94 protein-coding genes and 1 pseudogene are annotated in these 99470 nt (G+C 69.2%); 46 read left to right on the forward strand and 49 right to left on the reverse strand.

All coding sequences use genetic code 11. From position 1 onward, the window contains the following. Positions 1-717: Ig-like domain-containing protein (locus RM1_RS05445; protein WP_143187325.1), on the forward strand; the 717-nt coding region annotated here is incomplete at its 5' end. A 150-nt stretch (positions 718-867) separates the two neighbouring features. After that, positions 868-1212 carry a WhiB family transcriptional regulator gene (locus RM1_RS05450; protein ID WP_072750347.1) on the forward strand — a complete coding sequence of 115 codons (345 nt, stop codon included), beginning with the start codon at positions 868-870 and terminating at the stop codon, positions 1210-1212. Positions 1213-1271: 59 nt separating this feature from the next. Here the strand turns inward: RM1_RS05450 and RM1_RS05455 are convergent, their stop codons facing one another. Genes RM1_RS05455 through RM1_RS05475 form a run of 5 tightly spaced genes read right to left on the reverse strand, consistent with a single transcriptional unit; the run spans position 1272 to position 7677 of the window. Beyond that, entirely contained in the window at positions 1272-2924 is a 1653-nt protein-coding gene (locus tag RM1_RS05455; protein WP_072750348.1) for a dipeptide ABC transporter ATP-binding protein, read from the reverse strand. A 27-nt stretch (positions 2925-2951) separates the two neighbouring features. Continuing rightward, a complete protein-coding gene (locus RM1_RS05460) occupies positions 2952-3833 on the reverse strand; it encodes an ABC transporter permease (protein WP_072750349.1) in 882 nt (293 codons plus the stop codon). After that, positions 3830-4789, reverse strand: a complete 960-nt coding sequence (locus RM1_RS05465) for an ABC transporter permease (protein ID WP_072750350.1) — start codon at positions 4787-4789, stop codon at positions 3830-3832. The genes RM1_RS05460 and RM1_RS05465 overlap by 4 nt, the downstream gene beginning before the upstream one ends. 27 nt (positions 4790-4816) lie before the next feature. Continuing rightward, positions 4817-6421, reverse strand: a complete 1605-nt coding sequence (locus RM1_RS05470; RefSeq protein WP_245816062.1) for an ABC transporter substrate-binding protein — start codon at positions 6419-6421, stop codon at positions 4817-4819. Beyond that, positions 6418-7677 (reverse strand): ROK family protein, encoded by a 1260-nt coding sequence (locus RM1_RS05475; RefSeq protein ID WP_425528675.1) that lies wholly within the window; start codon positions 7675-7677, stop codon positions 6418-6420. The genes RM1_RS05470 and RM1_RS05475 overlap by 4 nt, the downstream gene beginning before the upstream one ends. A 447-nt stretch (positions 7678-8124) precedes the next feature. Here RM1_RS05475 and RM1_RS05480 point away from each other — a divergent pair, with 447 nt between their 5' ends. The 4 genes from RM1_RS05480 to RM1_RS05495 all read left to right on the forward strand — a co-directional run bounded on the left by RM1_RS05480 (position 8125) and on the right by RM1_RS05495 (position 13263). Then, complete coding sequence (locus RM1_RS05480) at positions 8125-9066, forward strand: TauD/TfdA dioxygenase family protein (RefSeq protein WP_027501161.1); 942 nt, start codon at positions 8125-8127, stop codon at positions 9064-9066. After that, positions 9066-11381 carry an arylsulfatase gene (locus RM1_RS05485; RefSeq protein ID WP_072750351.1) on the forward strand — a complete coding sequence of 772 codons (2316 nt, stop codon included), beginning with the start codon at positions 9066-9068 and terminating at the stop codon, positions 11379-11381. The genes RM1_RS05480 and RM1_RS05485 overlap by 1 nt, the downstream gene beginning before the upstream one ends. An 83-nt stretch (positions 11382-11464) precedes the next feature. Beyond that, positions 11465-12208: an SDR family NAD(P)-dependent oxidoreductase gene (locus RM1_RS05490; RefSeq protein WP_072750352.1), complete on the forward strand. Its 744-nt coding sequence runs from the start codon at positions 11465-11467 to the stop codon at positions 12206-12208. Positions 12209-12210: 2 nt separating this feature from the next. After that, entirely contained in the window at positions 12211-13263 is a 1053-nt protein-coding gene (locus RM1_RS05495; protein WP_072750353.1) for a DUF2804 domain-containing protein, read from the forward strand. 2 nt (positions 13264-13265) lie between these two features. On the opposite strand, the gene RM1_RS05500 is transcribed toward RM1_RS05495, so the two are convergent. Genes RM1_RS05500 through RM1_RS05510 form a run of 3 tightly spaced genes read right to left on the reverse strand, consistent with a single transcriptional unit; the run spans position 13266 to position 15816 of the window. Beyond that, the gene (locus tag RM1_RS05500) at positions 13266-13574 is read right to left on the reverse strand and encodes a hypothetical protein (protein WP_072750354.1); all 309 of its coding nucleotides are present in this window, start codon (positions 13572-13574) and stop codon (positions 13266-13268) included. Further along, positions 13571-14329, reverse strand: a complete 759-nt coding sequence (locus tag RM1_RS05505) for an ESX secretion-associated protein EspG (RefSeq protein WP_072750355.1) — start codon at positions 14327-14329, stop codon at positions 13571-13573. Before RM1_RS05505 ends, RM1_RS05500 begins: the two co-directional genes overlap by 4 nt. Then, complete coding sequence (locus RM1_RS05510; protein WP_072750356.1) at positions 14326-15816, reverse strand: PPE domain-containing protein; 1491 nt, start codon at positions 15814-15816, stop codon at positions 14326-14328. Before RM1_RS05510 ends, RM1_RS05505 begins: the two co-directional genes overlap by 4 nt. A gap of 352 nt (positions 15817-16168) precedes the next feature. Here RM1_RS05510 and RM1_RS05515 point away from each other — a divergent pair, with 352 nt between their 5' ends. Further along, a complete protein-coding gene (locus tag RM1_RS05515) occupies positions 16169-16792 on the forward strand; it encodes a class I SAM-dependent methyltransferase (protein WP_072750357.1) in 624 nt (207 codons plus the stop codon). A 112-nt stretch (positions 16793-16904) separates the two neighbouring features. Here the strand turns inward: RM1_RS05515 and dapA are convergent, their stop codons facing one another. Further along, positions 16905-17801 (reverse strand): 4-hydroxy-tetrahydrodipicolinate synthase, encoded by an 897-nt coding sequence (dapA, locus tag RM1_RS05520; RefSeq protein WP_072750358.1) that lies wholly within the window; start codon positions 17799-17801, stop codon positions 16905-16907. A gap of 72 nt (positions 17802-17873) precedes the next feature. On the opposite strand from dapA, the gene RM1_RS05525 reads away from it, so the two are divergent. Beyond that, positions 17874-18779, forward strand: coding sequence for a LysR family transcriptional regulator (locus tag RM1_RS05525; RefSeq protein ID WP_072750359.1), 906 nt, complete (start codon positions 17874-17876; stop codon positions 18777-18779). On the opposite strand, the gene RM1_RS05530 is transcribed toward RM1_RS05525, so the two are convergent. After that, on the reverse strand, positions 18772-19977 hold the full coding sequence (locus RM1_RS05530) for a L,D-transpeptidase (RefSeq protein ID WP_092667744.1): 1206 nt from the start codon (positions 19975-19977) through the stop codon (positions 18772-18774). The two genes, RM1_RS05525 and RM1_RS05530, sit on opposite strands and share 8 nt — an antisense overlap. 77 nt (positions 19978-20054) lie before the next feature. Further along, the gene (locus tag RM1_RS05535) at positions 20055-21170 is read right to left on the reverse strand and encodes a UDP-N-acetylmuramate dehydrogenase (protein ID WP_174562921.1); all 1116 of its coding nucleotides are present in this window, start codon (positions 21168-21170) and stop codon (positions 20055-20057) included. On the opposite strand from RM1_RS05535, the gene RM1_RS05540 reads away from it, so the two are divergent. Genes RM1_RS05540 through RM1_RS05560 form a run of 5 tightly spaced genes read left to right on the forward strand, consistent with a single transcriptional unit; the run spans position 21169 to position 25447 of the window. Continuing rightward, positions 21169-21672, forward strand: coding sequence for a DUF2505 domain-containing protein (locus RM1_RS05540; protein WP_072750360.1), 504 nt, complete (start codon positions 21169-21171; stop codon positions 21670-21672). The two genes, RM1_RS05535 and RM1_RS05540, sit on opposite strands and share 2 nt — an antisense overlap. A gap of 50 nt (positions 21673-21722) precedes the next feature. After that, complete coding sequence (locus RM1_RS05545) at positions 21723-22226, forward strand: DUF2505 domain-containing protein (RefSeq protein WP_072750361.1); 504 nt, start codon at positions 21723-21725, stop codon at positions 22224-22226. Positions 22227-22285: 59 nt separating this feature from the next. Beyond that, on the forward strand, positions 22286-22786 hold the full coding sequence (locus RM1_RS05550) for a DUF2505 domain-containing protein (protein ID WP_072750362.1): 501 nt from the start codon (positions 22286-22288) through the stop codon (positions 22784-22786). Between the two features lie 10 nt (positions 22787-22796). Then, entirely contained in the window at positions 22797-23609 is an 813-nt protein-coding gene (locus RM1_RS05555) for a class I SAM-dependent methyltransferase (RefSeq protein ID WP_072750363.1), read from the forward strand. Between the two features lie 41 nt (positions 23610-23650). Further along, positions 23651-25447, forward strand: a complete 1797-nt coding sequence (locus tag RM1_RS05560; protein WP_072750364.1) for an acyl-CoA dehydrogenase — start codon at positions 23651-23653, stop codon at positions 25445-25447. Positions 25448-25466: 19 nt separating this feature from the next. On the opposite strand, the gene RM1_RS05565 is transcribed toward RM1_RS05560, so the two are convergent. Next, positions 25467-26066 (reverse strand): type IV toxin-antitoxin system AbiEi family antitoxin domain-containing protein, encoded by a 600-nt coding sequence (locus RM1_RS05565; protein ID WP_143069393.1) that lies wholly within the window; start codon positions 26064-26066, stop codon positions 25467-25469. A gap of 95 nt (positions 26067-26161) precedes the next feature. Between RM1_RS05565 and RM1_RS05570 the strand changes: the two genes are divergently transcribed. Next, positions 26162-26929, forward strand: coding sequence for an LmeA family phospholipid-binding protein (locus tag RM1_RS05570; RefSeq protein WP_072750365.1), 768 nt, complete (start codon positions 26162-26164; stop codon positions 26927-26929). A gap of 32 nt (positions 26930-26961) precedes the next feature. Here RM1_RS05570 and deoC read toward each other — a convergent pair whose 3' ends face one another. Then, entirely contained in the window at positions 26962-27633 is a 672-nt protein-coding gene (gene deoC / locus RM1_RS05575) for a deoxyribose-phosphate aldolase (RefSeq protein ID WP_072750366.1), read from the reverse strand. A 67-nt stretch (positions 27634-27700) separates the two neighbouring features. On the opposite strand from deoC, the gene RM1_RS05580 reads away from it, so the two are divergent. From RM1_RS05580 to purU, 3 genes are read left to right on the forward strand one after another with little or no spacing between them, the layout of a single operon-like run. Further along, positions 27701-28222, forward strand: coding sequence for a GNAT family N-acetyltransferase (locus RM1_RS05580; RefSeq protein WP_072750421.1), 522 nt, complete (start codon positions 27701-27703; stop codon positions 28220-28222). Positions 28223-28258: 36 nt separating this feature from the next. Beyond that, the gene (locus tag RM1_RS05585; RefSeq protein ID WP_072750367.1) at positions 28259-29089 is read left to right on the forward strand and encodes a class I SAM-dependent methyltransferase; all 831 of its coding nucleotides are present in this window, start codon (positions 28259-28261) and stop codon (positions 29087-29089) included. 23 nt (positions 29090-29112) lie between these two features. Further along, positions 29113-30000 carry a formyltetrahydrofolate deformylase gene (gene purU / locus RM1_RS05590; protein WP_072750368.1) on the forward strand — a complete coding sequence of 296 codons (888 nt, stop codon included), beginning with the start codon at positions 29113-29115 and terminating at the stop codon, positions 29998-30000. Between the two features lie 49 nt (positions 30001-30049). Here purU and RM1_RS05595 read toward each other — a convergent pair whose 3' ends face one another. From RM1_RS05595 to RM1_RS05620, 6 genes are all read right to left on the reverse strand, one after another. Next, positions 30050-31078 (reverse strand): alpha/beta fold hydrolase, encoded by a 1029-nt coding sequence (locus RM1_RS05595; RefSeq protein WP_072750369.1) that lies wholly within the window; start codon positions 31076-31078, stop codon positions 30050-30052. 99 nt (positions 31079-31177) lie between these two features. Continuing rightward, a complete protein-coding gene (locus RM1_RS05600; RefSeq protein WP_072750422.1) occupies positions 31178-32113 on the reverse strand; it encodes an AurF N-oxygenase family protein in 936 nt (311 codons plus the stop codon). Between the two features lie 145 nt (positions 32114-32258). Next, on the reverse strand, positions 32259-32549 hold the full coding sequence (locus RM1_RS05605) for a DUF2516 family protein (protein ID WP_027501186.1): 291 nt from the start codon (positions 32547-32549) through the stop codon (positions 32259-32261). A gap of 74 nt (positions 32550-32623) precedes the next feature. Then, a complete protein-coding gene (locus tag RM1_RS05610; RefSeq protein WP_072750370.1) occupies positions 32624-33424 on the reverse strand; it encodes a heparin-binding hemagglutinin in 801 nt (266 codons plus the stop codon). After that, positions 33421-33849 carry a helix-turn-helix domain-containing protein gene (locus RM1_RS05615; RefSeq protein ID WP_072750423.1) on the reverse strand — a complete coding sequence of 143 codons (429 nt, stop codon included), beginning with the start codon at positions 33847-33849 and terminating at the stop codon, positions 33421-33423. The genes RM1_RS05610 and RM1_RS05615 overlap by 4 nt, the downstream gene beginning before the upstream one ends. Positions 33850-33932: 83 nt before the next feature. Continuing rightward, on the reverse strand, positions 33933-35204 hold the full coding sequence (locus tag RM1_RS05620) for a DUF445 domain-containing protein (protein ID WP_083576549.1): 1272 nt from the start codon (positions 35202-35204) through the stop codon (positions 33933-33935). Between the two features lie 100 nt (positions 35205-35304). On the opposite strand from RM1_RS05620, the gene RM1_RS05625 reads away from it, so the two are divergent. The 7 genes from RM1_RS05625 to RM1_RS05660 all read left to right on the forward strand — a co-directional run bounded on the left by RM1_RS05625 (position 35305) and on the right by RM1_RS05660 (position 42153). After that, the gene (locus RM1_RS05625) at positions 35305-36045 is read left to right on the forward strand and encodes a TetR/AcrR family transcriptional regulator (protein WP_072750425.1); all 741 of its coding nucleotides are present in this window, start codon (positions 35305-35307) and stop codon (positions 36043-36045) included. A gap of 41 nt (positions 36046-36086) precedes the next feature. Further along, positions 36087-36437, forward strand: a complete 351-nt coding sequence (locus tag RM1_RS05630) for a DUF4873 domain-containing protein (RefSeq protein ID WP_072750371.1) — start codon at positions 36087-36089, stop codon at positions 36435-36437. Positions 36438-36483: 46 nt separating this feature from the next. Then, entirely contained in the window at positions 36484-37440 is a 957-nt protein-coding gene (locus RM1_RS05635) for a LysR family transcriptional regulator (RefSeq protein ID WP_072750372.1), read from the forward strand. Positions 37441-37543: 103 nt separating this feature from the next. Next, positions 37544-39034, forward strand: coding sequence for a glycoside hydrolase family 5 protein (locus tag RM1_RS05640; protein ID WP_072750373.1), 1491 nt, complete (start codon positions 37544-37546; stop codon positions 39032-39034). A 699-nt stretch (positions 39035-39733) separates the two neighbouring features. Further along, the gene (locus tag RM1_RS05650) at positions 39734-40444 is read left to right on the forward strand and encodes a hypothetical protein (protein ID WP_072750375.1); all 711 of its coding nucleotides are present in this window, start codon (positions 39734-39736) and stop codon (positions 40442-40444) included. A gap of 101 nt (positions 40445-40545) precedes the next feature. Continuing rightward, entirely contained in the window at positions 40546-41457 is a 912-nt protein-coding gene (locus RM1_RS05655; RefSeq protein ID WP_072750376.1) for an Ig-like domain-containing protein, read from the forward strand. Between the two features lie 93 nt (positions 41458-41550). Beyond that, on the forward strand, positions 41551-42153 hold the full coding sequence (locus RM1_RS05660; RefSeq protein WP_072750377.1) for a hypothetical protein: 603 nt from the start codon (positions 41551-41553) through the stop codon (positions 42151-42153). A 66-nt stretch (positions 42154-42219) separates the two neighbouring features. Here the strand turns inward: RM1_RS05660 and RM1_RS05665 are convergent, their stop codons facing one another. From RM1_RS05665 to RM1_RS05675, 3 genes are all read right to left on the reverse strand, one after another. Further along, the gene (locus tag RM1_RS05665; protein ID WP_143069392.1) at positions 42220-42861 is read right to left on the reverse strand and encodes a TetR/AcrR family transcriptional regulator; all 642 of its coding nucleotides are present in this window, start codon (positions 42859-42861) and stop codon (positions 42220-42222) included. Continuing rightward, complete coding sequence (locus RM1_RS05670; RefSeq protein WP_169922290.1) at positions 42858-43562, reverse strand: TetR/AcrR family transcriptional regulator; 705 nt, start codon at positions 43560-43562, stop codon at positions 42858-42860. The genes RM1_RS05665 and RM1_RS05670 overlap by 4 nt, the downstream gene beginning before the upstream one ends. A 120-nt stretch (positions 43563-43682) precedes the next feature. Beyond that, positions 43683-45230, reverse strand: coding sequence for a flavin-containing monooxygenase (locus tag RM1_RS05675; RefSeq protein WP_072750380.1), 1548 nt, complete (start codon positions 45228-45230; stop codon positions 43683-43685). A 130-nt stretch (positions 45231-45360) separates the two neighbouring features. Here RM1_RS05675 and RM1_RS05680 point away from each other — a divergent pair, with 130 nt between their 5' ends. Further along, entirely contained in the window at positions 45361-46230 is an 870-nt protein-coding gene (locus tag RM1_RS05680; protein ID WP_072750381.1) for a polyphosphate kinase 2 family protein, read from the forward strand. Between the two features lie 13 nt (positions 46231-46243). Here RM1_RS05680 and RM1_RS05685 read toward each other — a convergent pair whose 3' ends face one another. The 4 genes from RM1_RS05685 to RM1_RS05700 all read right to left on the reverse strand — a co-directional run bounded on the left by RM1_RS05685 (position 46244) and on the right by RM1_RS05700 (position 48617). Further along, complete coding sequence (locus RM1_RS05685) at positions 46244-46465, reverse strand: hypothetical protein (RefSeq protein ID WP_027501199.1); 222 nt, start codon at positions 46463-46465, stop codon at positions 46244-46246. Between the two features lie 37 nt (positions 46466-46502). Next, positions 46503-46841, reverse strand: a complete 339-nt coding sequence (locus RM1_RS05690) for a hypothetical protein (RefSeq protein ID WP_245816065.1) — start codon at positions 46839-46841, stop codon at positions 46503-46505. A gap of 74 nt (positions 46842-46915) precedes the next feature. Then, complete coding sequence (locus RM1_RS05695) at positions 46916-47482, reverse strand: type 1 glutamine amidotransferase domain-containing protein (protein ID WP_072750427.1); 567 nt, start codon at positions 47480-47482, stop codon at positions 46916-46918. A 130-nt stretch (positions 47483-47612) separates the two neighbouring features. Next, a complete protein-coding gene (locus RM1_RS05700; protein ID WP_245816074.1) occupies positions 47613-48617 on the reverse strand; it encodes a YeiH family protein in 1005 nt (334 codons plus the stop codon). Between the two features lie 155 nt (positions 48618-48772). On the opposite strand from RM1_RS05700, the gene RM1_RS05705 reads away from it, so the two are divergent. Both RM1_RS05705 and RM1_RS05710 read left to right on the forward strand, forming a co-directional pair. Next, entirely contained in the window at positions 48773-49684 is a 912-nt protein-coding gene (locus RM1_RS05705) for a LysR family transcriptional regulator (protein ID WP_072750383.1), read from the forward strand. A gap of 134 nt (positions 49685-49818) precedes the next feature. Next, a complete protein-coding gene (locus tag RM1_RS05710; protein WP_072750384.1) occupies positions 49819-51168 on the forward strand; it encodes an FAD-dependent oxidoreductase in 1350 nt (449 codons plus the stop codon). A 28-nt stretch (positions 51169-51196) separates the two neighbouring features. Here RM1_RS05710 and RM1_RS05715 read toward each other — a convergent pair whose 3' ends face one another. Next, complete coding sequence (locus tag RM1_RS05715; RefSeq protein WP_072750385.1) at positions 51197-52237, reverse strand: NAD(P)-dependent alcohol dehydrogenase; 1041 nt, start codon at positions 52235-52237, stop codon at positions 51197-51199. A gap of 162 nt (positions 52238-52399) precedes the next feature. On the opposite strand from RM1_RS05715, the gene RM1_RS05720 reads away from it, so the two are divergent. Together RM1_RS05720 and RM1_RS05725 are read left to right on the forward strand one after the other, a co-directional pair. Beyond that, positions 52400-53875, forward strand: a complete 1476-nt coding sequence (locus RM1_RS05720; protein WP_072750386.1) for an endoglycoceramidase I — start codon at positions 52400-52402, stop codon at positions 53873-53875. 238 nt (positions 53876-54113) lie between these two features. After that, complete coding sequence (locus RM1_RS05725; RefSeq protein WP_072750387.1) at positions 54114-55652, forward strand: endoglycoceramidase I; 1539 nt, start codon at positions 54114-54116, stop codon at positions 55650-55652. Between the two features lie 60 nt (positions 55653-55712). Here RM1_RS05725 and metE read toward each other — a convergent pair whose 3' ends face one another. The 3 genes from metE to aceA all read right to left on the reverse strand — a co-directional run bounded on the left by metE (position 55713) and on the right by aceA (position 60398). Continuing rightward, on the reverse strand, positions 55713-58007 hold the full coding sequence (gene metE, locus RM1_RS05730; protein WP_072750388.1) for a 5-methyltetrahydropteroyltriglutamate--homocysteine S-methyltransferase: 2295 nt from the start codon (positions 58005-58007) through the stop codon (positions 55713-55715). 105 nt (positions 58008-58112) lie between these two features. Continuing rightward, positions 58113-59009: a 3-hydroxybutyryl-CoA dehydrogenase gene (locus RM1_RS05735; protein WP_027501206.1), complete on the reverse strand. Its 897-nt coding sequence runs from the start codon at positions 59007-59009 to the stop codon at positions 58113-58115. A 99-nt stretch (positions 59010-59108) separates the two neighbouring features. Further along, complete coding sequence (aceA, locus tag RM1_RS05740) at positions 59109-60398, reverse strand: isocitrate lyase (protein WP_027501207.1); 1290 nt, start codon at positions 60396-60398, stop codon at positions 59109-59111. A 444-nt stretch (positions 60399-60842) separates the two neighbouring features. On the opposite strand from aceA, the gene RM1_RS05745 reads away from it, so the two are divergent. Next, positions 60843-61757 carry an MBL fold metallo-hydrolase gene (locus RM1_RS05745; RefSeq protein WP_072750389.1) on the forward strand — a complete coding sequence of 305 codons (915 nt, stop codon included), beginning with the start codon at positions 60843-60845 and terminating at the stop codon, positions 61755-61757. 21 nt (positions 61758-61778) lie between these two features. Here the strand turns inward: RM1_RS05745 and RM1_RS05750 are convergent, their stop codons facing one another. The 5 genes from RM1_RS05750 to RM1_RS26730 form a co-directional block, all read right to left on the reverse strand. Then, positions 61779-62495 (reverse strand): enoyl-CoA hydratase/isomerase family protein, encoded by a 717-nt coding sequence (locus RM1_RS05750; protein WP_072750390.1) that lies wholly within the window; start codon positions 62493-62495, stop codon positions 61779-61781. Positions 62496-62549: 54 nt separating this feature from the next. Beyond that, positions 62550-63764 carry an MFS transporter gene (locus tag RM1_RS05755; protein WP_072750391.1) on the reverse strand — a complete coding sequence of 405 codons (1215 nt, stop codon included), beginning with the start codon at positions 63762-63764 and terminating at the stop codon, positions 62550-62552. Beyond that, a complete protein-coding gene (locus tag RM1_RS05760) occupies positions 63761-64993 on the reverse strand; it encodes a cytochrome P450 (protein WP_083576551.1) in 1233 nt (410 codons plus the stop codon). Before RM1_RS05760 ends, RM1_RS05755 begins: the two co-directional genes overlap by 4 nt. Before the next feature lie 422 nt (positions 64994-65415). Continuing rightward, entirely contained in the window at positions 65416-65622 is a 207-nt protein-coding gene (locus RM1_RS26725; protein WP_245816067.1) for a hypothetical protein, read from the reverse strand. After that, positions 65613-66095: a hypothetical protein gene (locus tag RM1_RS26730; RefSeq protein ID WP_245816069.1), complete on the reverse strand. Its 483-nt coding sequence runs from the start codon at positions 66093-66095 to the stop codon at positions 65613-65615. Before RM1_RS26730 ends, RM1_RS26725 begins: the two co-directional genes overlap by 10 nt. Positions 66096-66209: 114 nt before the next feature. Here RM1_RS26730 and ramB point away from each other — a divergent pair, with 114 nt between their 5' ends. The 10 genes from ramB (at position 66210) to RM1_RS05815 (ending at position 76828) form a co-directional block, all read left to right on the forward strand. Next, entirely contained in the window at positions 66210-67622 is a 1413-nt protein-coding gene (gene ramB, locus RM1_RS05770) for an acetate metabolism transcriptional regulator RamB (protein WP_027501213.1), read from the forward strand. Between the two features lie 307 nt (positions 67623-67929). Beyond that, the gene (gene urtA, locus RM1_RS05775; protein ID WP_072750393.1) at positions 67930-69204 is read left to right on the forward strand and encodes an urea ABC transporter substrate-binding protein; all 1275 of its coding nucleotides are present in this window, start codon (positions 67930-67932) and stop codon (positions 69202-69204) included. A gap of 48 nt (positions 69205-69252) precedes the next feature. Further along, a complete protein-coding gene (gene urtB, locus RM1_RS05780) occupies positions 69253-70137 on the forward strand; it encodes an urea ABC transporter permease subunit UrtB (protein ID WP_072750394.1) in 885 nt (294 codons plus the stop codon). Beyond that, positions 70134-71234, forward strand: a complete 1101-nt coding sequence (urtC, locus tag RM1_RS05785) for an urea ABC transporter permease subunit UrtC (RefSeq protein ID WP_072750395.1) — start codon at positions 70134-70136, stop codon at positions 71232-71234. The genes urtB and urtC overlap by 4 nt, the downstream gene beginning before the upstream one ends. Further along, positions 71231-72052, forward strand: a complete 822-nt coding sequence (urtD, locus tag RM1_RS05790; protein ID WP_072750396.1) for an urea ABC transporter ATP-binding protein UrtD — start codon at positions 71231-71233, stop codon at positions 72050-72052. The genes urtC and urtD overlap by 4 nt, the downstream gene beginning before the upstream one ends. Next, entirely contained in the window at positions 72045-72752 is a 708-nt protein-coding gene (urtE, locus tag RM1_RS05795; RefSeq protein ID WP_072750397.1) for an urea ABC transporter ATP-binding subunit UrtE, read from the forward strand. Before urtD ends, urtE begins: the two co-directional genes overlap by 8 nt. A gap of 53 nt (positions 72753-72805) precedes the next feature. Beyond that, complete coding sequence (locus RM1_RS05800; protein WP_245816071.1) at positions 72806-73465, forward strand: GntR family transcriptional regulator; 660 nt, start codon at positions 72806-72808, stop codon at positions 73463-73465. A gap of 162 nt (positions 73466-73627) precedes the next feature. Continuing rightward, on the forward strand, positions 73628-74509 hold the full coding sequence (locus RM1_RS05805; RefSeq protein ID WP_072750399.1) for an SDR family NAD(P)-dependent oxidoreductase: 882 nt from the start codon (positions 73628-73630) through the stop codon (positions 74507-74509). After that, positions 74506-75045 (forward strand): carboxymuconolactone decarboxylase family protein, encoded by a 540-nt coding sequence (locus tag RM1_RS05810; RefSeq protein ID WP_072750400.1) that lies wholly within the window; start codon positions 74506-74508, stop codon positions 75043-75045. Before RM1_RS05805 ends, RM1_RS05810 begins: the two co-directional genes overlap by 4 nt. Positions 75046-75211: 166 nt before the next feature. Beyond that, entirely contained in the window at positions 75212-76828 is a 1617-nt protein-coding gene (locus RM1_RS05815) for an MFS transporter (RefSeq protein ID WP_072750401.1), read from the forward strand. 68 nt (positions 76829-76896) lie between these two features. Here RM1_RS05815 and RM1_RS05820 read toward each other — a convergent pair whose 3' ends face one another. Continuing rightward, the gene (locus tag RM1_RS05820) at positions 76897-77751 is read right to left on the reverse strand and encodes an SDR family oxidoreductase (protein ID WP_072750402.1); all 855 of its coding nucleotides are present in this window, start codon (positions 77749-77751) and stop codon (positions 76897-76899) included. A gap of 135 nt (positions 77752-77886) precedes the next feature. Here RM1_RS05820 and RM1_RS05825 point away from each other — a divergent pair, with 135 nt between their 5' ends. Further along, positions 77887-78282 carry a winged helix-turn-helix transcriptional regulator gene (locus RM1_RS05825; RefSeq protein ID WP_072750403.1) on the forward strand — a complete coding sequence of 132 codons (396 nt, stop codon included), beginning with the start codon at positions 77887-77889 and terminating at the stop codon, positions 78280-78282. 71 nt (positions 78283-78353) lie between these two features. Here RM1_RS05825 and lpdA read toward each other — a convergent pair whose 3' ends face one another. Continuing rightward, the gene (gene lpdA, locus RM1_RS05830; RefSeq protein WP_072750404.1) at positions 78354-79760 is read right to left on the reverse strand and encodes a dihydrolipoyl dehydrogenase; all 1407 of its coding nucleotides are present in this window, start codon (positions 79758-79760) and stop codon (positions 78354-78356) included. 255 nt (positions 79761-80015) lie between these two features. On the opposite strand from lpdA, the gene RM1_RS05835 reads away from it, so the two are divergent. Beyond that, positions 80016-81041, forward strand: a complete 1026-nt coding sequence (locus tag RM1_RS05835; RefSeq protein ID WP_072750405.1) for an alpha/beta hydrolase — start codon at positions 80016-80018, stop codon at positions 81039-81041. Positions 81042-81144: 103 nt separating this feature from the next. Here RM1_RS05835 and RM1_RS05840 read toward each other — a convergent pair whose 3' ends face one another. After that, positions 81145-82200 carry an alpha/beta hydrolase gene (locus tag RM1_RS05840; RefSeq protein ID WP_072750406.1) on the reverse strand — a complete coding sequence of 352 codons (1056 nt, stop codon included), beginning with the start codon at positions 82198-82200 and terminating at the stop codon, positions 81145-81147. Positions 82201-82322: 122 nt separating this feature from the next. On the opposite strand from RM1_RS05840, the gene RM1_RS05845 reads away from it, so the two are divergent. After that, positions 82323-84353, forward strand: a complete 2031-nt coding sequence (locus tag RM1_RS05845; RefSeq protein WP_072750407.1) for a prolyl oligopeptidase family serine peptidase — start codon at positions 82323-82325, stop codon at positions 84351-84353. Here RM1_RS05845 and RM1_RS05850 read toward each other — a convergent pair. Both RM1_RS05850 and RM1_RS05855 read right to left on the reverse strand, forming a co-directional pair. Beyond that, positions 84304-86727: a serine/threonine-protein kinase gene (locus RM1_RS05850; protein ID WP_083576552.1), complete on the reverse strand. Its 2424-nt coding sequence runs from the start codon at positions 86725-86727 to the stop codon at positions 84304-84306. The genes RM1_RS05845 and RM1_RS05850 overlap by 50 nt on opposite strands. Positions 86728-86874: 147 nt before the next feature. Then, positions 86875-87708, reverse strand: a complete 834-nt coding sequence (locus RM1_RS05855) for an alpha/beta hydrolase family protein (RefSeq protein ID WP_083576553.1) — start codon at positions 87706-87708, stop codon at positions 86875-86877. A 45-nt stretch (positions 87709-87753) separates the two neighbouring features. Between RM1_RS05855 and RM1_RS05860 the strand changes: the two genes are divergently transcribed. Further along, positions 87754-88866 (forward strand): N-formylglutamate amidohydrolase, encoded by a 1113-nt coding sequence (locus tag RM1_RS05860; protein WP_072750408.1) that lies wholly within the window; start codon positions 87754-87756, stop codon positions 88864-88866. A gap of 10 nt (positions 88867-88876) precedes the next feature. On the opposite strand, the gene RM1_RS05865 is transcribed toward RM1_RS05860, so the two are convergent. Together RM1_RS05865 and ppk2 are read right to left on the reverse strand one after the other, a co-directional pair. Beyond that, positions 88877-90223 (reverse strand): anaerobic C4-dicarboxylate transporter, encoded by a 1347-nt coding sequence (locus tag RM1_RS05865; RefSeq protein ID WP_072750409.1) that lies wholly within the window; start codon positions 90221-90223, stop codon positions 88877-88879. 113 nt (positions 90224-90336) lie between these two features. Beyond that, a complete protein-coding gene (gene ppk2 / locus RM1_RS05870) occupies positions 90337-91227 on the reverse strand; it encodes a polyphosphate kinase 2 (protein WP_072750410.1) in 891 nt (296 codons plus the stop codon). A gap of 182 nt (positions 91228-91409) precedes the next feature. Here ppk2 and RM1_RS05875 point away from each other — a divergent pair, with 182 nt between their 5' ends. Then, positions 91410-91838: a phage holin family protein gene (locus RM1_RS05875; RefSeq protein WP_072750411.1), complete on the forward strand. Its 429-nt coding sequence runs from the start codon at positions 91410-91412 to the stop codon at positions 91836-91838. A gap of 112 nt (positions 91839-91950) precedes the next feature. Here the strand turns inward: RM1_RS05875 and RM1_RS05880 are convergent, their stop codons facing one another. The 7 genes from RM1_RS05880 to RM1_RS05910 all read right to left on the reverse strand — a co-directional run bounded on the left by RM1_RS05880 (position 91951) and on the right by RM1_RS05910 (position 99026). Then, the gene (locus RM1_RS05880) at positions 91951-92964 is read right to left on the reverse strand and encodes an alpha/beta hydrolase (RefSeq protein ID WP_072750429.1); all 1014 of its coding nucleotides are present in this window, start codon (positions 92962-92964) and stop codon (positions 91951-91953) included. Between the two features lie 548 nt (positions 92965-93512). Next, positions 93513-95138 (reverse strand): chaperonin GroEL, encoded by a 1626-nt coding sequence (gene groL / locus RM1_RS05885; protein ID WP_027501235.1) that lies wholly within the window; start codon positions 95136-95138, stop codon positions 93513-93515. Positions 95139-95360: 222 nt separating this feature from the next. Further along, positions 95361-95861: a DUF6764 family protein gene (locus RM1_RS05890; protein WP_072750430.1), complete on the reverse strand. Its 501-nt coding sequence runs from the start codon at positions 95859-95861 to the stop codon at positions 95361-95363. Between the two features lie 146 nt (positions 95862-96007). Next, on the reverse strand, positions 96008-96790 hold the full coding sequence (locus RM1_RS05895; protein ID WP_072750412.1) for an HAD-IIA family hydrolase: 783 nt from the start codon (positions 96788-96790) through the stop codon (positions 96008-96010). A gap of 3 nt (positions 96791-96793) precedes the next feature. After that, positions 96794-97570: a methyltransferase domain-containing protein gene (locus RM1_RS05900; RefSeq protein WP_072750413.1), complete on the reverse strand. Its 777-nt coding sequence runs from the start codon at positions 97568-97570 to the stop codon at positions 96794-96796. 49 nt (positions 97571-97619) lie between these two features. After that, positions 97620-97967, reverse strand: a complete 348-nt coding sequence (locus RM1_RS05905) for a UBP-type zinc finger domain-containing protein (protein WP_072750414.1) — start codon at positions 97965-97967, stop codon at positions 97620-97622. 57 nt (positions 97968-98024) lie between these two features. Continuing rightward, positions 98025-99026 (reverse strand): hypothetical protein, encoded by a 1002-nt coding sequence (locus RM1_RS05910; RefSeq protein ID WP_072750415.1) that lies wholly within the window; start codon positions 99024-99026, stop codon positions 98025-98027. A 90-nt stretch (positions 99027-99116) separates the two neighbouring features. Between RM1_RS05910 and RM1_RS26590 the strand changes: the two are divergent. Further along, positions 99117-99470, forward strand: a pseudogene (locus RM1_RS26590) (RNA-guided endonuclease TnpB family protein); the annotation flags it as partial.

Raw genomic sequence — 99470 nt, forward strand, 5'->3', positions numbered from 1 at the left:
GCCGGCAACCACGCCATCACCGCCACCTTCTCCGGCCACGACAACGTCCTCGGATCCACCACCACCCAGCAGGTTTCGGTGACCGCAGCCGACGTCGCCTCCACCACCACCCTCGCCCCGGTCACCGGAGCGAAGGAGGGCACCGCCACCACCCTGACGGCGACGGTCAACCCCGCAGCAGCCGGCGGCACCATCGAATTCAAGGACGGTGACACCGTCCTCGGCACCGCACAGGTCGCCGCCAACGGCGAAGCCACCCACCAGTGGACCCCCACCGCGGCCGGTCAGCGCACCATCACCGCCACCTTCTCCGGCCACGACAACGTCCTCGGATCCACCACCACCCAGCAAGTCACGGTGACCGCGGCCAACAGCAACTCCACCGTGACCATCACCCCCGTCACCGGAGCCAAGGTCGGCACCGCGATCACGCTGACGGCCACCGTCAACCCCGCAGCAGCGGGCGGCACCGTCACCTTCAAGGACGGCACCACCGTCCTCGGCACCGGACAGGTCGCCGCCAACGGCAAGGCCACCTACCAGTGGACCCCCACCACCACCGGCCAGCGCACCATCACCGCCGACTTCTCCGGCCACGGCACCACGAACGCCTCCACCACCCACACCACCGTCACCGTCGCACCCAGCGGCGGCACGAACCCCGGCGGCAACGGCAGCCTCGGCTCCCTGTCCGGCGGCTTCGGCTCCAGCAACTAGCGCTGGACAAAAGCGGGGGTCTGTTCGCGGCGACACCGGACAAGAACAGACCCCCGCCCCGCCCAGCGGCACCGGCTCCGCGACACCCGTTCAACCCGGGGAGCCGGCCCGCCGCACCTTTTGTTCATACCCAGTGAAGAGCGTCTCGAAATGATCAACACACTTCGCCATACCCACCAGTCCGCCTACGACGCACCCGAAGACTGGAGCGCCAGCGCGCTCTGCCGCACCATCCCCGACCCTGACCGGATGTTCGTCCGGGGCTCGGCGCAGCAACGAAAGGCCGCCGCACTCTGCCGGCACTGCCCTGTCGTCCAGCAGTGCGGCGCCGAAGCACTGGACAACCGGGTCGAGTCCGGTATCTGGGGCGGCATGACCGAGATCGAACGCCGCAACCTGCTCATGCTGTATCCCCACATCCGCTCCTGGGCCGCCTTCATCGCACGCGCACACGGTGCAGCCCGGTCCCGAACCATCTTTGACGCCATGGCCTGAGCCCGGTTCACCGAACGCCGCGACCACGGGCCTCGGCGTTCGGTGAACCGGGTGTCCGGTCAGCCGGCCGCGACCAACCCTGCCTCGGTCCGCTCGCCGCGCCGCCGCCGCCGCTGCTCGACGGGATCCGGCACCGGCACCGCGTCCAGCAGCCCCCGGGTGTAGTCGCGCTGCGGATCACCGAACACGCTTGCCGTGGAGCCGATCTCGACCAGCTCGCCACCGCGGAGCACGGCGACCCGGTCCGCCACCCGGTTCACCACCGCGAGGTCGTGGCTGATGAAGAGGCAGGCGAAGCGGAACTCCTCGCGCAGGTCCGCGAACAGGTCGAGGATCTCCGCCTGCACGGACACGTCGAGCGCACTGGTCGGCTCGTCCGCGACGAGCAGCCGCGGCGCCAGCACCAGGGCCCTCGCGAGCGCCACCCGCTGTCGCTGCCCGCCGGACAGTTCGGCCGGCCGTCGGTCCGCGAAGGAGCGCGAGAGCCGCACCGATTCGAGCAGATCGCCCACCCGGGCGCGCAGCAGTGCGCCGGACGCCGCTCGATGCACCACCAGCGGCTCCGCGACGGAATCCCCGACGCTCCGGCGCGGGTCCAGCGAGGCCGCCGGGTCCTGGTGCACGAGCGCCACACCCTTCCGCAGGCCGCGGAGGTCCCGGCGCGAGACCGTCGCCAGATCCGTTCCGTCGAACACGACCGACCCCGAGGTCGCCCGCACCACGCCGAGCGCCGCGCGTCCCAGGGTCGTCTTGCCGGAGCCCGACTCCCCGACCAGGCCCAGCACCTCACCCGCGCCGACGTCGAAGCCCACACCGCGCAGCGCGTGGAACTCCTTGTTACCCAGCCTCGCCGGATAGACCACGTCCAACTCGCGGACCACCAGGACCGCCTCGGACTGCGCCGGGGCGACCTGGCTCGCGGCGCTGCCGAGCCGCGGCACCGCCGTGAGCAGCTGCGTGGTGTACTTCTCCCGCGGCGCCGAGAACAGCTCGTGCACGGCGCGCTCCTCGACCAGTGCGCCGCGGCGCATCACCGCCACCCGATCCGCGATGTCGGCGACCACCCCCATGTTGTGGGTGATGAGCAGGATCGCGGTATCCCGCTCGGTCCGCAGGCCGCGCAGCAGGTCCAGGATCTCCGCCTGCACCGTCACGTCCAGCGCCGTCGTCGGCTCGTCCGCGATCAACAGGTCCGGGTCACCGGACAGCGCAAGGGCGATCACGACCCGCTGCTTCTGTCCGCCGGACAGCTGGTGCGGGTACCAGTCCACCCGCCGTTCCGGATCCGGGATCTCCACCAGGCGCAGCAGTTCGACGGCCCGCGCCCTGGCCTCCGCGCGGCCGATCTTCGCGTGCGCACGCAGGGCCTGCGCGATCTGCCAGCCGACCTTCTGCACCGGGTTCAGCGCGGTCTGCGGCTCCTGGAACACCATCGCCGCCCTGGTCCCGCGCAGCCGGGCGAGGGCGTCTTCCCCCGCCCCGACCACCTGGTCGCCGCCGAGCCGGATCGACCCGCTCACCAGGGCGGCGTCGGGCAGCAGCCCGAGCACCGCCTTGGCGGTCATCGACTTTCCGGAGCCGGATTCGCCGACCAGCGCGAGGATCTCGCCGCGGTGGACGGTCAGGCTCAGCCCGTCCACCACTGGGTCACCGGTCGCGCCGAAGCGGATGCTCAGGTCCTCGATCTCGAGGATCGGGTCTGTCTGGGTCATCGTCTACTCCTGAGATGTCGTGGCGCGTCAGGCCCGGCGCGCGGATCCGAGCGCCTGGGCGATGAGCAGGAACCCGAGCACCAGCGCCGCCACCACCACCAGCGGACCGATGGCGAAGGCCGGATTGGCGTCGAGGTTGGGGACGGCGTCGGCAATGATCGAACCGAGCGAGGGTTCCGGGGGCCGGACACCGATGCCGATGAAGCTCATCGCGGACTCGACGAACACCGCCACCGACATGGACAGCGCGACCTGTACGCCCAACGGCTCCAGGGTGTTCGGCAACACGTGGGTGCGCAACACCCACCACCGACCGGCCCCGATGACCTCCGCCGACTCGACATACGGCAACTCCCGGATCCGCAGCACCTGGGTGCGGGTCATCCGGCCGAAGATCGGGATCTCCGCGACCACGATCACCACGATCACCGTCACCGCGCCGGATCCCACGATCGCGGCGAGCGCGATCGCCAGGATCAGCGCGGGGAACGCGAGGACCACGTCGAAGGCGCGCTGGGCGATCACGTCGGTCACCGGGTGCAGGCTCGACACCAGACCCAGCAGTGCTCCGATCGCGGCCCCGATCGGCACCGCGATCGCGATGATCTCGAGGTTGATCCGGATGCCGTGCAGCACCCGTGAGTAGACGTCCCGATTCACCTCGTCGGTGCCGAACCAGTGCTCGGCACCGGGGCCGAGCAGGTTCGCGCCCGCGATCTGCTCGTTCGGACCGAAGGGCGCGATCCAGTGGGCCAGCAGTCCCGCCGTGGCCACCGCGACCACCAGCACCACGCCGAGCAGCCCCTGCCCGCGGGTGAGCGCGGCGAGCGCCTGGTGTCGGCGCGCGGGGGCCGGCTCGGGCAGTGCCCTGTCGGCGACCGCGGGGTCCTCGATCTGGGTGACACTCATGAGGTTCCCCCGATCCGGATCCGCGGATCCAGGTAGGCGTGCACGACGTCGGTGACGAGCTGGACGAGCACGAACACCGAAACCGAGAGCAGCAGCAGGACCTGGACCACGGGGTAGTCACGGCGGCTGATGCCCTGCTCGATGAGCTGTCCGATCCCTGGCCAGGCAAAGATCGCCTCGACCAGCACCGCCCCGCCGAGCAGCTGCCCGGTGTGCAGGCCCAGCGCGGTCACCATGGTGGGCAGCGCGTTGCGCAACGCGCTGCGGGTCACGAGATTCCACCGCGAGACGCCGAGTGCCCGCGCGGTCAGCACGTACGGCTGGCTCAGCTCGGTGCGCAGCGACTCGGTGAGGAACCGGGTCAGCGCGGCGGCCACCGGCAGGGCAAGGCACACGGCGGGCAGGAGCAGGTACTGCGCCGAGATATCGGGCCTGACCCAGAAACCCTGCGGGGGAACCCCGCCCGAGGGGAGCACAGGTACGAGCACCGCGAACACCAGGACAAGCAGCACTCCGCTGACGAACGGCGGCAGCGCCACGGCAAGGGTGTTGAACCCGGCGACCGCGCTCGTCAGCCACCGCTTCGGCCAGACCACCGCCGCGACGCTGAGGGCCAGGCTGACCAGCACGGCGAGCACCAGCGCGGTCACCGCGAGCACGACGGTGTTGACCAGACCGGAGACGACCAGATCGGAGATCTGACCACCGATCACGTACGAGCGGCCCAGGTCGAAGGTCAGCACCGAGCCGATCCAGGACACGTACTGGGCCGGGATCGACCGGTCCAGTCCGAGCGAATGCCTGATCGCGGCGATGGATTCCGCGGAGGCATCCGGCCCGGCCAGGCTGCTCGCCGGATCGCCGGGGACCAGCCGCAGCACGAAGAAGATCAGCAGCGAGGCCAGCAGCAGCACCGCCACGGCCGACGGCAGCCGGCGTGCGAGGTATCGCACCATGATGCGAGCTCCTCTCGGTCGGGGCCGTCAGGCCAGATAGGTGTCCGTGTAGACGATCTCGGAGCGCTTGGTCCAGTCGATGCCGTGGACCTTCTGGGCCGCGGCGAGCTGGTTGAGCACCACGCCGATCTCCACCAGGAACAGTCCCTCGAGCAACTGGTTGCTGACGGCCCGGTACCTGTCCTTCGCCTCCTCGCCTGTGCCGTCCGCGACCCGCCACGCCGCGCCCGCGGCATCGACGTAGGCCGGGTTCTCGTAGTGCGAGGAGTTCTTGAGCGCGTTGAACGGGTAGGCACTGACGGTGAGCGTGGACGGGACGTACTGGGCCCACGAATGGAACGTCACCCACAGGGCCGGGATGGTGCCGCCGATCAGTGCCTTGACGAAGGTCGCGTTCTCCTGCGGGTCGAGTTCGACCGGGATGCCGACCTCGGCGAGGTTCGCCTGCACGATCTGCGCGGTCGCCTCGTAGAAGGGGTTCCCGGCCTGGTAGGTCAGCGGCAGGGTCGGGACCGCGATCCCGGACTCGGCCAGGATCGCCCGCGCCTTGGTCGCGTCCCGGGTGAAGGTCTTGTTCCTCGCCTCGTCGTAGGCGGGCGAGCTCTTGGGCCACGGCAGGTTCACCGGGTAGCCCGAGCCGCGGAACACCTCCGAGATCACCCGGTCCCGGTCAAGCGCGTGCGCGATCGCCTGCCGCACCCGGACATCGGCGAGCGCCGGATGGGTGACGTTCGCACCCACGTAGACCTGCAGCTCGGCTCCCTCAAGCGATACAGCCTGGAATCCCGCTGTCTTGCCGAGGGTTTCGGTGTCGCGGTAGTTCAGCCCACCCGCCACCGCGACCTGACCGGACTTGAGCGAGCTGAGCAGCGCCTGCGAGTCGGGGATGACCGAGACCTCCACCCGGTCCAGGAACGGGCGGTCCGGGATCCAGTAGTGCTCGTTGCGCTCGAACACCAGCGCGCTGTTGGGAGTGCGCGAGACCAGCTTGAACGGCCCGGTGCCGATGAAGGCGTCACCGGCGGCGAGCTTGTCGATGGATTCGCTGTCGAGGATCGGCACGGTGTCGAGCAGGTCGAAGATGTTCCCGAGCGGATGCGCGAGGGTCAGCACCAGGCGGTGCGGATCGCTGGTGTCGAACGCCGTGATCGCGGCCGCGGTGCTGCGCAGCTGTGCGGTCCACTTGGGGTCCGCGTAGGTGCGGAGGGCGAATTCCGCGTCCTTCGAGGTGAACGGGCGCCCGCTGTGGAAGGTGACGTCGTCGCGCAGGTCCAGGCTCAGCGACAGCCCGTCGGCGGCGAGCTGCCACGACTTCGCCAGCCGTGGTTGCGGCTCCACCTTGTCGTGCGGATAGCGGACGAGGGTGTCGTACGCCAGTCCGATCACGGTGGTGGCGCCGCTGGTGTTGGTCAGGAACGTCGCCGGGATCACGTCCGTGGTGATGCCCGTCTTGAGGGTGCCGCCGCGCACCGGCGTGCCGGACGCGCCGGTGGCCGCCCCCGCCCGCTGCTCGTCGACCGCGGAGGAGCAGGCCCCGAGCAGACCGGTCCCGAAGATGGCGGCGGCGGTCAGACCCGCGCCGCGGAAGAAGGTGCGACGGTCGACGGACGACCGGATGACGGAGGAGCTCACTGGGAGAAGACCCTTCGGATGGAGGTGAGTGGATCTGAGTAGAGGGTGCTGAGCGAGACCACGCTCGCGGCGAACTCCTGGACACGGTTGCCGAAACCGGTGATCCGGATGTCCTTGCGGGCCAGGCTCGACGTGCGCGCGAACGCCTCGGCGACGTGCGGGATGCCCGCGGGGTACTCGGTGAAGGCCTGGCCGCCGAGAATCACCCGGTCCGGGTTGAACAGGTCACGCAGCATCGCAACGGTGCGGCCGAGCACCCGGGCGCGCTCGACCAGGAGTTCGTGCGCCGGAATGGATCCCGCGGCCGCCGCCCGGTAGACGGCGGCGATGGCTGGCCGTTCGTCGGTCTCGGTGAGGATGCCTGCCTCCCTGGCCGCGGCGATGGTCGCGCGGTCGCTGACCGTGGCCTCGAGGCATCCGCGGGCACCGCAGGAGCACAGCGCCGACGAGCCGGTGGACAGGTGCACGATCGAACCGGGGCCGGACGAGGGCGTGTGCACCCGGCCGTCGATGGTGACGGCGACACCCGCCGTCTCGCGGGCGTAGAAGTAGAGGCTGGTCCCGTCCGATCCGTTGTCGCCGGGACGCTGCGGGGCGAGCAACAGCTCCGACGCCGCCATCGCCTCGACGTGCGCTGCGACCGATACCGGCAGTCCCAACCCCTCTCCGATGATCGAGCCGACGGGTGCGCCCAGCCAGCCGAGGCGCGGGTGGTCGACCCGGCCCGTCGTCGCGTCCACCCGGCCACCGAGCGCCACCCCAACCCACAGGGGCCTGCGACGATGCCATCGCGAGGCGAAAAGCTTTGCACTGCGCGCGATCTGGGATAGCGCCTGGTTCTGCGGGAGGGCCGGTGTCGGGACCTCGACGGCGCCGAGGACCTTACCCCGGAGGTCGCTGGCCACGATCCCGGTGACCACCGCACCGATGTGGATGCCGATGGTGAGGTAGGGCTCGTGGTTGACCTCGAACGGGACCCGGGGTCGGCCCACCGCACCGGACGCGGTGAGATCCCCCCGTTCGCGGAGCAGACCCTCGGCGAGCAGCGCCGAGACCTGGCGGTTCACCGTGGCCGTGGACAGCCCGGTGGTCTTGGCCGCGATGTCACGGGCGATCGGCCCACGGGCGCAGGCCACCCGGAACACCGCGGCGGCGGGGGTGTCGGCCACCCGCAGTTCCGGCGGGACGATCTGGGCGCGGGTGGGAGGACGGACGATCGGCCGGGTGAGGGCGGCCGCGGACGACAAAGTGGTGATGGACACGCGAGTTCCTTGCGCTTCGTCCCTGACGGGACAGACCTACACGGCGTGGGCGAGCGCTGACCTGGGAGAACGACGCGACATCAGCCGCCGAGACGCCCGCAGGGGCGTCCGGAGGTCAGGGAGGTCGACGTACGAGGAGTGGCAGCGCGGACTAGCGACAGATACCGCGGGGGGAACAACAGAGTTCCCGCGCCAGGGGCAGGCGTGAACCCAGTGCGGCGGTCACATAGGTGACCCGCAAGGGGTGAGGCCGGCCGGAGTTCATGGCGCCAAGCTAACACCCCGCCGAATTCTCCACCAGCCGAGGGGAAATACCCGCCGACGGTGACGATCCGGGGGCGGTTGCGATCAGCATGACGGAAACCCTTGGCCGCCACAGCCGTCGCTGGTTGCCTGACACACGTACCGCAGCGAGCCAGCACAGACTACGAAAGGCTAGTCATGTCAATCGATTTCGATACCCGGACCACCGCGACGGGAGCCTCCGTCGTGAAGCTCGGCGCCCACATCGGCGCCCGCGTCGACGGCGTCACTCTCGGCGGCGACCTCGATCCGGCGACCGTCTCCCTGATCCGCCAGGCCCTGCTCGAGCACAAGGTGATCTTCTTCCGCGGCCAGCAGCACCTGGACGAGGACTCCCAGTACGCGTTCGCCCAGCTGCTCGGCGAGCCGACCACCGCGCACCCCACCGTCACCTCCCGCGGCGAGCGGATCCTGCCGATCGACTCTGAGTACGGCTCTGCCAGCAGCTGGCACACCGACGTCACCTTCGTCGACCGCATCCCGAAGGCCTCGATCCTGCGAGCCGAGGTGCTGCCCTCCTACGGGGGCTCGACCACCTGGGCGTCCACCGTCGCCGCCTACGACACCCTGCCCGAGCCGCTCAGGGCCCTGGTGGAGAACCTCTGGGCGACGCACACCAACCTCTTCGACTACGCCGCGAGCACCGCAGCGTCCGTCGACAGCAAGGGCGAGGAGTACATCAAGGAGTTCCAGTCCACCTACTACGAGACCCAGCACCCGGTGGTGCGCGTGCACCCCGAGACCGGTGAGCGGTCGCTGCTGCTCGGCCACTTCGTCAAGGGCTTCGTCGGCCTCGGCACCGCCGAGTCGCAGGCGCTGTTCCAGCTGCTGCAGGCGCGCGTCACCAAGCTCGAGAACACCACCCGCTGGAACTGGGAGGACGGCGACGTCGCGATCTGGGACAACCGCGCCACCCAGCACTACGCCGTCGGCGACTACGACGGTCAGCGCCGCCGCCTCACCCGGATCACCCTCGCGGGCGACGTCCCGGTCAACGTCCACGGCGAACGCAGCCGCATCGTCACCGGTGACGCCTCGCACTACTCGACCATCGATCAGCCGGTGCGGGTCGCGAGCTGATGACCATCCCGCCGCACGCCAGGGGCTATGAGGGGTTCACCGGCCGCATCGGCCGCACCACCGACGACTCGACCCCGTCCTGGGCGCCCGCACCCGCGGCCGCCCCGGGTTCGCCGAACGTCGTCGTCGTGTTGATCGACGACATGGGCTACAGCGACATCGGGCCGTTCGGCTCCGAGATCGACACGCCCAACCTCGATCGCCTCGCCGCCTCGGGCGTGCGGCTGACGAACTATCACACCACCCCGCTGTGCTCACCGTCGCGCGCGGCGCTGCTCACCGGGCTCAACCCGCACCGGGCCGGCTACGGCTTCGTCGCCAACGCCGACCCCGGCTACCCCGGTCTGCGCCTCGAACTGGCCGACGACGTGCTCACGTTGCCCGAGATCCTGCGGGCCGGTGGCTACGCCACCTACGCCGTCGGCAAGTGGCACCTGGTGCGCGACGCCAACATGCGCCCCGGCGCGAATCGCGATTCCTGGCCGACCCAGCGGGGGTTCGACCGGTATTACGGTTCCCTCGAGGGCCTCAATTCCTTCTACTATCCGAACCAGCTGGTCTCGGACAACTCCGCGGTCGACGTCGATCAGTACCCCGAGAACTATTACCTCACAGACGATCTGACCGACAGGGCGATCGGCTACCTCAAGGACCTGCGCGCCCACGACGCCGACAGGCCGTTCTTCCTCTACTTCGCACACGTCGCCATGCACGGACCACTGCAGGCCAAGCCTGCGGATGTCGCGAAGTACCGCGGCCGCTACGCGGAGGGCTGGGACGTCCTCCGCGAGAGCCGGTTCGCCTCCCAACTGGCGCAGGGATTGTTCCCCGAGGGCACCGAGCAGGCGCCACGTAACAGCGAGGCCGGATTCGATGTGCCCGAATGGGACTCGTTGACGGCGGCGCAGCAGCGCCGCTTCGCCCGGTACATGGAGGTGTACGCGGGCATGGTCGACAGCGTCGATCAGAGCATCGGACGGATCCTCGACACCATCGAGGAATTCGGTGAGCTCGACAACACCATCGTCGTGTTCACCTCCGACAACGGCGGCACCGCGGAGGGCGGGCCGGAGGGCACCCGGTCCTACTTCTCCCAGTTCGCACACGTCACCGACCCGGACTGGGTGGGCGACGTGCCGCACGACGAGGAACTCATCGGGACCGCGAAGCTCGGCGTGCACTATCCGCGGGGCTGGGGTCAGGCGTCGAACACCCCGTTCCGCTTCTACAAGGGGCAGTCCTTCGCCGGTGGCGTGCGGGTGCCGTTCGTGCTCTCGTGGCCGGACGGACTGCGAAAGCAAGACGGCGACAACGGCATCCGCGAGCAATTCACCTATGTCACCGACCTCGCGCCAACCCTGCTCGCCCTCGTCGGCATCGATCCACCGACCGTGCGGGCCGGACTGCCGGCCAAGGAGTTCGACGGGGTGGACGCCTCCTCGGTGCTGCGCGACGGGGCCGCAGCGTCCGCGCACACCGAGCAGTACACAGAGATGACCGGCAACCGCGGCTACTACCGCGACGGCTGGAAGCTGCTCGCGCTGCACCCGGGCCAGGACGTGGACGCCCCGCGGTGGCAGCTGTTCGACGTCCGGAACGACCCGACCGAGCTGCGCGACCTGGCGGACCGGTTCCCGGAGAAGGTCGAGGAGTTGGCGGCGGCCTGGGACGAGGCGGCATGGGCGAACACGGTGTTCCCCTTGGTGACCGGCGGCGCGCTCGCCGTCAGGAGGCCCGCGGAGCAGGCGCTGTCGCGGCCGGTGCGGCTCCTGCCCGGTACCCCGACCCTGGAACGCTATCGGTCCTCGAAGTTGATCGCGTTCCGCGACTTCGAGATCGCCGTCGAGTTGGGCGGATCCGGATACGCCGAGGGCGACGAGGGCGTGCTGGTGGCGCACGGCGACCCGCAGGGCGGCTACCTGCTCTACATCGAGGAGGGGCACCTGGTGTTCGGGCTGAACAGCTACGGCCGCTATGCCGCCGTCGACGCGGGCCCGGTACCGCCGGGCGCCCGCCGGATCGAGGTCTCCGCGACGGTTGCGCCGCGGCTGCGCTGGGACTTCGCCGTCCGGGTCGACGGAACCCCCGCCGGGGCGCTGCTCGGGCAGGTGCAGCTGGTCGGTATGGCCCCGTGGACCGGCATCTCGGTCGGGGTGGACGCCCGCGGCCCGGTGTCGTGGGATCTGCGCGAGCGCCGCGGGCCGTTCCGCTACACCGGCGCGCTGCGCGCGGTCACCTACACACCGGGTCCCGTCAAGGTTCCCGGCGGGGACATCGAGCGGATCGAACGCGAGGCCGAATACGCGGCGGATTAGGCGGCTTCGCCGCCCGTGCGCGGTTGACGAGTGCAGGGACCCGTCAACCACGCACGGGCGCCGGAGGCGCCTAGGCTGAGGCCATGACCATTTCGCCTGATGAAAACGTCGCCGTCGTCACCGGCGCCAGCTCCGGGATCGGGGAGGCCACCGCGCGAACCCTCGCCGCGCAGGGGTTTCACGTGGTTGTCGGCGCGCGCCGGATCGACCGCCTGGAGAAGCTGGCCGAGGACATCGGCGGCACCGCGCTCGAGCTCGACGTCACCGATGAGGACTCGGTTGACGCCTTCGCGGCGGTCCTGCCGCGGGTCGACGTCCTGGTCAACAACGCGGGCGGCGCCAAGGGCCTGGCCCCGGTGCTAGAGGCGGACCTGGACGACTGGCGCTGGATGTGGGAGACCAACGTCCTCGGCACCCTGCGGATCACCAAGGCGCTGCTGCCGAAACTGATCGACTCCGGCGACGGCCTCATCGTCACCATCACCTCGGTGGCCGCGTTCGAGGCCTACGACAACGGATCCGGCTACACCTCGGCCAAGCACGCCCAGGCGGTGCTGCACCGGACGCTGCGCGGCGAGCTGCTCGGCAAGCCGGTGCGGCTCACCGAGATCGCCCCCGGCGCGGTGGAGACCGAGTTCTCCCTTGTCCGCTTCCACGGCGACGAGGAGCGCGCGAAGAAGGTCTACGAGGGCATCACGCCCCTGGTCGCCGCGGACGTGGCGGAGGTGATCGGGTTCGTCGCGTCCCGCCCGTCGCACGTGAACCTCGACCAGATCATCATCAAACCCCGCGATCAGGCCAGCCCCGGACGCTTCTCGCGGACCTAGCCGTGCAGCACCGGCTGACCGCGGGCCCGCTGCTCGACGACCGCGGCCGGCTCGCGGAAGCGGGCTGGGCGACGTCGGAGGTCCGCCGTTACGACCGGCGGGCCGTCGCCTCGCCCCGGTTCCGGATCAAGGAGTGGGACTACTACTGCGTCCTCACGCAGGAGGTCGGCCTCGCACTGACGGTCGCGGACAACGGCTACATGGGCCTGCTCGGCGTGTCGTGGCTCGACCTCGGGGCTCGCGCCGAGGTGACCGAGAACGTGATGCTGCCCTTCCCGATGGGCTCGATGGCGTTGCCCGCCAGTGCCGACGCCGGCGACGTGGTGGCCTCCCACAGGGGCCTGCGGATCGCGTTCCGGCACACCGAGGATGGCCGGTTGCTCGAGATCGACCACCCGGGGTTCGACGACGGTCGCGGGTTGAGCGGTGAGCTCCTGCTCGCGCAGCCGCCAGCCGTGTCCTCCGGTCGCTCCGCGGGCTCCGCTCCCGACCGGATGGTCGTCGCCACGCCGTTCCACAAGGCGCCCAAGGCCTTCTACTACAACCAGAAGATCAACTGCCTGTCCGCGAGCGGTGAGATCGTGGTCGGCGGGCGGCCGTTCGCCTTCGACCCGGGGTCGGCGTTCGGCGTGTTCGACTGGGGCCGCGGCGTCTGGACCTACGACAACACCTGGTACTGGGGCTCGGCGTCTGGTCTCGTCGACGGAAAGCCGTTCGGGTTCAACATCGGCCACGGTTTCGGCGACACCTCCGCCGCCACCGAGAACATGGTGTTCGTCGACGGTCGCGCGCACAAGCTGGACGAGGTGACCTTCCACCTCCCGCGGGGCACCTTCGATGGCGCGCCGTGGACCTTCACCAGCAACGACGGCCGGTTCGACATGACCTTCGAGCCGATCCTCGACCGTGCGGCCAGCACCGATCTCCTGGTGCTGCGCTCCATCCAGCACCAGGTGTTCGGGCGGTTCAGTGGTCACGTCGTCCTCGACGACGGCAGCAGGATCGAGATCGCGAACCTGCTCGGCTTCGCGGAGGAGGTCCGCAACCGCTGGTGAGCTCAGGCGCCGCCGGCAGGCCCCGGGTCGAGGATCAGCAGGGCGTCCAGTTCCCGGTTCCTGCAGCGGCGGATGAACTCGGCCGCTGACCCCGGGTCCGCGGCAAAACGCTCGTGCGTCCGCGCGTCGATCTCGTAGAACTCCTCCGCCTCCGCGACGCCGTTTGCCGCGGGGATGGCCAGGTAGTGGCGCCCGGTGGTCTCCTCGATTCCCAGCGAGAAGCGCAGTTCGAGGCAGATGAACCGGTCCCGGAAGCTCGGTGGCGCGTCGGCCGCCTCGGTCCGGTCCTGTTCGCGCCGTGTCGGTCTCATCGGCCGACCGCCCCTGCGCTCACGACGCCGACGAGTCGCTGAACCTCGGCGGCGATGTCCTCACCGCGGGCGGGCAGCGCACTGACGATGTCCGAACCCCGGACGAGGTAGCGCCCGTCCTCGGCGAAGTCCATCCAGTGGAAGCCCTGGCCGTCACCGGTCGGCCGGTTGTCGTAGGCGGGGCCCGCGAAGACCGTGATCTCGCCCAGCCCCGTGCGCGGACGCCGGAAGAACTCGTCCCGCTCCGCGCTTCCGCGGGCCCCGCTCGCCGGCTGCATGACGGAGCCACCGCTCACCGGCGCCACCACCCTCGGCACCGACACTCCCCGGCGCCGTCCCGGAACGACCGGCGGAATCGATTGGGCCACAAATGTTCCCAGCTGCGCGACGGGAGCGGATGCCAGCAGGACATCGGCACCGGCGTGCAGGTCGGGGCCCGGCAGCTGAACGGCCACGGCCGCGACGGACTGCCTGATCCCGGCGTGCATCCTGATCATCGACTCGAGCCCGGTGCCGCGGAATCCGCACAGCTCGATCCGGACCGCGGGCTCGGCCAAGGCGACCAGCGCCTCGTACAGGCCCTCGTCGAGCATCGACACGACCTTCTGCGCGGCCGCCCGTCGGTCTGCCAGGAACTCCTCGTCCGTGGCCGCGGTGCCGCGGAACTGGAACGGGTACGGCAGGCGGTCCCGGCCGAATCGCTCCCACAGGACCGTGAACTCGAGGGCCGTCAGGCGCCACCGACCGTCGCTCATCCGCCGATCACCGGCGGCGCGACCTTCGGGAGCCTGCCCACCAGCTCGTTGCCGTTGTCGACGTTGACCAGGTAGCTCGGCGTCTTGTGCTCGGTGTCGTCATCGCCGTTCGCGCGGGCGCCGCCCGGCGCCATGCCACCGCCCATCGCGCCGGGACGGCCCGCGGCGCCCGCGGCACCACCGCCGGCTCCGCCCGCACCCGGCGCACCACCGGCCGCTCCCGGCATCCCCATCCCGCCGCCCGGTCCGCGCCCGGCGCCGCCCAGGCCGCCCGCGGTGCCAAGACCTCCGCCCGCGCCATATGACGCGCCGGATCCACCGCCCGCGGCGAGCCCCGACGCGGAACCCGCCGCGCCGTGCCCTCCCGATCCGGTGCCGGCACCACTGCCGGTACCTGTGCCGGTACCGGGCCCACTGCCCGTCCCGTCGGCACCGCCCGCGGCCGCAGGAGCGGTCCACGCGGAGGACGGATCGGTCTGCGCGAATGGCGAATTCGAGCCGTCGGCGCCGGAGCCGTCCGGCGACAGCGGGTTCGCGCCCGCGTTCGGGTCGGAGGGGTCGGCGCCGGGCGACCCGGCCGCGGGATCGTTCCCGACGCCCTGCCGCGTCGGGGCGACCGGCGCATCCCCCGGTCCGGTATAGCCGGAGGGGTTGTAGCCGGACGGTCCCCCGATACCCGGCCCGCCGGACGTCGAGTCGGGCGTCAGGTGCGGTGGCGGTGTGTGGTCCCCCGGCCGGGGGAAGATCGGGACGTTGGTGTCGGCCTGCTGAATCACCGGCATGTAGACGGTCTTCATGATCTGGATCGCCTGCTGACGGGCCTCGTCCGAACCGTGCACCAGCTGCTTGACCATCCCGACGGAGGGAAGCGCGACGTTGACGAGGCTCTCGAGCGCGGAGGTCGCCTCGACGGCCGGCATGGTCGCCTTGACCTGCGAGATACCGGTCGCCGCCTCCGCGACCTTCGTCCCCACGAGTCTGCCCGCCACCGCGAGCTCGTCGGAATCGGCGACGTAGGCCGCGGTAGCCGCCACCGCGGCGTCGGCGGCGACGCCCTCCCACTTGCCCGTGATCTCGTTCGAGATGAATTGATTGAACTCGGCGAGGCCCTCGCCGAGCGAGGATCCGATCTTCGCCCAGCCCTCGGCGCTCGCCCGGATCGGGTCCGCGCTCATCGCGTCGACGGCGGACTTGATGGCCTCGTGCGACATCGAATCGAAGCTGTCGGGCACCACGGACGGCGGTTCGTACCCGCCACCGAACTCGGCCCTGAGACCGTCCTGCCGTCCGTAGAGCGCGGAACGCTCGGCGTTGCCGGCCTCCTGCCGGTCCTCGACGCGGTTGCCCTCGGCGATGTCGTAGCCGGACACCACGTCGATGATCTTGTTGCCTGGGTCGCGTGTCAGATCACTCAGGTCGTCGAGGGCGCCCGAGGCCAGGTCGCCCATCGACCCCTTCAGTTCGTCCAGGCTCGGCAAAAACGACATCTCAGATCCCCCCATCGGCCCCGACCGATACCGGTCCACCCTAGATAGACGCAGCATCTCCCCGATCGGTTCCATCCGGGTCACGAGAAACCCGGCGGGGCAGCTCACCCCTCCACAGCTGCCCCGCCGGCCACCGCCTCGAAGCTGTCCCGAGCAGCATCAATGCGCCACAGGCTGCACCTCGGCAACCTGCGTCCACCCCCGTGTGCGCGATACTCCCCGCCGGGCCCAGTTCTGACGGCTTACCTTCAATAGACGCGCCGCCGAGCCGTCAGGTTCCGTGCAAATTCGGCCGACTCGCAGAATTGTGTGGTTCTGGACGGCGGGAGCCACGAGGAGTAGAGAGGCTGTCATGGGGTTCTACGGGGATCAGATCGTCCCACGGCTGGTGGACATCACGTGCGGGATGTCGCTCACCGAAGCGTCACGGCAGCGGGTGTGCGCCGGCCTGCACGGCCGTGTCGTGGAGATCGGGTTCGGGTCCGGACTCAATGTCCCGTTCTACCCGGCAACCGTGGATTCCGTCAGCGCCGTCGAACCAGCCGACCTCGGCTGGAAGCTCGCAGGCAAACGACTCGCTACCTCCCGCGTGCCCGTCGAACGCTCCGGCCTGGACGGACAATCACTTCCATTTCCCGACAACACCTTCGACAGCGCGCTGTCCACCTGGACGATGTGCACGATCCCCGATGTGGACGCCGCGTTGCGCGAGGTGCGCCGGGTTCTCAAGCCCGGCGGCACGCTGCACTTCGTCGAACACGGGCTCGCCCCGCACGAGAAGGTCCGACGCTGGCAGTACCGCTTCGAACCGATCCAGAAGGTCGTCGCGGGCGGCTGTCATCTCACCCGTGAGATCCCCGCCCTCGTGCGCGCCGCCGGATTCGATATCCGCGACCTGGACATGTTCTACGAGAAGGGAGCCCCGAAGATCATGGGCGCCCTCTCGCTAGGGGTCACCGCGCCCCTCGAGGATTGAGCGCCTCAGGTCTGGGCCGCCGCACCGGGCTGCCCACAGCCTCACCAGGCCGCAGCTTCAGCCGGTCACCCCTTCTCGACACGGCCCGGGCCGATTCGGTTCCAACTCGAATTCAGACCTCCGCGAGCGCTGTTCGGAGTCTGGCGAGGTCCGGCGCAGGCGATTCGAGCAGGGGCATGCGGACCGTCGCGTGCTCGATGATGCCCAGTTCGGCCAGCGCCGCCTTGGCCATGATGGCGCCCTGCGAGGTCCGCATCACGGCCGCGGTCAGGCCGAGCAGGGACCGCTGGATGGCCAGGGCGGAGTCGAGATCCGCGCCTCGGACGGCCCGGATCAGGTCCGCGTTCCGGTCGGCGACGATGTTCCCCACGACACTGACCACCCCGCAGGCCCCGATCGACAGGTAGGGCAGGTTGAGTTCGTCGCTACCGCAGTAATAGGCGAGCGACGTGGCGGCCATGACGGTCATGGCGTCGAAGAGGTCCTCCTTGGCGTCCTTGACCGCAAGGATCCGCGGGTGCCTGGCGAGCTCGATCAGCGTGTCGGTCTCCATGGAGATGCCGGTCCGCGCCGGGACGTCGTAGAGCATCACGGGCAGGTCGGTCGCATCGGCTACCGCCAGGCAGTGGCCAACGACCCCGGCCTGGGTCGGCCGGGAGTAGTAGGGACACACGACGAGCAGGGCATCGGCGCCCGCGGCCTCGGCCCGCCGCGCCCGCTCCACGCTCGCGGCCGTGTCGTAGGTGCCGACGCCCGCGATCACCCGTGCCCGGCCCCGCGCCCTGCCCGCCACCGCCGACACCAGTTCGACCATCTCGGCCGCGGTCAACGTGGGCGCCTCGCCTGCGGTGCCGCCCACCACGATCCCGTCGCATCGGGTGGTCAGGAGGTGGTCGACCAGGCTCGCCGCCCCCTTGGGGTCGACGGAGCCGTCGGCCCCCATCGGGGTCACCATCGCGACCAGGTTCGAGCCGAACAACGTCTGCGCTGTCTCACGGGAATCGGTCATGGGGCGATCCTGCCCATCCCGTTCACATCGGTCCAGCGATGCTTTTTTGCCAATAATGCGTAGCCTGACTTCATGATCGATGTCGGGTCCCTGAGCGCGCTGCGGTCGGTTGCCGCCCTCGGGACCATCGCCCGGGCAGCGGACGAGCTCGGATTCACCGCCTCGGCCGTCTCCCAGCAGATCAAACGGCTCGAACGTCAGATCGGCGTCGCGCTGCTCGCGCCCGCCGGGCGCGGTGTCGTCCTGACCCCGTCCGGTCAGGCGCTACTCGACGCCGCCCCCGACGTCTTCCAGTCCTTGGAGCGCTGCGCCGAGGCGGCCCGGTCCGTCGCCGACGGCACCCCGAGCGGGGTGCTGCGGGTGGCCGCCTTCTCCACCGCCATCCGGGGACTGCTGGCCCCGCACCTGCCGAGCCTGGCGACCGCCTGCCCCGACCTGCGCCTGCAGGTCACCGAGCAGGATCCCGACCAGGCGCTGCACTCGGTCGCGGCGGGCACGGCGGACCTGGCGATCATCCACGACGCCGACGGGCTCTCGCCCCGGCTGCCCGCATCGCTGGTCCACCGACACCTGCACACCGATCTCGGCGACCTGGTGATGCACCGTTCCCACCCGCTCGCCGCCGCCGGACAACCGCTGACCAGTGCGGACGTCGCAGGCCTTGCCTGGGTGACGAGTCCACCCGGCACGGTCTGTCACCAGTGGTTCCGACGCCTGGTCTCGGACCAGCCAGGCGAACCCGATGTCCGTCACCTCGTCGACGACTTCGCGACCCAGCTGTCACTCGTCGCCACGAGCGCGGTCATCGCCCTGGTTCCCCGCCTCGCCAGGCCCGCCCTCGGCGACGACCTCGTCACCCGCGCCCTTACACCCCCGCCCATGCGTGAGGTCTCGGCAGCGTGGAGACGCAGCGCCGACGCCAGCCCGGCCATCCGAGCCGTGGTCGCGGAACTGCTCTCCGGCGCCGACGTCAGCTGACCGGAACCGCCGCGCCACCGGCGGGCAGCGCCGACATCTCCTGCCACGCGGCCCAGTCGATCGCCCAGTCGTAGATGTCGCCGTCCGCCGCGGACAGCTCGATCCGGGTCCCGGTGACCTCGACCGGGTCGCCGTACAGCGCGGTGCCGAAGTACTCCTGGGCGTCGCTCAGGGAGAGGTTGATGCAGCCGTTGGTCACATTGGCCGCGCCCTGCACGCCGGTGGTCTCGGGGTTGGCGTGGATGAACTCACCGTTGTTGGAGATGCGCACCGCCCACCGCTCGCGGACGTTCTCGTAGAAGGGTGGGTTCGACATGAGGAAGTCCTCGTGCTTCTCGCTGACCACGTGGACGCCGCTGCGGGTCACGTTGCGGTCCTCGTTGCCCTCGCCGTAACTGACCGGGAGGTCCATCACCGTCGCGCCGTCCCGCACCACCTGCATGCGGTGGCTCGGGGCGTCCGCCTTGACGATCTGGCTGCGCCCGATGGTGAAGTTCAGGCTCAGGTCCTCGGCGCCGTACGCCCCGTCCCCGTAGTCGACGCCGTACAGGTTGGCCGCGAGGTTCACCGTGGTGCCGGGCGCCCAGTAGTTCTGCGGACGCCAGTGCGCGCGAGACCCGTTGTCGTCGGGCAGCCAGGCCCACGACCCGGGGGTCGGCGGGTTGGTGGTCACGGTGAGTGCCTTCTCCACCGCCGCCTTGTCCTCGACGTGGTCGCTGAACTTGAGGATGATCGGGGCCGCGACACCGACCTGCTGACCGTCGGCGATGTTCGTGTTCGCGGAGATCGTCGACTGCGGGGCCACCGTCGTGAACGACCCCTGCACCGGCACGGTCTTGCCGTCGGCACCGACCGCCCCGCCGGACCAGGTGTAGCGCGCGCCGTAGCCGAGCGGTTCGGAGACCGTGAAGGTGGCCTTGTCCGGGGACAGCACGCCCTGCACGGGCCTGCCCGCCTCGTTGGTGAGCGCGATCCCCTGCAGCGTGCCGCGCGTCGCGGTCACGGAGACCGGCGCCGTCGGGCTGACGTCCTCGGCGCCCGCCGCGGGCACCTGGGTGACCGCCGCGACCGGTCCGCTCGCCGCCACCGGCTTCCCGTCCCCGCCGCCGATGGTGCAGCCCGCGAGCACCGCGACCGCCGCGAGCAACACGACGATCGACGAGAATCCGCGGACCTTACTTGTCCGAACACGCTGGATTACCACGCAGGCCACGGTACCTGCGCGGACGATGTGGCCCGCGCCTCAGCCGACTGCTCGACCTGCGGAAGACCAGGTCAGATCGCGCAGCCGACGGTGACGGGCTCCGGCTCGAGCCTGACACCGAAGGCGTCCTGCACCCCGTCCCGAACCTCCCTGGCCAGCGCCAACAGGTCCGCGGTCGACGCGCTCCCCCGGTTCGTCAGGGCCAGCGTGTGCTTGGTGGACAGCCGCGCCGCCGCGTCCGGCCCCGGGTGCCCCTTGGTGAACCCGGCCCGCTCGATCAGCCAGCCGGCCGACAGCTTGGTTCCCGCGTCGCCAGGGAACTGCGGCACCCGCACGTCGTCGCCGAGCCGGGCGGCGATGGCCGCCAGGACCGTCGGCAGCCGATCGCCGGGGAGCACCGGGTTGGTGAAGAAGGACCCGGCGCTCCAGGTGTCGTGGTCGGCGGCATCGAGGACCATGCCCTTGCCGGCGCGCAGCCCGAGGACCACCTCCCGGACCTTCGCCGCCGGGCGGCGCTCGCCCTCCTCGGCCCCCATGGCATTCGCCAGCTCGCGGTACCGCAGGGGCTCGCTCAGGCCGTCGGGGCGCAGGTCCAGCTCCACCGCCAGCACCAGCGCCGCGTCCGAGTGCTTGAGCACGCTGGTCCGGTAGCCGAGGCCGAGCCGGTCGGGCGTCACCCAGCGCACCTCACCGGTCCCGCGGTCCAGTAACTGCACCCGCCGCAGCAGGGTGCCGACCTCCACCCCGTAGGCCCCGACGTTCTGCACCGGCGTCGCGCCGGCGGACCCGGGGATCCCGGACAGGCACTCGAGGCCACCGAGGCCGGCCTCGACGGTCCGCGCGACGACGTCGTCCCACACCGCGCCCGCCTCGGCCAGCACAGAGTCGGGGCCGAGCCGGATCGCGTCGTTGGCCACCCGCACCACCACCGCGTCGACGCCCTCGTCGGCGATCACCAGGTTGGATCCGCCGCCGAGGACGAGCGTGCGGGTGCCAGCCGCGTCGAGCGCGCGCACCACGCCGACCAGCGCGTCGGTGTCGCGGCAGGTGAGCATCGCCCGTCCGGGCCCACCGAGCCGCAGCGTGGTGAACCGCGACAGCGGCACGCCCTCACTCAGCTCGGCCCCGAAATCCGCCGCGATAACACTCAATGCCTGCACGGGGTCAAACGGTAGCCTGCCGAACATGGCCCGCAGCATTCCGCATTCCGCGTCCTACCCTCAACCCGTCGATCGGGTGCACCGGGCCCTGACCAGCGAGCGGTACTGGCGCGACCGCCTGGCCGAGGTGGGCGGCGAGGGGGCCGAGCTCGGCCATGCGGTCACCGGCGAGGGCACCATCGACGTGGAGATGGCGCAGGCCATCCCCGCCGAGCACCTCCCGCCGATCGTGTCCAAGATCCGCCCCGGTGACCTGACCATCACCAGGACCGAGACCTGGGGCGCCCTGGTCGGCGGGCGTGCAACCGGCACCTTCAGCGCGCGGGTCGAGGGCCTGCCCGGCGAGGTCACCGGCACGCTCACCCTGGCTCCCGAGGGCACCGGCTCCGCCATCACGCTCGACGGCCGGGTCGAGGTGAAGCTGCCGCTGATCGGCGGCAAGATCGAGGCCGTCATCGCCGAGCAGGTCGTCGAACTCCTCGACGCCGAGCACGGGTTCACCGAGGGCTGGATCGCCGCCAACGGCTGATCCGGATGGGGCAGGTGTGACAAGCGTGGCACCAATGTAAATTGCGGTGCATGTCACGCCGAATTGAGTTCACCGCCAACTACTCACTGCCCGCCGAGATCGTGCACCGCACGCTCGTCGACGGACGCTTCTGGAACCAGCGTGCCGAGAACGGCGCCGACAAGGGCCTCACCCTCGACCACCTCACCACCGGTGAGGGCACCATCGACGTGGGGCTGGCGCAGGCCATCGACACCAGCCAGCTCCCCTCCCTGGTCACCAAGGTCATCAAGGGCGACGTGTCGATCGTGCGCAGCGAGGCGTGGGGTCCCCTGGTCGACGGTAAGGCCGAGGGCACCTTCAGCGCGGTCGCCACCGGCATCCCGATCAACGCCACCGGCACCGCGAGCCTGGTCGACACCCCCGAGGGCTCCACCCTCCGCATCGAGGGCGACGTCGACGTGAACGTCAAGCTCATCGGTGGCGCCATCGAGGGCATGGTCGCCGACCAGATCCTGGGCATCCTCGGCCGCGACCAGGAAGTTGTCGAAGAGTGGGTCGCCGCCAACGCCTGACCGCGGTGATCCCGGGCGGATGAGCCCGGCGATGCGGCGAGCCGGTACCCTTGCCGGTCATGGCTCGCCGCATCGACTACTCCGCCCGCTACACCCATCCCGCCGAGAAGGTGTACTCCGCCCTGACGAACCGGGACTACTGGGAAGCGCGGATGGTCGAGCTCCGCAAGTTCTCCGACAATCACGTCGAGAGCTTCGAGGTCGGCGACGACGGCATCGACCTCGTCTTCCACCACATCATCCCGCGCGACACCCTGCCCGACATCGCGCAGACCGTGATGAAGAAGGACATGGTGATCACCCGCAAGGAGCACTACAGCGCCTTCGGCGACGAAGTCACCGGCACCTACTCGGCATCCATCCCGGCGGGCCCGGGCAGCCTCAGCGGCACCATGGCGCTGTTCGGCACCGACACCGGCTCCACGCTGCGGACCTCGTCCGAGGCGAAGGTGTTCATCCCCTTCGTCGGCGGCAAGCTCGAGCAGCTGATGCTGGTCAACCTCGTCGACCTGTTCCGCACAGAAGCCCAGGTCACCGCGGACTGGCTCGCCGAGCAGTAAACCGAACGTCGTGTCCCGCCCGAGCGGAACCCGCGGAGCGAGCCCGGGTTCCACCAAACCGGACGGCGTCATCACCCGCGGCACCACCGGCATCAACCGGCTGCGCCGCAGCGACCGCTGGCTGATGCACCGGGCCGCGGTCGCCGACACGCTGCACTCGGCCGCCGACCCGCTCGTCGTCGACCTCGGCTACGGCGCCCGCCCCCACACCACCTTCGAGCTGGCATCCCGGCTGCGCACCGTCCGCCGCGACATCCGGGTGGTCGGGCTGGAGATCGATCCCGCACGGGTGGTCGAGGCCCGCGACGGCGTCAGCTTCGCGCGCGGCGGCTTCGAGCTGGCCGGGCTGAACCCGGTGCTCATCCGCGCGTTCAACGTGTTGCGCCAGTACCCCGAGGACGCCGTCGCGGGCGCATGGGCCAAGCTGCAGTCAGGGCTGGCCCCCGGCGGACTGCTGGTCGACGGCACCTGCGACGAGCTGGGCAGGCGCTGCGCCTGGGTCCTGCTCGATGCGGACCGTCCGCTGTCGCTGACCCTCGCCTGGGACCCGTTCGACGTCGAGCGGCCGAGCGACATCGCCGAACGGCTGCCGAAGGCCCTGATCCACCGCAACGTGCCGGGGGAACCGGTGTACGAGCTGCTGCAGTCGGCCGACCGGGCGTGGGCGACGGCGGCCCCGCACGCCCCGTTCGGTCCGAGGGTGCGCTGGCGGGCCGCCGCCCAGCTGCTGCGGCAGCAGGGCGTGCCCCTCGAGGTCCCGCGCAGGCGCCTCCGCGACTGCGTGCTGACGGTCCCGTGGTCGCTGGTCGCCCCGGCGATCTAGCCTTGTCGGTGACCGAAGCACCTGCGAAGGGACCTGTGAGAATGCGTTCGACCCTGCTGTCGCGGAGAGACCTCGACTTCCTGCTCTACGAATGGCTCGACGTCGAGGCGCTGACGGACGATCCCCGTTACCAGGAGCATTCCCGCGACACCTTCGACGCGGTGCTCGATCTCAGCGAGCAGCTCGCCACCCGGCATTTCGCCACCCACAACAAGAAGGGCGACGAACAGGAGCCGAGCTTCGACGGCACCCAGGTCACCATCATCCCGGAGGCCAAACAGGCCCTCGACGCGTTCGTGAAGGCGGACCTGATGGGCGCGGGCATGGCGTACGAGGCCGGCGGGCTGCAGCTTCCCGCGACGGTCACCGGCGCCTGTTTCGCCTGGTTCCAGGCCGCGAACGTCGGCACCGCCGCCTACCCGATGCTGACCATCGGGAACGCGAACCTGCTGCTCGCGCACGGCTCCCAGGAGCAGATCGAGACCTACGCCAAGCCGCTCGTCGCGGGCCGGTTCTTCGGCACCATGTGCCTGTCGGAGCCGCAGGCGGGGTCCTCGCTCGGCGACATCGTGACCCGCGCCGAGGCGCAGCCCGACGGCAGCTACCGCCTGTTCGGCAACAAGATGTGGATCTCCGGCGGCGAGCACGATCTGGCCGAGAACATCGTCCACCTGGTGCTGGCCAAGATTCCTGGCTCGCCCGAGGGCACCAAGGGCATCTCGCTGTTCATCGTCCCCAAGCTGCTGGTGGAGTCCGACGGCAGCCTCGGCGAGCGCAACGACGTGACGCTGGCCGGGCTGAACCACAAGATGGGCTACCGCGGCACCACGAACACCGTGCTGAACTTCGGCGACGGCACCCACACCCCCGGCGGCCAGGCGGGCGCCGTCGGGTACCTGGTCGGCGAGGCCAACCGGGGCCTGTCCTACATGTTCCACATGATGAACGAGGCCAGGATCGGCGTCGGCCTCGGTGCGACCGCGCTCGGCTACACCGGCTACCTCAAGTCGCTCGACTACGCCCGGCTGCGCGAACAGGGCAGGCCGGTCGCGGCGAAAGACCCTGGCGCCAAGCCGGTCCCGATCATCGAGCACGCCGACGTGAAGCGGATGCTGCTGGCCCAGAAGTCGTACGTGGAGGGCGCGCTGGCGCTGGAGATGTTCTGCATGCGGATGGTCGACGAGCAGCGCATCGCGGCCAACGAGTCCGCGCGCAACCGGATCGGGCTGCTGCTCGACATCCTCACCCCGATCGCGAAGAGCTGGCCGTCGCAGTGGTGCCTCGAGGCGAACAACCTCGCGATCCAGGTGCACGGCGGGTACGGCTACACCCGCGAGTACGACGTCGAGCAGCACTACCGCGACAACCGGCTCAACCCGATCCACGAGGGCACCCACGGCATCCAGGGCCTTGACCTGCTGGGCCGCAAGGTGACCCAGCAGGGCGGCATCAGCCTGCGGCTGCTGAGCGAGTCCGTCGGCCGCACCATCGCGGACGCCGCGGAGACCGGCGGCGAGCTCGCGGAGCTGGCGGAGCAGCTCGACGAGGTGCTCGGCCAGGTCGGCAAGGTCACCGCGGGACTGTTCGCGTCGGGCGACGTCGACGCGGCCCTTGCCAACAGCTCGGTCTACCTGGAGGCGGTCGGGCACCTGGTTGTCGCGTGGATCTGGCTCGAGCAGATGCTCGCCTGCGAGGGCAAGACCGGCGACTTCTACGACGGCAAGCGGCAGGCAGGCCGGTACTTCTTCCGGTACGAGCTGCCAAGGACCGGCCCGCAGCTGGCGCTGCTCGCCTCGCTCGACCGGACCACCCTGGAGATGCGGGACGCCTGGTTCTGATCTGACCCGGCGGGCCGGGTCAGGCCCAGGCGGCCAGCGCCCGGCCGACCCGGCGTTCGACCCGGACCGTCTGCCCCGCCGCGCCTGCCTCCAGCGCCGCGCGGTCGAGCCGGCCGATGGCCAGCGCGTCGCCGACCACCTCGTCGAGCACCCATTGGGAGACCCCGCCCTCGGCCAGGTCGAGCACCGTCCGCAGCGGGGTGGTGATCAGGAAGGCGCCGGTGTGTTCGCAGTCGGCAGGCCCCAGGTCGGCGCGGTGCACCGCAACCCGGTCCGTCCGGACGTGCACGGACGCGCTCGCGGTCACGTGCAGGAACTGCGGGTGCACGTGACCGAGCCCGTACAGCTCGGCCGCGCTCTGATGCGAGACGACGGCGCCATGGAACTGGACGCACCGCCGCGCCACGTCCTCCAGGTCGCTGTGCGGCCACGGCGACAACCGGAACAGGTCCCTGTCGACGCGTTCCCACGCGCCCGCGCCGAGCGCGCGGCCGATCTCCCCCGGCGAAAAGCCGAGCGCGCGCGCCTGTCCGGCGGTGAAATACCCGGCCTGTTCGCGCGCGCACTCGAACAGGCCCCGCTCGCGCTCCCTATGGCGCCGCACGACCCCGTCGTCCATGACGCCACAGTACGTGCGACTGTGGCGTGGATCACAGGGAATTCTCGCAGCGCGTTCTCAGATCCCCCACAGACTTCTGGGGAAGAATCCGTGTAATGGCCTCCCCCGCGAACACTTCGTACCGGTCCACGAGTCCCGGATCGAAAAACAACCGCGTCCTGCTGATCGTCCTCATCGTGATCGCCGCGCTGGTCGCGGCCCTGATCGCCGCCGAGCTCTTCGTGCGGCACAACATCAAGCAGTGCATGGCCGACCAGTTCTCGAGCGAGCTCGGCTCCCAGGTCGACGTCGATCTGAGCTGGAAGCCCGTGCTGCTGCAGGCGGTCGACAAGAACGTCCCGTACATCAAGATCACCAGCGACGACTCCAGCTTCGGCCCCGCCAAGGACATGCACGTCACGGCGAAGGTCAACGACATCAAGCTGACCGACACCGGCGGCACGATCGGCAGCTCCACCGCCGACGTGGACTGGTCAACCGCAGGCATCCTCGCGACCATCCAGGCCCAGCCCTTCGGGCAGCTGGTCTCCGGGGTGACCTCCGACCCGACCCGGGGCACGCTGTCGTTCCAGGTCATCGGGCTCGCGGAGCTGACCGTCCGGCCACAGGTCGTGGACGGAAAGGTCGACATCGAGACCGTCGAGGCCTCGGTCCTCGGGCTCGGGCTGCCCACCGACCTGGTCAGCGGCATCGTCGACGTGCTCGGCGCCAGCCTGCAGACGCTCCCGCTCGGGATGTCGCCGACGTCGCTGACCATCACCGACGACGGACTGCAGATGTCGATGGCAGGCGGCGCCTACACGATGCCGGAGGCCTCCCCCGAGGCGCAGGCCACCGGCGGCGGCTGCTCCCTGCTGAGCTGAGCCGCGTTCGCGACGGCCGGGTGGCGGGCGCGCTACCCGGCCGGCGCGAACCCGTCCAGCACGGCCCGGGTACCTGACAGGCCCAGCCTGGTCGCGCCCGCCTCGATCATCTCCCGCGCGGCGTCCGCGGTCCTGATCCCGCCGCTCGCCTTGACGCCGAGCCTGCCACCGACGGTGCCTGCCATCAGCCGCACCGCGGCCGCGGTGGCCCCGCCGGCCGGGTGGAAGCCCGTCGAGGTCTTGACGAAGTTCGCCCCCGCCAGCTCGGCGGCCCGGCAGCACTCGACGATCGCCTCGTCGGACAGCGCCGCGGACTCGAGGATCACCTTCAGCACGGTCGCCTCCCCGATCCCCTCTCGAACGGTGAGGATGTCCGCGAGCACCGCGTTGTAGTCACCCGCGACCGCCGCACCCACGTCGATCACCATGTCGATCTCGCGCGCGCCCTGCTCCACCGCGAGCCGTGCCTCCGCCCCCTTGATCAGGGAGTGGTGCTTGCCCGACGGGAACCCCGCGACGGCGGCGACGGTCAGCCCCTCGGCCCGCACCGGCAGCATCGACGGCGACACACAGACCGCGTACACGCCGAGGTCGCGGGCCTCCGCGATCAGCGCGTCGACATCGGCGGGCGTGGCCTCGGGCTTGAGCAGGGTGTGGTCGACCATCTGGGCGACCCGGTCTCGGGTCAGCGGGGCGTCAGGCATACCGAAGAGCTTGGCACAGCGACAAATCCGGTTGCGCTGCCACCGCGCCGCCCGCCACACTGCCGTGGTGCTGATCCGACGCGAACTCCCCGCCGATGTCGACGCGATCGCGGCGGTGCACCGCGCCGCCTTCGCCGATCAGATCCCGCCCGGCGCCGACGAACCGATGGAGGCCGGTCTGGTCGCGCGGTTGCGGGCGTCCGGGGCGTGGCTGCCAGCGCTGTCCGTGGTCGCCGAGATCGACGGCGAGGTCCGCGGGCACGTCTGCCTGACCAGGGCAACCGTCGCAGGCCGCCCGGCACTCGCCCTCGGGCCGATCGGGGTACCGCCGCAGCACCAGGGCCACGGGATCGGGGCGGCACTGATGCACGCCGTCCTCGGGGCGGCCGACGCACTCGACGAACCGCTGGTCGCCCTGCTCGGGCACCTCGACTACTACCCGCGGTTCGGGTTCGTGCCCGGGTCGACGCTGGCCATCGACCCCGGCATCCCGGACTGGGTCTCGCACTTCCAGGTTCGGCCGCTGTCCGCCTACACCACGGACCTCGCGGGCGAATTCCGTTACGCGGAGCCGTTCTACGAGGAGTGAACGCGCGGTGACGGGATCCGCGGCTACCGTGTCCGTATGAGCGCCGAGGAGCTTGCCGCCGTGTTCAACGCCGGTGCGGCCGAGTTCACCTGGCTGACCCCGCAGATCTGGGGTCCGGCCGGGCAGGCGCTGACCTTCCAGTTGCGGCTGCGGCCGGGCGACGCGGTGCTCGACGTGTGTTGCGGCGCAGGCGCCTCGGCGCTGCCCGCGGCCGCCGCGGTCGGGCCGGACGGCCTGGTGCACGCCGTCGACCTCGCGGACGACCTGCTGGAGGAGGGCAGGCTGCTCGCGTCCGACCGCGCCATGCACAACATCGACTTCGTGCATGCCGACGCCACCGAATGGGAGCCGCCGAGCACGGTCCCCGAGGCCGGCTACGACGCGCTGGCCAGCTCCTACGGGGTGTTCTTCCTCCCGCACATGGACGAGTCGGTTAACCGGCTGGTGAACCTGGTCCGCCCTGGCGGCAAGGTCGGCGTCACGTCGTGGCGCCGCGGCGCCCTCGAGGACTACGCCGGGGCCTACTTCGACGCGGTCGGCCGGCACGTGCCCGGCTTCGACGCCGGTTCCCGGGACAACCGAGGCAACCCACTCGACAAGCTCGACACCGTCGACAGCCTGAGCAGCTGGCTCGCCGGATTCGGCACCTCCGCCATCGAGATCAACGAGCTGTCCAACTGGCTGCCCGCGACCCCCGAACTGGTCTGGGGACTGGTGCTGGGCAGCGTGCTGCGCGGCACCCTCGCCGGCCTCGACCCCGGCACCGTCGAATCGATCCGGCTCGAGTTCCTTGCGCTGCTGACCGAGCGCGACATCGAGACGCTCGACCTCGGCACCCTCGTGGCCACGGCAGTCGTCGACCGCTGACCGGCACCTGCGACACTGAGTCCATGAGCTCGCCTGCCACCGAAGACGACCGTCGTTTCGTGCTCTCGCTGGGCACCCCGGACCGCACCGGCATCGTTGCCCGGATCTCCACGTTCCTCGCCGAGGTCGGCGGATCCATCGTCGAGGCCGCGTACCACGCCGACGCCGACAGCGGCTGGTTCTTCACCAGGCAGGCCGTGAGCGCCTCCTCGATCGACATGAGCATCGACGAACTCCGCACCGCGTTCACCGCGGTCGCCGCCGAGCTCGGCCCCGAGACCGAATGGACGCTGCAGGATTCGTCCGAACGCAAGCGCGTGGTGCTGCTGGTGAGCAAGGAAGCACACTGCCTGCACGACCTGCTGGGCCGTGCCGCCGGCGGCGAGCTGCCCGCGGACATCTGCGCGGTCATCGGCAACCACATGGACCTGGCGCCGGTCGTGGAAGCGCACGGGCTGACCTTCCACTACGTGCCGTTCCCGAAGGACCCGGCCGAGCGCGGCCCCGCGTTCCACCGGGTTCGCGAACTGGTCGACGCCCACGATCCGCACGCGGTGGTGCTGGCCCGCTTCATGCAGGTGCTGCCCGCCGAGCTGTGCGAGCACTGGGCGGGCCGCGCGCTCAACATCCACCACAGCTTCCTGCCGTCCTTCGTCGGCGCCCGGCCCTACCACCAGGCCTTCGCGCGGGGCGTGAAGCTGATCGGCGCGACCTGCCACTACGTGACCGCCGAACTGGACGCCGGGCCGATCATCGAGCAGGACGTGATCCGGGTCGACCACGCCGACGAGGTCCGCGACATGGTGCGCCAGGGCCGCGACATCGAGAAGCTCGTGCTCGCGCGCGGCCTGCGCTGGCACCTGGAGGACCGGGTGCTCGTGCACGGGCGCAAGACCGTCGTCTTCAGCTAGGCGCCCCGCGCCCGTGCGCGATCTGCACCCCGGTCGGGGTGCAGATCGCTCACAGTCGGGCGAGGCGGCGGATCTCGTCGTTGACAGGGGCGGGGGCCTCGACGGTGCTCATGTGACCGATCGCGGGCAGCCGGATCAGCCGCTGCAGGTGGCCTGCCTCGTCCAGGACCTCCGAGATCCGCCGCGAATGCGACTGCGGGGTGAGCCGATCGGCGGTCCCGACCAGCACGGTGGTCGGCACCGTCAGGTTCTCCAGCGCGGCGCGGATGTCGAGCATGCTCAGCGCGGCACCCCAGCCGCCGCGGGTGCGGCCGTGACAGTCGAGCACGATGCGGGTGCAGAACTCGACCTCCTCGCGCGTCGACCCTGGCGCCATCGCCGCGTACTGGATGACTCGGCGGGTGGCGGGCGTGTCGACCCGCATCGAGCTGCGCCAGCCGAGCAGCACCCGGCCAACCGGCGGCGGGATCGTCGGCAGCCGCTGCGAGAGCGGGATCAGCGTGGACTCGGCGACCAGGCTGTCGGTGGCGGTGCTGGCCAGCATCACCGCGCTTGCCTTCGCCCGCACCTGCTCCGGGTACCTGCCGGCCCACGACATGATGCTCATGCCACCCATGCTGTGGCCGACCACGACGGCCTTCTTGTCGCCGGTCACGGCGGCGTCGAGCACCGCGGCCAGGTCGTCGGCCAGCAGGTCGGTGCTGAGCGGATGGCGGCCGAGCTCGGTGTGCCCGTGCCCGCGCTGGTCGTAGGTGATGACGCGGAAGTCGTCGGCGAGCGCGTTGATCTGCGGGTGCCAGAAGGCGGTCGAGCAGGTCCAGCCGTGGCTGAGCACGATGGGCTGCGCCTCGGGATCGCCGTAGGCGACCACGTGGATCGGGTGCCCGTCCGCCGAGGTCGCGGTGATGGTCTCGGGCCGGTGCACGGGATCGCTCAGCGCGGGGTTCGGCTCGGCCACGAACGATGCGCTCGACCTGTTCCGACGGGAGCGCACGGCCGCGCCGACCCCGATGATCGCCGCTCCGGCCGCCGCTCCGACGAGGATCCGTCGCTTCGAACCCCGTGACTGTGCCGTCACCTGTCCACCTCCGTGGTCTCTTGTGTGTTCTCGATTGGGGAACCGCCGGTGCCCCGGGACGGCGCGCGGTGCGCCGCGTCGCGCCGGGTCTCGGCGGGGCTAGATGATGTGCGCCCTGCGCAGCAGGAGCTTCGACGGCCCGCCGACCAACCCGACCTCGCTCAGGAATTCGACGGTCTTCGCGCTGCCCTCGCGGAGCATGTCGTGGTAGTGCTTGTTGGCCTTCGCCGCGGCGCGGGCTCGCTTGGGGTCCAGGCCCGCGGCCTCGTACACCTTGTCGTTGACCAGGCTGGTGACGATGAAGTAGGCGGTCACGCCGAGCAGCAACCGGATCCGTGCCCTGGTGAACCGGGAGATGCCGTCGACGCGCCTGACGGTTTCCTCTCGGGCGAACTTGATGTGCCGCGCCTCCTCGAGGACGTGGATCTTGCTCACCGTCCTGGTGATCGGCTGCACCCGCTCGTCCTTCATGAAGTCGCGCTGCATCATGTCGAGGATCTCCTCGGCGAACAACGTGCCGCCGTAGGCGAGCGAGCCGGTGGCCGTCGCCTTGAAGGCGCGCGCCGACTCGCGGATCCACCGCTTGGGCCGGTACGACGGGACGCCGAAACGCTGCGCCGACCTGGCGAACATCGTCGAGTGCCTGCACTCGTCGGCGATCTCGGTGAGCGCGAACTGCACGTGCGGCTCGGACGGGTCGTGCGAGTAGATGTCGCGGACCAGCATCTGCATGAGGATCATCTCGAACCAGATCCCGGTGCCCGCGACGCTCGCGGCCTCGTGCGTGGTGAGCGTGATCCGCTGGTCCTCGGTCATCGACTCCCACAGGTCGGTGCCGTAGAGGCTGGACCATTCCGGTGTCATGCCGTAGAGGCCCGCCGGAATGGGCGCCTCCCAGTCGATCTCGACGAGGGGGTCGTAGGACTTCCTGGCCGCCGAGGCGAGCAGACGGCTCGCCGTATCCTGCCGCTCTCCCGCCCTGGCCAGGCGTGATCCGGACCTGTTCACGGCCTTGCGTTCGTGAATGATCGACATCGCCACTCCTCGGCATCGGATCCGGCGACGCGCGCCGGTATCGCCTCACCTCAAGGATGCGTGGCGGGAATGACTGTTGTCAAGGGTTATATGTAACTGATATTCGCAGACAATTTTCCCTGCGATCGGCCTGTCGCGGCGGCGACTACCAGCGCGGTCCGCGCTGGACCTCGTCCACCCGCGGCCGCACGTCGACCAGGTACACGCAGATCGCCACGACCGCGATCATCCAGAAGAGCATCCCGAAGGGCAGCAGCAGCACCAGCAGCGCGACCAGCAGGATGCCAAGCCAGATCGGCTTGCTCAGCTTGTCGACGGCAGTGAAGGCGTCAGTACGCTGCCGGATCGCGTGGAAGACCGCGAAGACGCCCGCCGCGATGGCGGCGAGCTGGAGCGCGAGCATGATCAGGCCGGTGAGGCCGTTGACGGTCGGCATGTATCCATCCTACGAGTTCGGCCCCCGCACACCGTGATGTGCGGGGGCCGAACTCGATTCAGCTGTGCGAACCGTCAGCTGGTGGCCTTCTTGGCCGGGGCCTTCTTGGCCGGAGCCTTGGCCGCGGTCGCGGTCGCGGCGGGCTTCGCGGCGGCGGGCTTGGCCGGAGCCTTCTTGGCCGGGGCCTTCTTCACGGGCGCCTTGGTGGCGGCCGTGTCGACCTTGGCCGCGGCCGTCTTGGTGGTGGACTCGGCCTTCTCGCCCGCGCCGACGAAGCGGCTGGCGACGCTCTCGCCCGCCTCGGTCACGGCGTCGCTGACCTCGTCGGCGACATCGCTGATGCGCTCCGCGGCGCGGCCGGCCAGCTTCGCGGCCTGCTCGCCGACGGCCCGGGTCTGACGGGCCACGGTGCCGAGGGCCTCCTCGGTGAGGGTGGCGGCATCGCCGAGCACCGACTCGGCACGCTCGATGCCCTCTTCGACGGCGGGCTGCTTGCGCAGGCGCTCGACGGTCTCCTCGCCACGCTCGGCGAGCGAGGTGTAGATGTCGGTCGCGACCTTCAGGTACGCCTCGGCGACCTTGCGCAGCTCCTCGGCGGTGAACTTCTCGCGCAGCTCGGCGAGCTCCTCGGGCAGCTCGGACGGCAGGCCCGCCAGCCGCTCACGGAGGCTCTCGACGCCCTCGGTGAGGTCGCCGGTCAGCTTCTCGAAGCGTTCGCGGGCGGCGTCGACCGTGAGGGCCTCCTCGCCGTTCGCGGTGGCGCGCGAACGCACCTGCGCGACGACGTCGGCGACGGCCTGGACGACCACGTCGCCCGCGCCGACGGCGGCGTACAACGGGGTCTTCACGCTGTCGAGACCTTTGAGTTCAGTCATTCTTGGTTCTCCTTTTCGGGCTGGGGGTCGAGACGCGGGTTGTTCTCGCGCCGAAACGATTCGTAGATTTCAAGGAGGACCTGCTTCTGTCGCTCCGTGACGGAGGTATCGGAGAGCAGGGCGTCCCGCACCGGACTGGCTGGGCGATCTTCGAGAAATCCAGCCCGCATGTAGAGCACCTCCGCGGACACGCGGAGTCCCTTCGCGATCTGCCCTAGCACCTCTGCCGAGGGCTTGCGCAACCCACGCTCGATCTGACTCAGGTAGGGGTTGCTGACGCCGGCGAGCTGCGAGAGCTGCCGCAACGACACCTGCGCGGCCTCCCGTTGCGACTTGATGAAGCTGCCGATGTCCTGTGCCGCGGAGCTGACCACCCTGGCGGCCACGTCACCGGCACTGTCGCCGGCGGGCGTTTCGTCGGACATCACACTCCCTACCTGGTGGGTGATTCCCACGGTACGGGAGCGTGCTAACTATTGCAAGCACTCTTGTTAGCAGCGGGCTACGGTCAGGTGAACAGCAGCTGCGAGACGGTGTGGATGGTCAACCCGGCGAGCGCGCCGACCACGGTGCCGTTGATCCGGATGAACTGCAGATCCCGCCCGACCTGCAGCTCGATCTTGCGGCTGGCCTCCTCCGCGTCCCAGCGCGCAACCGTGTCGGTGATGACACCGGTGATCTCCTCCGTGTAGTTCGCGGCGATGTACCGCACCCCGCTGTCGAGCCAGCCGTCGACCTTGGTGCGCAGCTCGGCATCGTCGCGCAGCCGCTCGCCCAGCCGCATGACGGTGTCGCGGGTCTTGGCCCGCAACGTGCTGTTCGGGTCGTCGACGGACTCGAGGATCATCCGCTTGGCCACCTTCCACGCCGCCTCGGCGGCACCGGTGACCTCCTTGCGCCCCATGATCTCCGCCTTGACCTTCTCGGCCTTGGCCATGGTCGCCGGGTCGTTCTGCAGGTCGTTCGCGAAGTCGACGAGGAAGCGGTTGGCGGCCAGCCGAACCTCGTGCTCCGGGTTCGAGCGCACCTTCCAGGTGAACTCCACGAGTTCCTTGTATATCTTCTCGCCGAGCAGCGCGTCGACGAACTTCGGCGACCAGGCCGGACTGTCCCGATCGATGATCCGGTCGATCGTGTCCTGGCTGCCGAGCGCCCACTGGTGGGCCCGCTCCGCGAGCAGGTCGAGCAGCGGCAGCTGGCGGTTCTCCTTGATCAACTCCGCGAGCACCTTGCCGATCGGCGGCCCCCAGGCCGGCTCGGCGAGCCTGCGGACGATCGTGCTGTCGATGATCTGCTGGACGTCCTCGTCGCGGAGCACCGAGACGAATCCGCGCAGGATCGTCGCCGTCTCCGCGGCCACCCGCGTCGCGTGGGCAGGCTCGGCCAACCAGGTGCCGACCCGCAGCGGGACCTGCGCGGCCTCCACCTTCTGCGACACCACGTCGGGCGCGAGGAAGTTCTGCCCGACGAAGCTGCTCAGGTTCGAACCGAGCTGGTCCTTCTTCTTCTTGATGATCGCGGTGTGCGGGATCGGCAGCCCGAGCGGATGCCGGAACAGCGCGGTCACGGCGAACCAGTCCGCCAGCGCGCCGACCATGCCTGCCTCGGACGCGGCCCGCACGTAGCCGACCCATTCCGGGGCACCCTTGGTCTCCTGCCAACGGGACACCAGGTACACCACGGTGGCCAGGACGAGGAACCCCGTGGCGAGGGCCTTCATCCGGCGGAGGTCCCGCTTCTTCGCGGCGTCATCGACGGTGAGCAACTGCACCATGCCCATTGTGCCGAATCTCCGGGCCACGCCGGGGCAATCGTCGGTCCTCTCCCTACCCCCCGCCTAAACTGTGCAGGAGATCAACCGAACGGATGTGGCGAACCCAGTGCCCAAGAACTCAGTGCCAACAGCACAGGACCCCGATCAGACCGAGACCGAGGCCAAGACCGAGAAGCCGGACGGCCGCAAGCGGCGGTGGCGCGAACACAAGATCGCGCGCCGCGAGGAACTGGTCGACGGGACCATCGCGGCCATCCGGGTGCGCGGGCGTGACATCGGCATGGACGAGATCGCGTCCGAGATCGGCGTCTCCAAGACCGTCCTGTACCGGTACTTCAACGACAAGAACGACCTGACCAGCGCCACCATGATGCGCTACGTCGAGACCGTGCTCGCGCCGCGGATGTACGCCGCGATCGGCAGCGACATGGACGAGTACGAGCTGGCGCGGATGGCGATCACCGCGTACGTCGAGACGGTCGCCTCCGATCCGGAGGTGTACCTCTACGTGATGGCGAACAGCGCGGGCGGCAACCGCGACGTCGTCGCCGAATCGGAGCGGATGATCGCCGAGCTGCTCTCCGCCGTCCTCGGCGAGCGGCTGCGCCTGATGGAGATGGATTCCGGCGGGTCGCTGCCGTGGGCCTACGGGATCGTCGGCGCCGTTCAGCTCGCCACCCACTGGTGGATCTCCAACAAGTCGATGACCGCCGAGAACCTGATCGACTACCTGACGATGATGACCTGGGGCGGCATCACCGGGATCGCGGAGGTCGCCGGCTCCCCCGCCCGCTTCAACGCCAATCCGCACCCGCTGCTCCGCGGGGACGCACCCGAGGGCCTCTGACACAGTCTTGTGTTACCTGAAGTAACAGGTAATCTGGTGGGGTGAGCGACTTCAGCGCCGACACCGGCGAGGACCACGGCGAACCGGACGGCTACTCCGGCAGGGCACTGGTCACCGTCGGCGCGCACCCCACCCTCGCGCTCGACGTCCAGCTGGTCGGCCATTTCGAGCCGATCAGCGGTCGCTACCTCTGGCAGGGTCGGGTCCGCAAGCTCGCGGAGTCGATGCCCGACGGCGTGAGGGTCGGGCCAGGCGCTGAGCTGGAGATCGAGACCCCCGAGGGCTCGGGCATCGCGACGGTGTCCTCCATCGACCTGTGGGGCAGCCACATGATCGAGGGCAGGTCGGGTCGGCCGTTCGCCGCGATGGAGGACACCGAGGGCCTGCTCTGATCGTTCGCGCCTGCTCCCCGGCCCGGCCGACCTACACTCTTGCGCCATGGAGTTGCAGACCCGTCAGATGAGGTACTTCGTCGCCGTCGCGGAGGAGCTCAGTTTCACCCGCGCCGCACAGAAGCTGCACATCGCACAGCAGGCACTGAGCGCGCAGATCAAACAACTGGAACAGAGCCTGGGCGTGGTGCTGCTGACCCGGACCACGCGCAGCGTGACCCTGACCGCGGCCGGAGCGGCGTTCTTCGAGGACGCGGCCGCGACGCTGGCGGCGATGGATGCCGCGGCCGAGCGCGCGCGCTCGATGCAGCGCACCGAGAACGAGCGCCTGGTGCTGGGGTTCGGCGAGGGCGCGGCGCTGATCCTGACCGAGCCGATCCTCTCCGCGTTCCGCGATCGGCACCCCGGGGTGACGATCGAGATGCGTCAGTTCAACTACGACGACCCCTCGGCGGGACTGAACGACAGGTCGGTGGACGTGGCGTTCGTGCGGCGCCCGATCTCCACGGACGGCATCGATTTCGTCCACCTGTTCAGCGAGCCGCTCATGGTGGCACTCCCGACCGACCACGCGCTCGCCAATCGCGCCGCGGTTCGCGCGAGCGAGCTCCTCTGCGAGCCCCTGCTCGGCGCGGCCAACACCGATCCGGCATGGAACGCGTACTGGGAACTCGACGAGCATCGAGATGGGACACCCGCGCCGGTTGTCTCCCGCTCGACCACGTTGCTGGAGGAGTATCAGAAGGTCGCGGCCGGCATCGGAATCGTCGTGACGACCGCGGCCGCCCGGTGGGTGCCCTATCCCGGGGTGACGGCGGTGCCGATCGCCGACGCCGCCCCCAACGAGGTCACGGTGGCCCGTCACCGCGACACCGACTCGGCGTTGGTCCACTCGTTCATCGAAACCGCTCGCCGAGTACGCGATGCCCGCCCGGACCTCGTCGCGAGACTGAGCGAGCCGGACTTCGACGACCGCACGATGCCGACGCTCATCCCGTACTGACAAGCACAGCTTGTCGATTCACCGAAATTGGTTGTTTCTGTCCGGCGCACCTCGCCCCTAGGATTCCGTGGACGTGCAAATATCGCACGATGGAGGGTGAAGGATGAGCTGGTCACGCGGTCGCGCTCTCCTGCGCATCGTGGCGGCGCCCGTGCTCGTCGCCGCCACCGTGGCGCTACAGATGCCCGCTCAGGCCGCCGCCACGCCCGCGAGTGACTGGACGCTCCCCCGTGTGACGGTGACCGACGGCACCATCACCGACGTGACCGGGCGGACCGTGCTGCTGCGCGGGGCGAACGTCAACCAACTCAACGACTACGCCCAGAACGACCCCTCGCTCCCCGCCACCGCGCCGCTCGAACGCGCCGACTTCACCCGGATGGCGTCGCTCGGCTTCAATGTCGCGCGGCTGACCGTGGCGTGGTCCGCCCTCGAACCCACGCCAGGCGCGTTCGACGAGGCCTACGTGGCCCGGATTCGCGAGGCCGTCCGCGAGGCCGCGGACCACGGCATCTACACCGTGCTCGACATGCACCAGGACGCCTGGGGCAAGGCGGTCGGCACGCCCGAGGGCGTGGCCTGCCCGTCGCCGCTCAAGCCCGGTGTCGGATGGGACGGCGCCCCGGCCTGGGCCACCCTCACCGACGGCTGGAGCACCTGCACCCTCGGCGGGATCCGCGAGACCTCGCCCGCCGTCGCCCGCTCATTCCAGAACTTCTACGACGACGCCAAGGGCATCCAGGGCCACCTCGTCAACACCTGGGCGCGACTGGCCGCCCGGTTCGCGGACGAACCCGCGGTCGCAGGCTACGACCTGCTGAACGAGCCCAACCCAGGACTGCGGGACCCCGTCACCGCCGCCGACCAGATCGGCCGGTACTACCAGCGCGCAATCGCGGCGATCCGGCAGGCTGAGCAGGGCGGTTTCCCGCACCTGGTGTTCTTCGAACCGAGCGCGATCTGGTCCGCATTCGGCGTCGACGCGCTGCCGCCTCCGCGGTACCTCGACGATCCGCTCGTGGTGTTCTCGCCCCACCTCTACAGCGGCTCGATCAACGTCAGCAGCGACATCCCCTCGATCGAGGACGGCTTCCGGCTGGCGCTCGACGGTGCCGCGCGCTACGGGGCCCCGCTGTGGACCGGCGAGTGGGGCTGGTTCGGCGACCCGAGCGCCGACGCCGACCAGGTCGACCGTTTCGTCGATGCGATGAACAAACACCGGATCGGCGGGGCCTGGTGGTCCTGGACCCAAGCCTGCGGTGATCCGCACGCCGTCCGCGACGGCAACACCCATAAACCTCAGGGCAACCTGAACAAGATCGACTGTCCCTCGGGCCTGCAGCTCGGCCTGGTCGACGGCTTCGCCCGCCCGCTCTCGCGCGCCTACCCGCGGGCCGCCCCCGGCGCTCTTGCCGAGGTGACCTCGAACGGGTTCGCGGGCACCGGCACCGGACGCCTCGAAGCCTGGTACCCGGGCACCGAACAACCAGACCTCGACACCAGCGGAGTCGCAGATCTCGACCTGACCCGGGTCGACGGTGGGTGGCGGCTGACCGGGAACACCACGGGGGCCTATCGCGTGACCCAGCACTGAAACCCGCCGTACGGAAACCGGCATACGAAACTGTCAATTTTATCACTCTCGTGATAAAAGGCCGTCCGCAATCCCCCCTTCACAGAAGGGTAGATCCGCCAAATCAACGGCCGCGAGAACACTTGATGAATTCCGGAACCGGCACCGAAAACAATGCCTGGTCCGCTTTTATCTGATGAGCCGCGCCGCCAATACCGAGAATCACCCCAACCCGGCGTCCCAGCCGCAGAGCCGAACGGCAGCGACGCCGAGATCGAGGACGTTCGAACGGCCCTGAACTGGTCAGATGCAAGTTGTAGGGATTGCTGACGGCACCATCTCCACACGCCCCAGACTTCAGCTGCGCGAGCCCCCGATGAGCTCTCGACCAAGCGAGTTGAACCCGCTTGATTTGTTTGGCGTTTCACCGCCGCAACAATGATCGACATGGTAGAAATTGTCACGGTCGCAACCGCACCCTGGTTGCGACCGCGTCAATTCAGGGTCATTTTCAAGGAGAAGTCGATGGGAACCATCCTCACGGTCCTCGGTGCAATCGGGAGCGCCATCTCGATCGCGAACTTCATGAAATCGCTGAGCTGACGGTTCGCAACTCCGGGGGTGGGCGCAGGTAACTGCGACGCCAGGACAAGCCCTGCGTCGGGCAGAGCGCGCGGCCACCACCCAGTCATGACCGCATCAGCGAGAAGTAGGGAGAACATGTCTTCGAACACCGTCCGCCGCGTCGCCGCCCTCGCGGCCGCCACCGCCCTTCCTGCCGGCCTGTTGATGGCAGGCACCGGTGTCGCGAACGCCGCCCCGACCTGTAACCAGTCGAGCCACACCACCAAGAACGACGCCAGCACGGTGTGGGTGACCCACACCTACGACAAGAGCGTCACCGTCAAGGAAGCCGCCGCAGGCACCAACGTCACCTACAAGATCGAGGTCGGCACCACCGGCATCGGCAACCCGTATGTCAACGCCATCCGCGACTACCCGCCTGCCGGCTTCGGCAAGCCCGTCTCGGCGAAGGTCACCTCCTACCACTTCCTCCAGGGCCAACAGACCGAGGACGTCAGCCCGGTGGTGACCGGCGACGGCGGCTGGAGCGTCAACAGCACCGGATGGTTCGTCAACTCGGGCAACTCGGTGACCGCCGAGTTCACCTACAAGGTCCCGAATGGCGCCGCAACCGGCGTCCAGATCACCAGCGGCGGCATCGATGTCGGCGGCACCGTCGGCGTCGGCATCCGACGGGACAACCTCAACGCCTGCTTCACCGTCCGCGAGAAGAACGCAGGCGAGGCCGCCCTCGGCAGCACGGACGGCGCCGGCCTCGGCTCCAGCGAGGGCCAGCTCAGCTCCACCGGCTCGGTCAGCGACGTCCTCGGCGACACCATCACCCGAGTCATCCAGAACGGCAGCTAGTCCCGGTGTGCTCGGCGCCGCGACCGCCGCGGCGCCGGGTACTCGGCCCCCACCGCGGCCTCGATGTCGACGGCCGCGCACCAGCGACCCAAGGATCACCCATGACTTCAGGACATATCGCGCGCGGCGTCGCCGCGGGCGCTGCGACCACCATCGCGCTCGGCGCGCTTGCCTTCCTCGGTGCAGGCACTGCCGGCGCCGCCCCCGGATCGATCACCTGGGACGACGGCAGCTCCCACTTCACCCGCACCGTCAGCAACACCACCCCCGACGCGGGCGAAACCATCACGGTCACAACCAAGTTCGAGCGGACGAGCTGGGTCGACGAGTTCATCTACAACGTCAAGGACCGGCACCCGTCCTGCCTGACCTACGTCCCCGGCTCGGCCAAGATGATCGGCGAGAACGAGTACCCCGTCCTCGACCCCGAGGTCGTGGTCGACGAGGGCAACGGCACCGGCTTTGTCCGCGCCTCGTGGGGCATCACCGACTGGGTCGTCCAGAACCGCCCCGGCTTCCACCGATCCCCCACCTTCAGCGTCCGCTACAAGGTCGGCAACGACTGCGCCCGCGGCACCGCCCTGAACACGGGCATGGACTACGGCGGATCACTCGGCAGCGGCAACTACGGCACCAAGGGCCCCGCGGTCACCGTCAGCGCGAACACGGTGTCGACCACCACCGTCAACCCGGTCACCGGAGCCACCGTCGGCAAGGCCACCACCCTCACCGCCAAGGTCGACCCCGCGGCGGCCGGTGGCACCGTCACGTTCAAGGACGGCGGCGCCACGATCGGGACCGCCCAGGTCGGCGCCGACGGCACCGCCGCCCTGCAATGGACGCCCAACGCCGCAGGAGAACGCACCATCACCGCCGACTACTCCGGCAACGGCACCGTCAACGCCTCCTCCGGCTACGCGTCCGTGACCGTCGCACCCGGCGACGGTGGCGGTGGCAACGGCAGCCTCGACACCGGCAGCCTCGGCTCCCTCCTCGGCGGCTTCGGCTCCTGACAACCGGCACACGCTGACCCGAGGTCGGGCTCCGGCGCCACGCCAACACGGCGCCGGAGCCCAGCCTCACACACCGACCACAAGGACATCACCATGGCCCCTCGAACCACCCGGCGCGGCGTCGCCGTCGGCGCGGCGACCACCGCCGCGCTCGGAGTACTGTCCCTCCTCGGCTCCGGCGTCGCAGGCGCAGCCCCCGCGACGGTCGCCTGGGACGACTGGTACTCCCACTTCACCCGCACCGTCACCAACTCCACCCCCAACCCGGGCGAGATCATCACGATCACCACAAAGTTCGAACGCACCAACTCGACCGAGGAACACCTCTACAACATCAAGGACCGGCACGCGGCCTGCCTGAAGTACGTCCCCGGCTCCGCCAAGATGAACAACACCCCGCTCGACCCACAGGTCGACGACGGCTCGGTGCCCGGCCGCGACCCCCTCGTCAGCGTCGACTTCGCCCCCAACGACTGGATCGTCCGGAACCAGCCCGGCTCCTCCCCCGTCTTCAGCGTCAGCTACAAGGTCGGCGACGACTGCTCCCGCGGCAACACCCTGACCACGGGCATGGACTACAACGGCTCCCTCGGATCCGGCGGCTACTACACCAAGGGCCCCGGGATCGTCGTCAGCTATCTCGGCGCCGGCGGCGACGGCTCCAGCGGAAGCGTCGGCTCTCTCTTCGGCTCCTGACAACCGGCACTCGATGACGGGTCTGTTCCCGGCCAGCACGGCCGGGAACAGGCCTCGTCTCGCGGCCTAATGCTCGGCCCCAACCGGCCCGCCGATGCCCGAACGCAGGAAGTCGACGAGCGGCGCCGCCAGGTCCTCTGCCGTTGCGGGCCCGTGCAGCGGGAACACCGCGGAGGCGAGCAGGATCGAGCCGATCGCCTCGCCCGCCACCTCGAGGTCGACGGCGCCGGGCAGGTCTCCGCGGCGCACCCCGGACGCGAGGAACTCCGCGGCGACGTCGCCGAACTGCCCGAACACCCCGAGCAACCGGTCGATGAGCACCGGATCGATCGACGGCGCCTCGAACACCACGAAGCGGATCAGTTCCGGTTCCTGCCGTACCAGCTCGTGCAGCCGATCGACGATGCGCCGGTACCGGTCGAAGAACTCGTCGAGGTCCGCCGACCGCCCGAGCGCGTCATCGACGATCCGCTCCCTGATCAGTTCGAAACCGCGGTCCACCACCGCGTCCAGGACGTCTCGCTTGCTGGTGAAGTAGTTGTAGAAGGTGCCGTGGCCGACGCCGAGCGCGGCCACGATGTCGGCGACACCGCAGTTCGCATAGCCATCCGCCACGAACACCTGCGCGGCCGCACGGATCAGCTCGCGGCGTCTCTCCGCACTGCGGCCGCCCGCGGCCCTGTCGTCGGCACCAACGCCGTCGGTCACCTCGCCTGCCCGTCCGCACCCGGTCGGCACAGACCGAACGACACCAGCGCGACGATCGTGTCGGTGTACCGCGCCCGGTCCGCGGCACACTGGCCCACCCGCAATCCGCGCAGCAGACCGGGCCAGGTCATGGCGATGATGGAATGCCCGACCGCGTTCGTGTCGAGGTCCTTGCGCAGCCAGCCGCCCAGTATCCCGTGCTCGAGCACCTCCGCGACCAGCCCGGCCAACACCTGCTCACCACGCATCACCCGGCGGCCGAACTCGTCCTCGATCGCGCTGGCCTCGACCATCAGGAGCTTGAGGACGTTCGGGGAGTCCTCGACCAACCCGAACAGCGCGTCGGCAAGGGCCCGAATCCGGCCGATCAGCGATTCCAGCGTCTCCGGCGGCTCCAGCAGCGCAGGCGCGTCGACGACGTCGATCAGTTCCCGCAGGCAGCGGTCCATCACCTGGTCGAGGATCTCGCGCTTGCTGTCGAAGTACCGGTACACGGTGCCGAGGCCGACGCCCGCGCGCTTGGCCACCTGCGCGGCGGTCGTGGCCTCGTAGCCACGCTCGGCGAACTCCTCGATCGCCGAGGACACGATCTGATCGCGCCTGGACTCGGACAACCCCGGCTGCGGCGGCCGTCCACGCCGAGCGGGCGCCTCCTCGAGCACCGCGACGAGCGGCTCCGCTTCGCTGGGCGTCGACGGCAAGCCTGGCTCCTTCGGCATCGCGGACTCGGGAACGCACGACAATGCGCCCGCATCGGCGGGCGCATATCCGGATTCGGTTGGTTACCGATCCATGATCAGGATATTACCAACCGTCGGACCTCAGCCGGTGGTCTCGACGACTGCAGCGGCGGTCTCCGCGACGGTCCCGACCAACTCGAAATCGGACGGGTCGAGCCTGCGGGTGCGCAGCCAGTACTGCCAGGTGAACCCGGGCCAGATGGTGCGGTTGACGCCCTTGGCGTCGAGGTACCAGCTGACGCAGCCGCCGTTGGTCCACACGCCCTTCGACAGCTTGGCCTGGATGTCCTCGTTGAACCGGTCCTGCACCTCCGGCCGCACCGCGATCGCCTCCGCGCCGCTGCGGTCGACGAGCGCCATCGCCGCCAGCACGTAGCGGATCTGCTGCTCGATCATGAACACCACCGAGTTGTGCCCGAGGGCGGTGTTGGGGCCGAGCAGGAAGAAGGCATTCGGGTAGCCGGCCACGGTGATCCCCAGGTGCGTCTGGATGCCGTGCTCGTTCCAGTGCGGCACCAGTTCCCGCCCGCCTACGCCCGCGAGGTTCACGCTGTCGAACCCGTCGGTCACGTGGAAGCCGGTCGCGAAGATGATGGCGTCCGCCTCGCGAACCCGGCCGTCGCCTGCCACGATGCCAGACCCGGTGACCCGCTCGATGCCCTCGCTGATGATCTCGACGTTGGGCTTGGCCAGCGCCGGGTAGTAGTCGCTTGACCCCAGGATTCGCTTGCACCCGATCCGGTAGTCGGGCGTGAGCTTCCGTTGCAGCGCCGGATCGGCGATGCTGCGCGCGATGTTCTTCTTCGCGATCCGCTCCAGCGGCCGCATCAGATTCGAGTGGCCGTTGAGTCCGATCGCCAACGCTTCCGACACCCAGTAGATGCCGTCGCGGAATGCCCTCCGGACCGGCGGCACCAGGCCGAAGACCCGCCGCATCCGTGTGCCGATCGTGAGGTTCTTACGGGGCACCACCCACGCCGGGGTGCGCTGGTAGAGCTGCAGGTCGGCCACCGCGTCGACGATCTCGGGCACGAACTGGACGGCGCTGGCGCCGGTGCCGATCACCGCCACCCGCTTGCCTGCGAGGTCGTAGCCGTGGTCCCACCGGGCGGAGTGGAACGCGACACCGCCGAAGTCCGCCATCCCCGGCAGGTCGGGGACGTTCGGGACGTGCAGCGCGCCGACGCCGGCGACGAGGTACTGCGCGACGTAGTCGTCGCCCTCCTCGGTCCGGACGTGCCAGCGGTTCTCCGTCTCGTCCCAGTACCCTCCGTCGACGGTGCGCCCGAAATGGGTCTTGGCCCGCAGCCCGTACTTGTCGGCGAGACCGCGGAGGTAGGCGAAGATCTCCTCCTGTCCGGACCACAGCTCGGACCAGCCGGGGTTCGGCTCGAAGGAGAACGAGTACATGTGCGACGGCACGTCGCAGGCGCAGCCGGGATAGGTGTTCTCCCGCCAGGTGCCGCCGACCTCGTCGGCCTTCTCGAGGATGACGAAGTCCGAGCGGCCCGCCTTGAGCAGCTGGATCGCCATGCCCATCCCGGAGAAGCCCGCGCCGATGATGAGCACCCGGGACCGGTGCGGCGTCCTGGCCGCACCGCCGCGTGTGTCCGCCGTCTGTGATGCCATGTCCGACCTCGACTATCCGGTACCTACCGTCAGACTAACCCGGCGTGACGGCGCCCACTATTGCGTCGCCGGGCCGAAACGCCGCAGGCAGAGCGGCCCGATCCCGCCGCGCCGTGACTACAGTCACGACATGGCCAAGCTTCCGAAGAATCCAGTCGAAAACTGGGAGATCCCCGCGGTCGAGGCGCTGCGGGCGACGCCGGACACCCGAGTTGCCGACATCCAGACCAAGGGCACCCCGGGCTTCGTCGGCGACAAGGCGCTCGGCGAGCGATTGCTCGAGGAACGCGGCGCCCGACTGTCCGCCCTCCAGGAGCTGCTGTACGCCAACGGAAGGTCCGGCGACACCCGCTCGGTGCTGCTGGTGCTGCAGGGCATGGACACCGCGGGCAAGGGCGGAATGCTCCGGCACGTGATCGGCCACGTGGACCCGCAGGGTGTCGACCACGCCTCCTTCGGCGTCCCGACCGCCGAGGAGAAGCGTCACGACTACCTGTGGCGTATCCGCAAGGCCCTGCCGAGGAAGGGACAGCTCGGCGTCTTCGACCGGTCCCACTACGAGGACGTGCTGGTGGTGCGGGTGCACAACCTGGTGCCACCGGATGTGTGGGAGCCGCGCTACGAGGAGATCAACACGTTCGAGCGGGAACTGGTCGAATCCGGTACGACGATCGTCAAGGTGGCGATGTTCGTGTCGCTGGACGAGCAGAAGGCCCGCCTGGCGGAACGGCTCGAGCGGCCCGACAAGTACTGGAAGTTCAACCCGGGTGACATCACCGAGCGCGGCTTCTGGCCGGAGTATCAGAAGGCGTACCAGGCCATGCTCGACCGGACCTCCACCGAGCACGCGCCCTGGCACGTGGTGCCCTGCGACCGCAAGTGGTACAGCAGGCTGGCCGTCACCGAACTGCTCATCGACGCACTGGAGAATCTCGACCTCGACTGGCCACCGGCCGATTTCGACATCGAGGTGGAGAAGGCCCGGCTCGCCGAGTCCTAGGGGCTCGCGAGTTCTAAGGGAAGTGCGGCGTGTCCCGGCCCAGCTTGTGATCGTGATGAATGGTGCCGCCGACCACGACGACGGCCGTCGTGATCACCAGCACCAGTGCTGACCCCGCGACGATGGCCCAGCCTGGGTGCCCGGACCCAGCCGCCACCAGGAACATCCCCAGGGTGAGCGCGGTGAGCAGGACGCCGCCGAAGCCGACCCACCCGGCGAAAATGTTCAGACTCATCGCTGACTCCTCTCGACCGGTGGCGTCCCCTTTGTCGTCATCGCACGGGCCAGCGGTCGCCGCCTGGCAGCGGGAACCGAGGGGTGTGCTGGTGCACTCGTCGATCGTGGACCACGGCGCTGCTGACGATGCTCGAACCGATCAGCACACAGCCCACGCAGACCAGGGCCGCAACGATCGCCCAGCCGGTGAAGCCCGATGCCGCCGCTACCACGCTCAGCGCGAACGTGAGGAGGGCGACGAGTCCGAGGGCGTAGCCGATCCACTCGGAGAACAGGCTCAGTTTCTCGGGGAATCGACGCACCCGCCCCGGGAACTGTCGCATCTGATCAGAGAACATATTCAGCCTCATGTCGGCGAACAGATTCTGGAACATGCTCACTCCTCCTCGACTCGAGGATCGACCTTTGTGTTCGACGCTACGCCCGGTGCTCGAGCCTCGACAAGGCGTCAGAAGGGCTCGACCGGTTGCGGCATCTGGGTGAACTTGCCGACGATCGCAGCGCAGAACCAGTGCAGGTCCGCCGGTCCGCGACTGGTGACCAGGTTCCGATCCACCACGACCTTCTCGTTCACGTGGCTCCCGCCCGCGTTGATGATGTCGGTGCGCAGGCTCGGCCAGCTGGTCAGGGTCCGACCGCCGACCACGTCCGCATCGAGCAAAATCCACGGACCGTGTCCGATCGCGCCGACCGGCTTGCCCACGTGCACGAAGTGCCGGACGAACGCGACCGCGTGGTCATCGACCCGGAGCCGGTCCGGGTTCATCGTGCCGCCGGGCAGGATCAGGCCGTCGAAATCGTCGACGCTCGCGCGCGAGACCACCAGATCGACCGGAAACCGGTCGGCGGGCTGCACGTCTCCTCGGAACGCCTGGATCTCCCCCGGCTCGAGGGAGATCAGCGTCACCGCGGCGCCCGCCTCCTCGACCGCGCGCCGCGGCTCGATCAGCTCGTCCTGTTCGACCCCGTCTGTTGCCAGGATCGCCACCCGGTGACCCTCGAGTTGCCTAGACATGGCCCCGACTCCTTCTGCGCTCGCCTGCCGCGCCCGGATCTCCCCGGGCACCCGCCACCGCAGCGAACGCACCCGGGCATGCACCGAGTATGGCGCTCGATCGGGACGACGACCAGGGGTGGTCCCGGCGTCAGCTCACCAGCAGGACACCCACCAGCGCGATCGACGCCACCCAGACGGTCGACACGCTCGCCAGCACGAAGGGACGAGGGCCGACCTCGCGGATGACCGCCAGGCGCACCCCGGCACCGAGGGCGAACATCGCGGCGGTGAGCAGCGCCGTCTGTGCCAGCCCGGCAACGGCCAGGACGGAACCGGGCAACAGTCCGGTCGACCGAAGGCCCACACAGGCGATGAAGGCCAGCACGAACAGCGGCACCAGTGGCGGACGCTGCGCCGAGTCGGCGGCACCGGCAGGCCTGCGCCTGCTGCGCACGCTCAGGTAGGCCATCACCGGGGCGAGCATCAGCACCCGGGCGAGCTTGACGACGGTTGCGACGGCCAGCGCGGCGCCTCCGATCGCCCCTCCGGCGGCGACCACCTGCGCGACCTCGTGGATGGCGCCGCCCGCCCACATCCCCGCGGCCCGGTCGCTGAGCCCCATCACGCCCGACAGCAGCGGGATCGCCGGGATCATCAGGGTGCCGAAGATGACCACGAGGGCGACCGCGGTGAGCAGTTCCTCCTCGCGGGCGTCGACGACCCCGTCCGCGGCCGCGACCGCCGCCGCGCCGCAGATCGAGAATCCGCAGGCGATCAGCACCCGCTGGGTCCACGACAGTCCGAGCAGCTTGCCCGCGTACATCGTCCCGGCCATGCCGAGGCACACGATCGCGACGACAACCGCGATGACGCCCCAGCCGAGCCCGAGGATGTCACTGAACATGAGCTGCAGCCCGAGCAGCGCGATACCGACCCGGAGCAGGCGCTTGGACGAGAAGGCCAACCCAGGGCGAAACCTCGGCGCGATCGTGAACAGGTTCGCCACCAGCGCCCCAGCCACGATCGCGATCAGCATCGGGCTCACCGTCGGCACCAGCCGCCCGACCCCCATCGCGACCAGCGTGCCGACGACACTGAGCGCGATGCCGGGAAGGACCTCGGTCAGCTCGTTGCCCGGCCGCACGGGCGGCATCTCCGCTGCTGCCCGGTCGCGAACGAGATTCGACCCGCTCAGTTCTCTGCTCATGCATCGACTGTCCGTTACCCGAGCTAAGTACGGTAGCCGTCAATCCGCCAACACCTCATATCGATGCGATATGGCAATTGCAATGGGCATACCATGCGCGTATGACCCGACGTTGGCCCGAGATGGGCGTCCTCGAACTGCTCGTCGGTGTCGACGACCACGGGAGCCTCAGCGCCGCCAGCCGGATCGCCGGTATCGCGCAGCCGAACGCCAGCCGTTCCATGAAGCAACTCGAGCGACAGTTCGGAATGCCCCTGCTGCAGCGCAAGCCGACCGGTTCGACGCTGACGCCCCAGGGGACGGTCATCGCGCACTGGGCACGCCAGGTCCTCGCGGACGCAAGCCAAATGCTCGACGTGGCCGAGGGGATGCGCGCCGAGCGCTCGGCGGAGCTGACCATCGGCGCCAGCATGACCGTTGCCGAGCACCTGATGCCGGGCTGGCTGGGCCGGTTTCGGGGCTTGAATCCCGATGTGACGATCCATCTGCAGGTCCGGAACTCGGCCCAGGTGTTCGACTGTGTCACCGATGGCACCTGCGACGTCGGGTTCGTCGAATCCCCCTCGGTCCCGTCCTCGCTGCACAGCATCACCGTCGCGCGCGATCAGCTGGTCGTGGTCGTCCCCCCCGACCATCCATGGACCCGCAGGCGTCGGCCGCTGACCATCGCCGAGCTCGCCGCCACCTCGCTCCTGGTCCGCGAGCCCGGCTCGGGCACGAGAACCACGCTCGACCTGGCCCTGCAGGAGTACGAGCGCGCGTCGCCGATCCTCGAACTGGGCAGTGCCGCCGCCATCCGGACGAGCGTGCTCGGCGGGGTTGGTCCCGCCGTCCTCAGCACGCTCGCGGTCGAGGAGCAGGTGAGATCCGGTGAGCTGCGAGTGATCCACGTCGACGGCCTCGAACTCGGCCGTACCCTCCGGGCCGTGTGGCGCCCTCCCCGTCAACTCGACGGGCCCGCAGGCGATCTCGTGCGACTGGTGCGGCGGACCGCGCAGCAGCGAACCGACTGAGTCTCCCACTGAGCGCCACCCACCCCAGGGGTCGAGGTGTTCCCCCTCGGGTGCAGGAAGGTCACCCCAAGGGTCCTGGTCCGGTTCGGATTCGCGGACGAGTGTGGGGGTGTCCGGTATTCGGGAGTATCACCATGAATCGCCACACAAACGCCGTCGTCATCGGCGGCAGCATCGCCGGCCTGCTCGCGTCCCGCGTCCTGGCGGACCACTTCGACACGGTCACGATCTTCGAGAAGGATCGCCTGGTCGACAACGCCGAGCCGCGTATCGGGGTCCCCCAGGGCCGCCACGTCCACAGCATCTGGAAACGGGGCCTGACCCTGATGGAGGAGTCCTTCCCCGGCCTCACCTCCGAACTGGTCGAGGGCGGATCGGCCGAGGTCGAGATGACGAAGGACTTCGCCTGGTACCACCGCGGCGTGTGGAAGCTGCGGGTACCGAGCGGCATCCGCATCACCTGTCAGACGCGACCGTTCCTCGAATGGCACATCCGCAGGCGGGTTCGCCAGATCTCCAACGTCAGTCTCGTCGATCGGTGCACCGTCAAACGATTCGCCGCCGATACCGGACGGGTCACAGGGGTGGTGATCCAGTCGCACCGGGCCGGCGCCGCCGAGGAGACTGTCGCCGCCGACCTGGTGGTCGACGCGAGCGGTCGCGGTTCCCGGACGCCGCACTGGCTCGAGGAAATGGGGTACGAACGACCGGCGATGTCGGTCATCGACGTCGATGTCGGCTATGCGACGCGGTTCTACGCCCGACCGCCGCTCGAGGAGCACCCGTGGAATGCACTGATCATCGCGCCGACGCCCCCACACGGAACCCGCTTGGGCGTCGTGTTCCCCGTGGAAGGTCAGCGATGGATCGTCATGCTCGGAGGCTGGAACGGGGACCACCCGCCGCGCGACGATGACGGACTTCTCGAGTTCGCGCGCAGCCTCGAAGCACCCGACATCTACACGTTCATGCGTGACGCGGAGCCCTTGACGCCGAGCGTTGGGTACAGGTTTCGCGCCAACACCCGGCGGTATTACGAACGGATGCACCGCTTCCCGGGAGGTCTGATCGTGCTCGGCGACAGCCTGTGCAGCTTCAACCCGATCTACGGCCAGGGAATGACGACCAGCGCCCTTGACGCGATGACGTTGCGAGAATGCCTCGAACGGGGAGCCCACAAGGGTGACAGCCTCGATGCAATCGCCAACCGCTTCCGGAAGAAGGTGCCGCGCAGGCTCGAAGCGCCGTGGCGGATGGCCGCCGGGGAGGACATGAACTGGCCTGGGACACACGGCGATGCGCCGTTCGGCACCCCCTTGATGAACTGGTACTTCGGCAGGGTCCATGCCCTCGCTGCGCGCGATCCGCAGGTGCTGGTCCGATTCGTGCGTGTGGCCAACATGATCGATTCGCCGGTCCGGATTTTCCACCCGAGGGTCCTGGCGCCGGTCCTCACCCGTTCAGCGCGGGTCGGTCGCGCCTGACCGGTCTGACGCTCCCGACGGTGCCCGGTCAGAAGGTCCCGGCGTCGATCACGAAGCGGTAGCGCACATCGCTGCGCACCACCCGGTCGTAGGCCTCGTTGATCCGGTCCGCGGAGATCACCTCGATCTCCGCGCCGATCCCGCGCTCGGCGCAGAAGTTCAGCATCTCCTGCGTCTCGGCGATCCCGCCGACCATCGATCCGGCCAGGCTGCGCCGGTTCGCCGCGAGCGAGAATCCGCTGACCCGGATCGGCTTCTCGGGCAGACCGAGCTCCACCAGCGCCCCGTTGACGGCGAGCGTCGACATGTACAGGTCCATGTCGAGGTTCACCGAGACGGTGTTGAGGATCAGGTCGAACCGCGACCTCAGCGCCTTGAAGGTCGCCGGGTCGCTCGTCGCGTGGTAGTGGTGGGCACCGAAGCGCAGGCCGTCGTCCTGCTTGCTCAGCGTCTGGCTCAACACGGTCACCTCCGCGCCGAGTGCGGCGGCGATCTTCACCCCGACGTGTCCGAGCCCGCCCATGCCGATGATCGCGACCTGCTTGCCCGGGCCCGCACCCCAGTGCCGCAGCGGCGAGTACAGCGTGATGCCGGCGCAGAGCAGTGGCGCGGCGACGTCGAGTGCGAGACCGTCCGGGATGCTGAGCACGAACCCCTCGGTGACCACGATGTGGGTGGAGTACCCGCCCATCGTGTACTCACCGTCACCGATACGCGAGTTGTAGGTCTGCACAACGCGTTTGGTGCAGTACTGCTCGTCCCCGGACGCGCAGGCACCGCATGCGCCGCAGGAGTCGACAAAGCAGCCGACACCGACGCGGTCCCCGACCCGATGCCGGGTGACCTCGGAGCCAACGGCCGTGACGACGCCAGCGATCTCATGGCCCGGCACCACCGGATAGTGGGTGCCGCCCCACTCGTTGCGCGCGGTGTGGATGTCGGAGTGGCAGATGCCCGAGTACTTGATCTCGATGAGCACATCGAGCGGGCCGAGATCCCTGCGCTCGATGCCGACCTTCTCGAGCGGTCCGTCGGCACTGGTCGCGGCGTAGGCGGAAACGGTGAGCATGCCTACCTGTCTACAGGTCCATTGGCAGATCCCGAGCCACGCAACGCCGGACGAAGGTGCCGGACCGAGTTTTCCAAAAGCCATTGTGCGACTCCGGACGCCTCCCTACCATCTCCGCGATCTGGACAAACGTCCTGGTTCGACGTTCCCTGGAGGAAACAGATGCGTAGATTGCTGGCGATAGGCGTCGCCACACTCGGAATCGCGGCGGCGTGCATACCCGCGGTCGCCGCCGCCGACCCACCGCAGCGGACGCCGGTCAGTCAGGTGCGCGTCGAGGGCCGCACCCTCGTCGACGGACACGGCCGCGCGCTGCTTCTGCACGGAGTCAACAACGTCGACAAGGAGGCCCCGTACCTCACCTGGGACACGCTCAAAGCGGCCGATGCCGACGTTCTCGCCCGACACGGGTTCAACAGCGTCCGACTTGGCGTGTCCTTCGACGCACTGATGCCCGAGCGCGATCGTATCGACACCGACTACCTGGATCGACTCTCGGGCGTTGTCGACCTGCTCGGCAGCCGCGGCATCTACGTCCTGCTGGACAACCACCAGGACTCCCTCGGCAGCCCGTGGGGCGGCAACGGGTTCCCGGCGTGGTCCATCGAGGCGAGGCCCGCCCCGGGCGAGAACAACCCCGGATTCCCGATGAACTACCTGATGCCGAGCATGAACAAGGGCTGGGACGAGGTCTGGAACAACACCAACGGGGTGCTCGACAAGCTCGGCACCGCCCTCGCCGCCCTGGCCGCGAAGGTCAACGGCAAGCCGGCGGTCCTCGGCATCGAAGTGCTGAACGAACCGTGGCCGGGATCGCCATACCTGAGCTGCTTCCCCCTCGGCTGCTCGGACTTCGACAAGAAGTACCAGGCGGCACTGGAGAAGGTGACCACCTACATCCGGGATGCGAACGCGGCGGTTCCCGTCTTCTGGGAGCCGAATGTGACGTGGAACCAGCTGATGCCGAGCAACCTTGGCAAGCAGCCCATCTCCGATCCCAACGTGGCGTTCTCCGTGCACGACTACTGCATCCCCAGCCAGCTGAGCATCTACAGCGGGCTGCCGGGGTGGGTGGCGGCCCTGTGCCCGGCACAGCACGACCGCACCTGGGGGAACATCGAGGCCCTGCAAGCCCGCACCAACCGACCCGCGCTGGTCACCGAGTTCGGCGACGTCGACCCCGACACCCTGAAGGCCACGGTGTCACGGGCCGACGGCCGGAACATCGGATGGCAGTACTGGCACTACAACGGCGGCGACCCGTTCCAGGGTGAGGTGGGCACGCAACTCGTTCGCACCTACCCGCAGGCCACCGCCGGTGTCCCCGGAAAGCTCCGGTTCAACCCGACCGGTGGCGATTTCGAGTACACCTACCAGCCGCGCCCGTCCGCCAAGCCCACTGAGATCTACGTCTCCGACCTGCACTACCCCGGCGGATACGTCAGCGAAGTCAAGGGCGGCCGGGTGACGTCCGCGGCGGGCGCTCGCATCGTGACCGTCCAGGCCGACGGCACGGCGCCCGTCACCGTCCGGATCCACCGCCCCGACTCCAACGGCAACGACCTCCCGACGTCCGGTTCCGCCGACGCCGGTTCGGGTGAGAGCGGCTCGGGCGGGACGGGGAGCCTCGGTTCCTGACACCCCCACAGCACGACAAGGGCTCCGGACCTGATGGTCCGGAGCCCTTGTCGTTCACCACCGAACGGCTCTCGTACACACCGGACCCAACGCCGTGGGTGAGCGTGCGGTCCTTGATGGCGTCGAGCGCTCCGGTGATCGAGATCCCCGAAACCGCGGCGCGACGGGCGGGCCCTCCCTACGATCACATCACTTGGACATGTGTCCATATGGCTGTACGAATCCACGGAGGCGATACATGCACAGACTGCTGACGATTGGTTTCTCCGCCGTACTACTCGCGATCACGGTCGTCTCGACCCCCGCGATTGCCACCGCCGACGAAGTCGCGCGACAACCCGCAAGCCTGCTCCATACCGAAGGCCGTTCGCTGGTCGACGACTTCGGACGCACGGTTCTGCTACACGGGGTGAACAACGTCGACAAGAGCGCGCCGTACCTCAACCCCGGTGACGGTCTCACTGTCACCGATCGGGATGCAGACCTGCTCGCCCAACACGGGTTCAACACCGTCCGGCTCGGGGTCTCGTTCGACGGGCTGATGCCCGAACGCGACCGGATCGACGACGCATACCTCGAGCGAATCGCCGGCACCGTCGACGTGCTCGCCGCACGGGGCATCCACGTCCTGCTCGACAACCATCAGGATGGGCTCTCGAGCATATGGGGCGGCAACGGTTTTCCCGCCTGGTCCATCGAGGCGCGCCCCCTACCCGGCGAGCCGAACCCCGGTTTCCCGATGAACTACCTGATGCCGACGATGAACCTCGGCTGGGACGAGGTCTGGAACAACTCGCACGGCGTGCTCGACCACCTCGGCGTCGCCCTCGGCGCACTCGCGGCGAAGGTGAACGGCAAACCGGGCGTGATGGGCATCGAGCTGCTGAACGAGCCGTGGCCCGGATCGCCGTTCCTGACCTGTTTCCCGAACGGCTGCCCGGACTTCGACCGGAAGTACCAGGCTGCGATGCAGAAGCTCACCGATCACGTCCGCGCCGCGAATCCGACGGTTCCTGTGTTCTGGGAGCCAAATGTCACCTGGAACCAGATGATGCCGACGAACCTCGCCAACCCGCCCGCGACACCCGCGATCGGCGACCCGAACATCGTCTTCGCCCCGCACGACTACTGCATCCCCAGCCAGCTCGCCATCTACCTCGACCTGCCGGAGGCACTGCGCGCCGGCTGCGACCTGCAGCAGATCAACACCTGGCGCAACATCGACGTACTCACCGAGCGCGCCGACATCCCGACCGTGGTGACCGAGTTCGGCGACGGCGACCCCACCGTGCTCGCCAGCACCCTCGCCAGCGCCGACGAGCGCTTCATCGGGTGGCAGTACTGGCACTACAGCAGCATTTTCGGGCCGACCGACCGCCCCGATCCGTTCCTCGGTGAGGTGGGCCGCAAGTTGGTGCGGACCTATCCACAGGCCACCGCGGGGACACCGGTCTCGCTCCGGTTCAACTCGGAGGGAGGCGATTTCGAGTACACGTATCGACCGCGGGCCGCCGCCCGGCCCACTGAGATCTACGTCTCCGACCTGCACTACCCCGGCGGATACGTCAGCGAGGTCACCGGCGGCCAGGTGACGTCCGCGGCGGGTGCTCGCGTCGTGACCGTCGAGGCCGACGGCACGGCGCCCGTCACCGTCCGGATCCACCGCCCCGACTCCGACGGCAACGACCTCCCGACCTCGGGTTCCGCCGATGCCGGTTCGGGCGAGAGCGGTTCGGGCGGGAGCGGTTCGCTCGGGACCGGGAGCCTCGGTTCCTGACACCCCATCCGCATGACGAGGGCTCCGGACCTGATGGTCCGGAGCCCTTGTCGTGCAACGCTACTCGGCCGAGGCCACCTTCTCGGCCCTGCGGCGCAGGCGGCGCGCCGCGGCCACGAGGTTCCGCAGCGACGGCTCGAGCTGCCAGTAGTGCCTGGTCTTGAGGCCGCCGTCCGGGTTGGCCCACAGTCGGTCCAGCTCCACGGACTCCGCCGCCTCGGTGAGCAGCTCGTCGAGCTCGTCGATGTCCGGGATCCGGGCCGAACGGCTCTCGTACACGCCGGGTCCAACGCCGTGGGTGAGCTTGCGCTCCTTGATGGCGTCGAGCACCCAGGTGATCGAGCGGGTCGCCACGATCGCTGTCACGTCGCAGTCCATCCGCTCGATCGCGTCCACCACCGACTTCTGGGTCGTGTAGGTCAGGTGGGTGTGGATCTGCGTCTCCGGCTTGGCACCGCCGGTCGCCAGCTTGAACGCGTCGACCGCCCAGTCCAGGTACTCCTTGCGACCGCCGGCCCGCAGCGGCAACAACTCCCGGATCGCCGGCTCGTCGACCTGGATGATCGAGATGCCCGCGGCCTCCAGATCGGCCACCTCGTCACGGATCGCCAGCGCCAACTGATCCGCGGTCTCGTGCAGCGGCTGGTCCTGCCGGACGAACGAGCGCGCCAGCATGGTGATCGGACCGGTGAGCATGCCCTTGACCGGCTTGTCGGTCAGCGACTGCGCGTAACCGATCCACTCAACGCTCATCGGCCCCCGCCTGCGGACGTCGCCGTAGAGGATCGGCGGCCGCACGCAGCGCGATCCGTATGCCTGCACCCAGCCGTTGTGGGTGGACGCGAATCCGTCCATCAGCTCGGCGAAGTACTGGATCATGTCGTTGCGCTCGTGCTCACCGTGCACCAGGACGTCGAGGCCGATGTCCTCCTGCAGCCGGATCGTGCTCTCGATCTCGGCCTGGATCCGCTTGACGTAGTCCTCCCACTCGAGGCGACCCTGTCCGAGCTCGTAGCGTGCCTGGCGGATCGCGTCGGTCTGCGGGAACGAACCGAGGGTCGTCGCAGGCACCTTCGGCAGGTTCAGCTTCTCCTGCTGCGCCCGCAGGCGGACCTCGTACGGCGCCCGGATGCGGTCCTCGGCCTTGATGGCGTAGACCCGTTGGCGCACTTCGTGCTTCTGCTTGAAATGCACCTTCGTCGGCTTCTTGCGCCAGCGCTCGGACGGACCCTCGGTGAGCGCCTTGGCCAGCGAGACCACCTCGCCGACCTTCTGCTTGGCGAAGGCGAGCCGGTCCGCGACGTCGCCGTCGAGGTCCCACTCGGCCAGCACGTCGTAGGGCACGTGCATCAGCGAACAGGACGTCGAGACCACGAGATCCGGGATCACGTCCTTGAGCGAGGACAGATAGGTGAGCGTGACGAAGCTGTCTGCCCGCCAGACGTTTCGGCCGTTCACGACGCCCGCGTAGAGGCGCTTGCGCTTCAGACCCGGGATCTTCGCCAGCTCTTCGGCCGCGACCTTGCCGTAGACCAGGTCGAGCCCGAGCGCCTCGACCTTGGTGGCGGCCAGGATCGGAAGTGCCTCACCGAGATTCCCATACGGGCCGGTGACCAGGATCCGCGGTCGCAGCGGCGCATGGGACAGCGTGGTGTACGCCCGCTCGAGCGCGGCCAGTTCCTCGGGGGTGCGGTCCTGGGTGAAGGCGGGCTCGTCGAGCTGGACGCAGGTGGCCCCGGCCTTGGCGAGCAATTCGAACAGCGCCTCGTACTGCGGCAGCAGCGAATCCAGCAGGTCGAGCACCGAGAAGTCGTCCACCGCATCGGCGCTCGCCTTCGACAGCAGCAACAGCGAGACCGGGCCGAGGATGACCGGGCGCAGCTCGATGCCGCGTGCCTTGGCCCGTTCGAACTCGTCCATCAGCGCGTCGGCACGCAGGGAGAACACGGTGCGCTCGTCGAGCTCGGGCTGGCGGTAGTAGTAGTTGGTGTCGATGAACCGCACCAGCTCCAGCGGCGGGAAGTCGGGCCGGCCGCGGGCCATGGTGAAGTAGAAGTCGAGTTCGTTCAGCTCACCCTCGAGCGGGGCGAACCGGCCGGGCACGGCGCCGAAGAGCAGCGCGTTGTCCAGCACGTGGTCGTAGTAGGAGAAGGTGTTGCCTGGCACCTGCGTCAGGCCGGTCGCGGCCAGCTCGCTCCAGGTCTGCTCCTGGAGCTCCCGGCCGACGGCGATCAGCTCGGCCTGGCTGGACTTCCCGTGCCAATACGCTTCGAGTGCCCGCTTGAGTTCGCGTCGTGGCCCGATCCTCGGGTACCCCAGGACGCTGGAGCCGTAGGTGGCGGCGCTGTTGGACATCGTGTCGACCTCTCCCTCGATGCGCTTCGCGCCCGTGCGCGATCGGTACCCCGGCAGGGGTGAAAATCGCGCACGGGCGCCGAAGGTGCGTACTGGTGAAGCTACCTAGCTTGCTTTCTTCGTGCTCCGACCGTTCTCGCCGTACTCGTAGAAGCCCGCGCCGGACTTCTTGCCGACGAGTCCGGCCTCGACCATGCGCAGCAGCAGCGGCGGAGCCGAGTAGAGCGGCTCCTTGAACTCCTCGTACATCGAGTCCGCGATCGACTTGACGGTGTCGAGGCCGACCAGGTCCGTCAGGGCCAGCGGGCCCATCGGGTGGTTACAGCCGAGCACCATCGCGCGGTCCACGTCCTCCTTGGTCGCGAATCCGGACTCGACCATCCGGATCGCCGACAGCAGGTACGGCACGAGCAGCGCGTTGACGACGAACCCGGAGCGGTCGGCGCTGCGGACGACCTGCTTGCCGAGGACCTCGCTCGCGAAGGCCTCGGCCCGCTCGGAGACCGCGGAGCTGGTCTTGAGGGTGGTGACGAGCTCGACGAGCGGGAGCACGGGCACCGGGTTGAAGAAGTGCATGCCGATCACACGCTCGGGCGCCTTGGTGGCGATGCCCAGCTTCATGATCGGGATGGAGGAGGTGTTGGAGGCCAGCACCGCATTCGGGTCCGTGACCACCTGGTCGAGCTCGGCGAAGATCGCGCTCTTGACCTTCTCGTCCTCGAGGACGGCCTCCACGACGAGCTGCCGATCGGCGAAGTCGCCGAGGTCGGAGGTGAAGCGCAGCCGCCAGGCGGCCTGCTCCCGCTCACGCTCGGTGATCTTGCCGCTGCTCACACCGCGGTCCAGCGACCGCAGGATGCGGGCACGGCCGGCCGCCGCGAGCTCGCGGGTCTGCTCGAACACCAGAACATCGACATGTGCGCGGGCGCACACCTCGGCGATTCCGGCGCCCATGATGCCTGCGCCGATCACGCCGACGCGCTGAATCTTTTCGCTGGTCACGTCAGCTCCTCATCGTCTAGTGGAGTCGTCCGCACCGCGGGGCCCGGGCTGTGGGCCCCGCGGTGGGTGGGACGGGTCGTGCAGGTGAAGCGGGGGTTCCTAGTGGAACTGGCCCTCTTCGGTGGAGCCCTTCAGCGCCGCGGTGGACGTGTTGGGGTCGACCGTGGTGGCGATGCTGTCGAAGTAGCCGGCGCCGACCTCACGCTGGTGCTTGATGGCGGTGAAGCCACGCTCCTCGGCGGCCTTGAACTCGCGCTCCTGCAGGTCGACGAAGGCGGTCATGCCCTCGCGGGCGTAGCCGTGCGCCAGGTCGAACATGCCGTAGTTGAGCGAGTGGAAGCCGGCGAGGGTGATGAACTGGAACTTGAAGCCCATCGCGCCGAGCTCCTTCTGGAACTTCGCGATGGTCGCGTCGTCCAGGTGCTGCTTCCAGTTGAAGGACGGGGAGCAGTTGTAGGCCAGCAGCTGGTCCGGGAACTCGCTGCGGACGGCCTCGGCGAACTGCTTGGCGACCTCGAGGTCCGGCACGCCGGTCTCCATCCAGATGAGGTCGGAGTACGGGGCGTAGGCCTTGGCACGCGCGATGCAGGGCTCGATGCCGTTCTTGATGCCGTAGAAGCCCTCGGCGGTGCGGGTGCCGTCGAGGAACGGGCGGTCACGCTCGTCCACATCGGAGGTGATGAGGGTGGCGGCCTCGGCGTCGGTGCGCGCGATGACGACGGTGGGGACGTCCGCGACGTCGGCCGCGAGACGCGCCGAGGTCAGGGTGCGGATGTGCTGCTGGGTCGGGATGAGCACCTTGCCACCGAGGTGGCCGCACTTCTTCTCCGACGCGAGCTGGTCCTCCCAGTGCGAACCGGCGACGCCGGCCGCGATCATGGCCTTCTGCAGCTCGTAGACGTTCAGCGCGCCGCCGAAGCCGGCCTCGCCGTCCGCGACGATCGGGGCGAGCCAGTTCTCGACGGAGGTGTCGCCCTCGACCTTGGCGATCTCGTCGGCGCGCAGCAGCGCGTTGTTGATGCGACGGACGACCTGCGGCACCGAGTTGGCCGGGTAGAGGCTCTGGTCCGGGTAGGTGTGACCCGAGAGGTTCGCGTCACCGGCGACCTGCCAGCCGGAGAGGTAGATGGCCTTGAGGCCGGCGCGCACCTGCTGCACGGCCTGGTTGCCGGTGAGGGCACCGAGGGAGTTGATGTAGTCCTCGTTGTTCACGAGGTCCCACAGGATCTCGGAGCCACGGCGGGCGAGGGTGGCCTCCTCGACGACGGAGCCCTGGAGCTTGACGACCTGCTCGGCCGTGTAGTTACGGGTCAGTCCCTTCCAGCGGGGATTGGTGTCCCAATCCTGCTGGATCTCAGCTGCGGTCTTCGGGGTGCCGGTGGTCGACATCGAGGCTCCACTCTCTTGTATCTGCTGGTCCGGTACGGATGTACTGCTTCACATCCTTGCCAGGCCCTTCGTATGTACTTAACGAGAGTGGCATACGCAAAAACTGCCGTCTACCTGTTGCTAATGCCAATCTTGGCTAGGTTTTCAAACAGGGTTGCTAACTTTGCAAAGTTCAGACCGGCCAAGCGAGCGCTTGGCTACCGGCAAGTAGCTTGGCGAGCTACCGGCAAGTAGGTTCCGACCTGCGGATTGTTCGCGACGCGCGAGCGGCGGCGGTCGCGCCGATTCGGCCGCCCGACCGAGGACCGCGCAGGCACCCGATCACGGTCGACCCGACCCGGCTGTGAGGGCAATCACGTCGCCCGAGGGTCACCGGCATGCTCGTTCACACCCATCGCGGCGAAGTCCGCGCCGCCTGCAACGCCGCCGGTTAGCGTTTCGGCCATGAGACTGCGGCTCGGGCGCCCCGACATCAACCGGTACGCGGATCGATTCGACCTCACCCCGGCACCCGACGGGCTCGCGGTCACGTTTCTCGGCGTCGCGAGCCTGCTCATCGACGACGGCTCGTCGGCGCTCATGACCGACGGGTTCTTCAGCCGTCCCGGCCTGGCTCGCGTTGCGCTGGGCAGGATCGCGCCCGACGCGGCGCGGATCGATGCGGCGCTGGCGCGGACCGCCGTCACCCGGCTCGAGGCGGTCATCCCCGTGCACACCCATTTCGACCACGCGCTCGACTCCCCAGCGGTGGCCGAGAGGACGGGTGCCCGGCTGGTCGGCGGCGAGTCAACGGCCTGGATCGGGCGCGGCCACGGGCTGCCCGCCGACCGGATCGCGGTCGCGACCCCCGGCGCCGCGATGACGCTCGGCGCGTTCGAGGTGACGATGATCGAGTCGCACCACTGCCCGCCGGACCGCTATCCCGGCCAGATCACCGCGCCCGTCGTCCCGCCGGTGAAGACCTCGGCGTATCGCTGCGGCGAGGCCTGGTCGATCATCGTCGGCCACCCGCCCTCCGGGAGGTCGCTGCTCGTGCAGGGCAGCGCCGGGTACGTCCCCGGCGCGCTGGCGGGCAGGCGGGCCGACGTGGCCTACCTCGGGGTGGGGCAGCTCGGCATCCAGCCCGAGCGGTATGTCGAGGAGTACTGGCGCGAGACCGTCCGCGAGGTGGGCGCCCGGCGCGCGGTGCTGATCCACTGGGACGACTTCTTCCGGCCGCTCACGAAGCCACTGCGCGCGCTCCCCTACGCAGGCGACGACCTCGACCGCACGATGGCCGTGCTCACGCGACTGGCCGACGAGGACGGCGTGGCGCTGAGCTTCCCGACCGTCTTCGCCCGCGAGAACCCCTGGGCCTGACCGCGGGTCACCGCTCAGTGGTCACCTTTGCGCGGTCACCGCCGCTTCCTGCGCCTCCAGGCTGGCCGACGGGGTACGGAGAGCGGCAACGGCGCCCGCGTACAGCGAGCTCTTGATCTCGCCGAGTGTGCGCCCGCGGGTGTGCACCAGGCCCTGTGCACGGCCGACCGCCTTGGCGAGCACGTCGTCCCCTGCCGCGACCTCGTCGACGAGTCCGTCGGCCAGCGCCTCGGTCCCGCCGTATCGGCGACCGGTCGTCAGCGCGGCGTGCGCCGCCCGCGCAGGCAGCCGCGCGGTCAGCAATTCGAGCACCCCGGGCGTGTAGCTGATGCCGACCGTGATGCCGGGCAGGCAGAAGAACCCACGGTCGCCGCGCATCACCTGATGGTCGTGCGCGGTGGCCAGGATCGCTCCGCCGCCGAAGGTGTGGCCCGGCATCGCGGCGACGGTCGCCATCGGGAAGGTCAGCACGCGCGCGAAGAGCGCGTGCACGCGATCCATGTACGGGTTGAGCTGCCCCAGGTTCTGCGCGACCCAGACGGTGTCGAGGCCGGTGGAATAGAACTTCCCGACCGCGGTGGTCACCAGGGCGGCCGGCCCCTGACTCGCTTCGACCTCGTCGAGCAGCGCCTCGGTCTCGTCGAGCCATCGCGGATTGAACGCGTTCTCCTCGTCCCGTTCACCCTCGGTTCCGAGGTAGAGGACGAACACGTCTCCCGAGCGCTCCACGTAAGGCATGGCGAGACGATAGCGCCGGATGATCGCCTGCGCCGTTCGAGGCCCGAAGTGGGCTCATCCCGCCGCGTGAACACCTCGGGCGTCGGGCCGACTCAGCGCGGGCGGAGCCTGTGCAGACGCCGAGACCAGCACGACACCGACGACCGTGACGGCCGCGCTCACCGCGGCCGCGAGACCCGCTGTCACCGCTGAGCCGAGCGGCGCCAGCAGCGCGCCTGCGATCATGTAGCCGACCGGCATGCACACATTGGCGAGGGTCGCACCCAATCCCGCTACCCGTCCGAGCATCGCTTCGGGCACTCGCGTCGCCACGAGGACATCCGCCCAGACGCTGCCCAATCGGATCGCCGCGCCGACGAGCAGTGCCACCACGGCCATGACGGAGAACGGTGGATAGAGGCTCAGTGCCACGAGGCCGACGCAGATCGCCCCCTGCGCCAGCAACGCCGACTGCGCTGTGCGAGAGGGAATCCGCTTCCCGAGCAGGCTCGTGGCGACGATGCCACCGAGCGCGAACAGCGCCATGATGTAACCCTGGGCGCCCGCGAACCATCGCTCGCTCGACCCCGCGTTGACGATCAGGAGCCAGGCAGGGACCGGTAGCGCCGTTTGTGCCGCGGACACCAGGATCACCGTCCGCAGCCAGTGGGTTTCCCTGAGGTACCGGAAGCCCTCACGCGTGTCGTGGACGAACCCCGTTGGTCGGTCGGCTCGCATCGGGCTCGGGGTGACCGCGCATGCGCACGTGGCACCGATGGCAACGGCCGCGACGAGCAGGAACGCCGACACCGTTGGTCCGGTGGCCGAGATCAGCAGCGCCGCCGCCGCGGGCGCAACCACTTGCACGGTGAGGCTCAGCGAATGCCAGACCGCCAGCCGATCGGCCCGATCGTCGCGCGGAACCGAAAGATAAACCGCAGTCGTCGCGGCCGGCTGCGACAGCCCACTGCACACGCCCAATGCGACCATGACGGGCAGAATGTGAAATCCACCGGCAAGCGCAGGAAGTATGGCGATCAGCGCACAACGACCGGCATAGGTCGAGAGAATGATCGCCCGTTTGTCGAGCCTGTCCGCCAACGTTCCTGCGACGATCCCCGCTCCGAGAATTCCGATGCATCGGGCACCGAATGCCAGCGAAAGGAGAGCCGCATCTCCCCCGGCCGATATGACCAGCCCAGCCGTTATCACCACGATGGCGGAATCCGCGACGGGGCCGGCGAGGAGGAAGGCGAACCCAAGTCGGGCCCGGAGTTTTCCGTGGATCATGCGCCGACCGGGTCGTAGAACCTCATGGAGAAGCCCTCGGGGGTGAGCGTTCGGCGCTCGTTCACTTTCAGTTCGGCGCCCGACAGCTGAATTCGCATGGTGGAATTCCGCACGATCTCGCCCAAGACCGTCGACAGCTCCCGTTCCGCGAACTTCGCGCCAACACACCATCGCGGCCCACCGCCGAACGGTATGAACTCGCCGCGCTGCGGCGCCGCGTCGATCCACCGCTCGGGCCTGAAGTCGCCACCTGTCGGCGCGAAGGTGGGCGATACCCGGTGGGTGACCCAGCTGGACACCATCACCACGCTTCCCTTCTTCATCTCCCAGTCCCCGAAGGGGATGTCCTCTGCCGCGTCACGGCCGAGCATCCACGACGGAGGCCACAGGCGGAGCGTCTCCGACACCACGCGCGTGAGCGCGCCTTCGCCGCCCTCACCTCGCAGCTGCTCTTGCACAGCGCCGCGTCCTCCGAGCTCGACCATCCCCCACAGGATGGCCGACGCCGGTACGCCATGCGCGGCCAGGAGTGTCGAGATGATCATCTGCACAACATCTTTGGGTGGCAGGTCGGCACTTTGCAGGTCATCACACAATCCGTCCGTGCCCGGCGCCCGCGCCAGCTTCGCCACGGCCGATTCGAGATTGCGTAGCGCCCTGCGGACTCGCAGATCGGAAGGCCGCCAGCGCAACCACCTGGGGAGGACGAAGGGGCTCGCGGTGATCGGGAAGAGTGAATCGAGAAGTTCTTGTGCGAGAGAGGGGATCTCGTCGAAGTCCCGGGTTCCGAAGCAGTACCGACTGATGGATGCGGAGGTGAGGACCTGCAGGGTGTCGATCAGCTCTCGCTCGCCGACCGCCCTCCCCAACCAACTCCGAACGATCGCGTTCGTGTCATGGGCGAGCTCGACCTGGTGGTCGTCGAGACGCCGGCGCGATGCCAGTGCCGCGGATGCCGCCTTCCGCGATCGCATCCACCGCTGCACCGATTCGGATCCGAGGTCGCCCGACACCTTGCTCCTGAGGAAGTTCTGTGTCGACAAGAACTTTCGATTCGACCCGACGAGTACTTCGTGTACCTCGCGGTGACCCGACACGAGAAAGGTTCCCGGCCAGAGTTCGACGATCGGCCCGAGTTCTGCGGCGTCGAGCAGAAAGGACAGCCGTCCGCGATCGTACGTTTCCGCCAATTCTGCTCGCGATGTCCCGAGCACTGGTGGCCGTGTCATCTACATCTCCTAATGAAAGTGCGGGCGGCCGATCAAATCGACCGCCCGCACTGTTACGCATTGTCAGGACCATTCGTACATGCCCGGCGCTTTTCGCGGCACAAAGCCGACGAGCGCGGCGACGGTGAACTTGATTCGACGCATTTCCTGTCCCTCCTTTCTGTGCTCGATGTGACATGAATAAGATTGGGCCATTGGCGGAGGGAGATGAACCCACCCAAGGTGTGGGATCCACTCACCCACGGTGAGCTACGCACGAACGGTCACCGTTTCACCGCGAATTCCACTGATAGACAACGGAATCCGCGCACAGCCACGAGACCGCGGTGTCGGCGGCCGGGCGAGATGAGGGTCGGAAGGCGGTCAGGAACGGGCGTGCAACTGAGCGACCCCGGTCCGCCGAGGTCGCCGAGCGGGGCCGACTACGGCGCCCTGTGCCCGAAGGTCAACGCCACGTCCCACGGCGCTACGCCCCAGGACTCGACGGCGGTCACCGCGAAGATCCCCGCGGCCTCGATCGTGTCCTCCGACGCGGGCGAGGACACCGACGTGCCGGGCCTGCCGTCGTCGGGGACCTCCGGCCAGACCCCGGTGTCCCGCGGCACCGGCGCCGTCTCGATCACCGCCACCCGCTCCCCCTCGTCGTCGACGACCCCGAAGAAGCAGTACGGCTCGTGCGGCGCAGCCCAGCCGCCGAGCTCCACCACCCAGTACTCGTCGCGCTCGACGGCGGACGCCGCGGCGGCGGCGAGGAAGTCGTCGAGGTCGGTCCAGGGGTTGCGCTCGGGGCGGACCGGGTCGCCGAGCCGGAACGCCCGGCTCCCTCGGTGTTCTCGGCGGAACCGGGGATGCGTTCCAGCACCAGCATGGTGCCCGCCGCGGCGTCGAGGAGGACCGTCTCACGGAACCGATCGTCTGGCACGGAGGTGCGCGCGATCAGCCCGCGTCCCAGCAGTTCGCTGAGCCCGTCCGGATCGTCGACGCTCCACAGCCTGGTCCCGTCCTCGGTCCACGTGCGCACAAGTCCACCCGAGACGGGGCTGAGCATCGCGGTGACCAGGCTCGCCCCGGCCTCGAGGCCTGCGGGCACGTCGTTCGTCATCGGCACAGTGTCGCAGCGCGTCGCGTTTCCTCCCGCCCCGCCCATCCCCTCGCGCGGAGCTAATCCTGCGAACCCGTTGTTGCCAACCCCCGACACCCCTCGTAACCTGGAGAAATGGCGAAGACCTATGTCGGCGCGCGACTGCGTCAGCTACGCACCGAGCGAGCCATGAGCCAGGCCGCCCTGGCCCAGACGCTGGAGATCTCGGCGAGCTACCTCAACCAGATCGAGCACGACGTGCGGCCGCTCACCGTCCCCGTGCTGCTGCGGATCACCGAGGTCTTCGGGGTGGACACCACCTTCTTCTCCTCGCAGGACGACACCCGGCTGATCGCCGAGCTTCGGGAGGTCGCGCTCGACCAGGAGATGGGCATCGACTCCGACGCCCAGGAGATCGCGGAGATGGTGTCCGCGCACCCGAGCCTGGCCAAGGCCATCGTGAACATGCACCGCCGCTACCGCAACACCACCGCGCAGCTGGCCGCGGCCACCGAGGACCGGTACAGCGACGGCAGCGGCAGCGGGGCGATCACCATGCCGCACGAGGAGGTGCGGGACTACTTCTATCAACGGCAGAACTACCTGCACGAGCTGGACACCGCCGCCGAGGAGCTCACCGCCCGGATGCGTTTCCACCGCGGCGACGTCGCGGGCGAGATCGCCAGGCGGCTCGAGAACGTGCACGATGTGCAGATCGTGCAGCGCATCGACCTCGGCGAAGGCGTGCTGCACCGCTACGACCCCGAGTCCCGCGTGCTGGAGATCTCCCCGCACCTGTCCGGCGGGCAGAAGGTGTTCAAGTTCGCCGCCGAGCTGGCCTACCTCGAGTGCGGGGATCTGCTGAACAAGATGGTCGACGAGGGGAACTTCACGGCGGAGTCGTCCCGGTCGCTCGCCATCCTCGGGCTGGCCAACTACTTCGCCGCGGCAACGGTGCTGCCGTACACCCAGTTCCACGACATCGCCGAGGAGTTCCGCTACGACATCGAGCGGCTGTCCGCCTTCTTCTCACAGAGCTACGAGACCATCTGCCATCGGCTCTCCACCCTGCAGCGCCCGAAGCTGCGCGGCGTGCCGTTCTCGTTCGTCCGGGTCGACCGGGCGGGCAACATGTCGAAGCGGCAGTCCGCCACCGGCTTCCACTTCTCCTCCAGCGGCGGCACCTGCCCCCTGTGGAATGTGTACGAGACGTTCGGGTACCCCGGCAAGATCATGACCCAGATCGCGCAGATGCCGGACGGCCGCAGCTACCTGTGGGTGGCACGGACGGTCGAGCGCCGCGCGGCCCGATATGGCCAGCCGGGCAAGACCTTTGCCATCGGCCTTGGCTGCGAGCTCCGGCACGCGCACCGCACCGTCTACGCGGACGGCCTCGACCTGGACAACCAGGCCGCCGCCACCCCGATCGGCGCCGGCTGCCGGGTGTGCGAGCGGATGAACTGCCCGCAGCGGGCCTTCCCTCCGCTCGGCAAGGAACTCGACATCAACGAGCACCGCAGCTCGGTGTCGCCCTACCTCATCCGCTGAACCCACTCCCTCACCGCCGCCGCCCGCCGAGTGTGCAGTTGTCGGCGCCGCACTCGGCCGATGCCCCGGGAACTGCACACTCGGCGATGGCCCGAGCCCGCGAAACCGCCGCTCGGGCACGCCTGTTCACCTGACGGTAATCCGGGACACAAACAAGTCACGCAATGACATTCAGGCGCAACAACGCGCCCATATCGTCTGCGCTCACACGAATACAGCCCTGTATACGCATCGCGGATACAGGGCGTGTTCGGTGTGCGGCGCGCGCTGTCCCGGCGGCCGCCTCCCCGACGAAGGAAGGCTGTACATGTCCGTTTCTCGTAGGACCACGATCTCCAAGCGCGCCCTCGTTGCCCCGGCCGCCCTCGCCGCGGTGGGCCTGGTGCTCAGCGCGTGCGGCAGCAAGGCAGGCGACGACACCGCCGCGTCGAGCACGGCCGAATCCTGTGTGAACACCTCCGGCGACACCATCAAGGTGGGCTCGCTGAACTCGCTGTCCGGCACCATGGCGATCTCGGAGGTCACCGTCCGCGACTCCATCGCACTCGCCGTCGAGGAGATCAACAACTCCGGTGGTGTGCTGGGCAAGAAGATCGAGATCGTCGCCGAGGACGGCGCGTCCGAGCCGACGGTCTTCGCGGAGAAGGCCGAGAAGCTGATCAGCAGCGACTGTGTCGCAGCGGTTTTCGGCGGATGGACCTCCTCGAGCCGCAAGGCCATGCTGCCGGTGTTCGAGGACAAGAACTCGCTCCTGTACTACCCCGTCCAGTACGAGGGCCTCGAGGACTCCAAGAACATCTTCTACACCGGAGCCACCACCAACCAGCAGATCATCCCGGCCCTTGACTACCTGAAGGAAAAGGGCGTGAAGTCGCTCTACCTGGTCGGTAGCGACTACGTGTTCCCGCAGACCGCGAACCGCGAGATCAAGGCATACGCCGCCGCCAACGGCATCGAGATCAAGGGCGAGGACTACACGCCGCTCGGGTCAACCGACTTCTCCACGATCGTCAACAAGGTCCGGTCCGCGGACGCCGACGCCGTGTTCAACACGCTCAACGGCGACTCCAACGTCGCCTTCTTCCGCGAGTACACCAACGCCGGCCTCAAGGCCGCCGAGATGCCCGTGGTCTCGGTGTCCATCGCCGAGGAGGAGGTGGCGGGCATCGGTGCGCAGAACATCGCGGGCCAGCTCACCGCGTGGAATTACTACCAGACCATCGACAGCCCGGAGAACAAGAAGTTCGTCGACGCCTACAAGGCGAAGTACGGCGCCACCAAGCCCACCTCCGACCCGATGGAGGCGGCCTACACCTCCGTCTACCTGTGGAAGAACACCGCGGAGAAGGCCAACTCCTTTGCCGTCGAGGACATCCAGAACGCCGCCGACGGAGTCACCTTCAACGCTCCCGAGGGCCTCGTGACGATCGACGGCGACAACCACCACATCACCAAGACCGCCCGCATCGGGGAGATCCGGCCCGACGGCCTCATCTACACCGTCTGGGACTCGGGCAGCCCGATCCAGCCCGACCCGTACCTGACCAGCTACTCGTGGGCCGAGAGCCTGGCCAGCAAGTAACCGACCCGAGTAGCCGACGACAGAGAGTAGAGAGGACGGACATTCGACATGGATGTCGTGATCGGACAGTTGTTCACCGGCCTGAGTATCGGGTCGATCCTGCTGCTGGCGGCGCTGGGGCTGTCGCTGACCTTTGGCCAGATGGGCGTGATCAACATGGCCCACGGTGAATTCATCATGGCCGGGTCGTACACCGCCTACGTTGTGCAACAGGTGTTCTCGACGGCGGGGGCGTCCCTGCTGATCTCTCTGCTCGTCGGCTTCCTCGTCGGAGGGGCCATGGGGGTGCTGCTCGAGGTGACCCTCGTCCAGCGGATGTACCACCGCCCGCTCGACACCCTGCTGGTGACGTTCGGTGTCGGCCTGATCCTGCAGCAGCTCGCCCGCGACATCTTCGGGGCGCCCGCCGTCAACGTGGTCGCCCCGGAGTGGTTGTCCGGCGGCGTCGACATCCTCGGCGCCGTCGTCCCGAAGACCCGCATCTTCATCCTGGTCCTCGCCATCGTCTGCGTCGCGGTGCTGTCCGTCGCGCTCAAGACAACCCCGATGGGACGGCGGATCCGGGCCGTCGTGCAGAACCGCGACCTCGCCGAGACCAGCGGAATCTCCAGCCGCAGAACCGATATCACCACCTTCTTCATCGGCTCCGGCCTCGCGGGCGTGGCAGGCGTGGCATTGACCCTGATCGGCTCGACCAGCTCCACGGTCGGCCAGTCCTACCTCATCGACGCGTTCCTGGTGGTGGTGGTCGGCGGCCTCGGACAGATCAAGGGCGCGGTGATCGCGGCGTTCGCCCTCGGCATCCTCAACTCCTACATCGAGTACTCGACGACCGCCTCGATCGCGAAAGTCATCCTGTTCGTGATCATCGTCGTCTTCCTCCAGGTGCGCCCGCAGGGCCTGTTCGCCGTGAAGACAAGGAGTCTCGCATGACCGGCATGCTCACCCGTTGGCGGCCGCTCGCCGGATTCGGTCTCGCCGCCCTGGTGCTGTTCGGCCTCGCACCCGCGGTTCTCAGCGACTTCCGGCTGAACCTGCTCGGCAAGTTCCTCTGCTTCGCCATCGTCGCCGTCGGGATCGGATTGGCATGGGGCCGAGGCGGAATGCTGACCCTGGGTCAGGGTGTCTTCTTTGGACTCGGCGCCTACATGATGGCCATGCACCTCAAGATCGCGGACGCCGAACTCAAGGGCAACGACGTCCCCGACTTCATGCAGATCGCCGGGATCAGAGAGCTGCCCGGCTACTGGACTCCGTTCACCTCGCCGCTGGTCACCGTCCTCGCCATCCTCGTGGTGCCCGCACTGGTCGCGTTCGTACTCGGCCTCGGCGTGTTCAAGCGCCGGGTCAAGGGCGCCTACTTCGCCATCCTGTCCCAGGCGCTCGCGGCCGCCTTCGCGATCCTGCTGGTCGGCCAGCAGTCGATCGGAGGCAGCAACGGGCTCAACCGGTTCCGCACCTTCTTCGGGTTCAACCTCAACGACCCCGCGAACAAGCGGATGCTGTTCTTCATGGCCGCCGGGGTGCTGCTCCTGGTCGTCGCGCTGACCAGGCAGCTGATGTACAGCCGCTACGGCGAACTGCTGGTCGCGGTCCGGGACCAGGAGGAGAGGGTCCGCTTCCTCGGCTACGACCCGGCGAACATCAAGGTCGTCGCGTACGTGGTCGCGGCCTTCTTCGCCGGGATCGCCGGGGCCCTGTTCGTCCCCATCGTCGGCATCATCTCCCCCGCCGACGTCGGCATCGTCCCCTCGATCGCGTTCCTCATCGGCGTCGCGATCGGCGGCCGCGCCACCCTGCTCGGTCCGGTGCTCGGCGCCATCGGCGTCGCATGGGCGCAGTCCACCCTGTCCGAGAACTTCCCCTCCGGCTGGATCTACGCCCAGGGCCTGCTGTTCATCGTGGTGGTCGGCTTCTTCCCCGCGGGCGTCGCCGGACTGATCGAGCTGATCCGGCGTCGCAGGCCGCGCGCCGACGCCCCCCGCGACGAGACCCCCGACGCCCTTCCCGAACTCGAGGTGGCCCGATGACCAACGCGAGCGCTCCCGCGTTCGGCGGCAACGCCGGCATGTCCAGTCAGTACCTCGAGGTCCGAGACCTGCGGGTGACGTTCGACGGGTTCACCGCCGTCGACGGGGTCGACCTGACCCTGATGCAGGGCGACCTGCGCTTCCTCATCGGCCCCAACGGGGCAGGCAAGACCACCCTGGTCGACGCGATCACCGGCCTGGTGCCCGCGACCGGCTCGGTCGCCAAGTCCGGTGTGGAACTGATCGGCAAGAAGGTGCACAAGATCGCCCGGCTCGGCGTCGGCCGAACCTTCCAGACGGCAAGCGTTTTCGAGCAGCTGAGTGTCCTGCAGAACCTCGACATCGCGGCGGGCGCGGGCCGCTCCGCGCTGACCCTGCTCCGTCGCCGCGGCTCCGTCAGCCCTCGGATCGAGGAGGCGCTCGAGATCACCGGCCTCGGCCACCTGCGTGACAAGCCGGCCGGCATCCTCGCGCACGGCCAGAAGCAGTGGCTCGAGATCGGCATGCTGCTGGTGCAGAACGCCGACGTGCTGCTGCTCGACGAGCCCGTCGCGGGCATGAGTCACGACGAACGCGAGGAGACCGGGAACCTGTTGCGGCGCATCGGTGGTGAGCGAACGGTTGTCGTCGTCGAGCACGACATGGACTTCATGCGCGCGTTCGCCACCTCCGTCACCGTGCTGCACGCGGGCAAGGTCCTCGCCGAGGGCACGGTGGAGCAGGTCCAGGCCGACCCGAAGGTGCAGCAGGTCTACCTCGGCACCGCCTCCGCCGCCGAGCCCGAGCCCACCGCCACGAAGGAGACCGAGAATGCTTGAGCTGAGGGACGTTCGCGCCGGCTACGGTCGCACCGAGGTCATCCACGGCGTGACCGTCGAGGTGCCCGCCGACGGGGTGGCCGCGGTGATGGGGCACAACGGGGCGGGCAAGACCACCCTGCTCCGGGCCGCGGTCGGGCTGCTGAAGATCAACTCGGGCCAGGTGCTGTTCGACGGCGAGGACGTCAGCAAGCTGCGCCCCAGCGCAAGGGTGGCCCGCGGCCTGGCCTATGTGCCGCAGGGACAGCAGTCCTTCGGGCAGCTCACCACGGCGGAGAACCTGCAGGTGGTGGCTGACGGACGCAAGCGGGGACGGGCGCTGATCGACGAATCCCTCGACCTGTTCCCCGCCCTCAAGGGCCTGCTCACCCGGCGGGCCGGGCTGCTGTCGGGCGGCCAACGTCAGCAGCTCGCGATCGCCCGCGCCCTGATCACCGAGCCGAGGATGCTCATCCTGGACGAGCCGACCGAGGGCATCCAGCCGTCCGTGGTCGCGGAGATCGAGAGCACCATCGTCGCGCTCACCGGCCGCGGCGGTCTCGGCGTGCTGCTGGTGGAGCAGCACATCGGCTTCGCCCTCCAGGCGGCACAGAGCTACTACGTGCTCGAGTCCGGGCGGATCACCTCGACCGGCGAAGGCGGCCGCGGCGTGCGATCGCCCGGCGCGGAGACCGCCGTCCGCGCGGCGATGGCCATCTGACCTTGGCCGCGAGATCGCGGGCGCGTCAGGAACATTCACACCTGGGAGAGCAGGTGTACCGGGCGCTTCGCGATGACCTGGTCCGCGGACGGTTCAGCCCGCTCGACCGGCTAGGCGAGGAACGCCTCGCCGAGCTGTACGGCGTCTCCCGCACCCCGGTGCGGGAGGCGCTGGCCAGGTTGCTGTCGGAGGAGCTCGTCGCCCGGGAGGACGGCGGGCTGTTCCCCTACCGGCCGAGGTTCGAGGACCTGCACGGCCTGTACGAGCTCCGGATGACCGTCGAGCTGAGGGGCATCGACCGGGTCATCGAGGACCGCAGACTCGAACACGCGCAGGACATCCTGCGCGCCGAGCTCGAGCGCTGGACCCGGATGCGAGCGGAGCCGCCCGCGCCCGGCCCGGACTTCATCGCGAGCGACGAGGCCTTCCACGCCGCGCTGCTGCAGGCCTCGGGCAATCCGGCACTGACGGAGGCGCTGAACTCGGTGCACAGCAAGCTGCGCCCGGTGCGTCGGCTCGACCCGTGGACCCAGGAACGCGTCCGCGCCACCATCGACTCACACCTGAAGATCGTCCGCGGCCTGCTCGCAGGGGATCTGGGGCCCGCGGCCGGTGAGCTGCACCTGCACCTGATCCGGTCAAGGGACCTGGTCGTCGAGCGCACCGGCCAGGCGGTGGCCAGCTCCGCGATGGCCCGCGCGATCCGCGAGTAGCCGTCCGCCGAGTGTGCACTTGTGGTCGCCCGCTCCCGGGCGATGCCCCGACAGGTGCACGCTCGACGGGCCCGCCGGACCGCGAATGTGCGCCGCGCTCGGGGGCGTCCGGTGTAGCGTTTTTCCTACCGTTGAGTAAGGACACAGAGGGTGTGGAACGCGATGGCAAGAAGTCTCGAGGAGGGGCTGGCTGGGCGCCGCGTCCTGATCACCGGCGCGGCCAGGAGCATCGGGGCCGCCCTCGCCAAGCGGCTGCACGCCCACGGCGCGAAGGTCGGCCTGCTCGGGCTCGAGCGTGAACTGCTCGAACAGGTGGCGACGGCGTGCGGCAACGCCCCATGGCGCTACTGCGACGTGCGCGACCACACTCAGGTAGATGCGGCCGTCGCGGGGATCGTCGACGAACTGGGCGGGCTCGACGTGGTGATCGCCAACGCGGGAGTCGGGGCACAGCTGCCGATGCTCGGCGGCGACCCGGCGGTCATGCAGCGCATCGTCGACGTCAACCTGATGGGCACCTACTACACCCTGCGCGCCGCGGGCGAGCACATCGGCCACCGCGACGGGTACGCGCTGATCATCACCTCCGGAGCTGTCGGGGCTCAGCTCCCCCTGCTCGGGGCGTACAGCGCGACTGCGGCAGCGGCCGAGGCGCTCGGCAACACGCTGCGGGTGGAGATGCGCCACCTCGGCACCCGCGTCGGCGTCGGGTACCTCGGCGAGATCGACACCGACATGATCTCGATCGGCTTCGACACGGCCGCAGCGGACAAGATCAAGTGGTCGGGAATGTTCACCGCGATGTCCCCGCTCGAGGTCGCGATCACCGCCTTCGAGAAGGGAATCGCGCGGCGCCGCAAGCGGATCTACGCACCGGGCTGGGTCGGCGGGCTGCTGCACTGCCGGATGGCGGCGCAGCGGATCGTCGAGCTCCGGCCGCAGCCGCACATGGCGCAGGCGCTGGCCATCGCTCGGACCGAGCACACCAGGTACACCACCGTGCAACCCGAGCTGCCGCTCCGTCTCTCGGACAGCGCCCGATGAGCGCGCGGATCACCCCGGGCGGCCTGCGCCAGCTCGGGCCGATCAACTGGGTGGTGTGGCGGGTGCTGTCGACGGTCTCGGGCACCCCTGACGCGCAGCTGTTCAGCACGCTCGGCCGCACCAAGGGCACCTTCCGCGGCTGGCTGCACTTCGGCGCGGGACTGATGCCGGGCGGCCGGATCTCCCGGCACGAGACCGAGCTGATCATCCTGCGCGTCGCGCACCTGCGCGGCTGCGACTACGAGATGGACCACCACATCCGGCTGGGCAGGCGGGCGGGGGTGACCCCCGAGCTGCTCGACCGGGTGCTGGCCGGGCCGGAGGCACCCGGCTGGAGCGATCGGCACCGGGCGATGCTGGCGGCGGTCGACACGCTGGTCGCCACGAAGGACCTCGACGACGCGCACTGGTCGGCGCTGGCCGCGCACCTCGACGAGCGCCGGATGATCGAATTCCTGCTGCTGGTCGGCCAGTACGACATGCTCGCCACCACGATCGGCACGCTGCGCCTGGACCGGGACAGCTTCCGCCGGTAGCCCAGCCGTGCTCACACGCGCCCGCCCGCGGCAAGCCGGGACGGCCCCGATGTGACGATGGCAACCCGACCAGCCGTTTTGATTGACCGTCGGCCGCGCCCGTCGGTAGCGTCCGGCCTCTTGGGCCGAGACGCGAGTCCGTGCCTCCCGACGGCAGGAATTCAGCATGTCCACTGATACACGGGACGTCCACGGCGGCCTCACGGGATCCGCGATCACCGAGAACCCGAACCACGAACGGCGCTGGCTGGTGCTGTGCATCGTCGCCCTCGCGCAGCTCACGGTGGTCCTCGACGGCACCATCGTCTCGATCGCGCTCCCCGACGCCCAGGTCGAGCTGGGCATCAGCGACTCCGACCGTCAATGGGTGGTCACCGCGTATGCGCTCGCGTTCGGCGCGCTGCTGCTGCTCGGCGGCCGCGTCGCCGACTACTGGGGACGTAAGCGTTCGTTCATGGTCGGCATGGCCGGCTTCGCCGCAGCCTCCGCGATCGGGGGCTTCGCCCAGAACGGCATGCAGCTGTTCACCGCCCGCGCCCTGCAGGGCGTGTTCGCGGCGCTGCTCGCCCCGGCCGCGCTGGCGATCCTCACCACCACGTTCATCGGCGAGAAGGAACGCGCCAAGGCCTTCGCCGTGTTCGGCGCGATCTCCGGCGGCGGCGCCGCCATCGGCCTGCTGCTCGGTGGCTTCCTCACCCAGTACGTCGACTGGCGCTGGTGCCTGCTGGTGAACATCCCCGTCGCGATCTTCGCGATCGCGCTCACCGCTCCGATCGTCCGGGAGACCAGGGCGCACGGCGACACCAGTTACGACGTCCCCGGCACCGTGCTCATCGCGATCGGGCTCGGCTCCCTCGTCTACGGCTTCACCCAGGCGGAGAAACACGGCTGGGCCGGGGCGCAGACCGTCGGATTCATCGGCCTCGGACTGATCGCACTTGCGCTGTTCGTCCTGGTCGAGAAGCGCTCGAAGAACCCGCTGCTGCCCCTGTCGGTGCCGTGGCATCGCGACCGCGGCGCCTCGTTCATCGGCTCGATGCTGGTGGGCTCCGCGCTGCTCGGCGGCACCCTGTACCTGACGTTCTACCTGCAGATCGTGCTCGGCTTCAGCCCGGTGGCCGCAGGCTTCGGCTCGCTGCCGATGGCGATCTTCATCGTGATGGCGGCGGGCATCTCGGCCCAGCTGAGCACCAAGATCGGGCCGAAGCCGCTGATGGTCGTGGGGCCGCTCGTCGCCGCCGTCGGGCTGGCGCTGCTGACGCAGATCGGGGTCGACAGCTCGTACTGGACGCACGTGCTCCCCGGCCTTGCCACGTTCGGGTTCGGCCTCGGCCTGCTGATGGTGCCGATGCAGAACCTGTCGCTGATCGGCGTCGAGGATCACGACGCGGGCGCCGCGAGCGCGCTGGCCAACGCCACCATCCAGATCGGCGGGGCGCTCGGCACCGCGCTGTTCACCACGATCTACGTCTCCGCGAAGTCGGCGTGGGGCTCGGCCAACGCCGCCCCGACCCCGCCCGCGGGCGTCCCGGCGAGCGCGATCCCGGCAGACCTGGCCACCGCCGTGCCGCCGACCGCGGAGGAACTGGCGGCGCTGCCCGCCCCGGTGCAGGAGTTCATCGGCGCGCTCAAGGAACACGCGTTCACCGCCGAGGTCTCCGGCTACGCGCACGTCTTCGGCTGGGCCGCGGCGCTGATCGCGGTGATCACTCCGCTGGTCGTCGTGCTGGTCCGCGCGAAGAAGGGCGACCTGCCCGACGAGGCACCGGTCGGGATGCACTAGGCGGCTACGCCGCCTGTGCGCGGTTGACGAGTGCAGGGACTCGTCAACCGCGCACGGGCGCGGAGCGCCTACAGCGCCGCGCGAAGGACCTCCGCCACCGGGGTGGACGAGCGACCGATCAGGGTCTGCAGGTCGCCGCTCGTGGTGTCCAGCGCACCCGTCTTCACGCCGGTGTCGGAGTCCGCGAGCATCGCCGCGATCGGGGCGGGCAGCCCGGCGCCCTCGAGGATCGACTGGTACTGCTCCTGGGCGAGGTCCTGGTACTCGACCGGCGCACCCGCGACCTCCGAGATCTGCTGCGCCAGTTCGCTGTACGTCAGGCGCTGGTCGCCCCCGAGTTCGTAGACCCGGCCCGTCTGACCGTCCGCGAGCAGCACAGCCGCGGCCGCGTCGGCGTAATCGGCCCTCGCCGCGGCGGCCACCCGGCCCGCGCCCGCTGCGCCGGCCAGCACGCCACGCTCGACGGTGCCGGCCAGGTCGTTGGTGTAGTTCTCCCAGTACCAGCCGTTGCGCAGCAGGGCGTGGTCGATGCCGGACGCGGCCAGCAGCTCCTCGGTGGCCTTGTGCTCCTGCGCCAGGATCAGCGCGCTGTTCGCGGCGTCGAGCACGGAGGTGTAGGCGACGAACGCCACGCCCGCGGCCTTGGCCGCCTCGATGATGTTGGTGTGCTGCGGTATCCGCCTGCCGATCTCGCTGCCCGAGATCAGCAGCAGCTTGTCGACGCCTGCGAGCGCAGACTCGAGCGCAGGACGGTCCGCGTAGTCGGCCGCGCGCACCTGCACACCCTGCGCCGCGAGGTCGGCGGCCTTGGCCGGGTCGCGGACAACGGCGACCAGGTCGCCCGCCTCGGCACCGCGCGCCAGCAGCGATTCGACGACGAGGCGGCCGAGGTGCCCGGTGGCACCGGTGATGGCGATGGTCATGTGCACTCCTAGGTGTCGCGAGTCAGTTGAGTTGACGCTTCAAACAAACCGTCCGGCTCCATCATGCACTAATTATTCGTAAGTGCAACCCATGGAGTTAGCGCTGCGGTATCGGTGGGTAGTAGCCTGGCGTCCATGACCGACCCCGACCTGCCGGCATCCGAACCCGGCCTCGCCTTCGCGGCCGACGTGTTCGAGCGCGCCTGCGCCTCTCGGGAGGTGATCCAGACGGTCACCGGGCGGTGGGGCACGCTCGCCCTGGCCGCCCTGGCCGAGGGCCCCTACCGCTTCAGTGCGCTGCGGCGACGCGTCGACGGCGTCAGCGAGCGGATGCTGTCGCAGACCCTGCAGGCCCTCGAGCGGGACGGGCTCGTCGACCGCGCAGTGCTGACGACGATCCCCCCGAAGGTCGAGTACAGCCTCACCGACCTCGGCGCTGAGGTGGCGGCGCAGCTGACCGGCCTGATCCACCTGGTCGAAACCCGGATGCCGGCGATCACCGAGGCACAGGCGGACTACGACGCCCGCTGAGGCGGCTCCGCCCGAAACGACAGAAGGGGGCGTCCGGCACACGGCCGGACGCCCCCTTCTCGGAGCTGGTGTCAGAAGTTGATCATGTGTCCCGCGAGGCCGTGAATGGCCTCCTGCAGGGCCTCGCTCAGCGTCGGGTGCGTGTGCACGTTGCGCGCGAGCTCGTTGACCGTCAGGTCCCACTTCTGGGCGAGGGTCAGCTCGGGCAGCAGCTCGGACACGTCCGGACCGATCAGGTGACCGCCGAGCAGCTCGCCGTACTTGGTGTCGGCGATGAGCTTGACGAAACCGTACGGGTCGGCCAGACCGTGCGCCTTGCCGTTGGCGGTGAACGGGAAGGTCGCGACCTTGATGTCGTACCCCTCCGCCTTGGCCTGCTCCTCGGTGAGGCCGAAGCTGGCCACCTGCGGCTGGCAGAACGTGGCGCGCGGCATCATCCGGTAGTCGCCCAGCTCGAGGGTCTCGGCATTGCCGATGGTCTCGGCCGCGACGACACCCTGCGCCTCGGCGACGTGGGCGAGCTGCAGCTTCGCGGTGACGTCACCGATGGCGTAGATGCCGGGCACGTTGGTGCGCATCCGCTCGTCGATGGCGATGGCGCCACGGTCGGTGAGCGCGACACCGGTGCTCTCGAGGCCGTAGCCGGTGACGTTCGGCGCGAAACCGATCGCCTGCAGCACCTTGTCCACGACGACGGTCTCGACCTCGTCGCTGCCGTTCTTGGCCATGGTGACGGTGACGCCCGCGGCGCCGTTGTCGGTGACCGACTGCACGCCGGTCGAGGTCTTGATCTCGATGCCGTACTTCTTGTACCGCTTGGTGATCTCCTTGGAGACGTCCGCGTCCTCCATCGGCAGCGCGCGGTCGAGGAACTCGACGATCGTCACCTTCACGCCGTAGTTGTGCAGGACGTAGGCGAACTCCATGCCGATCGCGCCTGCGCCGACGATGAGGATCGAGCCGGGCAGCTCGCTGGTGAGGATCTGCTCCTCGTAGGTCACCACGTTCGCGCTGACGGCGGTGCCGGGCAGCATCCGGGTGGTGGTGCCGGTCGCGATGATGACGTTGTCGAAGGTGACGGTCTCGGCGGTCCCGTCGGACTTGGCCACCGAGATGGTCTTGGCGTCGGTGAAGGTGCCGCGACCGTCGTACTCGGTGATCTTGTTCTTCTTCATCAGGAAGTGCACGCCCTTGACGCGGCCGTCCGCGACCGAGCGGCTGCGCGTGAAGGCGGCCCCGAAGTCGAAGCTCACATCTCCCGAGATGCCAAAGGTCTTGGCCTCGTTGTGGAAGATATGGGCGAGTTCCGCGTTGCGGAGCAGCGCCTTGGAGGGGATGCAGCCCACGTTCAGGCAGACACCGCCCCAGTACTTCTCTTCGATGATGGCGGTTTTCAGTCCGAGTTGTGCCGCGCGGATAGCAGCGACGTACCCACCGGGACCGGCCCCGAGAACAACGACGTCATAGTGTGAGGTCACGATTGCTCAGGGTAGACCCGCCGCGATTCGCTGTCCCGCCATGGTCGGGTTACCCGCCGGTAGCATCGAGCGTCGCCGCGCGAAATCCGTCTCACCTGCGCATTCACTCGACGCGGTGGCTCGGGGCCGGAGCGGTCGGGTACAAAGAAGAACGGCCCCGTTTTCGGCGTGGCCAGGTGAACGATGTCGGTTTTGCCCGAATCCCGTAACGCCAGGGACCGGTGAACCGACGGATCAACAGTGAAGGTTTCTCGCATGCGTCCTCAGACATCCCGCGGCCGACTCGTCGCGGCGGCGCTCGCGCTCGCCGTGTTCCCCATGCTGGCGAGCCCGGCCCTCGCGCCCGCGGTGCCTGCCGCCGCGGCATCGGATGCCGGATCGAAGCTCGAGCGGATCGAGAAGAACTCCGACCGCAAGGTGACCGCGTACGTGTACTCGGCGGCGATGGACCAGGTGATCCCGGTCGAGGTGATCACCCCCGCCGACACCAGCGCACCCCGCCCGACCCTGTACCTGCTCAACGGCGCGGGCGGCGGCGAGGACCGCGCCACCTGGCAGAAGCAGACCGACGTCATGGACTTCTTCGCCGACAAGAACGTCAACGTGGTCACCCCGATCGGCGGCGCCTTCAGCTACTACACCGACTGGCAGCAGGACGACCCGAAGCTGGGCCGCAACAAGTGGACCACCTTCCTGACCAAGGAACTGCCGCCGATCATCGACGGCGCCTTCGACACCACCGGCCTCAACTCGATCGCAGGCATCTCGATGGCGGGCACCTCGGTGCTCAACCTGGCGATCGCGGCCCCTGAGCTGTACCAGAGCGTCGGCGCCTACAGCGGCTGCGCGGAGACCAGCACCGACGCAGGCAAGTTCTACGTCCGCACGGTCGTCGAGTCCCGCGGCGGCGCCAAGGCGACCAACATGTGGGGTCCGTACGACGGCCCCGGCTGGCCGGAGAACGACCCGGTCGTCAACGCCGAGAAGCTGCGCGGCATCAAGCTGTTCGTCTCCTCCTCGACCGGCCTGCCCGGCGACCACGACAACCTGGCGAACCCGGCCCTCAACGGCAGGGTCGACACGTTGGCCAACCAGGTGATCGTCGGCGGCATGATCGAGGCCGCGGTCAACCAGTGCACGCACAACCTCCAGGGCAGGCTCGGCCAGCTGGGCATCCCGGCGACATTCGACTTCCGTCCCGCAGGCACCCACTCCTGGGGCTACTGGCAGGACGCCCTGCACGAGTCGTGGCCGATGCTCGCCGAGTCCATCGGCCTGTAGTTCTCGCTCGACCCACGCAGAGCGGCCCCGCCCCGGGATTCCCGGGGCGGGGCCGCTCTCGTCGTCTAGGTGGTCGCCGTCGTGACGGTGGGTCGCGGAGGTGCTACGGCTCCAGGTTCATCGAACGCGCGAGCATCGGCCAGGCCTTGTGGAGATCGTCCTGCCAGTAGCCCCACGAGTGCGATCCGGTGGGCTCGAACGCGAATGTCGCCGGGATGCCGAGCGCGTCGAGACGGTCGGACAGCCTGTGGGTGCACTCGTTCGTCGCGGCCTCGATGACCCCACCCACGACGATCTGGTTCGCGAGCACGACGGGGTTGCCCTCGACTCGGGGATTGTCGAACGTGTCGTACTGCCCGGGTGCACCGGTGCGGCTGGCGATGTACATCGGCACGCCCCTGAGCTTCTCCGCATTGACGAACGGGTCGTTGTCCTTCCAACCCTGCCCGGACTTCGGCCCCCACATGTTCTCGGAATTGCCCTTGCCCCGGTTCTCCACCACCAGCTCGACATACCGCTGGCCGACCGGATCGCTCGTCATCGCGCATCCGCTGAAGGAGGCGACGCTGTTGTAGAGACCGGGCGCCGAGATCGCGAGACTGAGCACGGAGGTCCCGGACATCGACATCCCGGTGATCGCGTTCTCCCCGTTCGCGCCGAAGTGCGCATCGATGATCGGCGGGAGTTCCTTGGTCAGGAAGGTCGTCCACTTGTTGCGCCCGAGAACGGGGTCGTCCTTCAGCCAATCGGTGTAGTAGGACGCGAATCCGGCCTGCGGTGTGACCACGTTGACGTGCTTGCCCGCGAAGAACTCCGCGATGTCCGTCTGCTGCTCCCACGTGACCTTGCCGGTGCCCCCACCGGTGCCGTTGAGCAGGTAGAGCGTCGGTGCCGGGGTGCTGGTGTCCTTCGGACGGAGCACGTCGAGCGGGATCTCCTTGTCCATCGACGCGGAGTACACCGAGATGGATCGCTTCTGGCCGGGGCCGGCGACGTCGGACACCAGGCGTGAGGCGTTGTCCGGCCGTTGCGCGGCCGGTGCCGGCGCCCCCGCCGTCGCGACGAAGCCGGTGCTCACCATCGGGACGGCGGCCGCCAGGACCACGGTGGCGAGCGACTGCCACGCTCGTGGGGAACGCAGATGTGCAGCGGGGGGCATGGTTGTGACTCTCTCGTCTCGGCCGCGGCCGCGGTCTGTGCCGGTCGACACCGGAGGTCATTCTTACCACCCGCGGGGGTGCCATACCAGCGCGGTTTCCCGGTCCGGGGTATCAATGAGCAATGGCTTCCGACCTGCACGACCCCTACCTCTGGCTCGAGGACGTCACCGCCGAGCCCGCGCTGGACTGGGTGCGCGAACGCAACGACCGCACCACCGGCGAATTCACCGAGAACGCCGGGTTCGAGGACCTGCAGGGCCGGATCCGGGCGGTGTTCGACACCGACGCCCGCATCCCGTACGTCCGGCTCCGCGGCAAGTACCTCTACAACTTCTGGCGCGACTCCGCGCACGTCCGCGGCCTCTGGCGACGGACGACGATGGCCGAGTACCGCACCGACGCCCCGGACTGGGACGTGCTGGTCGACGTGGACGAGCTCGCCGAGCGCGACGGCGAGAACTGGGTCTGGTCCGGCGCGCAGGTGCTGCGCCCCGGCCAGGAGCGCGCACTGGTCAGCCTGTCGAGGGGTGGCGCCGACGCCACGGTGACCCGCGAATTCGATCTGGAGCGACGCCGCTGGGTCGAACCGTCCGACGGCGGCTTCTTCCTGGCGGAGGCCAAGACCGACATCAGCTGGATCGACGTGGACACGGTGTACGTCGGCACCGACCTCGGACCCGGCTCGCTCACCGATTCCGGCTACCCGAGGGTCGCCAAGCGCTGGACCCGCGGCACCGACATCGCCGAGGCCGTCACCGTGTTCGAGGGCGAGCAGACCGACGTCGCGGTGTCCGCCTGGTACGACCGCACCCCCGGTTTCGAGCGCAGTTTCGTCGAGCGGTCCATCGACTTCTACAACTCCAGGCGTTTCCAATTGATGGAGGACGGCACCCTGGTGCGGATCGAGACGCCCGAGGATGCCGGCGTCTCGGTGCATCGGGAGTGGCTGCTGATCCGCACCAGGTCCGCCTGGTCCGTCGCCGGGCACGAGTACCAGGCCGGCACCCTGCTGGCCGCCAGGTACGACGACTACCTCGCCGGATCTCGCGACCTGACCGTGCTCTTCGAGCCCGACGCCCACACCTCGCTCGAGCAGTACGTGTGGACCCGCAACCACCTCCTGCTGGTGACGCTGTCCGACGTGCAGACCCGCCTGCGGGTGCGGACGCCGGGCCCCGGCGGCTGGACGGACCTGCCCCTCGAGGGGATCTCCGAGCTCACCACCACCGACGTGCTCGACGTGGATCCGGTCGAGGGCGACGAGTTCTTCCTCAACTCGAGCGGGTACCTCACGCCCGCGACGCTGCTGCACGGCACGGTCGGCGAGCAGATCGAGGTGCTCAAGCAGGCGCCGTCGTTCTTCGACGCGGACTCGCTCACGGTCGCTCAGCACTTCGCGGTGTCCGAGGACGGCACCCGGATCCCCTACTTCGTGGTGCGCGGGAGGGACGCCTCCCCTGGGCCGACCCTGCTGTACGGCTACGGCGGTTTCGAGAACTCGATGACCCCGACGTACAGCGGTGCGACCGGCCTGGCCTGGCTGGAGCGGGGCGGCACCTATGTGGTCGCCAACATCCGCGGCGGCGGCGAGTACGGGCCCGAGTGGCACACGCAGGCGCTGAAGGCCGGACGGCACAAGGTCTTCGAGGACTTCGCCGCCGTCGCGCGGGACCTCGTCGAACGCGGGATCACCACCGCCGCCCAGCTGGGCGCCCAGGGCGGCAGCAACGGCGGGCTACTGATGGGTGTGATGCTCACCCGCTACCCGGAGCTGTTCGGCGCCATCGTCTGCCAGGTGCCGCTGCTGGACATGCGCCGCTATCACCTGCTGCTGGCTGGCGCGTCCTGGATGGCGGAGTACGGCGACCCCGACGACCCCGCCGAATGGGAGTACATCTCCCGGTACTCGCCGTACCAGAACACCGATGCGGAGGCGTCGTATCCGCCGATCCTGATCGCGACGTCGACGCGGGACGACCGGGTGCACCCCGGCCACGCCAGGAAGATGGCGGCGCGACTCGAGGAACAGGGGCACCGCACCTGGTACTACGAGAACATCGAGGGCGGACACGGCGGTGCGTCCGACAACGCCCAGCTGGCGTTCAAGACGGCGCTGACGTTCTCGTTCCTCTGGGCACAGCTGGCGCGCTGACGGGACGCACGTACCGGGGCGTCTGGACGGATTCCGGCGCCTCGATCTCGGCGGCGTAGCCGCGGGCGCCGCCGAGGGAGACCACCCGGGTCAGGGCCCGCAGGTCGCCCTCGATCCACCGGAACAGTTGGTACACACCGATGAACGCGATGATGCCGCCGATGCACAGCGCGCGGACGGTCCCGTTGACCGCGTTGCCGGGCTCGGCCCCGACGAAGCTGAGTCCGGCGACGCCCACCAGCGGGACCGACGCCGCCACCGCGACGTAGCGGGTGGTGATCCGGCCGAGCGCCCGCAGGTCGGCACCGTCGGCGCTGCCGATCTCCCCGTGCGACAACAGGATCGGGTACACGCAGCGCACCGCGTAGAAGGTGAGGATGAAGAACGGGTACGCGACGGCAACGGCCCCGCAGACCGCGAGCGAGGCGATCAGGTGCGAATAGGCCTGCGGCGGAATGCCGCCCGCCGCGGCCTGCAGGGCGATCGGATAGCCGACCCCGGCCACCACCCAGAGCACGAAGGCGACCACGACGGCGCGGTGCCCCAGGTTCAGGGTCGCGGTGCGCGCCCTGGCCAGGACCTCGGGGTCGTACCGCTGCCCCATCCGCAGGCCGCGCGGGACGCTCAGCGCGAGCCGGCACCAGTAGAGGATGAGGAACGCGCCGAGCGGGAAGGCCAGCCCGCCGACCAGCAGGTGAACCTGCTCGAGATGGTTCTGGGCCTCGGGTGAGAGGGCGGAGATGATCAGCGCCTTGTTGTAGTAGTAGTTGTAGCCCGCGGCCAGCAGGTTCGGGATGCCGATCGCGGCCAGCAGGATCGGGAGCGACCACCGCGACAGCGTCGACCGCCAACTCCCCGGACGCGGATCGACGAGGTCGCGGGCGTGGGGATCCAGGCACAGCGCGAACTGGCGTGCCAGCTTGCGGCCGCTCGACCATCGGTCGGCGGGATCGAAGGCGAGGGACGTCATCAGGACGCGGCGCAGGGCGGCCGGGCAGTCGTCCGGGAGCCGGGCCCTGGCATCGGGATCGACCCCGCGACGCCGGATCGCGAGCACCTCGTCCGGCGACACCTGTGACCCGGCTGAGGGGGCATCCTCGAACGGACGGACCCCGGTCAGCAACTCCCACAGCATCACCCCGAGCGCGTAGATGTCGCTGCGGGTGTCGACCGGCGCCGCGCTCGCGGCCGACTCCGGGGATACCGCGGCCAACTGCTCGGGTGCCATGTACGCGACCGACCCGCCGACGAAGCCGGAGCGGCCAGCCGGGTCGACGCTATCGCTGGAGCTGACGTTGAAGTCGGCGAGCTTCGGGACGCCCTCGACGCTCAGCAGCACGTTGGCCGGCTTGATGTCGCGGTGCAGCACACCGTGGGCGCACGCGTACTCGAGCGCGTCGGCCAGTCGCAGTCCGATCCACGCCACGGTCTCCGGCCACGACAGCGTCGCGATCTCGGCGCGCACGCTCGACTCGCTCGGCCCGACCTCCCCCTTGCGCGCGAGGACCTTGTCGATCGAGTCCAGCAGCAGCTGACCGGTCCTGTGCTCCGGCGCGGTCGCGCGGACGAGCTTGACCACGTCGAGCAGCGTGCCACCGGACACGTACTCCATGACCAGCACCCGCACCTGCCGATCCTCGAACAGCCGCTGGTCGAAGACCCGGACGATGTACGGGTGGTCGAGCTGGGCGAGGGTCTGTGGCTCGATGCCGACGTTGCGGGAGATCTTCAGCGCCGCTGGGCGCCGCATCGACAGCTGCCGGGCCAGGAACACCCTGGCGAACGCACCGCGTCCGAGCTCCGCCAACAACTCGAAGTCGTCCAGCTGCTGCCCGACCGCGAACTCGGCGCTCTCGGGCAGGTCGATCGGGTCGGGCGAGCCGCGGTGTCCCGGCAGATCGTGCTCGCGCAGCCATTCGAACCGGTCGGCCTGCTGAGGGAAGCCGCGCGTGTACTCCTCCGGCTCGACGTTCGCCCCGCTCGCGCGGCGCACCCGGTATTCCTCGTACACGAGCTCGGGCGGCAGCGGCTCCGCGAGCAACTCGGGGAACTCCCGGCAGTAGTCGGCGATACGTTTCGGCTGGCCGCCGCGCAACCACCGGTACTCGAGGTCGACCATGATCAGGTCGATCAGTGCCGCCCGCCGGATCGCGGCCGCGTCCGGCAGGTAGTCCGACAGGTCGGACGGGGACCTGGTCGCCTCCCAGTCGGCGACCAGGCGCCGCACACCGGTGTCGACGACGAGCCCCGATTCCGGGCGGGTGCCGGCGGTGCCGGACACGGCCGAGCTCGCGTGCACGACGGAATCGGGGGCCACCTCGGTCAGCGGCCCGCTTGCCATCGTCGCGTCACTCGGGCGAACGGGTTCATCCATGGCGGATCGGTTCCGAGCCGACCGCACGGTGCGGGCGGGTCGTGGTGATCACATCGAGCGGTGATCACATCCAGGGTATCCCCGCCGAGTGTGCAGTTACGGGTACATCGCGCGAGTGGAACGGACGGTAGGTGCACACTCGGCGGGTCAGGCGCGGTCGCGCAGCCACTCCACGATGCGGCCGACGGTGCCCTCCGGGCTGCGGATCCAACCGTTGTGGCCCAGCGGCTCCGGCTGATGCCAGGTGGTCAGGTCCGCCCTCGGCAGCTTCGCGACCAGGTTCTTGATCGCCTGCCGCGGCGCCAGGTCGTCGTCCTCCATGGAGATCGACAGCACCGGCAGGGTCAGCCGGCCGATCCGCTCCTCGTAATCGATGTCGGCCCCCGTTGGTTCGATGGTGCCGGTGCGCGCGAACCTGGACCAGTCACCGATCAGCACCTTCGACTGCCTGCCGAACCCGCCCACGTCCAACCGGTCCCCCGGCCAGAACCCGGCGACGTTCGCCGTCACCGACATCGCCGCCGATCCGGCCAGCAAGGCCGCGCCGCGGACCATCCCGTGCCCGCGGTGGTACGGCGAACCGGACGCAACCAGGATCAGCCCACCGAGCTTTCCCCTTGCCCTTGCCGCGTACATCACCCCCAACTGGCCGCCCATGCTGTGACCGAGCAGGTAGGGCGTGCTGTCCGGGAACCGCTCCCGCACCACCTCGAAGGTCGCCGGATAGTCGACGGACGCCAGCTCCTGGTACCCGTAGCTGCTGTCCGCGCCCGGCCGGGGCCTGCTGTCGCCCTGTCCGCGGAGCTCGCCGATCGCCGCGTTGAAACCGTGTGCGACCAGCGCCTCGGCGACCGGGTCGTAGAACCCACCCGGCACGCCGAGCCCCGGGAAGATCACCACCACCGGCGCCGCCTCCCGGCCTGCGAACAGCCGTACCGCAATGGTGGTGCCGTCGGGCATCTGAATCGGAATGGTGTCCACGGTCCAATACTCTCTCGCCGCGGCGCCTGCCGATAGGGTTCGGACATGGCAACCGCTGATCCGCTGTTCCTGCCCGCAGGCACCGTGTTCGCCCCGGACGACCTGATCTTCTACGCGGACCGCGGCCGCCGCAGCCTCGACCAGGCGCTCGCCGAGGCCGATCTGCTTGTCAGCTGCCCACATTCGGGGGCCGCCATCCCCGAGGAGCTCGGCGAGTTCCTCGCGCCCGAGTTCACCCGCCGGTTGCAGTTCGACTTCACCGACTGCTCCACCAGCCCGGTGGTGCGGCGCTGGGCGGAGATCGACCCCCGCATCGTCTACGTGGAGAACCCGCACCCCCGGATGGTGCGCGACCCGAATCGCGCACGCCCCGAGGACCTGTACGCCACCCTGCGGGAGGCGTTCGCTCGGGTCCGCGCCGCGGGCAAGGGGAACAAGGCCGACCTGAGCGGGGTCGACGCCATCCGCCCCGTGACGTTCTCCTTTTATCCGCTGCTGCGCGAGCCGGCCGACGACGCCGGCCTGCACCGGCTCGCCGACACCTTCGCCGAGGTCGCCTCCCGCGGGCTCGACGTCTACGAGCGGACCCGCGACGACCTCATCGAGCGGATGGTGGCGCTCGCCTTCGAGCGCGCCGAGAAGTCAACCGGGCCGGTCGAGTTCACCACACTCTCCTTCCACGACACGATGAACCACACCACCACCAGGGACGGCGCGGTGAACGTCGAGCGCGCCGAGGCCGACCGACTACCCGATGTGGTGGCGTTGTCGAACCGCGGGGACGACCAGGGAGATCCGCGCGGCGACAACCCGGTGAGCATGGCCCCGCAGGCCGTCCGCGCGCTGGCCCAGGCACACAGGGCGGGCTTCGAGGTGGCCGACCCGACCGCCGTCATGCTGAACCAGCCGTACCTGGGCAGCCACGAGATCATCACCGCGGGTGCACGATTCCGCGAGCTCGGGTCCCGGGCCGCCGCCGTGGGGGTGGCGCTCGGCGCGGTCCAGGCGGAGTTCAGGCGCGAATTCCTGCTCGGTCCCGACCTCACCGCGGAACTGATGCGGCCGGGCGTCGGCTGGCCGGAGCCGGACGCCGACCGGGTGGACATGCTCGCCCACGCGTGCAAGGCAAGCTGGGACGGGTACCGGAACCGCCGATAGCCGAGGCCGGTCAGCCCAGGACGATCCCGAACACCATGCCTGCCGCGATGGTGGTGATCGCCAACACGATCGTCGGGATGAAGAACGAGTGGTCGACCAGCTTGGTGCCGAGCTTGGTGCTGCCCGACTCGTCGAAGTTGGCGGCCGCGATCTGTGATCCGTTGGTGGGCAACAGGTAGATGCCCGCGAAGGCGCCCGCCCACATGCCGGTGAGCAGCCCGGGAGCGAGTCCCGCCGCCAGGCCGATCGGCACGATGGTCCTGGTCGCCGTCGACTGACTGGTGGTGAGCACACAGACCAGGAAGACACCGAGCGCGAAGATCCAGGGCGCGGCGTCGACCCAGTCACCGACGGTGTTGGTGATCAGCTCCTGATGGGCGCTGATGAAGGTGTCGGTGAGCCAGGCCAGACCGAACAGCGCGATGGCCGAGACCATGCCCGCCTTGAAGACCGTCGAGCCAGGGACGTCCGCCACGTTCGGGCGGCACACCAGCAGGATCAGCGTGCCGACCAGAAACATCATCATCTCGATGATCGGCGTCATACCCATCGGCGAGCCGTCTGCCGCTTCCGGTCGAATCTGCTTGAACAGACCGAAGATCACGATCGCGGCGACGCCGAGCAGGAAGATGATGGCGGCATTGCGACCCTGAGTGGTCGACTTCAGCTCGACCGCACCGGGGCCGTTCGCTGATGCGGCCGAGGGAGCGAGGAGCTCACCGGACGCGATCCGGGCCTGGATCTCCGGATCGTCGGCGATGTTCTTGCCCAGTCGGTTCACGACCATCGAGGACAGCACGATGCCGACGATCGCGGCGGGCAGCGTGATCTTGATGATGTCGATCAGCTCGAAGTTGTACGGCTCGACATCGGTGAGGGTGACCATCGCCGCCATCGCCGCCGAGACCGGGCTACAGGCCAGGGCCACGCCGGTCGCCACGACGGAGAGCGAGAGCGGGCGCGAGGGCCGGACACCGTTGCGATACGACGCGTCGTAGATGACCGGCAGCAGCGGGTACAGGATGTTCGAGGTGCCGGCGCCGACCGCGAACAGGAACGAGACCAGCGGTGCGATCAGCGTGATCTGCTTGGGGCGCTTGGAGATCAGTTTCGCCGCGATCGTCACCATCCAGTCGATGCCGCCCGCCGCCTGCATCATCGACGACGCCAGCACGACCGACAGGATGATCAGCAGCGCGTCGACCGGCGGGCTGCCCACGTCCTCCCGGAACACGAAGACCAGCACAGCCACACCCGCGCCGCCCCACAGGCCAAGTGCCACACCGCTGGAGCGGGTGCCCATCACGATGGCGCCGAGCACCACGATCAGTTCCAGGGCGATCTTCAGCGCATCCACGCAGGTCCACCTCGCCTATCCATGGAGAACATTCGTTGTGTCAAACATTGGTTCCGGTGATGCTACGGCGCGCCCGACGGAATCTGTGGGATCTCCCGCCGAGCTCGGGCCGGTCAGTCCCCCAAGGAGTCTCGCGCGCGACAGACGATGCGCGGATCCGGGGTCCCGACCACTTCGTCGTCCCTGTTCTCGTAGTCGAAGCGGCTGAGCACATGCCGCATGGCGTTGATCCTGGCGCGCTTCTTGTCGTTGCTCTTCACGACGGTCCACGGCGCGATGTCGGTGTCGGTGAACCGGATCATCTGCTCCTTGGCGGCCGTGTACGACTCCCACTTGTCCAGCGACGCAAGGTCCATCGGGGAGAGCTTCCACTGCCGGACCGGGTCCACCTGCCTGATCGCGAACCGGGTGCGCTGCTCGTTCCTGGACACCGAGAACCACAGCTTGGTCAGGCTGATCCCCTCGTCGACGAGCATCTGTTCGAAGAGCGGGGCCTGGCGCAGGAAGCGCGCGTGCTGGTCGTCGTTGCAGAAGCCCATCACCCGCTCGACACCCGCGCGGTTGTACCAGGAGCGGTCGAAGAGGACGAGCTCACCCGCCGCGGGCAGGTGCTCGACGTACCGCTGGAAGTACCACTGGCCCTGTTCACGAGCGGACGGCTTCTCGAGGGCCACCACCCGCGCGCCCCTTGGGTTCAGGTGCTCGGTGAACCGCTTGATGGTGCCGCCCTTGCCCGCCGCGTCCCGACCCTCGAACACGATCACGTGTCTGCGCCCGGTCGCCTTGGACCAGTTCTGCAGTTTGAGCAATTCGATCTGCAGCAGTCGCTTCGCCATCTCGTACTCGGCGCGCTCCATCCGGTCCGCGTACGGATACCCCTCGCGCCAGGTGTCGACGGCCCGACCGTCCGCCGCGCCGACCAGGATCGGGTCGTCGTCATCGTCATCCAGGACCGTGAACGCGGAGGTGTCGGCGAGATCCACTGAGTGGTCGAATTCGGTCATCCGCGGACGGTAACCGCCGCGCTCGTCGGCGCGGTGTCGCCCGGGTGAACGCTTTCACCACGCCTCGGCGCGGTCCACGATCTCACCTGATCCAGTAACAGACGGATAACGTAGGTGCATCAATCAATTGAGTCGCCGACAAAAGCCCGATCGCACCCGTCGACGAAGCTCATCCTGGCGACATGACCACCTCGAGTCCGGCCCCAACCAAGCTCTGGGTCCCCCGCATCCTGACCGCACTGGTCGCGAACGGTGTCCTGCTCTGGATCGCCGATCTGGTCCTCGGCCCGTTCCACATTTCCTATCCCCTGTGGTTCATCGTCGGCACGATCCTGTTCACGTTGGCCACGCTGTTCGTCAAGCCGGTCCTCACCCGTCTGCTGAGCACGGTGCCGGGACTGCGCGCCTACACCTGGGTCGTCAACCTGGTCGCGACGTACCTCGTCCTACTCATCGTGGTGCTGCTGACGAACGACTTCCAGATCCGGGGCTTCTGGACCTGGGTGTGGGCGACGCTGATCATCTGGATCGGCTCGGTCGTCTACGACGAACTCGACGACAAGCTCGAGTCGAGCACGAGGCCGGGCAGGCACAAGGCCGCCGGCAACTAGTTCGACCGATCGCCTCGTCGGGGGCAGACCCCGCCCCCGACGACAAGACGGCGCCGACCCCGCGTACTCCGCGAGATCGGCGCCGTCGTTGTCGCCAGTGCTGTCGGGCCTGTTAGAGACCGATCGATGCGGCCAGCATCGGCCACGACTTGTGGAGGTCGTCCTGCCAGTAGCCCCACGAGTGGGTGCCGTTCGGCCGGAAGTCGACGACGGCCGGGATGCCGAGCTCACCGAGCCGCTTGGACAGGTTGTTGGTGCAGATCAGGGTCGCGCCCTCGATCACGCCGCCGAGCAGCGCCTGGTTGGCGAGACCGGAGATGCCGCCGGTCTCCTCCAGGTTGTCGTGCGCTCCCGGCAGTCCGTTGCCGGAGGAGATGTAGAGCTGGGTGCCGCGCAGCTTTTCGGCATTGACGACCGGGTCGTTCGCCACCCAGGCCGCGTCGTTCTTCGCGCCCCACATGTTCTCGACCTTGGCGCCGCCCCGCGACTCGACGACCATCTTGATGTAGGCCCGGCCCATGTCGGTGCTGGTCTCGGCGCAGCCGCTGTAGGAGGCCACGCTCTTGTAGAGGCCGGGGGCCGCGATCGCCAGGTTGAGCACCGAGGTGCCGGTCATGGAGATGGCCGCCATCGAGTTCACGCCGTTGGTCTTGAACTCGGAGTTGATCAGCGGCGGCAGTTCCTTGGTCAGGAAGGTCGTCCACTTGTTCTTGCCGAGCTTCGGGTCGTCCTTCTGCCAGTCGGTGTAGTAGCTGAAGGCGCCACCGACCGGGGTCACCACGTTCACGTTCTTGTCCGCGAAGAAGGTCGCGACATCCGTGCGACGCTGCCAGGTGGCCGAATCCTCGCCGCCGCCCGCGCCGTTGAGCAGGTACAGGGTCGGCCTCGGCGCGCTGGAGTCCATCGGGCGCTGAACCTTGACCGGGATGGTCTTGTCCATCGACGCCGAGTACACGTACGCGGTCACCTGACGCCCGCTGCCCTCGACCCGCTCGACCTTCGAGGCGGACTGCTCAGCCGCGGGTGCGGCCGTGGCGAGCCCGCCCGCGCCGACCAGGGGAAGGATCATCAGGGCCGCTGCGGCCGCGGCCAGCCGCGCCGTGCGGGCGCCGGATCGACGAAGCATGCTCATGTGTGGTGCACCTGACTGTCTATGGGCCGAGATCGGTTGGTGTTCGGTACTTCTCTACAGAACGGGGGTCCACGCGCTGGTACGCATGGACCCTCGGCTTGCTGCGGGTGATCTTACGCAGGCACAGCGCCTGCGTGGTCAGCGATCCCGCGCCGACAGTGTCACCCGGAACGCGTACGACTGTCTCGGAAATTGGCGAAACTGGCCATAACAGCAGACGGGCGGCCGGACTCCCTCGGGAGTCCGGCCGCCTGCTCGGGGGATCAGCTGAACTTGCTCAGCAGCTGGTAGAGCTCGATGAGCGAGATGATGGTGCTGATGGAACCCATGTGATCCTCCAAGAAGATTGACCTATCGCAGAAACTGCGTGTGACCCCTCGCCACAGCAAACGAAGATAGCGGACCGAGCGTCCAGATCGGTGACCTACGTTGGTCGCTCGGGTGAACAACGTGTTTCCGCAGGTACCACGCCTACGAGCGGGGCCCGGGCCACCCTTTCGGGTGACCCGGGCCCCGCCGGGTGGAACTGGTGTGGCTGTGGACTAGAAGTCCATGCCGCCCATGCCGCCGGTCGGATCGCCAACGGGCGCTCCGGCCTTCTCCGGCTTGTCGGCGACAACGGCCTCGGTGGTGAGGAACAGAGCCGCGATCGAGGCCGCGTTCTGCAGCGCCGAGCGGGTGACCTTGACCGGGTCGTTGATGCCGGCCTCGAGCAGGTCGCCGTACTCGTTGGTCGCGGCGTTCAGGCCGTGGCCTGCGGGCAGGTTGCGAACCTTCTCCGCGACGACGCCGGGCTCGAGGCCTGCGTTGAACGCGATCTGCTTGAGCGGGGCCTCGAGGGCGACACGAACGATGTTCGCACCGGTGGCCTCGTCGCCTTCGAGCTTCAGGTCGTCCAGCGCGGGGGCGGACTGCAGCAGGGCCACGCCACCACCGGCGACGATGCCCTCCTCGACGGCGGCCTTGGCGTTGCGCACGGCATCTTCGATGCGGTGCTTGCGCTCCTTGAGCTCGACCTCGGTCGCGGCGCCCGCCTTGATGACGGCGACGCCACCGGCCAGCTTGGCCAGGCGCTCCTGCAGCTTCTCGCGGTCGTAGTCCGAATCCGAGGACTCGATCTCGGCGCGGATCTGGTTGACGCGACCGGCGATGGCGTCGGCGTCGCCTGCACCCTCGACGATGGTGGTCTCGTCCTTGCTGACGACGACCTTGCGGGCGCGGCCGAGCAGCTCGAGTCCGGCGGTCTCCAGGGAGAGGCCGACCTCTTCGCTGATGACCTCGCCACCGGTGAGGATGGCGATGTCGGCGAGCTGCGCCTTGCGGCGGTCACCGAAGCCGGGGGCCTTGACGGCGACCGACTTGAAGGTGCCACGGATCTTGTTGACCACCAGGGTGGACAGGGCCTCGCCCTCGACGTCCTCGGCGATGATGACCAGCGGCTTGCCGGACTGGATGACCTTCTCCAGCAGCGGCAGCAGGTCCTTGACCGTGGAGATCTTGGAGCTCACGAGCAGGATGTACGCGTCCTCGAGGACGGCTTCCTGACGCTCGGCATCGGTCGCGAAGTACAGCGAGATGAAGCCCTTGTCGAAGCGCATGCCCTCGGTGAGCTCGAGCTGCAGGCCGAAGGTGTTGGACTCCTCGACCGTGATGACGCCTTCCTTGCCGACCTTGTCCATGGCCTCGGCGATGAGCTCACCGATGGACGAGTCGCCAGCCGAGATACCGGCGGTGGCAGCGATCTGCTCCTTGGTCTCGACCTCCTTGGCGGTGTCGAGCAGGCGGGCGGTGACGGCCTCGACGGCCTTCTCGATGCCGCGCTTGAGGCCGAGCGGGTTGGCGCCCGCCGCGACGTTGCGGAGGCCCTCACGAACGAGAGCCTGGGCGAGCACGGTGGCGGTGGTGGTTCCGTCGCCGGCGACGTCGTCGGTCTTCTTGGCGACCTCCTTGACCAGCTCGGCGCCGATCTTCTCGTAGGGGTCCTCGAGCTCGATCTCCTTGGCGATGGACACGCCATCGTTGGTGATCGTGGGGGCGCCCCACTTCTTCTCCAGGACGACGTTGCGACCCTTGGGTCCCAGCGTCACCTTGACTGCGTCGGCGAGGCTGTTCAGGCCACGCTCGAGACCGCGACGGGCCTCTTCGTCGAACGCGATGATCTTGGCCATTGCGAAGTGATCCTCCGGATTGGGGTGACACACCAGGCGACCGCTCGTCGGGTCGCCTCATGACGCATTTACGCCTACGGCCAGGCTCGGCGCCCGCGACGGACGACCAGGGGTGTCGATGGGATCCCGATCTCACCGTCCCGACCTGGCACTCGCATGACGCGAGTGCCAAGTGCCTTTTTAGCACTCAGGGGTGGCGAGTGCAAGGTCGGGACGGGTGGGTCAGCGCATCGCGCAGACGGCGCCGGTGTTCAGGTTCACGGCGAAGGACAGCGGGCCGACGCACTTGACGCCGGACGCCTCCGCGGTCGCCCCCGAACCCCAGCCCGCCACCGAGATGGTGGTGTGGCCGTTCGAGGCGTTCGAGTGCGAGATGCCGCCGCCGATGGCGAACGCATGGGCGGCGCCCGCGTCGCGCGAGGAACTGAGCGCGACCCCGAAGCCGGTCGCGAGGCTGTTCGCGGATCCGCCGTTGGCCACGCTCACCGCGGTCCCGCTGTCCATCGCGGTCGCCCCGGCGTTCCCGACGGTGGCGGTGGCGCCGCAGCTCGCGTCACCGATGACCCTGATGTCGTTCGCCGACGGCGGCGAGGCGCAACCGACCTGCGCGGCGGAGGCGACGCCGGAGCCGGCGACCGCCATGCCCCCCGCGATCGCGACGCCGACCGCCAGACTCGCGCCCGCGCGGGTGATCGACGGAATAAGGCTGTGGACGCGGGGCATGAGCTGAATCGACACGGAACTCCTCGATAGCAGAGCGAACGGATACCGACGCGACGGTACCCAAGACTCGCCCGGCAACAACCGGATCGACAGATCTCGATTCGGCACCGGTTTCGTGTGGGCCGATCGGGGTGGCGTCGGCGGCCTCAGTCCCGCAGCTCGGCGAGCAGTCCGGGAAGGTCCGCGACCGAGTCGAGCACATGCCCTGGGGCGGTCTCGGCCGCCTCGAGGACGGACTGCCGGAACTTGCCGGTACGCACCAGCACCCCGACGAATCCTGCGCGCTGGGCCGCCAGCACGTCGTTCTGGAGATCGTCGCCGATCATCACCGTCCGCTCCGGCGGGGTCCCCATCAGCCCTGCGGCCGCGAGGAACCCGGTCGGCGAGGGCTTGCCGACCACGGTGATGCGGGCGTTGCCCGCAGCCTCGAGCCCCGGCAGGTAGGCCCCGGTGTCGATGCGGATGCCCTCCGCGGTGGCCCAGGTCAGTCCGCCCTGCATCGCGACCACCGGCACCCCGTCGAGCATCAGCTCCACCACCCGGCTCAGCGCGGCGTGGTCGAACTCGGGCCCGGCCCCGCCGAGCACCACCACCTCCGGCCGTTCGGCGTCGAACTCCACGCCCGTCATGTCGCCGGCGATGTCGCCGTGGTTGATCAGCAGACAGCGCTCCCCCTGGTGCACCGAGCGAAGGTGCTCGGCGGTGAGTGCGGCGGCCGTGACGATCTCGTCGGCGTCCACCGCCATGCCGCAATCACGCAGGGCGGCCGCGATCTCGGCCCGCGTCCTCGAGGTGGTGTTGGTGAGGAAGGCACGCGCGATCCCACGGTCGCGGACGGTCGCGAGGGCCTCCGCGGCGCCTGCGAGCGGTTGCCAGGAGGTGACCAGCACCCCGTCGATGTCGAACAGCACGCCCTCGACCGCGGCCACGGTTCACGCGCCCGGCTTCTCCGCGACCACGAAGGTCCGCAGGAAGGGGAAGACGGTCCCGAACGGGCCGCGCGGATACGCATGCCGCAGACGGGCCCCGTAATCCGCCTCGAAGACCGCCGTCTCGGCGGCCGACAGCCGATCGAGGACCGGCCGCAATCCGGTCCCGCGAACCCACTCCAGCACGGGATCGGGACCAGGAAGCAGGTGCTGGTACTCGGTCCGCCAGACCGCGACCCGCAGTCCGGCGCCCAGCAGCAACTCGAGATACTCCGCAGGCTCGGCCACCGGGCCCTCGTGGCGCAGCACCCCACCGAGTCGTTCGCGCCACCGCGGCGACTCGGCGATCTCGCGCATCAACCGGTGCGAGGGCGAGCCGAAGTTCGCGGGCACCTGGAAGGCGAGCCAGCCGCCGGGGTTGAGCTCGGCCGCCCACCTCGCCAGCAACTCGCGGTGCGACGGCACCCATTGCAGCAGTGCGTTGCTCACCAGCACGTCGACCCCCGCGGCGGAGAAATCCTCAGCGCCGCCCAGCGCGAACTCGACGCGTCCGTGGCGGTGGGCGGCGACGGCCTCGGAGATCATCTCCGGCGACGAGTCGATGCCGAGCACCGTGGCGCCGGGCCACTTCTCGGCCAACGTCACGGTCAGCGTGCCCGGCCCACAGCCGAGGTCGACGACCCGTCGCGGGTCGAGGGCGCCGACCTGACCGACCAGATCGAAGAAAGGCCGGCGTCGCTCCGCCCCGAACAGCGAGTACTGCGCCGGGTCCCACTGCACCGCGCCAACGGACCGCGGGGTCCCGCGGTCCGGATCGGGTCGGCCGACGCTAATGGACGTGATCCTGCCAGTCCGCGGGCACCCGGCCCGCCGGGCCCGGCACCGGCTGGTCGACCGGGTGGTGCCGCGGCGAGGCCAGCTCGGGCCCGTCGTACATCTGCTCGGTCTGGAAGTTCCAGAACCAGTCCTCGCCCGGCTCGAAGCTCTGGATGAACGGGTGCCCTGTCGCCGCCGCGTGCGCGCTCGCGTGCTGCGCAGGCGAGGTGTCGCAGCACCCGACGTGCCCGCACTGGGCACATCGGCGCAGGTGCACCCACCAGCCCCCGCCCGCGTCGCACTCGGCGCAACCCGGCCCGCTCGGCGCGACGCCCGGATCGATCCCGGCAAACTCGGTCATCGTGATCCTCCCGTGCGTGCGAGGGGTTCGGTTCCCTGGCTCGAGTATGCCGCGAAGTCAGCGACGCGCGCGCCCCTTGGCGGCGAGCGCGTTGACGACCGCCGCGGCCTGCTCGGCGCCGTCGACGGTGACGGTGAACCGGGAACCGTCACCGCGCGTGATGCGCAGCGCGGGCCCGGGCCGGACGATGAGCCCGGTGCCGTCGGGGCCTGCGCGGTAGCCGAAACCGCCGAACCTGTTGAACGTCCCGACCGCGACGACGTCGGCCTCCGCGATCTCGTCGAGCGGGATGCGGGTCGGCCTGCCGGTGATCGGGGTCCGCGCCGACAGCCCGGCGGCGTCGACCGTGACGCGAACCGGCGCCAGCACCAGGGCCATCAGCGCGGCCGAGATCGCGGCGATCACCAGCACCAGGACGAACGAACTCGACCCGAAGGCGACCAGCCCGAGCACCACCCCGACGGGGACCACGCCGACCACGGCAGCCAGCCAGGGCGGCATCGCGGCCGACCCGGACCAGGCGACCTTCTCGCCATCCGCCAGCGCGATGCACGGGGCGTCCTCGCTGGGCGGGCGGTGCGCGGTGGCGGGTCCCGGCGCGGGCGACGCCGCGTACCCGATCGCCGCCGCGGCCAGGCCCAGCCCCGCGGGCAGCGCGATCCACCAGGCGCTCAGCGATGCCTCGGCGGCGTCGGCCAGTCCGCGCTGCGGGGCGAGCAGCGCGATCGGGAGGGCCGCGACGAACGCGCCGGTTCCCGACCCCACCGCGGCACCGACCCGGGCCGACCGCAGGTCCCGCCGGGTCAGCAGGAGCAGCATCAGGCACAGGCCGACCGCGAACGCGAGGCCGATCAGCGGGGACCACCGCGCGGCGCCCTGCGATGCGAACCGGTCCGCCACGCCACCAGGGCCGAAGTGCACGGCGACCGGGTCAGGCAGTTCCGCGGACCACGCCTCGATCAGGGAGACCGCACCAACCGCGGTGAGCGCGGGCGGCAGCCCGGTTACTGCGAGGGCCCGGAGCCAGCCGACCTTGGGGAATGAGTTCGAGGTGGTCATTGGAAATTTCGGCGCGATCACTACCTCGGTCACGAGGGAGAGGACGCGCCGTCCTCCTTTCTGTCGGTGGTGTCAGCTACGTTGCGGGGCGTGGGGGAAGTGGTGCGGTACACGTACCGGTTGCGGCCCGGCGCGCAGGCGGAGCGGGCCCTGACCGCTGAGTGGCATCGATGCAGGTTCCTGTGGAATGAGGCTGTCCACCAGCAGAAGTCGGGAAGTCTGCTGACGTTCGCGAAGCTGTCGAAGCTCCTCACACAAGTGCGGTCGCGTAGTACGTGGCTGCGTGACGGGTCGCAGGTCGCACAACAGCAGACGCTGCGCACATTCGCGCAGGGTCTCGAACACTCCTTCACGATGAAGGGCCGGGGGCGACCGGCGTTCAAGGCGCGAAAGAACTCGCTTCCCTCGCTCGAGTACACCGTGCGGGGATTCTCCCTGCATGAT

It is taken from the genome of Rhodococcus maanshanensis NBRC 100610 (assembly GCF_001894865.1).
GTDB classification, from domain to species: domain Bacteria; phylum Actinomycetota; class Actinomycetes; order Mycobacteriales; family Mycobacteriaceae; genus Rhodococcus_G; species Rhodococcus_G maanshanensis.

What these genes read in the sequence shown, in the direction of transcription:
- RM1_RS05450 (WP_072750347.1), top strand. Translation starts at nt 868, where the DNA reads ATGATCAACACACTTCGCCATACCCACCAGTCCGCCTACGACGCACCC.
- RM1_RS05455 (WP_072750348.1), bottom strand. Translation starts at nt 2,924, where the DNA reads ATGACCCAGACAGACCCGATCCTCGAGATCGAGGACCTGAGCATCCGC.
- RM1_RS05460 (WP_072750349.1), bottom strand. Translation starts at nt 3,833, where the DNA reads ATGAGTGTCACCCAGATCGAGGACCCCGCGGTCGCCGACAGGGCACTG.
- RM1_RS05465 (WP_072750350.1), bottom strand. Translation starts at nt 4,789, where the DNA reads ATGGTGCGATACCTCGCACGCCGGCTGCCGTCGGCCGTGGCGGTGCTG.
- RM1_RS05480 (WP_027501161.1), top strand. Translation starts at nt 8,125, where the DNA reads ATGTCAATCGATTTCGATACCCGGACCACCGCGACGGGAGCCTCCGTC.
- RM1_RS05485 (WP_072750351.1), top strand. Translation starts at nt 9,066, where the DNA reads ATGACCATCCCGCCGCACGCCAGGGGCTATGAGGGGTTCACCGGCCGC.
- RM1_RS05490 (WP_072750352.1), top strand. Translation starts at nt 11,465, where the DNA reads ATGACCATTTCGCCTGATGAAAACGTCGCCGTCGTCACCGGCGCCAGC.
- RM1_RS05500 (WP_072750354.1), bottom strand. Translation starts at nt 13,574, where the DNA reads ATGAGACCGACACGGCGCGAACAGGACCGGACCGAGGCGGCCGACGCG.
- RM1_RS05505 (WP_072750355.1), bottom strand. Translation starts at nt 14,329, where the DNA reads ATGAGCGACGGTCGGTGGCGCCTGACGGCCCTCGAGTTCACGGTCCTG.
- RM1_RS05510 (WP_072750356.1), bottom strand. Translation starts at nt 15,816, where the DNA reads ATGTCGTTTTTGCCGAGCCTGGACGAACTGAAGGGGTCGATGGGCGAC.
- RM1_RS05515 (WP_072750357.1), top strand. Translation starts at nt 16,169, where the DNA reads ATGGGGTTCTACGGGGATCAGATCGTCCCACGGCTGGTGGACATCACG.
- dapA (WP_072750358.1), bottom strand. Translation starts at nt 17,801, where the DNA reads ATGACCGATTCCCGTGAGACAGCGCAGACGTTGTTCGGCTCGAACCTG.
- RM1_RS05525 (WP_072750359.1), top strand. Translation starts at nt 17,874, where the DNA reads ATGATCGATGTCGGGTCCCTGAGCGCGCTGCGGTCGGTTGCCGCCCTC.
- RM1_RS05540 (WP_072750360.1), top strand. Translation starts at nt 21,169, where the DNA reads ATGGCCCGCAGCATTCCGCATTCCGCGTCCTACCCTCAACCCGTCGAT.
- RM1_RS05535 (WP_174562921.1), bottom strand. Translation starts at nt 21,170, where the DNA reads ATGTTCGGCAGGCTACCGTTTGACCCCGTGCAGGCATTGAGTGTTATC.
- RM1_RS05545 (WP_072750361.1), top strand. Translation starts at nt 21,723, where the DNA reads ATGTCACGCCGAATTGAGTTCACCGCCAACTACTCACTGCCCGCCGAG.
- RM1_RS05550 (WP_072750362.1), top strand. Translation starts at nt 22,286, where the DNA reads ATGGCTCGCCGCATCGACTACTCCGCCCGCTACACCCATCCCGCCGAG.
- RM1_RS05560 (WP_072750364.1), top strand. Translation starts at nt 23,651, where the DNA reads ATGCGTTCGACCCTGCTGTCGCGGAGAGACCTCGACTTCCTGCTCTAC.
- RM1_RS05565 (WP_143069393.1), bottom strand. Translation starts at nt 26,066, where the DNA reads ATGGACGACGGGGTCGTGCGGCGCCATAGGGAGCGCGAGCGGGGCCTG.
- RM1_RS05570 (WP_072750365.1), top strand. Translation starts at nt 26,162, where the DNA reads ATGGCCTCCCCCGCGAACACTTCGTACCGGTCCACGAGTCCCGGATCG.
- deoC (WP_072750366.1), bottom strand. Translation starts at nt 27,633, where the DNA reads ATGCCTGACGCCCCGCTGACCCGAGACCGGGTCGCCCAGATGGTCGAC.
- RM1_RS05585 (WP_072750367.1), top strand. Translation starts at nt 28,259, where the DNA reads ATGAGCGCCGAGGAGCTTGCCGCCGTGTTCAACGCCGGTGCGGCCGAG.
- purU (WP_072750368.1), top strand. Translation starts at nt 29,113, where the DNA reads ATGAGCTCGCCTGCCACCGAAGACGACCGTCGTTTCGTGCTCTCGCTG.
- RM1_RS05600 (WP_072750422.1), bottom strand. Translation starts at nt 32,113, where the DNA reads ATGTCGATCATTCACGAACGCAAGGCCGTGAACAGGTCCGGATCACGC.
- RM1_RS05605 (WP_027501186.1), bottom strand. Translation starts at nt 32,549, where the DNA reads ATGCCGACCGTCAACGGCCTCACCGGCCTGATCATGCTCGCGCTCCAG.
- RM1_RS05610 (WP_072750370.1), bottom strand. Translation starts at nt 33,424, where the DNA reads ATGACTGAACTCAAAGGTCTCGACAGCGTGAAGACCCCGTTGTACGCC.
- RM1_RS05615 (WP_072750423.1), bottom strand. Translation starts at nt 33,849, where the DNA reads ATGTCCGACGAAACGCCCGCCGGCGACAGTGCCGGTGACGTGGCCGCC.
- RM1_RS05620 (WP_083576549.1), bottom strand. Translation starts at nt 35,204, where the DNA reads ATGGGCATGGTGCAGTTGCTCACCGTCGATGACGCCGCGAAGAAGCGG.
- RM1_RS05635 (WP_072750372.1), top strand. Translation starts at nt 36,484, where the DNA reads ATGGAGTTGCAGACCCGTCAGATGAGGTACTTCGTCGCCGTCGCGGAG.
- RM1_RS05640 (WP_072750373.1), top strand. Translation starts at nt 37,544, where the DNA reads ATGAGCTGGTCACGCGGTCGCGCTCTCCTGCGCATCGTGGCGGCGCCC.
- RM1_RS05650 (WP_072750375.1), top strand. Translation starts at nt 39,734, where the DNA reads ATGTCTTCGAACACCGTCCGCCGCGTCGCCGCCCTCGCGGCCGCCACC.
- RM1_RS05655 (WP_072750376.1), top strand. Translation starts at nt 40,546, where the DNA reads ATGACTTCAGGACATATCGCGCGCGGCGTCGCCGCGGGCGCTGCGACC.
- RM1_RS05660 (WP_072750377.1), top strand. Translation starts at nt 41,551, where the DNA reads ATGGCCCCTCGAACCACCCGGCGCGGCGTCGCCGTCGGCGCGGCGACC.
- RM1_RS05675 (WP_072750380.1), bottom strand. Translation starts at nt 45,230, where the DNA reads ATGGCATCACAGACGGCGGACACACGCGGCGGTGCGGCCAGGACGCCG.
- RM1_RS05680 (WP_072750381.1), top strand. Translation starts at nt 45,361, where the DNA reads ATGGCCAAGCTTCCGAAGAATCCAGTCGAAAACTGGGAGATCCCCGCG.
- RM1_RS05685 (WP_027501199.1), bottom strand. Translation starts at nt 46,465, where the DNA reads ATGAGTCTGAACATTTTCGCCGGGTGGGTCGGCTTCGGCGGCGTCCTG.
- RM1_RS05690 (WP_245816065.1), bottom strand. Translation starts at nt 46,841, where the DNA reads ATGTTCCAGAATCTGTTCGCCGACATGAGGCTGAATATGTTCTCTGAT.
- RM1_RS05695 (WP_072750427.1), bottom strand. Translation starts at nt 47,482, where the DNA reads ATGTCTAGGCAACTCGAGGGTCACCGGGTGGCGATCCTGGCAACAGAC.
- RM1_RS05700 (WP_245816074.1), bottom strand. Translation starts at nt 48,617, where the DNA reads ATGCCGCCCGTGCGGCCGGGCAACGAGCTGACCGAGGTCCTTCCCGGC.
- RM1_RS05705 (WP_072750383.1), top strand. Translation starts at nt 48,773, where the DNA reads ATGACCCGACGTTGGCCCGAGATGGGCGTCCTCGAACTGCTCGTCGGT.
- RM1_RS05710 (WP_072750384.1), top strand. Translation starts at nt 49,819, where the DNA reads ATGAATCGCCACACAAACGCCGTCGTCATCGGCGGCAGCATCGCCGGC.
- RM1_RS05715 (WP_072750385.1), bottom strand. Translation starts at nt 52,237, where the DNA reads ATGCTCACCGTTTCCGCCTACGCCGCGACCAGTGCCGACGGACCGCTC.
- RM1_RS05720 (WP_072750386.1), top strand. Translation starts at nt 52,400, where the DNA reads ATGCGTAGATTGCTGGCGATAGGCGTCGCCACACTCGGAATCGCGGCG.
- RM1_RS05725 (WP_072750387.1), top strand. Translation starts at nt 54,114, where the DNA reads ATGCACAGACTGCTGACGATTGGTTTCTCCGCCGTACTACTCGCGATC.
- metE (WP_072750388.1), bottom strand. Translation starts at nt 58,007, where the DNA reads ATGTCCAACAGCGCCGCCACCTACGGCTCCAGCGTCCTGGGGTACCCG.
- aceA (WP_027501207.1), bottom strand. Translation starts at nt 60,398, where the DNA reads ATGTCGACCACCGGCACCCCGAAGACCGCAGCTGAGATCCAGCAGGAT.
- RM1_RS05745 (WP_072750389.1), top strand. Translation starts at nt 60,843, where the DNA reads ATGAGACTGCGGCTCGGGCGCCCCGACATCAACCGGTACGCGGATCGA.
- RM1_RS05750 (WP_072750390.1), bottom strand. Translation starts at nt 62,495, where the DNA reads ATGCCTTACGTGGAGCGCTCGGGAGACGTGTTCGTCCTCTACCTCGGA.
- RM1_RS05755 (WP_072750391.1), bottom strand. Translation starts at nt 63,764, where the DNA reads ATGATCCACGGAAAACTCCGGGCCCGACTTGGGTTCGCCTTCCTCCTC.
- RM1_RS05760 (WP_083576551.1), bottom strand. Translation starts at nt 64,993, where the DNA reads ATGACACGGCCACCAGTGCTCGGGACATCGCGAGCAGAATTGGCGGAA.
- RM1_RS26730 (WP_245816069.1), bottom strand. Translation starts at nt 66,095, where the DNA reads ATGACGAACGACGTGCCCGCAGGCCTCGAGGCCGGGGCGAGCCTGGTC.
- ramB (WP_027501213.1), top strand. Translation starts at nt 66,210, where the DNA reads ATGGCGAAGACCTATGTCGGCGCGCGACTGCGTCAGCTACGCACCGAG.
- urtA (WP_072750393.1), top strand. Translation starts at nt 67,930, where the DNA reads ATGTCCGTTTCTCGTAGGACCACGATCTCCAAGCGCGCCCTCGTTGCC.
- urtB (WP_072750394.1), top strand. Translation starts at nt 69,253, where the DNA reads ATGGATGTCGTGATCGGACAGTTGTTCACCGGCCTGAGTATCGGGTCG.
- urtC (WP_072750395.1), top strand. Translation starts at nt 70,134, where the DNA reads ATGACCGGCATGCTCACCCGTTGGCGGCCGCTCGCCGGATTCGGTCTC.
- urtD (WP_072750396.1), top strand. Translation starts at nt 71,231, where the DNA reads ATGACCAACGCGAGCGCTCCCGCGTTCGGCGGCAACGCCGGCATGTCC.
- urtE (WP_072750397.1), top strand. Translation starts at nt 72,045, where the DNA reads ATGCTTGAGCTGAGGGACGTTCGCGCCGGCTACGGTCGCACCGAGGTC.
- RM1_RS05805 (WP_072750399.1), top strand. Translation starts at nt 73,628, where the DNA reads ATGGCAAGAAGTCTCGAGGAGGGGCTGGCTGGGCGCCGCGTCCTGATC.
- RM1_RS05810 (WP_072750400.1), top strand. Translation starts at nt 74,506, where the DNA reads ATGAGCGCGCGGATCACCCCGGGCGGCCTGCGCCAGCTCGGGCCGATC.
- RM1_RS05815 (WP_072750401.1), top strand. Translation starts at nt 75,212, where the DNA reads ATGTCCACTGATACACGGGACGTCCACGGCGGCCTCACGGGATCCGCG.
- RM1_RS05820 (WP_072750402.1), bottom strand. Translation starts at nt 77,751, where the DNA reads ATGACCATCGCCATCACCGGTGCCACCGGGCACCTCGGCCGCCTCGTC.
- RM1_RS05825 (WP_072750403.1), top strand. Translation starts at nt 77,887, where the DNA reads ATGACCGACCCCGACCTGCCGGCATCCGAACCCGGCCTCGCCTTCGCG.
- RM1_RS05835 (WP_072750405.1), top strand. Translation starts at nt 80,016, where the DNA reads ATGCGTCCTCAGACATCCCGCGGCCGACTCGTCGCGGCGGCGCTCGCG.
- RM1_RS05840 (WP_072750406.1), bottom strand. Translation starts at nt 82,200, where the DNA reads ATGCCCCCCGCTGCACATCTGCGTTCCCCACGAGCGTGGCAGTCGCTC.
- RM1_RS05845 (WP_072750407.1), top strand. Translation starts at nt 82,323, where the DNA reads ATGGCTTCCGACCTGCACGACCCCTACCTCTGGCTCGAGGACGTCACC.
- RM1_RS05850 (WP_083576552.1), bottom strand. Translation starts at nt 86,727, where the DNA reads ATGGATGAACCCGTTCGCCCGAGTGACGCGACGATGGCAAGCGGGCCG.
- RM1_RS05860 (WP_072750408.1), top strand. Translation starts at nt 87,754, where the DNA reads ATGGCAACCGCTGATCCGCTGTTCCTGCCCGCAGGCACCGTGTTCGCC.
- ppk2 (WP_072750410.1), bottom strand. Translation starts at nt 91,227, where the DNA reads ATGACCGAATTCGACCACTCAGTGGATCTCGCCGACACCTCCGCGTTC.
- RM1_RS05875 (WP_072750411.1), top strand. Translation starts at nt 91,410, where the DNA reads ATGACCACCTCGAGTCCGGCCCCAACCAAGCTCTGGGTCCCCCGCATC.
- RM1_RS05880 (WP_072750429.1), bottom strand. Translation starts at nt 92,964, where the DNA reads ATGCTTCGTCGATCCGGCGCCCGCACGGCGCGGCTGGCCGCGGCCGCA.
- groL (WP_027501235.1), bottom strand. Translation starts at nt 95,138, where the DNA reads ATGGCCAAGATCATCGCGTTCGACGAAGAGGCCCGTCGCGGTCTCGAG.
- RM1_RS05890 (WP_072750430.1), bottom strand. Translation starts at nt 95,861, where the DNA reads ATGCCCCGCGTCCACAGCCTTATTCCGTCGATCACCCGCGCGGGCGCG.
- RM1_RS05905 (WP_072750414.1), bottom strand. Translation starts at nt 97,967, where the DNA reads ATGACCGAGTTTGCCGGGATCGATCCGGGCGTCGCGCCGAGCGGGCCG.
- RM1_RS05910 (WP_072750415.1), bottom strand. Translation starts at nt 99,026, where the DNA reads ATGACCACCTCGAACTCATTCCCCAAGGTCGGCTGGCTCCGGGCCCTC.